This window comes from Mesorhizobium waitakense (assembly GCF_056431085.1).
Map to the genome: position 1 here is coordinate 111598 of NZ_JBWKME010000019.1, position 110146 is coordinate 221743.

At 62.7% G+C, this 110146-nt stretch carries 117 protein-coding genes, 2 tRNA genes and 1 pseudogene (2 of these 120 running past the window's edge); 69 read left to right on the forward strand and 51 right to left on the reverse strand.

The genetic code is table 11. The annotated features are described in order from the left end of the window. Positions 1-110 carry the final stretch of an OsmC family protein gene (locus tag AC07FD_RS06755; RefSeq protein ID WP_478349212.1) on the forward strand. It extends 397 nt beyond the left edge of the window, so 110 of the gene's 507 nt are visible here — the last part of the coding sequence; its start codon lies beyond the left edge, outside the window; its stop codon occupies positions 108-110. 50 nt (positions 111-160) lie between these two features. Here AC07FD_RS06755 and AC07FD_RS06760 read toward each other — a convergent pair whose 3' ends face one another. From AC07FD_RS06760 to rpsF, 13 genes are all read right to left on the reverse strand, one after another. Then, positions 161-379 (reverse strand): hypothetical protein, encoded by a 219-nt coding sequence (locus AC07FD_RS06760; protein ID WP_184871167.1) that lies wholly within the window; start codon positions 377-379, stop codon positions 161-163. A gap of 171 nt (positions 380-550) precedes the next feature. Next, positions 551-1180, reverse strand: a complete 630-nt coding sequence (locus AC07FD_RS06765) for a hypothetical protein (protein ID WP_478349213.1) — start codon at positions 1178-1180, stop codon at positions 551-553. Positions 1181-1259: 79 nt separating this feature from the next. Next, on the reverse strand, positions 1260-2000 hold the full coding sequence (locus tag AC07FD_RS06770) for an SDR family NAD(P)-dependent oxidoreductase (protein ID WP_478349214.1): 741 nt from the start codon (positions 1998-2000) through the stop codon (positions 1260-1262). 38 nt (positions 2001-2038) lie between these two features. Next, on the reverse strand, positions 2039-3508 hold the full coding sequence (gene purF / locus AC07FD_RS06775; protein ID WP_095086431.1) for an amidophosphoribosyltransferase: 1470 nt from the start codon (positions 3506-3508) through the stop codon (positions 2039-2041). 105 nt (positions 3509-3613) lie between these two features. Then, positions 3614-4282: a CvpA family protein gene (locus AC07FD_RS06780; protein ID WP_184871164.1), complete on the reverse strand. Its 669-nt coding sequence runs from the start codon at positions 4280-4282 to the stop codon at positions 3614-3616. Positions 4283-4367: 85 nt separating this feature from the next. Further along, the gene (gene radA / locus AC07FD_RS06785) at positions 4368-5771 is read right to left on the reverse strand and encodes a DNA repair protein RadA (protein WP_478349215.1); all 1404 of its coding nucleotides are present in this window, start codon (positions 5769-5771) and stop codon (positions 4368-4370) included. Between the two features lie 123 nt (positions 5772-5894). After that, positions 5895-7385: a replicative DNA helicase gene (locus AC07FD_RS06790; RefSeq protein WP_095086422.1), complete on the reverse strand. Its 1491-nt coding sequence runs from the start codon at positions 7383-7385 to the stop codon at positions 5895-5897. 220 nt (positions 7386-7605) lie between these two features. Beyond that, the gene (locus AC07FD_RS06795) at positions 7606-8574 is read right to left on the reverse strand and encodes a small ribosomal subunit Rsm22 family protein (RefSeq protein WP_478349216.1); all 969 of its coding nucleotides are present in this window, start codon (positions 8572-8574) and stop codon (positions 7606-7608) included. A 2-nt stretch (positions 8575-8576) separates the two neighbouring features. Next, positions 8577-8900, reverse strand: coding sequence for a YnfA family protein (locus AC07FD_RS06800; RefSeq protein ID WP_478349217.1), 324 nt, complete (start codon positions 8898-8900; stop codon positions 8577-8579). A gap of 175 nt (positions 8901-9075) precedes the next feature. Continuing rightward, positions 9076-10374, reverse strand: coding sequence for a class I SAM-dependent methyltransferase (locus AC07FD_RS06805; RefSeq protein ID WP_478349218.1), 1299 nt, complete (start codon positions 10372-10374; stop codon positions 9076-9078). Between the two features lie 284 nt (positions 10375-10658). Then, positions 10659-11243, reverse strand: coding sequence for a 50S ribosomal protein L9 (gene rplI / locus AC07FD_RS06810; RefSeq protein ID WP_478349219.1), 585 nt, complete (start codon positions 11241-11243; stop codon positions 10659-10661). 216 nt (positions 11244-11459) lie between these two features. Further along, positions 11460-11708, reverse strand: coding sequence for a 30S ribosomal protein S18 (rpsR, locus tag AC07FD_RS06815; protein WP_006203718.1), 249 nt, complete (start codon positions 11706-11708; stop codon positions 11460-11462). Next, the gene (gene rpsF, locus AC07FD_RS06820; RefSeq protein WP_023761609.1) at positions 11708-12208 is read right to left on the reverse strand and encodes a 30S ribosomal protein S6; all 501 of its coding nucleotides are present in this window, start codon (positions 12206-12208) and stop codon (positions 11708-11710) included. The genes rpsR and rpsF overlap by 1 nt, the downstream gene beginning before the upstream one ends. 361 nt (positions 12209-12569) lie before the next feature. Between rpsF and AC07FD_RS06825 the strand changes: the two genes are divergently transcribed. Together AC07FD_RS06825 and AC07FD_RS06830 are read left to right on the forward strand one after the other, a co-directional pair. Further along, the gene (locus AC07FD_RS06825) at positions 12570-13049 is read left to right on the forward strand and encodes a hypothetical protein (protein WP_478349220.1); all 480 of its coding nucleotides are present in this window, start codon (positions 12570-12572) and stop codon (positions 13047-13049) included. A 75-nt stretch (positions 13050-13124) separates the two neighbouring features. Continuing rightward, positions 13125-14357 carry a pilus assembly protein gene (locus AC07FD_RS06830; protein ID WP_478349221.1) on the forward strand — a complete coding sequence of 411 codons (1233 nt, stop codon included), beginning with the start codon at positions 13125-13127 and terminating at the stop codon, positions 14355-14357. A 45-nt stretch (positions 14358-14402) separates the two neighbouring features. Here the strand turns inward: AC07FD_RS06830 and AC07FD_RS06835 are convergent, their stop codons facing one another. Further along, on the reverse strand, positions 14403-16355 hold the full coding sequence (locus tag AC07FD_RS06835; RefSeq protein WP_478349319.1) for an LTA synthase family protein: 1953 nt from the start codon (positions 16353-16355) through the stop codon (positions 14403-14405). A 253-nt stretch (positions 16356-16608) separates the two neighbouring features. Between AC07FD_RS06835 and fabD the strand changes: the two genes are divergently transcribed. From fabD to gmk, 7 genes are all read left to right on the forward strand, one after another. Continuing rightward, entirely contained in the window at positions 16609-17556 is a 948-nt protein-coding gene (gene fabD, locus AC07FD_RS06840; RefSeq protein ID WP_478349222.1) for an ACP S-malonyltransferase, read from the forward strand. 60 nt (positions 17557-17616) lie between these two features. Then, a complete protein-coding gene (gene fabG, locus AC07FD_RS06845) occupies positions 17617-18354 on the forward strand; it encodes a 3-oxoacyl-[acyl-carrier-protein] reductase (protein WP_478349223.1) in 738 nt (245 codons plus the stop codon). Positions 18355-18565: 211 nt separating this feature from the next. Beyond that, complete coding sequence (locus AC07FD_RS06850) at positions 18566-18802, forward strand: acyl carrier protein (protein WP_006203723.1); 237 nt, start codon at positions 18566-18568, stop codon at positions 18800-18802. Positions 18803-18836: 34 nt separating this feature from the next. Then, the gene (gene fabF, locus AC07FD_RS06855; RefSeq protein WP_095086397.1) at positions 18837-20099 is read left to right on the forward strand and encodes a beta-ketoacyl-ACP synthase II; all 1263 of its coding nucleotides are present in this window, start codon (positions 18837-18839) and stop codon (positions 20097-20099) included. A 102-nt stretch (positions 20100-20201) separates the two neighbouring features. After that, positions 20202-21452, forward strand: a complete 1251-nt coding sequence (gene mltG / locus AC07FD_RS06860) for an endolytic transglycosylase MltG (RefSeq protein WP_478349224.1) — start codon at positions 20202-20204, stop codon at positions 21450-21452. Positions 21453-21608: 156 nt separating this feature from the next. Beyond that, positions 21609-22499, forward strand: coding sequence for a YicC/YloC family endoribonuclease (locus AC07FD_RS06865; protein ID WP_478349225.1), 891 nt, complete (start codon positions 21609-21611; stop codon positions 22497-22499). Between the two features lie 3 nt (positions 22500-22502). Then, positions 22503-23159: a guanylate kinase gene (gene gmk, locus AC07FD_RS06870; RefSeq protein ID WP_095086392.1), complete on the forward strand. Its 657-nt coding sequence runs from the start codon at positions 22503-22505 to the stop codon at positions 23157-23159. A 36-nt stretch (positions 23160-23195) separates the two neighbouring features. Here the strand turns inward: gmk and rsmA are convergent, their stop codons facing one another. The 7 genes from rsmA to AC07FD_RS06905 all read right to left on the reverse strand — a co-directional run bounded on the left by rsmA (position 23196) and on the right by AC07FD_RS06905 (position 31134). Then, positions 23196-24029, reverse strand: coding sequence for a 16S rRNA (adenine(1518)-N(6)/adenine(1519)-N(6))-dimethyltransferase RsmA (rsmA, locus tag AC07FD_RS06875; RefSeq protein WP_478349226.1), 834 nt, complete (start codon positions 24027-24029; stop codon positions 23196-23198). A 25-nt stretch (positions 24030-24054) separates the two neighbouring features. Continuing rightward, complete coding sequence (pdxA, locus tag AC07FD_RS06880; protein ID WP_478349227.1) at positions 24055-25083, reverse strand: 4-hydroxythreonine-4-phosphate dehydrogenase PdxA; 1029 nt, start codon at positions 25081-25083, stop codon at positions 24055-24057. A 1-nt stretch (position 25084) separates the two neighbouring features. After that, positions 25085-26023, reverse strand: a complete 939-nt coding sequence (locus AC07FD_RS06885; protein WP_167392163.1) for a peptidylprolyl isomerase — start codon at positions 26021-26023, stop codon at positions 25085-25087. A gap of 90 nt (positions 26024-26113) precedes the next feature. After that, positions 26114-28549 carry an LPS-assembly protein LptD gene (locus tag AC07FD_RS06890; protein ID WP_478349228.1) on the reverse strand — a complete coding sequence of 812 codons (2436 nt, stop codon included), beginning with the start codon at positions 28547-28549 and terminating at the stop codon, positions 26114-26116. Continuing rightward, positions 28549-29634: an LPS export ABC transporter permease LptG gene (lptG, locus tag AC07FD_RS06895; RefSeq protein ID WP_478349320.1), complete on the reverse strand. Its 1086-nt coding sequence runs from the start codon at positions 29632-29634 to the stop codon at positions 28549-28551. Before lptG ends, AC07FD_RS06890 begins: the two co-directional genes overlap by 1 nt. After that, positions 29631-30833: an LPS export ABC transporter permease LptF gene (gene lptF, locus AC07FD_RS06900; protein WP_478349229.1), complete on the reverse strand. Its 1203-nt coding sequence runs from the start codon at positions 30831-30833 to the stop codon at positions 29631-29633. The genes lptG and lptF overlap by 4 nt, the downstream gene beginning before the upstream one ends. After that, positions 30820-31134: a hypothetical protein gene (locus AC07FD_RS06905; protein ID WP_478349230.1), complete on the reverse strand. Its 315-nt coding sequence runs from the start codon at positions 31132-31134 to the stop codon at positions 30820-30822. The genes lptF and AC07FD_RS06905 overlap by 14 nt, the downstream gene beginning before the upstream one ends. A gap of 51 nt (positions 31135-31185) precedes the next feature. Between AC07FD_RS06905 and AC07FD_RS06910 the strand changes: the two genes are divergently transcribed. Both AC07FD_RS06910 and AC07FD_RS06915 read left to right on the forward strand, forming a co-directional pair. Next, complete coding sequence (locus AC07FD_RS06910) at positions 31186-32676, forward strand: leucyl aminopeptidase (RefSeq protein ID WP_457153614.1); 1491 nt, start codon at positions 31186-31188, stop codon at positions 32674-32676. A gap of 28 nt (positions 32677-32704) precedes the next feature. Then, a complete protein-coding gene (locus AC07FD_RS06915) occupies positions 32705-33154 on the forward strand; it encodes a DNA polymerase III subunit chi (RefSeq protein ID WP_095086373.1) in 450 nt (149 codons plus the stop codon). A 359-nt stretch (positions 33155-33513) separates the two neighbouring features. Here the strand turns inward: AC07FD_RS06915 and AC07FD_RS06920 are convergent, their stop codons facing one another. Both AC07FD_RS06920 and AC07FD_RS06925 read right to left on the reverse strand, forming a co-directional pair. After that, positions 33514-34032 carry a DUF995 domain-containing protein gene (locus tag AC07FD_RS06920; RefSeq protein WP_478349231.1) on the reverse strand — a complete coding sequence of 173 codons (519 nt, stop codon included), beginning with the start codon at positions 34030-34032 and terminating at the stop codon, positions 33514-33516. A gap of 59 nt (positions 34033-34091) precedes the next feature. After that, positions 34092-35015 carry a glycoside hydrolase family 26 protein gene (locus tag AC07FD_RS06925; RefSeq protein ID WP_478349232.1) on the reverse strand — a complete coding sequence of 308 codons (924 nt, stop codon included), beginning with the start codon at positions 35013-35015 and terminating at the stop codon, positions 34092-34094. Positions 35016-35638: 623 nt separating this feature from the next. Here AC07FD_RS06925 and AC07FD_RS06930 point away from each other — a divergent pair. The 3 genes from AC07FD_RS06930 (at position 35639) to AC07FD_RS06940 (ending at position 38960) form a co-directional block, all read left to right on the forward strand. Further along, complete coding sequence (locus AC07FD_RS06930) at positions 35639-37516, forward strand: glycosyltransferase family 2 protein (RefSeq protein WP_478349233.1); 1878 nt, start codon at positions 35639-35641, stop codon at positions 37514-37516. A 16-nt stretch (positions 37517-37532) separates the two neighbouring features. Next, complete coding sequence (locus AC07FD_RS06935; RefSeq protein WP_478349234.1) at positions 37533-38144, forward strand: DUF995 domain-containing protein; 612 nt, start codon at positions 37533-37535, stop codon at positions 38142-38144. 393 nt (positions 38145-38537) lie between these two features. Next, positions 38538-38960, forward strand: a complete 423-nt coding sequence (locus AC07FD_RS06940) for a hypothetical protein (protein ID WP_478349235.1) — start codon at positions 38538-38540, stop codon at positions 38958-38960. On the opposite strand, the gene galE is transcribed toward AC07FD_RS06940, so the two are convergent. The 3 genes from galE to AC07FD_RS06955 all read right to left on the reverse strand — a co-directional run bounded on the left by galE (position 38914) and on the right by AC07FD_RS06955 (position 42246). Then, a complete protein-coding gene (gene galE / locus AC07FD_RS06945; protein ID WP_478349236.1) occupies positions 38914-39993 on the reverse strand; it encodes a UDP-glucose 4-epimerase GalE in 1080 nt (359 codons plus the stop codon). The genes AC07FD_RS06940 and galE overlap by 47 nt on opposite strands. Beyond that, positions 39990-41030 (reverse strand): UDP-glucuronic acid decarboxylase family protein, encoded by a 1041-nt coding sequence (locus tag AC07FD_RS06950; protein ID WP_478349237.1) that lies wholly within the window; start codon positions 41028-41030, stop codon positions 39990-39992. The genes galE and AC07FD_RS06950 overlap by 4 nt, the downstream gene beginning before the upstream one ends. A gap of 697 nt (positions 41031-41727) precedes the next feature. Then, positions 41728-42246: a hypothetical protein gene (locus tag AC07FD_RS06955; RefSeq protein ID WP_478349238.1), complete on the reverse strand. Its 519-nt coding sequence runs from the start codon at positions 42244-42246 to the stop codon at positions 41728-41730. A gap of 85 nt (positions 42247-42331) precedes the next feature. On the opposite strand from AC07FD_RS06955, the gene AC07FD_RS06960 reads away from it, so the two are divergent. From AC07FD_RS06960 to AC07FD_RS06990, 7 genes are all read left to right on the forward strand, one after another. Continuing rightward, positions 42332-42991 carry a TetR/AcrR family transcriptional regulator gene (locus AC07FD_RS06960; RefSeq protein ID WP_478349239.1) on the forward strand — a complete coding sequence of 220 codons (660 nt, stop codon included), beginning with the start codon at positions 42332-42334 and terminating at the stop codon, positions 42989-42991. Positions 42992-43028: 37 nt separating this feature from the next. Next, on the forward strand, positions 43029-43640 hold the full coding sequence (locus AC07FD_RS06965; protein ID WP_478349240.1) for a hypothetical protein: 612 nt from the start codon (positions 43029-43031) through the stop codon (positions 43638-43640). After that, positions 43637-44485, forward strand: a complete 849-nt coding sequence (locus AC07FD_RS06970) for a 23S rRNA (adenine(2030)-N(6))-methyltransferase RlmJ (RefSeq protein WP_478349241.1) — start codon at positions 43637-43639, stop codon at positions 44483-44485. Before AC07FD_RS06965 ends, AC07FD_RS06970 begins: the two co-directional genes overlap by 4 nt. Positions 44486-44670: 185 nt before the next feature. Beyond that, positions 44671-45123, forward strand: a complete 453-nt coding sequence (locus tag AC07FD_RS06975; RefSeq protein WP_457154274.1) for a hypothetical protein — start codon at positions 44671-44673, stop codon at positions 45121-45123. Between the two features lie 135 nt (positions 45124-45258). Beyond that, positions 45259-45840, forward strand: a complete 582-nt coding sequence (locus AC07FD_RS06980; protein WP_478349242.1) for a TetR/AcrR family transcriptional regulator — start codon at positions 45259-45261, stop codon at positions 45838-45840. Continuing rightward, positions 45837-46670 (forward strand): EamA family transporter, encoded by an 834-nt coding sequence (locus tag AC07FD_RS06985; protein ID WP_477226294.1) that lies wholly within the window; start codon positions 45837-45839, stop codon positions 46668-46670. Before AC07FD_RS06980 ends, AC07FD_RS06985 begins: the two co-directional genes overlap by 4 nt. 103 nt (positions 46671-46773) lie before the next feature. Continuing rightward, positions 46774-47388: a LysE family translocator gene (locus tag AC07FD_RS06990; protein ID WP_478349243.1), complete on the forward strand. Its 615-nt coding sequence runs from the start codon at positions 46774-46776 to the stop codon at positions 47386-47388. Positions 47389-47473: 85 nt separating this feature from the next. Here the strand turns inward: AC07FD_RS06990 and AC07FD_RS06995 are convergent, their stop codons facing one another. Then, on the reverse strand, positions 47474-47785 hold the full coding sequence (locus AC07FD_RS06995; RefSeq protein ID WP_478349244.1) for a transcriptional regulator: 312 nt from the start codon (positions 47783-47785) through the stop codon (positions 47474-47476). Positions 47786-48058: 273 nt separating this feature from the next. After that, a complete protein-coding gene (locus AC07FD_RS07000) occupies positions 48059-48241 on the reverse strand; it encodes a hypothetical protein (RefSeq protein WP_477305850.1) in 183 nt (60 codons plus the stop codon). Positions 48242-48421: 180 nt separating this feature from the next. Here AC07FD_RS07000 and AC07FD_RS07005 point away from each other — a divergent pair, with 180 nt between their 5' ends. Beyond that, positions 48422-48817, forward strand: coding sequence for a hypothetical protein (locus AC07FD_RS07005; RefSeq protein ID WP_379106335.1), 396 nt, complete (start codon positions 48422-48424; stop codon positions 48815-48817). Positions 48818-49262: 445 nt separating this feature from the next. Then, positions 49263-49859 carry a glutathione S-transferase family protein gene (locus tag AC07FD_RS07010; RefSeq protein WP_478349245.1) on the forward strand — a complete coding sequence of 199 codons (597 nt, stop codon included), beginning with the start codon at positions 49263-49265 and terminating at the stop codon, positions 49857-49859. Between the two features lie 108 nt (positions 49860-49967). On the opposite strand, the gene AC07FD_RS07015 is transcribed toward AC07FD_RS07010, so the two are convergent. Continuing rightward, positions 49968-50627, reverse strand: coding sequence for an outer membrane protein (locus AC07FD_RS07015; RefSeq protein ID WP_477305852.1), 660 nt, complete (start codon positions 50625-50627; stop codon positions 49968-49970). A 413-nt stretch (positions 50628-51040) separates the two neighbouring features. On the opposite strand from AC07FD_RS07015, the gene AC07FD_RS07020 reads away from it, so the two are divergent. From AC07FD_RS07020 to AC07FD_RS07045, 6 genes are all read left to right on the forward strand, one after another. Further along, positions 51041-51805, forward strand: coding sequence for an SDR family oxidoreductase (locus AC07FD_RS07020; RefSeq protein WP_478349246.1), 765 nt, complete (start codon positions 51041-51043; stop codon positions 51803-51805). After that, positions 51802-53871, forward strand: a complete 2070-nt coding sequence (gene uvrC / locus AC07FD_RS07025) for an excinuclease ABC subunit UvrC (RefSeq protein ID WP_478349247.1) — start codon at positions 51802-51804, stop codon at positions 53869-53871. Before AC07FD_RS07020 ends, uvrC begins: the two co-directional genes overlap by 4 nt. A gap of 100 nt (positions 53872-53971) precedes the next feature. Then, entirely contained in the window at positions 53972-54568 is a 597-nt protein-coding gene (gene pgsA, locus AC07FD_RS07030) for a CDP-diacylglycerol--glycerol-3-phosphate 3-phosphatidyltransferase (protein WP_269903927.1), read from the forward strand. A gap of 1 nt (position 54569) precedes the next feature. Continuing rightward, the gene (gene moaD / locus AC07FD_RS07035) at positions 54570-54827 is read left to right on the forward strand and encodes a molybdopterin converting factor subunit 1 (protein ID WP_478349248.1); all 258 of its coding nucleotides are present in this window, start codon (positions 54570-54572) and stop codon (positions 54825-54827) included. Between the two features lie 3 nt (positions 54828-54830). Further along, positions 54831-55307, forward strand: coding sequence for a molybdenum cofactor biosynthesis protein MoaE (locus tag AC07FD_RS07040; RefSeq protein WP_478349249.1), 477 nt, complete (start codon positions 54831-54833; stop codon positions 55305-55307). Between the two features lie 95 nt (positions 55308-55402). After that, positions 55403-56167: a YbaY family lipoprotein gene (locus tag AC07FD_RS07045; protein WP_478349250.1), complete on the forward strand. Its 765-nt coding sequence runs from the start codon at positions 55403-55405 to the stop codon at positions 56165-56167. Positions 56168-56308: 141 nt separating this feature from the next. Here the strand turns inward: AC07FD_RS07045 and ndk are convergent, their stop codons facing one another. Together ndk and AC07FD_RS07055 are read right to left on the reverse strand one after the other, a co-directional pair. Then, positions 56309-56731 carry a nucleoside-diphosphate kinase gene (gene ndk, locus AC07FD_RS07050; RefSeq protein ID WP_027048827.1) on the reverse strand — a complete coding sequence of 141 codons (423 nt, stop codon included), beginning with the start codon at positions 56729-56731 and terminating at the stop codon, positions 56309-56311. A 236-nt stretch (positions 56732-56967) separates the two neighbouring features. Next, positions 56968-57162, reverse strand: a complete 195-nt coding sequence (locus AC07FD_RS07055) for a hypothetical protein (protein WP_478349325.1) — start codon at positions 57160-57162, stop codon at positions 56968-56970. Here AC07FD_RS07055 and AC07FD_RS07060 point away from each other — a divergent pair. Then, complete coding sequence (locus AC07FD_RS07060) at positions 57094-57303, forward strand: DUF2934 domain-containing protein (protein ID WP_478349321.1); 210 nt, start codon at positions 57094-57096, stop codon at positions 57301-57303. The genes AC07FD_RS07055 and AC07FD_RS07060 overlap by 69 nt on opposite strands. A gap of 83 nt (positions 57304-57386) precedes the next feature. On the opposite strand, the gene AC07FD_RS07065 is transcribed toward AC07FD_RS07060, so the two are convergent. Then, on the reverse strand, positions 57387-58076 hold the full coding sequence (locus tag AC07FD_RS07065) for a glutathione S-transferase family protein (protein ID WP_478349251.1): 690 nt from the start codon (positions 58074-58076) through the stop codon (positions 57387-57389). Between the two features lie 61 nt (positions 58077-58137). Here AC07FD_RS07065 and AC07FD_RS07070 point away from each other — a divergent pair, with 61 nt between their 5' ends. Next, positions 58138-58650, forward strand: coding sequence for a DinB family protein (locus AC07FD_RS07070; protein ID WP_478349252.1), 513 nt, complete (start codon positions 58138-58140; stop codon positions 58648-58650). 24 nt (positions 58651-58674) lie between these two features. On the opposite strand, the gene AC07FD_RS07075 is transcribed toward AC07FD_RS07070, so the two are convergent. Continuing rightward, a complete protein-coding gene (locus AC07FD_RS07075; protein ID WP_478349253.1) occupies positions 58675-59616 on the reverse strand; it encodes a LysR substrate-binding domain-containing protein in 942 nt (313 codons plus the stop codon). A gap of 110 nt (positions 59617-59726) precedes the next feature. Between AC07FD_RS07075 and AC07FD_RS07080 the strand changes: the two genes are divergently transcribed. From AC07FD_RS07080 to AC07FD_RS07105, 6 genes are all read left to right on the forward strand, one after another. Then, a complete protein-coding gene (locus tag AC07FD_RS07080; RefSeq protein WP_478349254.1) occupies positions 59727-60560 on the forward strand; it encodes a hypothetical protein in 834 nt (277 codons plus the stop codon). Between the two features lie 45 nt (positions 60561-60605). Next, the gene (locus tag AC07FD_RS07085) at positions 60606-61532 is read left to right on the forward strand and encodes a DMT family transporter (protein WP_478349255.1); all 927 of its coding nucleotides are present in this window, start codon (positions 60606-60608) and stop codon (positions 61530-61532) included. Continuing rightward, positions 61525-61728 carry a hypothetical protein gene (locus AC07FD_RS07090; RefSeq protein WP_478349256.1) on the forward strand — a complete coding sequence of 68 codons (204 nt, stop codon included), beginning with the start codon at positions 61525-61527 and terminating at the stop codon, positions 61726-61728. Before AC07FD_RS07085 ends, AC07FD_RS07090 begins: the two co-directional genes overlap by 8 nt. A 162-nt stretch (positions 61729-61890) precedes the next feature. Beyond that, complete coding sequence (locus AC07FD_RS07095; protein ID WP_478349257.1) at positions 61891-62340, forward strand: Ros/MucR family transcriptional regulator; 450 nt, start codon at positions 61891-61893, stop codon at positions 62338-62340. A gap of 134 nt (positions 62341-62474) precedes the next feature. Continuing rightward, positions 62475-64352: an ABC-F family ATP-binding cassette domain-containing protein gene (locus AC07FD_RS07100; RefSeq protein ID WP_478349258.1), complete on the forward strand. Its 1878-nt coding sequence runs from the start codon at positions 62475-62477 to the stop codon at positions 64350-64352. Between the two features lie 88 nt (positions 64353-64440). Continuing rightward, a complete protein-coding gene (locus tag AC07FD_RS07105) occupies positions 64441-66549 on the forward strand; it encodes a molybdopterin-containing oxidoreductase family protein (protein ID WP_478349259.1) in 2109 nt (702 codons plus the stop codon). A 33-nt stretch (positions 66550-66582) separates the two neighbouring features. Here AC07FD_RS07105 and AC07FD_RS07110 read toward each other — a convergent pair whose 3' ends face one another. Together AC07FD_RS07110 and AC07FD_RS07115 are read right to left on the reverse strand one after the other, a co-directional pair. Then, entirely contained in the window at positions 66583-67725 is a 1143-nt protein-coding gene (locus AC07FD_RS07110; protein WP_478349260.1) for a flavin-containing monooxygenase, read from the reverse strand. A 77-nt stretch (positions 67726-67802) separates the two neighbouring features. Continuing rightward, positions 67803-68282, reverse strand: coding sequence for an Lrp/AsnC family transcriptional regulator (locus tag AC07FD_RS07115; RefSeq protein WP_478349261.1), 480 nt, complete (start codon positions 68280-68282; stop codon positions 67803-67805). A gap of 106 nt (positions 68283-68388) precedes the next feature. Between AC07FD_RS07115 and AC07FD_RS07120 the strand changes: the two genes are divergently transcribed. The 10 genes and pseudogenes from AC07FD_RS07120 to AC07FD_RS07165 all read left to right on the forward strand — a co-directional run bounded on the left by AC07FD_RS07120 (position 68389) and on the right by AC07FD_RS07165 (position 79498). Further along, complete coding sequence (locus AC07FD_RS07120) at positions 68389-69597, forward strand: diaminopropionate ammonia-lyase (protein ID WP_478349262.1); 1209 nt, start codon at positions 68389-68391, stop codon at positions 69595-69597. Then, positions 69594-70820, forward strand: coding sequence for an allantoate amidohydrolase (locus AC07FD_RS07125; protein WP_478349263.1), 1227 nt, complete (start codon positions 69594-69596; stop codon positions 70818-70820). The genes AC07FD_RS07120 and AC07FD_RS07125 overlap by 4 nt, the downstream gene beginning before the upstream one ends. Before the next feature lie 18 nt (positions 70821-70838). After that, the gene (locus AC07FD_RS07130) at positions 70839-72011 is read left to right on the forward strand and encodes a M20 aminoacylase family protein (RefSeq protein ID WP_478349264.1); all 1173 of its coding nucleotides are present in this window, start codon (positions 70839-70841) and stop codon (positions 72009-72011) included. A gap of 190 nt (positions 72012-72201) precedes the next feature. Further along, complete coding sequence (locus AC07FD_RS07135) at positions 72202-72918, forward strand: arginase family protein (protein ID WP_478349322.1); 717 nt, start codon at positions 72202-72204, stop codon at positions 72916-72918. A gap of 395 nt (positions 72919-73313) precedes the next feature. Continuing rightward, entirely contained in the window at positions 73314-73487 is a 174-nt protein-coding gene (locus tag AC07FD_RS07140) for a hypothetical protein (RefSeq protein WP_478349265.1), read from the forward strand. Between the two features lie 85 nt (positions 73488-73572). Continuing rightward, complete coding sequence (locus AC07FD_RS07145) at positions 73573-75666, forward strand: ATP-dependent helicase (protein WP_478349266.1); 2094 nt, start codon at positions 73573-73575, stop codon at positions 75664-75666. A gap of 15 nt (positions 75667-75681) precedes the next feature. Next, positions 75682-76462, forward strand: a pseudogene (gene dapB, locus AC07FD_RS07150) (4-hydroxy-tetrahydrodipicolinate reductase). Between the two features lie 272 nt (positions 76463-76734). After that, a complete protein-coding gene (locus AC07FD_RS07155; RefSeq protein WP_478349323.1) occupies positions 76735-77691 on the forward strand; it encodes an ABC transporter substrate-binding protein in 957 nt (318 codons plus the stop codon). Positions 77692-77798: 107 nt separating this feature from the next. After that, on the forward strand, positions 77799-78608 hold the full coding sequence (locus AC07FD_RS07160) for an ABC transporter ATP-binding protein (RefSeq protein WP_478349267.1): 810 nt from the start codon (positions 77799-77801) through the stop codon (positions 78606-78608). A gap of 11 nt (positions 78609-78619) precedes the next feature. Next, on the forward strand, positions 78620-79498 hold the full coding sequence (locus AC07FD_RS07165; protein ID WP_478349268.1) for an ABC transporter permease: 879 nt from the start codon (positions 78620-78622) through the stop codon (positions 79496-79498). Positions 79499-79511: 13 nt separating this feature from the next. On the opposite strand, the gene AC07FD_RS07170 is transcribed toward AC07FD_RS07165, so the two are convergent. Together AC07FD_RS07170 and AC07FD_RS07175 are read right to left on the reverse strand one after the other, a co-directional pair. Beyond that, complete coding sequence (locus tag AC07FD_RS07170; RefSeq protein ID WP_478349269.1) at positions 79512-80870, reverse strand: sensor histidine kinase; 1359 nt, start codon at positions 80868-80870, stop codon at positions 79512-79514. Beyond that, entirely contained in the window at positions 80860-81528 is a 669-nt protein-coding gene (locus tag AC07FD_RS07175) for a response regulator (RefSeq protein ID WP_478349270.1), read from the reverse strand. Before AC07FD_RS07175 ends, AC07FD_RS07170 begins: the two co-directional genes overlap by 11 nt. 531 nt (positions 81529-82059) lie before the next feature. Between AC07FD_RS07175 and AC07FD_RS07180 the strand changes: the two genes are divergently transcribed. The 3 genes from AC07FD_RS07180 (at position 82060) to AC07FD_RS07190 (ending at position 83150) form a co-directional block, all read left to right on the forward strand. Beyond that, positions 82060-82293 (forward strand): DUF680 domain-containing protein, encoded by a 234-nt coding sequence (locus AC07FD_RS07180; protein ID WP_478349271.1) that lies wholly within the window; start codon positions 82060-82062, stop codon positions 82291-82293. Positions 82294-82355: 62 nt separating this feature from the next. Continuing rightward, on the forward strand, positions 82356-82583 hold the full coding sequence (locus AC07FD_RS07185) for a DUF680 domain-containing protein (RefSeq protein ID WP_478349272.1): 228 nt from the start codon (positions 82356-82358) through the stop codon (positions 82581-82583). 327 nt (positions 82584-82910) lie between these two features. Next, complete coding sequence (locus AC07FD_RS07190) at positions 82911-83150, forward strand: DUF680 domain-containing protein (RefSeq protein WP_478349273.1); 240 nt, start codon at positions 82911-82913, stop codon at positions 83148-83150. A 49-nt stretch (positions 83151-83199) separates the two neighbouring features. Here the strand turns inward: AC07FD_RS07190 and AC07FD_RS07195 are convergent, their stop codons facing one another. Genes AC07FD_RS07195 through purM form a run of 4 tightly spaced genes read right to left on the reverse strand, consistent with a single transcriptional unit; the run spans position 83200 to position 85882 of the window. Continuing rightward, positions 83200-83709 (reverse strand): SixA phosphatase family protein, encoded by a 510-nt coding sequence (locus tag AC07FD_RS07195; RefSeq protein WP_478349274.1) that lies wholly within the window; start codon positions 83707-83709, stop codon positions 83200-83202. Then, a complete protein-coding gene (locus tag AC07FD_RS07200; RefSeq protein WP_478349275.1) occupies positions 83709-84050 on the reverse strand; it encodes a hypothetical protein in 342 nt (113 codons plus the stop codon). Before AC07FD_RS07200 ends, AC07FD_RS07195 begins: the two co-directional genes overlap by 1 nt. Before the next feature lie 12 nt (positions 84051-84062). Next, entirely contained in the window at positions 84063-84776 is a 714-nt protein-coding gene (gene purN / locus AC07FD_RS07205) for a phosphoribosylglycinamide formyltransferase (protein WP_478349276.1), read from the reverse strand. Continuing rightward, complete coding sequence (gene purM / locus AC07FD_RS07210; protein WP_478349277.1) at positions 84773-85882, reverse strand: phosphoribosylformylglycinamidine cyclo-ligase; 1110 nt, start codon at positions 85880-85882, stop codon at positions 84773-84775. Before purM ends, purN begins: the two co-directional genes overlap by 4 nt. 215 nt (positions 85883-86097) lie before the next feature. On the opposite strand from purM, the gene AC07FD_RS07215 reads away from it, so the two are divergent. The 3 genes from AC07FD_RS07215 to hdaA all read left to right on the forward strand — a co-directional run bounded on the left by AC07FD_RS07215 (position 86098) and on the right by hdaA (position 88686). Then, positions 86098-86655, forward strand: coding sequence for a CDP-alcohol phosphatidyltransferase family protein (locus AC07FD_RS07215; protein WP_478349324.1), 558 nt, complete (start codon positions 86098-86100; stop codon positions 86653-86655). Next, the gene (locus AC07FD_RS07220) at positions 86627-87832 is read left to right on the forward strand and encodes an AI-2E family transporter (RefSeq protein WP_478349278.1); all 1206 of its coding nucleotides are present in this window, start codon (positions 86627-86629) and stop codon (positions 87830-87832) included. The genes AC07FD_RS07215 and AC07FD_RS07220 overlap by 29 nt, the downstream gene beginning before the upstream one ends. A 149-nt stretch (positions 87833-87981) precedes the next feature. Continuing rightward, positions 87982-88686: a DnaA regulatory inactivator HdaA gene (gene hdaA / locus AC07FD_RS07225; RefSeq protein WP_478349279.1), complete on the forward strand. Its 705-nt coding sequence runs from the start codon at positions 87982-87984 to the stop codon at positions 88684-88686. 173 nt (positions 88687-88859) lie between these two features. On the opposite strand, the gene AC07FD_RS07230 is transcribed toward hdaA, so the two are convergent. Continuing rightward, positions 88860-88936: transfer RNA gene (locus AC07FD_RS07230), tRNA-Pro, on the reverse strand. 123 nt (positions 88937-89059) lie between these two features. Here AC07FD_RS07230 and AC07FD_RS07235 point away from each other — a divergent pair. From AC07FD_RS07235 to AC07FD_RS07260, 6 genes are all read left to right on the forward strand, one after another. After that, positions 89060-89365, forward strand: coding sequence for an ETC complex I subunit (locus tag AC07FD_RS07235; RefSeq protein ID WP_478349280.1), 306 nt, complete (start codon positions 89060-89062; stop codon positions 89363-89365). Positions 89366-89411: 46 nt separating this feature from the next. Further along, positions 89412-89488 (forward strand) — tRNA-Arg (locus AC07FD_RS07240). A gap of 271 nt (positions 89489-89759) precedes the next feature. Continuing rightward, positions 89760-89978, forward strand: coding sequence for a hypothetical protein (locus AC07FD_RS07245; protein ID WP_478349281.1), 219 nt, complete (start codon positions 89760-89762; stop codon positions 89976-89978). A 211-nt stretch (positions 89979-90189) separates the two neighbouring features. Then, entirely contained in the window at positions 90190-90972 is a 783-nt protein-coding gene (locus tag AC07FD_RS07250) for a GGDEF domain-containing protein (RefSeq protein WP_478349282.1), read from the forward strand. A 199-nt stretch (positions 90973-91171) separates the two neighbouring features. Beyond that, positions 91172-92185 (forward strand): glycosyltransferase, encoded by a 1014-nt coding sequence (locus AC07FD_RS07255; RefSeq protein WP_478349283.1) that lies wholly within the window; start codon positions 91172-91174, stop codon positions 92183-92185. 157 nt (positions 92186-92342) lie between these two features. Further along, positions 92343-93569, forward strand: a complete 1227-nt coding sequence (locus AC07FD_RS07260) for an anion transporter (RefSeq protein ID WP_478349284.1) — start codon at positions 92343-92345, stop codon at positions 93567-93569. On the opposite strand, the gene AC07FD_RS07265 is transcribed toward AC07FD_RS07260, so the two are convergent. Beyond that, positions 93566-94153 (reverse strand): TetR/AcrR family transcriptional regulator, encoded by a 588-nt coding sequence (locus AC07FD_RS07265; protein ID WP_478349285.1) that lies wholly within the window; start codon positions 94151-94153, stop codon positions 93566-93568. The two genes, AC07FD_RS07260 and AC07FD_RS07265, sit on opposite strands and share 4 nt — an antisense overlap. A gap of 87 nt (positions 94154-94240) precedes the next feature. On the opposite strand from AC07FD_RS07265, the gene AC07FD_RS07270 reads away from it, so the two are divergent. Then, positions 94241-95137, forward strand: coding sequence for a crotonase/enoyl-CoA hydratase family protein (locus tag AC07FD_RS07270; protein WP_478349286.1), 897 nt, complete (start codon positions 94241-94243; stop codon positions 95135-95137). Here AC07FD_RS07270 and AC07FD_RS07275 read toward each other — a convergent pair. The 5 genes from AC07FD_RS07275 to AC07FD_RS07295 all read right to left on the reverse strand — a co-directional run bounded on the left by AC07FD_RS07275 (position 95083) and on the right by AC07FD_RS07295 (position 99234). Next, on the reverse strand, positions 95083-95391 hold the full coding sequence (locus AC07FD_RS07275; protein WP_478349287.1) for a cupredoxin domain-containing protein: 309 nt from the start codon (positions 95389-95391) through the stop codon (positions 95083-95085). The genes AC07FD_RS07270 and AC07FD_RS07275 overlap by 55 nt on opposite strands. 11 nt (positions 95392-95402) lie before the next feature. Further along, positions 95403-95927, reverse strand: coding sequence for a DUF4142 domain-containing protein (locus AC07FD_RS07280; RefSeq protein WP_478349288.1), 525 nt, complete (start codon positions 95925-95927; stop codon positions 95403-95405). A gap of 107 nt (positions 95928-96034) precedes the next feature. Then, on the reverse strand, positions 96035-96709 hold the full coding sequence (locus AC07FD_RS07285; protein ID WP_478349289.1) for an RNA polymerase sigma factor: 675 nt from the start codon (positions 96707-96709) through the stop codon (positions 96035-96037). 101 nt (positions 96710-96810) lie between these two features. Beyond that, on the reverse strand, positions 96811-97896 hold the full coding sequence (locus AC07FD_RS07290; RefSeq protein WP_478349290.1) for an HPP family protein: 1086 nt from the start codon (positions 97894-97896) through the stop codon (positions 96811-96813). Positions 97897-98064: 168 nt separating this feature from the next. Further along, positions 98065-99234, reverse strand: a complete 1170-nt coding sequence (locus AC07FD_RS07295; RefSeq protein WP_095086170.1) for a cystathionine beta-lyase — start codon at positions 99232-99234, stop codon at positions 98065-98067. A 328-nt stretch (positions 99235-99562) separates the two neighbouring features. Between AC07FD_RS07295 and AC07FD_RS07300 the strand changes: the two genes are divergently transcribed. Both AC07FD_RS07300 and AC07FD_RS07305 read left to right on the forward strand, forming a co-directional pair. Further along, the gene (locus tag AC07FD_RS07300) at positions 99563-100198 is read left to right on the forward strand and encodes a DUF1326 domain-containing protein (RefSeq protein ID WP_478349291.1); all 636 of its coding nucleotides are present in this window, start codon (positions 99563-99565) and stop codon (positions 100196-100198) included. Positions 100199-100207: 9 nt separating this feature from the next. Continuing rightward, complete coding sequence (locus tag AC07FD_RS07305) at positions 100208-101098, forward strand: DUF2182 domain-containing protein (protein ID WP_478349292.1); 891 nt, start codon at positions 100208-100210, stop codon at positions 101096-101098. Between the two features lie 80 nt (positions 101099-101178). Here AC07FD_RS07305 and AC07FD_RS07310 read toward each other — a convergent pair whose 3' ends face one another. Further along, on the reverse strand, positions 101179-101526 hold the full coding sequence (locus AC07FD_RS07310) for a hypothetical protein (protein ID WP_478349293.1): 348 nt from the start codon (positions 101524-101526) through the stop codon (positions 101179-101181). Between AC07FD_RS07310 and AC07FD_RS07315 the strand changes: the two genes are divergently transcribed. The 5 genes from AC07FD_RS07315 to AC07FD_RS07335 all read left to right on the forward strand — a co-directional run bounded on the left by AC07FD_RS07315 (position 101525) and on the right by AC07FD_RS07335 (position 106578). Beyond that, a complete protein-coding gene (locus AC07FD_RS07315) occupies positions 101525-102553 on the forward strand; it encodes an amino acid ABC transporter substrate-binding protein (RefSeq protein WP_095086162.1) in 1029 nt (342 codons plus the stop codon). The genes AC07FD_RS07310 and AC07FD_RS07315 overlap by 2 nt on opposite strands. Positions 102554-102615: 62 nt before the next feature. Next, the gene (locus AC07FD_RS07320; RefSeq protein ID WP_478349294.1) at positions 102616-103803 is read left to right on the forward strand and encodes an amino acid ABC transporter permease; all 1188 of its coding nucleotides are present in this window, start codon (positions 102616-102618) and stop codon (positions 103801-103803) included. 4 nt (positions 103804-103807) lie between these two features. Then, positions 103808-104965, forward strand: coding sequence for an amino acid ABC transporter permease (locus AC07FD_RS07325; RefSeq protein WP_478349295.1), 1158 nt, complete (start codon positions 103808-103810; stop codon positions 104963-104965). Positions 104966-105043: 78 nt separating this feature from the next. Continuing rightward, positions 105044-105793 carry an amino acid ABC transporter ATP-binding protein gene (locus AC07FD_RS07330; RefSeq protein ID WP_184872215.1) on the forward strand — a complete coding sequence of 250 codons (750 nt, stop codon included), beginning with the start codon at positions 105044-105046 and terminating at the stop codon, positions 105791-105793. A 116-nt stretch (positions 105794-105909) separates the two neighbouring features. After that, positions 105910-106578, forward strand: a complete 669-nt coding sequence (locus AC07FD_RS07335) for a TIGR02117 family protein (protein ID WP_478349296.1) — start codon at positions 105910-105912, stop codon at positions 106576-106578. Positions 106579-106618: 40 nt separating this feature from the next. On the opposite strand, the gene AC07FD_RS07340 is transcribed toward AC07FD_RS07335, so the two are convergent. Both AC07FD_RS07340 and AC07FD_RS07345 read right to left on the reverse strand, forming a co-directional pair. Then, on the reverse strand, positions 106619-107857 hold the full coding sequence (locus tag AC07FD_RS07340; protein WP_478349297.1) for an FAD-dependent monooxygenase: 1239 nt from the start codon (positions 107855-107857) through the stop codon (positions 106619-106621). 19 nt (positions 107858-107876) lie between these two features. After that, positions 107877-108122 (reverse strand): zinc-finger domain-containing protein, encoded by a 246-nt coding sequence (locus AC07FD_RS07345; RefSeq protein WP_378979043.1) that lies wholly within the window; start codon positions 108120-108122, stop codon positions 107877-107879. Positions 108123-108361: 239 nt separating this feature from the next. Here AC07FD_RS07345 and AC07FD_RS07350 point away from each other — a divergent pair, with 239 nt between their 5' ends. After that, on the forward strand, positions 108362-110146 hold the 5' portion of the coding sequence (locus AC07FD_RS07350; protein ID WP_477226339.1) for an RNA degradosome polyphosphate kinase. The gene runs 417 nt beyond the window's last position; 1785 of the gene's 2202 nt are visible here — the first part of the coding sequence; it begins with the start codon at positions 108362-108364; its stop codon lies beyond the right edge, outside the window.

Genomic DNA, 110146 nt, shown 5'->3' on the forward strand with positions numbered 1-110146 from the left:
ACGAGCCGCAGGAGCGGGTAGACTCCCTGCTGAAGCTGACCGAGCGCTATTGCGTGGTGTTCCAGACCATCAACCAAAAGCCGGAGCTTACGGTGAGCTCACGGTGCTGAAACGCCACAATATCCGCGGCCGCCGGCCGCGGACATTGTGCGCCTTATGCTTACTGCGCCGCCGGCTGCTCGGCGTCGCCCTCGTCGGTGAAGGGCGAGGCGCTCGGCACGCATTGCACCGACCAGCCGGTCGGTGTCGGCTGCTTCTGATACTCGGTGATGGCGGCGGTGCATTGTTCGCGCTTGTCGAAGGTGCTGGGCAGCACGACCATGCCACCCTGCGGGCCGGCGATTACCAGATACCAGACCAACGCTACAGTCGAAGCCATGGGGAATTTCCTTGTTCTGCCCAATTGGGGCGTTTGTTGCGGGAGTCGCTGCGATCCTATCAACTCCGCCGAAATGACGAAAGCATGACCGCCGCGCAGCCTTCCCCCCTCACATCACAGCCGCGTGATGTCATGGGGTATCCAAGCCCCATATTTTGAACCCAAGCGGGCTTAGTTGGTGGCAAAACAATAGAACAGGCCGTCACCGCCGGTGCCCTTCAGCGCCTCCTGGCTGCAGCCGCCACGCGAGGCATGCGAGGAGTTCCAGGATTTGGCGGCCGCCGAATCGTCGAGGCCGGTGCGGTCGTGATGGCCCATCATCGCGACACCTTCCGCCCCGCTCATCGTCCAGTCGCCGCAGGTCTGGTCGGCGATCTTCGTACCATCGGGCTTGGAGCCGGTCAGCATGTCGTGGCGGTTTGGCTTGTCGCCACGGCCGTTGACCATTTCGCCCGTCTCGTTCAGCGCCGTCTGCTTGGTGATGCCATTGGCGTCGCTGTGCAATGAGGCGACATCGTCGGCGATCTTGACGCCCTTCGCGTTCACCCACGGCCCCTTGCCGATGCGGTCGCGCGCGTCGGTGTCGCTGGTCGACAGATAGGCGGCCCAGCTCTTGCCGGTGACGCCGGCGGCTTCCGCCAGCGAGGCGCAATGCGCGTCCGCACCCTTGAGGCCGCCGAGGTCGGCACCCTTGCCGGAGCCAACACTGGTGACGAAGAAGCTCATCGTTGCGTCTTGCGAATAGGCGGCGCCCGCGGCCGCGATCAGGGCGGCGGCGGTGGCGAGAAGCAATCTGCGCATGGTGGTCCTCCGTTCAGGTTTCGAATGTCTGACATTCGAAGAACGTCGGCGGTGCCGAAAATCTTCCGGCAAAAAGCAGCTATTCCGGCTGACGATAGGCGACAAAGCGGTTGTGCTTGGCCTGGAAGATCAGTCCGGTCTCTTTCAGGCCCGGGCTCGCCAGCGGCACGATAAGTTTGGCGACCTCCGAGGCGTGCGGCAGTGTTGCCGGATCCTCGCCGGGCACCGCCTGCGCCCGCATCGCGGTGCGGGTGGGGCCTGGGTCGGCGGCGTTGACCCTGAGCGGCAGGCTTTGCGTCTCATGGGCCCAGGAGCGCATCATCGTCTCGACCGCCGCTTTGGACGCCGCGTAGGGCGCCCAGAAGGCGCGCGCCGAGTGGGCCGAATTCGCGGACAACAAAATCGCGCGGCCGGCGTCGGAGAGCCGCAGCAGCGGGTCGACCGAGCGGATCAGCCGCCATGTCGAGGTGACGTTGATGGTCATCACCTTCTCGAACGTTTTCGCCTCGACATGGCCGATCGGCGAGATGACGCCGAGCACGGCGGCATTGGCGACGAGAATGTCGAGCTTGCCCCAGCGTTCGTGGATGGCGCCGCCCAGCCGGTCGATGCCGGCCATGTCGGCAAGATCGAGCGGCACCAGCGTCGCCTGGCCGCCGGCCGCCTTGATCTGGTCGTCGAGCTCTTCCAGCCCGCCGACGGTACGCGCTACCGCGATGACATGCGCGCCGGCTGCAGCCAACTCCTTGGCGATGAAATAGCCGATGCCGCGCGAGGCGCCGGTGACGACCGCAACGCGGCCGGTAAGGTCGAGGGTCATGCTATGGATTCCGGGAATTTGACTAACGTGCGGCAATCCTACGACCCGCTCGTCGCCAGCAGCGACAGCGTGCGCACATTGTCGTGGCCTTCGAAGTCGAGCAGGCGGGTCGGGTACTGGCCCGTGAAGCAGGCATCGCAGAATTGCGGCTGGTCGTTGTCGCGGCTGGCCTCGCCGACGGCGCGATAGAGGCCATCGATGGTGAGGAAGCCGAGCGAATCGACCCGGATGAATTCGGCCATTTCTTCCACCGACATGCGCGATGCCAGAAGCTTCGATTTTTCCGGCGTGTCGACGCCGTAGAAGCAGGAGGCACGCGTCGGCGGCGAGGCGATGCGCATATGCACTTCCCTGGCGCCGGCATCGCGCACCATCTGCACGATCTTCTGGCTTGTGGTGCCGCGCACGATGCTGTCGTCGACCAGCACCACGCGCTTGCCCTCGATCATGCGGCGGTTGGCGTTGTGCTTCAGCTTGACGCCCATGTGGCGGATCGAATCGCCCGGCTGGATGAAGGTCCGGCCGACATAGTGGTTGCGGATGATGCCGAGTTCGAAGGGAATACCGGCGGCTTGCGAAAAGCCGATCGCGGCCGGCGTGCCGGAATCCGGCACCGGCACGACGATGTCGGCCTCGACCGGGCTTTCCTGCGCCAGTTCGGCGCCGATGCGCTTGCGCACCTCATAGACGTTGCGGCCCTCGACCGAGGAATCCGGCCGGGCAAAGTAGACATATTCGAAGATGCAGAAGCGGGTCTTCTGCGGCTCGAACGGGAACAGGCTTTCAATGCCCTTGGACGTGACGACGACCATCTCGCCGGGCTTGAGATCGCGCACGAAACGCGCGCCGATGATGTCGAGCGCGCAGGTTTCCGACGCCAGGATCCAGGCGCCGTCGAGATCGCCGAGCACCAGCGGCCGAATGCCGAGCGGATCGCGGCAGCCGATCATCTTCTTGGATGTCATCGCCACCAGCGAGAAGGCGCCCTCGACCTGGCGCACCGCGTCGATGAAACGCGAGTTCAAATCGCGCTCCTTGCTGGTGGCGACGAGGTGCAACAGCGTCTCGGTATCGGAGGTGGAGGAGAATATCGCGCCCTGCTTTTGCAGCGCCCGCTGCACGGTCATGGCGTTGGTCAAATTGCCGTTGTGGGCGACGGCAAAGCCGCCATCGGCCAGTTCGGCAAAGAAGGGCTGGATGTTGCGCATGCCGGCGCCGCCTGTCGTGGCGTAACGCGTATGGCCGATGGCACGGTTGCCTTGCAGGCTGTCGATGACGCGCTGCTTGGTGAAGGTGTCGCCGATCAGGCCGACATGGCGTTCAACATGGAATTGGGTGCCGTCATAGGAAACGATGCCGGCCGCTTCCTGGCCGCGATGCTGCAGCGCATGCAGGCCAAGTGTGACGATGGCTGCCGCATCCTGCCGGCCGAAAATGCCGAACACGCCGCATTCGTCGTGGAAATGGTCGTCGGCCTCGGCGGAAAGCACGTCGTCTGCGTCTGCCATCTTAAGCTCCGCTAAAATCGCCATATAGTGCGGGTTCGCGTCGAAAGCAACGCGCCCGTGCAGCCGTTCACACCATTCGTCAGTTTCCGGCGCTCGTTCCGGGCGTCAGTTTGCCGGTGCCGCCGGCGCCGGATTGGCCGGAGCGTTCTCCGCGGGCGGTGTTGCGGCGTCATCGTCGGGAGCTGGCGTGTTGGCATCCTCGCCACCTGCCGGGGCATCCGCCGCCGGTGCGTCCGGAGCAGCGGGCGTCTCAGCAGCCGGCTGATTCGGATTGAGCTTCTTGAGGATGGCGTTTTCCGGATCCTCGGGCAGCAGGCTTTCGAGCTTGGCGCCGATCTGCTCCAGCAACGGCCGCGACTTGGCATCCGTGACCCAGGCCGGTGCCTTGGCGCCAGCCAGCCAGTTGAAGAACAGGAGCGCGACGGCAACGACCAGAATGCCGCGCGCCGCGCCGTAGAGAAAGCCGAGCGTGCGGTCGAGAGCGCCGATCCTGGAATCGATGATCCAGTCGGCGAGCTTCATTGTGATGACCGAGACGACGATCAGCGCGATGACGAAGACGATGCCGGCGGCGGCCGCCATGGCGATTTTTTCGTTGTCGATGTAAGGCTTGAGGTAAGGCAGCACCGGCTTGTAGAAGAAGAACGCCGCCGCTGCTGCCGCTGCCCAGGAGACGACGGACAGGATTTCGCGCGAGAAGCCGCGAACCATGGCGAGCATCGCCGAGACCAGGGTGAAGCCGACGAGAATTCCGTCAAGTAGCGTAATCGGCATGTCTTTCGCCCCACTCCATGAGCCGCATTATAGCGCGGAGCATCGGGTTTTCCCAAAACCGGTTCCCAGTTTTGGGTCCGATGCTCTAGTCTTGCTCGTCCACGCGGCTTCGGCGTGTGCCAGCTATGCGTGCCACGAGGTCGGCAAGCTCGGTCGGCTGGAAAGCGCCGGCCCCGATCCCCCCGGCAAGTTCCTCGCTGCCCAAAGGCAGAACCGCGCTTCCAAAACCCAGCTTTTCGGCTTCCTTGAGGCGCTGTTGCGCATGCGCAACCGGTCTCACGGCGCCCGAAAGGCTGATTTCGCCGAAATAGACGCAATCGGCGGGAAGGGCAAGACCGGTGAGCGAGGAAACCAGGGCCGCCGCCACCGCCAGATCGGCCGCGGGCTCCGAAATGCGATAGCCGCCGGCGACGTTGAGATAGACATCATGGCTGCCGAAGCGCACGCCGCAGTGGGCTTCCAGAACCGCCAGGATCATCGACAGCCGGGCGCCGTCCCAGCCGACGACCGCGCGGCGCGGCGTGCCGAGCGAGGAGGGGGCGACCAGCGCCTGGATCTCGACCAGCACAGGCCTTGTGCCCTCCATGCCGGCGAAAACCGCGGCACCCGGTGATTTCGCGTGGCGCTCGCCGAGAAAAAGCTCGGACGGGTTGGCGACCTCGCGCAGGCCCTTGTCCGACATTTCGAAGACGCCGATCTCGTCGGTCGGCCCAAACCGGTTCTTCACCGTGCGCAGGATGCGGAAATGGTGGCCGCCTTCGCCCTCGAAGTAGAGCACGGCGTCGACCATATGCTCGACGACGCGCGGCCCGGCGATCTGGCCTTCCTTGGTGACATGGCCGACCAGGACGATCGCCGCACCCGTGGATTTCGCATAGCGGATCATCGCCTGGGCGGCGGCGCGCACCTGGGTGACGGTGCCAGGCGCCGAATCGGCGAGGTCGGTCCACAGCGTCTGAATGGAATCGAGGATCACCAGGTCCGGCCGCCTGCCGTCGGCGATGGTGGCGAGGATGTCCTCGACATTGGTCTCGGCGGCAAGTTCCACCGGCGTGGCGGCAACACCGAGCCGCTGCGCCCGCAACCTGATCTGCGCGACGGCCTCTTCGCCCGAGACGTAGACGACGCGGTGACCCTTTGACGCCAGTGCAGCCGCGGCCTGGGTGAGCAGCGTCGACTTGCCGATGCCGGGATCGCCGCCGACCAGCAGCGCCGAGCCGCGCACGAAGCCGCCGCCGGTGGCGCGATCGAGTTCGCCGATGCCCGAGATGATTCGCGGCGCGTCCTCGATGTCGCCCGACAGCGTTGTCAGCACCACTGCGCGGCCCTTGCGCGCATTGCGCGTGTTGGCCGGCCCTGAGCCGATGCCGCCGGACGTGCCTTCCTCGACCAGCGTGTTCCACTCGCCGCAGGTATCGCATTTGCCGGCCCAGCGCTGGTGCACCGATCCGCAATTCTGGCAGATGAACTGAACCCGCGATTTGGCCATCAGGCAGGGCCTGCTTGGTCGCCAGTTGACAGATAGGTCGGCGGGACAGTGCCCCCCTCTGTCCTGCCGGACTGTCCGGCAGGACAGAGAGGGGCGCGAAGGAACGAGACCTTTCTCAAGAGGTCACTCGAATCTTTCCGGCAAATGATGCTCTTCGGCGAGGTCGGAGAAGCGGGTGAACTCGCCCTGGAAGGCAAGGCTGACGGTGCCGGTCGGTCCATGGCGCTGCTTGGCGATGATCACTTCGGCCTTGCCCTGTACCTCGACCATCTTTGTTTCCCAGGCGAGGTGCTCGGGCGTGCCTTTCTCGGGCTCCTTGTTTTTGATGTAGTATTCCTCGCGGTACACAAACAGCACCACGTCGGCGTCCTGCTCGATCGAACCCGATTCGCGCAAGTCCGACAGCTGAGGATGCTTGTCGTCGCGGCTTTCGACCTGACGCGAGAGCTGTGAGAGCGCGATGATCGGCACACCAAGCTCCTTGCCGAGCGCCTTCAGTCCGGTGGTGATCTCGGTGATTTCCTGGACGCGGTTCTGTGACGCCTTGGCGGACGAACCCTGCATGAGCTGGATATAGTCGATGACCATCAGATCCAGCCCGCGCTGGCGTTTGAGGCGGCGGGCGCGCGCCGCAAGCTGGGCAATCGAAATGCCGCCCGTCTGGTCGATGTAGAGCGGGCGCTTGTGGTTCTCCTGCGTGTAGGCGACAAGCTTACCGAAATCGGCTTCCGTGAGGTCGCCGCGCCTGATTTTCGACGATGGGATTTCGGTCTGCTCGGAGATGATGCGGGTGGCCAATTGCTCCGACGACATTTCGAGCGAGAAGAAGCCGACGACGCCGCCATTGGCCGCCTTGACGGAGCCGTCGGCCTGCTGGGCAGGCTCATAGGCGGCAGCGATGTTGTAGGCGATGTTGGTGGCCAGCGACGTCTTGCCCATGCCCGGACGGCCGGCGATGATGATCAAATCCGACGGCTGCAGGCCGCCCATGCGGTGGTCGAGATCGCGCAGGCCGGTGGCAATGCCGGACAGGTGCCCATCGCGCATATAGGCGGCACTGGCCATGTCCACGGCGTTCTTCAACGCGTCGGAAAAACTCTCGAAACCGCCATCGTAACGGCCGTTTTCGGCCAGCTCGAACAGCCGCCGCTCGGCATCCTCGATCTGTTCGGTGGGCGCCATGTCGACCGGCGCGTCATAGGCGATGTTGACCATGTCCTCGCCGACGGTGATCAGCGCGCGACGCGTCGCAAGGTCATAGATGGCGCGGCCATAGTCGGTGGCGTTGACGACGGTGACGGCTTCCACCGCCAGCCGCACGACATATTGCGCCATCGTCATGTCGCCGACCTTCTCATCGGCCGGCAGGAAGGTTTTCAGCGTGATCGGCGTCGCAACCTTGCCCATGCGGATGAACTCGGACGCCACCTCATAGATCTTGCGGTGCAGCGGTTCGTAGAAATGGCCGGCCTTCAGGAAGTCCGAGACACGGTAGAAAGCGTCGTTGTTGACCAGGATGGCGCCGAGCAGCGCCTGCTCGGCCTCGATGTTGTTTGGCGCTTCACGATAAAGCGGTGTTTCCGCGACGCCGAATTTTCGCGCTGCCTCTGCCATGATATCCCCGATTTCGATCCCGGCTCTTCGATACCAGAATGACAAAAGTCAGTGCTGACTTATCTGCAACAGTGCCGATGCCAACCAACATCAATGTTCGCTTGTTCACAGGAACAACAAATCGTCCACAGGACAGAATTCCCGTCCCCCGATTTCTGTTGACTCGGCAGAGGAACAATCTACACGAAAAACAAGAACGAAGCAAGAACAATTGTGCCAGTCAAATCTCCAGAACGTCGCCCCAGTCCGACCGCCGCGCTGCCTTGAACGTCTCGCCGTCGCGCTTGGTAAACAGCCTTTCGCCGGCACTGCCATTGCTCTCGCAAAGTTTCAGCAACACCTTGCCGGATCCTGATTTTGGTGGCGCGATGACCCGTGCCTGAAGGGAAGGAGCAGGCTGTCGCGAAGCGGCGACATAGATGAACTTCTCGTCTTCCCACGGCACGTCGGCATCCTTGGCCAGCCGGTGCAGGCGCGAGCGGGCGACGCGGCGGGAAAAATGGCACCAGTCGGGCGGGGCGAGCGGGCAGGGCGCCTGATGCGGGCAGGGCGCAAGTACATGCCCGCCCGCCTCGATCAGCTGCCGGCGCACGGCAAGGATGCGCTGCCATCCGGCCGGCGTGCCCGGCTCGACGACCAGCAGCGTATCGTCGGTGAGTTGCCACAGCCGACCGATAAGCTTTGGCAGAGACGCAGGGACAATTTCGTCGAGCACATAGGCGCAAGTGACCAGATCGGCCGGCTCGATGTCGGCAAGGTCGATGGTGGCGTCGCCGGCCAGCCATCTGGTTCGGGCGGCAATCGCGCCGGCGGCAAGCGTCTCGCCGACCCTGCGCGCCGCGGCGCTGGCTTCGAACAGCACCGCCTGTTCGAGATCGGGCCACAAGTCGCTCGTGGCCCAAAGCACCGTACCAGGGCCGGCGCCGACATCGAGCAGGCTCTTGGGTTGAAGGCCGGGCCTGGCGTCGCCGAGCGCATCGAGGCTGGCGCGGACGGCGGCGTAGGTCGCCGGCAGCCGCGTCGCCAGGTAGGCTTGCACGGCCAGGTTCTCGGCCATATGCAGCCGGCCGTCGCGCAGCTCGGCGCGGTAGCGGTCGGACAGCGTTTTTGCCGCCTGCTTGAGCGTCGCCAGCGGAACGTTTTCGAGCAGGCGCTCGACACCCTGGCGAAGTGGGGCCGGTAACTCCATGCTCAGGCTCCGCGGGGCGCGACGAGGATCACCGAGGCGCCGACAATGCAGAGCGCAGCTCCTGCGAGGTCCCAGCGGTCGGGGCGCACGCCCTCCGCCAGCCACAGCCAGCCAAGCGACGCCGCGATGTAGATGCCGCCATAGGCGGCGTAGGAGCGGCCGGCGGCATTGGCATCGACCAGCGCCAGCAGGAAGCCGAATAGAGCGAGCGAGGCGAGACCGGGGAGCAGCCACAGCGGCGACTTCTCCAGCCGCCACCACGACCAGAACGAAAAGCAGCCGGCGATCTCGGCCAGGGCGGCAGCGACATAGAGAACATAGGTCATGAAAAAGGTCCGGTGGCGATCACTGGACCTTTTTCAGTGCAGGCGCCGACAATGGCAAGCCGCAATACTATTTCCAATGCATGTCGCTCAAAAGCGGGTCCGGCTTTGGGACGACGACTTTCATAAAACAAAGACCTAAAGCGCCTCGCATGCGTCCGTTCAAACGCGGCGCGCTTTAGTCCGCAACCTTGCGGCGGCGAGCTGGCTTGGCAGCCGGGCTCTTCTTGATGGGATCCGTTTCACGGTGACCCATATCGCGCATCTCAAGCGCCTTCTCGCATTTGGCCATGTACTCGCGTGTCGTCGGCAAGGTGTCGTTCTTCTTGGCGATCTGGATCTGGAAGATCACCAGATCCTGCCAGCGGAAAGCGGCTTCCGAAGCGGCCAGGTAGAACTCCCACATGCGGCAGAAGCGCTCGTCGTAGATCGCCTTGGCCTTGTCGCGGTTGGCGGCGAAGCGCTCGCCCCAGTGCTTCAGCGTGTCGGCATAGTGCAGCCGCAGGATTTCGATGTCGGTGACGACCAGCCCCGACTTCTCGATCGCCGGCATGACTTCGGAGAGCGCAGGGACATATCCGCCCGGGAAGATGTATTTGCGGACGAAGGCGGTGGTCGCCCACGGCACGCCGGAGCGGCCGATCGTGTGCAACAGCATGACGCCATCCGGCTTGAGCAGTGTCGCCGACTTGTCGAAGAAGGTCCGGTAATGGTTGACGCCGACATGTTCGAACATGCCGACCGAGACGATGCGGTCGAAACGCTCGTTGAGCTCGCGGTAGTCCTTCAGCTCGAAATGCACGCGGCTTTCCAACCCTTGCGCGTGCGCTCGGTCGGTGGCAACGCCATGCTGTTCGGTCGACAGCGTCACGCCTTGCACGTCGACGTCGAACGCCTTGGCGAGATAGAGGCTGAGCCCGCCCCAGCCGGACCCGATGTCGAGCACCGTCTGGCCGGCCTTCAGCCTGAGCTTGGCGGCGATGTGGCGTTTCTTGGCAGCCTGCGCTTCGTCGAGCGTCATGTCCGGCTGCTCGAAATAGGCGCAGGAATACTGCATGTCCTCGTCGAGGAAGAGCCGGTAAAGGTCGCCCGACAGGTCGTAATGGCGCTGCACGTTGCGGCGTGAGCGCGAGGCGGTGTTGATCTGCTGCAGGCGGCGGAAGGCATGACGCAGGCCTTCGATGGCTTTCGACCATGTGGCGTCGATGCCGCCGCTGCCCATGTTCTGGAAGGCGATGCGCATCACACCCAGCACGCCGCCTTCGAGAATGTCGAGCTCGCCGTCCATGTAGGCTTCCGGCACCGCCAGCATCGGATCGAAGGTGATGGCCCGCTCGGCATGCGTGGTCTTGATGTGCATGTGCACCGGCTCGCCGCTGCCGTCGCCGAACACCACCGCAGCGCCCTTGGGGCCAGTTACCTTGAGATTGCCGGTGCGCACCAGGCGGTCGAGAACGCGCTTCAGCAGAATATTCATGACCAAATGTCCCCTCAGACAGACTGTCTCGGCCCACGACCCCGAAAATCGAGATCGACTTTCGGGAAAGGGATCGTGCGCCAAACCAAAGTTTCACAGCGTCCTTTGCGCGGCCAAAGGACGCGCGACGCTGTAGTCTGCATCAATATATAGGGGTTCGAAAAGTTCCATTTGGCACAAAAATGCCCGGGCGAGAGACCCGGGCATTGGTCCAGTATGGCTGAGGCCACACTGCGAAGCTAAAGTGCGGCACGCCCGGCGGGGCGCGCCGGCAACTCAAATCGTCAGGCGTTGTCTTCGCCGCCTTCGAACTCGGTGTTCGGGTCGAAGAAGTTTTCCGGCCGCGCATTGTCGTTGATGTCGTCGCCATAGATGGCTTCGGCGGTGGTCAGCGTCTCGCCCTTGGCCTGGCGTTCGGCTTCGTCGGCCGTGCGGGCGATGTTGAGCGTGATCGTGACTTCGACTTCCGGATGCAGCGCGATCGCCACATTCGTGAGGCCGATGGTCTTGATCGGCTGGTTGAGCAGGATCTGGTTGCGATTGACCGTGAAACCTTCCGCCGTCAGCAGGTCCGCGATGTCACGGGTCGACACCGAGCCGTAGAGCTGGCCGGTTTCGCCAGCCGAACGCACGGCGATGAAGCTCTTGCCGTCGAGCTTTTCGGCGACCTGGCTGGCTTCCGACTTGCGCTCGAGGTTGCGGGCTTCGAGTTGGGCGCGCTGGCCTTCGAACTTCTTTTTGTTGGCTCCGTTGGCGCGCAGCGCCTTGCCCTGCGGCAGCAGGAAGTTACGGGCAAAGCCGTCCTTGACCTTGACGGTATCGCCCATCTGGCCGAGGCGGGAAACGCGTTCGAGAAGAATGACTTCCATGGTTTTGTTCCTTCAGTTGGGCGCTAATCGTTCGGATCGACGCCGAATGTCTTGGGAACAGGTCAGGAAGCTTGGGGCGCGCGCTGGCGCCGGTGTCGCTGTCCTGCCTGTTCAGGCAGTTAGAGGTTTGACCTCAACTCGGGATTTGAATGCGATCCCCGCGGCGCCCGTCGCCGAGGTGAAAAAAGCGGGCGGCAAGCCGCCCGCTCGAAAGTCTTAGCGAACCACGTAGGGCAGCAGGCCGAGGAAGCGGGCGCGCTTGATCGCCTTGGCGAGTTCGCGCTGCTTCTTCTGGCTGACGGCTGTGATGCGCGACGGCACGATCTTGCCGCGCTCGGAAATGTAGCGCTGCAGCAGACGCACGTCCTTGTAGTCGATCTTGGGGGCGTTGGCGCCGGAGAACGGGCAGGTCTTGCGGCGGCGATGGAACGGGCGCCGGGTCGGGATCTGGTTGATGTCGACCATTATTCTGCACCCCCTTCAAAGCCTTCGCGCGGACGGCGCGGACCACGATCGGCACCGGCGTCGCCGAACGAGCGCGGCGGACGATCGCCACGGTCGCCGCGATCACGGTCGCCGAACGAGCGCGGACCACGATCGCCACGGTCACGGTCGCCGAAGCCACCGCGTTCCGAGCGCTCTTCGCGCTTCTGCATCATGGCCGACGGGCCTTCCTCATGCGCCTCGACCTTGATGGTCAGGAAACGCAGCACGTCTTCGGACAGGCCCATCTGGCGCTCCATCTCGTTGAGCGCGGCCGGCGGGCAGTTCAGGTCCATCAGCGTGTAGTAAGCCTTCCGGTTCTTGTTGACCCGGTAGGTAAGGGACTTCAGTCCCCAGTTCTCGACCCGGCCGACGGACCCGCCATTTGCGGAGATGACGCCCTTGTACTGTTCGACAAGCGCATCGACCTGCTGCTGCGAGAGGTCCTGCCGAGCAAGAAACACATGTTCGTAGAGAGCCATGGTGTATCAGTGCCTTTCTTCGTTTCTCTCCCGGTTCCCGGCGGCAAAAGCCTCTGCAACTTCTCTGACCCGCAAACCCTCGAAGGGCACGGGGAAGAAAGGAGCATGACGAGACGGTCGAGAGCGGAGACACGGGAGGCGGAAGCGCTTCTGGCTTCACGCGAAGGTTCTTGAAAAAACCTCCGGCCCTCCGTTCAGCCCCCAGCTGGGACCGGCAGATTGGGGGCGTCTATACAGCAATCGGCCCACAACGCAAGCGCAAGCGGTATTCGGTAGTGCATCAGTTTGAAATCTGATTGCCTCGCTTGTCGCGAACCACGCCAAATTCCTATATGCTTAGCGGAAAGCATGGGAGGGAAGGATGCGCGTCACAAGCCTGTTTTTCCTATCAGCCGGCCTCACGATGCCAATCGCTGCCTTCGCTCAAGGCGAAGTATCGGTCGAACGAGGGTTGCAGGTATCGATCATCGGCGGTTGTCACGATTGCCATACCGAAGGCTACAGCGAAACAGAAGGCAAGATTGATCCTGAAAAGGCTTTAATGGGCAGCTCGGTCGGTTGGCGCGGTCCCTGGGGCACAACCTATGCGACCAATCTTCGGATAGATGCTTCGGCAATGACCGAGCGTGGATTCGTAGGGATGCTGAAGCGCATTAGAACGTCTCCACCGATGCCCTGGTACAATCTTCGAGCGATGGAGGAGAGCGATATGCAATCGCTCTATCAATACATTAGGTCGCTCGGCAAACACGGGAAGCCGGCCCCGAGCCGCATTCGCTCTGATAAGGAGCCGACGACGCCGTACGTTCAACTTGTGCCACCCCAAATGCCGAAGAACTGACAAATGTGCCCACCGGACCCAAAGGCCAGAAACGCCCCGCCGACGTGATCGGCAACGCCGTCCGCATCATGCGCATTGCGACTGGCGCTGGACAACACCGGCTCCATGGCCGGCGCCCGCATGACGGCGTTGAGGACGGCGACCAAATCATTGCTCGACACGCTCGAGGCGACAAAATCGCCGACGCGCCAGATCCGCGCCTCGCTGGTTCCGTTCGTCACGGCCGTCAACGTCGATGGCGATGAATTCGACCCTTCCTGGATCGACATGGACGGCAAGTCCTCCACCAACGGCGTCAATTTCCCGGTCATCGACGGCAAGCGTGCCAATCATATGGCGCTTTTCAAGCAGCTCAAGTTAACCGGCTGGACCGAGCCTGGATGGAACGGCACCGGGTGGAAGGGCTGCGTCGAGGCGCGGCCGGGCACCTACAACATTTCCGACACCCCACCCGACCCGAACGAGCCCGATACGCTGTTCGTTCCGTATTTTGCGCCGGACGATCCCGAAGTTGCCCAGATGCCGTCTGCCTCTTATGGCAATGCGGCCAAATACTACAACAATTCCTATCTCGACGACGTCAGCGACAAGACCAAGCTCGCCAAGCAGAAGGGCAACCTTCTCGGTATCGATCTCACCGATCTCCTCGGCGATCCGTTGACGCCCGGCAAGTCTGCCAAGGAAAAGGTCGCCAAGTATGTTGCGCCCGCCAAGGAACTCATCACCGAGACGGGCACCCCCATCACCGTTGGCCCGAACCGCGCTTGCCCCACACCCGTCGTCCCGCTGACCGACGATTTCGACAAGCTGCGCAAGGCAGCAAGCGAGATGACCGAGTGGAACGGTTCAGGCACCAATGTCTCCGAGGGCCTGTCGTGGGGAATGCGGGTGCTGTCGCCCGCCGCCCCCTATACCGATGGAGCGCCGTGGAAGACGCCCGGCGTCAGCAAGATCGTGCTTTTGCTCACCGACGGTGAGAACGTCGTCTATGGCGCCAGCGAACAGCCGACGAAGTCCGACTACACATCCTATGGCTATCTCGCAGGTGGCCGTTTCGGATCGGATAGCCAGGCGACCGCAGCGCGCAATGTCGACGGCTGGACGAAAAGCGTTTGCACGCAGTTGAAGAACGAGGGCGTGCAAATCTACACCATGGTGCTGCAATCCGACACCGCCGCCAACCGCTCGCTTTACAGCGCGTGCGCATCGGATCCGAGCGGCTACTATGCCGTCAACGATCCGACCAAACTGCCGGACGTATTCCAGCAGATCGCCAACAGGTTCTCGAAGCTGCAATGGACGGATTGAACGCGTGAAGGGTCGCCAGGCCCGAGCCTCACGGGATCGTTTGGCTCAACTCGTATGGGCGACGATTTTGTCGACCGTCTCGGGGAAGAAGTCCGGCGCTGCGAGGCGTTTGCCGAACATCATGTCGTACTGCAGCAGCCGGAAATCGCGGATTGTCGGGTCGATCTCCTTCTGCCGTGACCAATCTGGCGTAGCTTCGCCCGTCGGCGTCAGCAACAAATTGCGGTCGACGACGCGGTAGCGTTCGCGCATCTCACCCAGGAAGCCGGTGTAGTAGGGGTGGGTGATGCCGGCGGTGGTGAGGATATGATAGGGCAGGAACGCCGGGCTCACCGCGCCCAGGTTCTCGACCGGACCGGAGTGGTTCGACCAGATGATCAGCGGCGTCTGGTGATGTTCAAGTGCGGCTTGCGGCGTCGGTTCCTTGCGCGGCGCGACATTGTCTTTCAGGAAGCCGGTTTCGACATAGACCGGCCCCAGCGGCGGCAGATGGTCGCCGAAGAAGGCGATCACGGTGGGACGGGAGCGTTTCTTCGCCCATTCGACAAGGCGTTCAAGGCCACGATCGGCATCGGCCGAGCCCTCGGCGTAGCTGAGCAGCGATTCGCGTGCCCATTGGCTGATCGGTGCCTGCACCGTGTGTGTCGGATTGTAATAGCGGTTCGGTTCGTAGGGGCCGTGGTTCTGCAGGCTGACCGCAAAGAAGAACACCGGCTCATCGCTGGCGTCGGCCTCGCTGATGATCTCGTCGGTCATCGCCGCGTCGGACGCCAGCGGCCCGCGCTTTTGCAGGGGCGGCAGCGTCTCTTCGGATTTGAAATCGTTGAAGCCGAAGTCCGCGTAGACCGCGCCACGGTTCCAGAACCAGTTGGTGCCGGGATGGATGGCGCGCGCCCGGTAGCCCTGGCTCTTCAGGAAGGTTGCGAGCGAAGGCGTCGGCGTGCGCACATATTGCTGATAGGGGATGCTGCCGGCCGGCAGGAAGGCGTTGGAAAAGCCGGTCAGCGCCTCGAACTCGATGTTGGCGGTCATGCCGCCGAATTCGGGCGAGAACATCGAGCCCGAACGCAACGCGCGCACGTTGGGGATCGGGTCGGGCGTGATGGTGACGCCGGGCAGCTTGGTCGGATCCCAGAAGGATTCGCTCATGACGATGATGATGTCGGGCTTCTCCGCCGGCATCGAGGCGGTCACATCGGTCCTGTCGATCGCCGCGATTGCCTTGTCTGAATAGCCTGGCGGTGCCGAGACATGGGCCATCGGCACGTTGAGGGCAAAGGCCAGGGCAAAGCCGTTGGAAGCATAGTTTTCCTTCTGGTCCCACATGATCGGGATGATCTGAAGCCGGTCCCTGGTCCAGGAGAAGGTGGCGTAGTCCATGATCGAAACGAAGAAGGCGAGCAGCGGCACCGCCAGCGTCAGCCGGGCAAGGCGGCCCTTGCGGCTGAGCGCCGGAACCTTGCGGCGCCATTGCCGCCAGCCATAAACGAGCAGCGACAGGCCGCCGATGATGCCGACGACCATGGCGAGCGCGGTCATCGGCCGGTCGCGCACCAGCAGCGGCAGCAGCGCGAAGATCTGGCGGGCATAGAGGAAATCGGTGGGATAGAGCGGATCGCCGAGATAATGCGACTTCTGGTGGCCGACGAAGGCAAGGGACAGCGTCAGCGGCGCGACGATCATCAGGCTCTGGTGGCTGCGACCAAGCACGGCATCGAGGCCGATCAGGATCAGCGCAAACACGACGATGGTGGTCCAGCCCGGCTTGAGCGGCTGCAGGAAGAAGGAAACCGTACCGGCAAAGTCGCCGCGCACGATCAATTCGATGGCAAACACCAACACGGCCGCGATCGCCAGGCTGATCAGCCCATAGCGGACGACCGGCCATCTCCGGCCCGGCAGATAGCCGGTGGACGGATCGTCTTCCAGGAACTGTGGCGCGGCTTTGCCGACGCGTTTGGAACTCTTTGCCACTTTAACTTCCCCACCCAGTGACAAACACGTCACTCGATTGTCATATAATTGTCACGCAAAGCTAGCGCCTGTGGCGGAAATAAGAAGAGCCAGCAAACGATTCGTGAGCGGTTTTCATCAGGAGTGATCGCCAAAAAGCCTTTCGGAACAGGCACTCGGCCGGCGATGATGCCAACGGGCAGGGTCGAACTGGGCTTGACTTGGCGGCCTGCCTTGCGTCACAGGCAAGAAAAACCCGACTATCAGGCAAGCAAAACCAGCCCTTGGGAGCCCTCGCATGGCCGTTGCATTCACCTTTCCTGGACAAGGCAGCCAGGCTGTCGGCATGGGCAAGGATCTCGCCGATGCCTTTCCCGAGGCGCGGAGGGTCTTCCAGGAGGTTGACGACGCGCTTGGCGAAAACCTGTCGAAGCTGATCTGGGAAGGGCCGGAGGAGACGTTGACGCTGACCGCCAATGCGCAGCCGGCGCTGATGGCGGTGTCGCTGGCGGCGATCAGGGCGCTGGAATCGCGCGGCTTCTCGCTGAAGGACAAGGTCGCCTATGTGGCCGGCCATTCGCTGGGCGAATATTCGGCGCTCGCGGCCGCCGGCTTCGTTTCGGTTGCCGATGCCGCCAGGCTGCTGCGCATCCGGGGCAATGCCATGCAGGCGGCGGTGCCGGCCGGCGAGGGCGCCATGGCGGCTATCATCGGACTGGAACAGGCGGATGTAGAAGCCGCCTGCGCCGAGGCTGCCCAAGGGGCTGGCTCTGTCTGCCAGGTGGCGAACGACAATGGTGGCGGCCAGCTGGTCATTTCAGGCACAAAGGGCGCAGTGGAGCTGGCGGCGAAACTTTGCACGGAAAAGGGCGCCAAGCGGGCGCTGATGCTGCAGGTTTCGGCGCCTTTCCATTCTGCGCTGATGACGCCGGCGGCCGACATCATGCGCGAGGCTCTGGCCAGCGTGGCGAAGGCCGTCCCGGTGGTTCCAATCGTCTCCAACGTCACCGTCACCCCGACCAATGATCCGGACGAGATCGCGCGGCGTCTGGTCGAGCAGGTGATTGCCCGGGTGCGCTGGCGCGAGACGGTGGAATGGTTCGGCGCAAACGGCATCGCCACGCTTTACGAGATCGGCGCCGGAAAGGTGCTTTCAGGCCTTGCGCGGCGCATCAACCGCGACATCGCCACTGCGTCGGTCGGTTCCGCGGCTGATGTCGAGGCGGTGCTGGCGGCGCTTGCTTAATCTAGTGCCATTTGACCCTGCCCGTGCAAAGGGTGTTCTCTTCTCAATCAGGAGACAAAAATGTTCGAATTGACTGGCCGCAAAGCACTCGTCACCGGCGCATCGGGAGGCATTGGCGAGGCGATCGCCAGGGTGCTGCATGCGCAAGGCGCCATCGTCGGCTTGCATGGCACCCGCGTCGAGAAACTGGAGACGCTGGCTGCCGAGCTAGGCGACCGGGTCAAGCTGTTCCCGGCCAACCTGTCGAACCGCGACGAGGTCAAGGCGCTCGGCCAGAAGGCGGAGGCCGACCTCGAAGGTGTCGACATCCTGGTCAACAATGCCGGCATCACCAAGGACGGGCTGTTCGTGCGCATGTCGGACGCCGACTGGGACAGCGTGCTCGAGGTCAACCTGACCGCTGTCTTCAGGCTGACCCGCGAACTCACCCATCCAATGATGCGCCGCCGTCACGGCCGTATCATCAACATCACCTCGGTTGTCGGCGTCACCGGCAATCCTGGCCAGACCAACTACTGCGCCTCCAAGGCCGGCATGATCGGCTTTTCCAAATCGCTGGCGCAGGAGATCGCCACCCGCAACATCACCGTCAACTGCGTCGCCCCGGGCTTCATCGAATCGGCGATGACCGACAAGCTCAACGACAAGCAGAAGGAGGCGATCATGGCGGCGATCCCGACGCGCCGCATGGGCACCGGCGCTGAAGTCGCATCCGCCGTTGCCTATCTCGCCTCCAACGAAGCCGGCTACGTCACTGGCCAGACCATCCATGTGAATGGCGGCATGGCGATGATCTGAACGAGGTCCGGCGGAGTTGTTGCCGGCTTGTGAAAAGAGACCATTTCGGCTTGGACCTCAGCTATTTTTCGTGTAATGCGGCCCGCAACCCGGCGGTTCGGGCAAAAACCGGTCCGTGGCCGTTGCGTTTCCGGCAGGACCATCTTTCAGCTTGATTAGCGGCATTCTGCCCGCTAACGAAGACAGACAAACAAAAGACGAGGATGCCCAAATGAGTGACACCGCAGAGCGCGTCAAGAAGATCGTCATCGAGCACCTTGGTGTCGATGCCGACAAAGTGACGGAGCAGGCGAGCTTCATCGATGATCTGGGCGCCGACAGCCTCGACACGGTCGAACTCGTGATGGCGTTCGAAGAAGAATTCGGCGTCGAGATTCCCGACGATGCGGCCGAGACCATCCTGACCGTTGGCGATGCGGTGAAGTATATCGACAAGGCATCCGCCTGACGCTTTCCGAAGTCATCACCGGGGAGGACCTGCGATGAGGCGTGTCGTCGTCACGGGCCTTGGGTTGTTGTCGCCGTTCGGCATGGGCTTCGAGCACAGCTGGAAGGAACTACTGACCGGCCGCAGCGCAGCCAAGCGCATCACCGAGTTTGAGGTGGAGGATCTTGCCTGCAAGATCGCCCACGTCATTCCGCGTGGCGATGGCAGCAATGCCACCTTCAATCCCGAGGCCGTGCTCGAGCCGAAGGAATTGCGCAAGATCGGCGACTTCATCCTGTACGGGATTGCCGCCGCCGACGAGGCGCTGAAGGATTCCGGCTGGGAGCCCAAGACCCATGCCGAGCAGTGCGCTACGGGCGTGCTGATCGGCTCCGGTATTGGCGGCATCGAAGGCATCGCCGAGAACGCGATGATCCTCAAGGAACGCGGCCCGCGCCGCATCAGCCCGTTCTTCATCCCCGGCCAGATCATCAATCTCGTCTCCGGGCAGGTCTCGATCCGGCACGGGCTGAAAGGCCCGAACCACGCGGTCGTCACGGCCTGTTCGACCGGTGCGCACGCTATTGGCGACGCTGCCCGGCTGATCATGTGGGGCGATGCCGACGTGATGGTCGCCGGCGGCGCCGAAGCGCCGGTGACGCGGCTGTCGATCGCCGGCTTCGCCGCGTGCCGGGCGCTGTCGACCGATCGCAACGATGCGCCGCAAACCGCGTCGCGCCCCTATGACCGCGACCGCGACGGCTTCGTCATGGGCGAGGGCGCCGGCGTCGTCGTGCTTGAAGAGCTCGAACATGCCAAGGCGCGCGGCGCCAAGATTTACGCCGAGGTGACCGGCTACGGCCTCACCGGTGATGCTCATCACATCACCGCGCCTGCCGAAGACGGCGACGGCGCCTTCCGCTGCATGACGGCGGCGTTGAACCGGGCCAAGCTGACGCCTGCCGATGTCGACTACATCAACGCGCACGGCACCTCGACCATGGCCGATACGATCGAACTCGGCGCCGTCGAGCGGCTTGTCGGCAATGCCGCGTCTAAGATTTCGATGTCGTCCACCAAGTCGTCGATCGGCCATCTGCTGGGGGCGGCGGGTGCTGCCGAAGCGATCTTTTCGATCCTCGCCATTCGCGACAATGTCGCGCCGGCGACCATCAACCTCGACAACCCGGAGCGCGAGACCGCGATCGACCTGGTGCCCAACAAGCCGCGCGCTCGCCAGATCGACGTTGCACTGTCCAATTCCTTCGGCTTTGGCGGCACCAACGCTTCGCTCGTCTTCCAGCGCTATAATGGCTGATCGTCCAACTGCCCGGCGATGCTTCGGCATGCCGTCAATTTTGCCATATTCGCCCCTACTCTGCCGCAGGGGATTCGTTGAGCGATCAAACGGTAGGGCAAAATGAACACAAATCCGGCGGGCAACGGAGAATTCGGACAGCGTCCGGCATCTGGTCCGATCGTGCCGAAGACGGCGAGCGAGGCCTTGCGGCCGGAGGCCGGAACACCGCCGCCGAAGCGCTCGCGTGCTTCGCGCAGCCAGGTCGTCGTGTTCATGAACTTCGTCATCTCCGCGGTGATGCTGATGGTTCTGGCGGCCGGCGCCGTGGTCTATTTCGGCAAGCAGGAATTCACTGAAGCTGGCCCCTCGGCCAATGGCGACACGTTCCTGGTCAAGCCGAACACCGGCGTCCAGGATATTGCCGACCAGCTCGAACGCCGCGGACTGATCAGCGACGCCCGGATCTTCCGCCTTGGCGTGCGCGCCTACGGCAATGATTCGGCGCTGAAGGCCGGCGAGTACGAGATCAAGCCCAAGGCTTCCATGCGCGACATTATGGAGCTTTTGAAGAGTGGCAAGTCGGTGATGTATTCGCTGACCGTTCCAGAAGGGTTGACGGTCGATCAGGCGCTGCAGCGCATCGCCGATGAGCCGGCCTTAAGCGGCGATATGCCGGCGACCACTCCTCCCGAAGGCAGCCTCGCCACCGACACGCTGCGCTTCACGCGCGGCGCGACGCGCCAGCAGATGATCGACAAGCTGCTGGCGGATCAGAAGAAGCTGGTCGACGATGTCTGGCAGCGACGCGCGCCGGACCTGCCGCTGGCCAATGTCGAAGAGTTCGTCACGCTGGCCTCGATCGTCGAGAAGGAAACGGGCAAGGGCGACGAGCGTTCGCGGGTTGCCGCCGTCTTCCTGAACCGACTGGCCAAGGGCATGCGCCTGCAATCCGACCCAACCATCATCTACGGTCTGTTCGGCGGCAAGGGCAAGCCGGCGGACCGGCCGATCTATCAGTCGGACATCGAGAAGCAGACACCCTACAACACCTATGTGATCAACGCGCTGCCACCGACGCCGATCGCCAATCCGGGTCGGGCGGCGCTGGAGGCGGTGGCCAATCCGTCGAAGACCGACGATCTTTACTTCGTCGCCGATGGTACCGGCGGGCATGTCTTTGCCGCGACGCTGGAAGAGCACAATGAGAACGTCGCCCGCTATCGCGCGTTGCAGAAGAAGCAGGCCGACGACGCCGCCCAAGGCGCCAACACCAACGGCGCCAACACCAACGGCGCCGGCGACAGCAATGCCGACAAGCCGGCTGACGGCGGCGACGACAGCGGCGGCGGCGATGCGGGCGCTGCCCAGTAGGGCGAAGAAAGGCGTTGCCACAAGGCGGCGTCCCTGACATTTGGAGCAGCGCCGCGCGTCCGATTTCGACGCGCCTGCGGCGCAGTCATTTTAAGCCGCACGTGCTCCCTCCGGAAAACCGGTTTCGGAGTGATGTGCCAGGGACTTGTGGGCGATATGAATTTGCAGAGCATGACCGGTTTTGCACGTGCCGTCGCCGAGCATGAAGGCACGGCGATCGCCTGGGAGGTCAAGTCCGTCAACGGCAAGAGCGTCGAGGTGCGGCTGCGATTGCCGCAAGGCTTCGAACGGCTGGAACCGGTCGTCAGGCAGACGCTTCAGAAGCGCTTTGCGCGGGGTAATTTCCAGGCGACGCTGACCATTGGCCGTGCCGCCGGCGCGCAGGCGCAGCCGGTCGTCAACGAAGCCTTTCTGAAGGACCTGGCGGGGCTCGCCAAGCGGTTGCAGGAGCAGTTCGGTGTTGCCCCCGCGACATCAGACGGATTGCTTTCTCTGCGCGGCGTGCTCGATATTCCCGAGACAGTCGAAACCGAAGAGGTGCGCGCCGCGCTCGACATCGCGATCACGGCCGCGCTCGAGGTGGCCCTCAAAGGACTGGAACAGGCGCGACAGGGCGAAGGTGCCGCACTGGCCCTGCTGCTGGCGGGCCATATCGACGCCATCGAGGCGCTGACGTTGCGGGCCGAGGCCGATCCGTCTCGCGAGACGGCGGCGATCCGCGAACGCCTCGCCGAGCAGGTCAGGCTGCTGATGGACGCGTCCGCCAACCTGGACGCCAGCCGGCTGCACATGGAGGCGGCTTTCCTGGCCACCAAAGCCGATATTCGCGAAGAGATCGACCGGCTGAAAACGCATGTCGCATCTGGTCGGGCACTGCTTGAGGGCGGCGGCGCGGTCGGCCGCAAGCTCGATTTTCTGGCACAGGAATTTAACCGCGAATCGAATACGCTGTGCTCGAAGTCGAACGCCGCTACGGTCACCGCGATCGGGCTGGAGCTGAAGGCCGTGGTCGACCAGTTTCGTGAACAGATCCAGAATCTGGAGTAGCCGATGGTTGCCAAGGATTTAGGGTCCCGCATTCGCCGCCGGGGCCTGATGCTCGTCCTGTCGTCGCCATCCGGCGCCGGCAAGTCGACAATTGCGCGCAACCTTCTGGAAAGCGATTCCAGCCTCGAACTGTCGGTCTCGGTCACCACCAGACCGCGCCGCGGCAGCGAGATCGAGGGTGTTCACTACCATTTCCGGACAATGCGCGATTTCGAGCGGCTGCGCGATTCCGACGCCCTGCTGGAATGGGCCGAAGTGCACGGCAATTGCTACGCGACACCGCGCGAGCCGGCCGAACTGGCGCTGGCTGAAGGGCGCGACATGCTGTTCGACATCGATTGGCAAGGCGCACAGCAGCTCAAGGAGAAGATGCGCGCCGACATCGTCTCGATCTTCATCCTGCCGCCGTCGATGAAGGAATTGAAGGCGCGGCTGAAGCGTCGTGCCGAAGACCAGGAGGCGGTGATCGAGACGCGGCTGAAAAACGCCCGCAACGAGATCGAGCACTGGAAGGAATATGATTTCGTCATCGTCAATGACGACCTCGACCGCGCCTTCGCCGAAGTGCGCGGCATCGTCGTCGCCGAGCGGCTAAGACGCGATCGCCGGCCCGGCCTGTTCGATTTCGTCTCGGGACTGTTGGACGAGAAGACCGGCTGATGCTTCTTCCTTCCCCTGTGAACGGGGAGAAGAAAGCTACACCGTGTTGGTCAGGCGTACGAATTCGTCGACGCTGAGTGTTTCGGCGCGGCGTGTCGGATCGATGCCGGCGCGTTCGAGCAAGGCTTCGCCGCCGAGACTTTTCACGCTCTGTCGCAGCATCTTGCGGCGTTGGCCGAAGGCGGCTTCGGTGACGCGGCCGAGTTTTTTCACGTCGGCGGGAAGGGGTGTCGCGCGCGGCTCCAGATGCACCACAGAAGAGGTGACCTTGGGCGGCGGCGTGAATGCCTGGGGCGGCACGTCGAAGGCGATCCTGGCCTGCGTGCGCCAGCCGGCCAGCACGCCAAGCCTGCCATAGGCATCGCTGCCGGGTGTGGCGACGATGCGTTGGGCCACCTCGCGCTGGAACATCAGCGTCATCGATGCATAGAAGGGCGGCCATTCGCCGACCGTCAACCAGCGCACCAGCAGCTCCGTGCCGATATTGTAGGGCAGGTTGGCGATGATCTTGACCGGGCCGCCGGCTCCCCCATCGGCAAGTGTTGCAAAGTCTGTTTTCAGCGCATCGCCGGATACAATCTCCAGCCGGCCGGGATAATGATCCGATATTTCGGCGAGCGCCGCCAGGCAGCGTTCGTCGCGCTCGATGGCAATGACGTGGCGCGCCCCGTTGGCAAGCAATGCGCGGGTCAGCCCGCCGGGGCCGGGACCGACCTCGATCACGGTTGCATTGGACAAGTCGCCGGCGGTGCGGGCGATCTTGCCGGTGAGGTTGAGGTCGAACAGGAAATTCTGGCCGAGCGCCTTCCTTGCCTGCAGCCCATGACGCTCGATCACCTCGCGCAGCGGCGGCAGCCCATCGATGCTCATGCGCGCAGGTTCAGGCAGGAAGCGCTCATGCGGCTGCGGCCCTTGTGCCGCTGTCGGCCAATCGCCTGGCGAGCTTCAGCGCCGCCATCAGGCTGTCGGGCCGCGCCACGCCTTTGCCGGCGATGTCGAAGGCGGTGCCGTGGTCGGGCGAGGTGCGAATGAAGGGCAGGCCAAGCGTTACATTGACCGCCTCGTCGAAGGCCAGTGCCTTGGCCGGAATGAGTGCCTGGTCGTGATACATGCACAGGGCTGCGTCGTAGCCGGCCCGTGCCCGGGCGTGGAACAATGTGTCGGCGGGCAGGGGGCCGAAAGCGTCGATGCCGTCGGCTCGCAGGATGTCGACCGCCGGGCGCACGATGCGCTCGTCCTCGAGGCCCATGGCACCGCCTTCACCCGCATGCGGATTGAGCCCGGCAATGGCCAGCCGCGGCCTGGCGATGCCGAAGCGGCCGATGAGGTCGGTGGCGGTGATGCGGGCGGTCGCGACGATCAATTCGATGGTCAGCGCCTTGGGCACCGCCGCCAGCGCGATGTGGATGGTGACTGGGACGGTGCGCAACTCGGGGCCGGCCAGCATCATCACCGGCATCGACTCGACGCCAGTGTGACGGGCCGACAGATGCGCCAGATATTCGGTATGGCCGGGAAAGCCAAAGCCGGCATCGTAGAGCGGCTTCTTGGCGATCGGGCAGGTGACGACAGCGGCGGCGTCGCCGACAAGGCAGTCGGCGACGGCGCGGTCGATGGCTTCGATGGTGGCGGCCGCATTGGCCGGGTCCGGCCGGCCGGGGCTGTCGATGCAGCGAGCAGCCAGCGGAACGATCGGCAGGGCGCGGCCAAACACTTGCGCCGCTTTCGCGGGTGTCGTTTCAACGACCGGCAACGAAATGCCGAGGAGGCAGGCCCGGGAGGCGATCAGCGCCGGATCGGCGAGCAGATAGAAGGGAGGCAAGGCCGCGGCCTCGCGCGCCATGAACGCGGCAATCGCGATCTCCGGCCCGATGCCGGACGGATCGCCGGCGCTCAAGGCGAGCGCAATCACTGTGCTGCCCACGTCAGCGCTTGACGATGCGGGCTTTCGCCTTCAACTCGTCGACATATTTCTTGCTGAGCTCATCGGCGTTCTTGTCACCACCTGAGCCTTCGCTCTGGAACACCATCTGGGCAACCTTATCGTCCGAGACTTCGCGCGACGAGCAGATGCCGATGAATTCGACGCCGCGTTCGGTCTCGCGCGTGACGGTTGCGCCACCGACCTTGGTTGCCTTGATCTGCTCGGCCCAGTCCGACGGCAGTTGCGGCGCCAGCACCCGGCCCAGGTCACGAACGGTGACGTCGATCAGGCCCTTGGCGAACTCATGCGTCGTGCTGCAGCCGTTGAAGCGGGCGCGCATGGCGTCAGCCTCACGCTTGCGTTTGGCCAGCGTCGCGCTGCGCTCGGCGGCTGGTACCACGAAGATGACCTGCTGCAGCATGTACTCGGTAGCGCTCGGCTTGGAGCCGCCTTTTTCGAGCATCTTCCTGACAAGGTCTTGCTCGCTGACGGCGCCGGTGCCATCGCCAGAACGGTAACGCGCGCTCAAGGCCTGGTTCCAGGCCATCTGGGCGCGGATGAATTCCTTGAAGTGGCCCTTGGTGACGCCTGATTTCTCCATGACGCCGTCGAGCTGGCTGAGCTGCATCTTGTTGTTCGAGGCAAAGCGCTGGTAGGCAGCCTCGACCTGCGCATCGCTGATGCGGATACCAAGCCGCTTGGCCTCGGCCAGTCGTAGCGTCTGGTCGATCATTTCCTGGGCGGCATCGCCCTTCTTGCGCTGCAGCTTCAAGAAGGCGGCGCGATGGGCGATGTCACCGGAGGTGACCGGAACGTCGTTGACGACGTATTTGATCTCGCTGGCGAAAGCCGGCGGCGTCATCACGGTGACCGACACGGACGTCGCCGCCAAAAGCAGCGCGAACCCTGCTGAAAACAGATATTTCCTCATCGTTGGCATCCCAATTCTATCCCGGTTCCGCCCAATTCATGCGTTCCGGGTGCACGAAATCCGTGCCAGCCCTATGCGGCGAAACGATGTCGCCGACTGTTACTGGATCGAGTCGATGGCGCTGCTCGACGAGCCGAAATCGCCGAGGGTACGGAACGACAGGTTGAAGCCGATGGTCTGCGACACCTCCCTGGTGTTCAGGTCCCGCGACTGCGAGTACGTCATCAGATAGGTGAAGCAGGAGTCGTTGTAGGCGAAGCCGACGCCGTCCCTGACCAGCAGGCTTTCCTGCAAATCGTAGGTTCCGGTCCCGAAGATGCGCCAGTTCTCAGCGAGATGCGTCGACGCACCGAGCGAGACTTCGTGGCGGTCGGTCGTGAAACCGTAAAGCGGCTGTGCCTGGATGAAGGCGTATTTGGCCGTCAGCGATACCGGCAGGCCGGTGTAGGCGGCCTTTAGCTCGCCGCGGCGCATTTCAAAGCTCTGTTCGTCGAACCGGCCGCTAACCGAGGCAGCAAAGCCATTGGGGCTGCTGACACCAAACAGGCCGACATAGTCCGACTTGGTAGTGTCGAGGCCCGAGAAGGCGCCGACATTCACCAGATCCGGCGCGGCGAAGGAATTCTCGCCACCAATCTGATAGGACTGGCCGAAAATGGCATTGGTGCCCCAGCCATTGTTGTAGGAGCCGGAATAGCGCAGGCCGACATTGGCGCGCGAACCGCCTTCGACACGGTCGTATCCGGAGAACTTGTCGCGTTCGAACAAAGTGGTCGCGTCGAAGACCATGCTTTGGGCGTCTTCATTGGGAACCGCAAGCCCGCCGACATATTGCTCGTTCGGGCGCATGAAGACCTGTGCCATCGGCTCGACGACATGGCTCGAATTGGCAGCCGAAAACAGCACCGGCCAACGCATTTCGAGCCCGGCGGTCGCCATGAAACGAGCAAACGACGAGCGCATATCGTCCTGCTGGCCCAAATTCGTTGCCATCTGGTTGACTGCGGCAAGCGAAGCCGATGACGCGTTGACGTAGTCGACATCGCCCTGCAGCGCGAGCAACGGCGTCAGCACCAGCCCATTATCGGTGACGAAGGACCGCTTCCACTCGGCCTCGGTGGTGAGACGTCCGGATTCGCCGTCGATGCCGCGGACACGTTGGACGCCCGACGCCGGTGTGTTGGGGGTGAAGTAGGTCTGATCGAGATCGTCGCGGCGGATGACGCGCGCGTTGGCATTGAGTGACAACTGACCGCCGGCCACCGACATGTCGGGAATATAGGCGTAGTCGAGCGTCGGCAGCACCCAGGGCTGCTGGTTGCTACGTGCGGAGATATTGCTGTTGGGCGCATCTTCCTGCACCTCGAAGTGCATGGCGCGCAGGTCGAAATAGTTGCGGCCGTTGAGACCCGTCAGGTAGACCGACGACTGGTGGACGCTGCTGCCGTACTTGTCGATGCCGTAGGTGTTCGAGAAGTTCTTGTCGGTCTGCAGCAGCACATCCCAGCCGAAATTCCAGCGCGGATTGATGGCGAACTGCCCCTGGGTGCCCATCATGCCGCGGAATTTGTTCGGATCGCCAACTTCACCCGAATTGATGTTGTGGCCAGCAGTGGCTGGGAATGCATCCGTGTCCAGGAAGGCATCAGGATCCCGCTGCTGAATCCCGGCAATCTTCAAACTGTACTGACCATTGTTGAAGCGCTGGCGCCACTCGGCCTCACCGAGGAAGCCTTGCTTGGTGTAGCCGGTGCCGGTGACGGTCAGGTCGTAGGTCGGTGACAAGGCGAAATAATAGGGAACCTTTACGCCGACGCCGAGATCGCTCTTGTAGACGATGCTGGGGATCAGGAAGCCGCTCTTGCGCTTCACTGTCGGGTCGGCAATCTCAAACGCGGGCAGGTAGGCAAGCGGGAAGCCGAAGAACTCGAAATTCGCGTTCTCGAAGCGAACCGTCTTCTTCTCGCCGTTCCAGATGATTTTCCTGGCCTTGACGCGCCATGTCGGCGCCTTGTTGGGCTTGTCCTCGCACGGTTCGCAGGCGGTGTAGACGCCATTGTGGAACGTGGTCAGCACGCCGCCCATGCGCTCGGCGCTTTCAGCGGCAAAATAGGCCTTGTCGATGGTTTCGACGCGCAAAGCGTTGACGAAGCCGTCGGCGAAATCATCGGTGATGTCGATATGTTCCGAATTGATCTTGGTGCCGTCGCTGTTGACGACCTCGACATTGCCGCTAGCGACCATCCGCTTGGTGTTGCGGTTGTATTCGACCCGCTGGGCGACAAGGCGATTGCCGCCGTAGTCGATCTGCACGCCACCGACGGCGGTCACCGTCCGGTTGTCGTTGTTGTAGACCAGCGTGTCGGCCGCCAGCAGCATCTGCGAGCCGGACGGAACCGTGGCCGCCATGTCGCTGACGTCCTGCGCAAGCGCAGGCATCGGCACGGCGCAGGCAAGCAGGCACGCCAAGGCGCTACCCGCATAGAGGCGCGCCAAACCGGCCTGCCTGTTGCTGGGCAAAAACGCCTCCCTCACTAGCCGTCTTCCTTGTATAGCAGGAAAGTCACCCCGAAGAACATAGCCACCACGACCGGGACCCAGGCGGCTACGACAGTCGGCACAAATCCCGCCACGCCGAATGCCTTCACCAGAACCGAAACGACATAAAGCAGAAAGCCGGCGACGATGCCACCCAGAATCATCGTCGCTGACTGTCCCATCCGAGCAAATCGCATTGATACCGTTGCCGCAATCAGCGTCATGGCGACGAGAAGGAACGGCAACGCCACCAGCGAATCAAACTGCATGGCAAAGGCATTTGCCTTGAGGCCGAAGGAACGGGCAACCTCGATCTTTCCGGGCAGATCATAAAACGGAATGGTTTCGGGGCGCGCCAGCCGCTCCTGCACGAATTCGGGCTTCAGATTGGTCGGCACGCGATCGTTTGTCGCTGCCTGGATCGTGCCGTTCTGGAACGTCCTGACGTCCTGCAATTCCCAATAGCCGTCGCGCAGGAAGGCGCGCGCGGCATCCTTGCGCTCGACGATGTTGCCTTGCGGGTCGAGAACGAAAAAGACGACATCGGCCATCTCGAGGCCTTGGTTGAGGATGGCACGCGCACCGATGATGGTGTCCCCGGAGCTGGTTTTCTGCCGGATCCAGGGTGCGGCATCGGCCGAAACCGTGTTCGATTTGCCGGAGCGCAGCTCGGTTTCGATCTGCTCGGACCAGGAAAAGGCGTGCGCGGCGAGTGGATTGATGACGCCAACCGACAGGACGCCGAACAGCAACGCTCCGATGCAGCAGGGCAACAGGAATTGCCAGGCCGACACGCCGGCGGAACGCGCGATGACCAGTTCGTAGCGACGGTTGAGCGACACCAGCGTCGCCATCGCCGAGAACAGGCCGACAAACGGCACCGTCTGCAGCATGATCATCGGCATCCGCAGCCCGGAAATGGCCACCGCCGTCCCGTAGGTGAACCCGGGCAGGCCGGTGGTGCGGCCGGAAAGCTCGGTGAAATCGATCAGGAACACCAGCGCCAGGAGGCCGATGAAGAACCAGACGGTGATCGTCACGTAGCGGAAGAAGAAATAGCGGCCCAGCGTCCAGCCCATCAGCTGACCCCTTGCCCTGAAGTGCCGCGCCCGGACAAACGCAGCTTCAGCGCGTTCCAACTGTCACCGGTGCGGGTGGCGAAGTTGGTCATCCAGTCTGCCCAGGCTACCGGCAGCTCCAAGGTCCGGTTGGAGACGATGAACCAGATCGCCACCGCCGAAGCCACGATGGGCACGCCATAGACCATATAGGCGTATTGCGGGACCTCGTCGGCCTTGCTGGCGGCAAAGAAGCCCAGCCAGCGCACGAACAGCGATACCGAAATCGCCGTGATCAGCGGATTGACGCGTGCCTCGCGGTGCGAGCGGGCGTCCCCGGCGACCGCGAGCGCGATCAGTGCGAAGACTATGGAATAGGCCCATTCCGAAAACCGCTGGTTGAGCTCGGCCCGGTATTCAAGGGGGATTTGCTGGTAGTTCTTGTCGTTGGGGTTTGGATTGAGCAGGTACTGCGTCGTCTGGTCCTTCGGCAGCAGCGTCACCTCCGAAGCTGCCGCCATGAAGGCTGACATGTCGAAGGCATAGGATGTGAACCGGATGACCGACAGGTCGCCAGTCAGCGTTTTGCGATGAATGACGCCGTCATTCATCATCAGCACCTTTTCGCCGCCGCGTTCGATGATGTTGCCGGTCTTGGCGTAGTAGACGAGGTTGACCCCTTCTTCGCGCGAATCCGCGACGAAGATGCCGCCCAGCCGATTGTCGGGAAGCCGCTCGCCGATCTGCAGGAACAGCCCATCCTCGATCTTGCGGAAGGTGCCTTCCTGGATGATCAGCGACAGCAGGTCCGCGTGCGACGCCGCCACCAGGGCCCGGTTCTTCTGCCGAGCATAAGGGTCGATGCCATTGTCGACGGCAAAGGAAAAGACGCTGGCCGCGAGTGCCAGAAGCATGATCGGCCGCACGATCGTCCAGCGCGAGGCGCCCGCGGCGTTGACGACGGCGAGCTCGGAATCCGAATTCATGACACTAAGTGTCTGTGCCACCGCCACCACCACGGCAAAGGGGACCACGATCGGGATGATGGAGGGAAGGATGAGAGCGGCCACCTCGAAGAAGGTCAGCGACGACTGGCCGCTGTCGGTGACCAGGTCGATCTTGGCCAGCACTTGCGTGGTCCAGACGATGGCCAGCGTCCACACCAGCGCAGCCAGGAAGACCACGAAAGCGCGGCGCATGATGTAGCGTTCAATGACCTTCATGAAGGCTTTTCTCGATTTTCTCGAACGGCATCATGCCACCGCACAAGGTAGCTGTCCGGCGGCGCCTGCACAACTGGCTCCATGGATGGTCGATCCGGTTCCCGTCCCACATTGCGCGCGCCCCGGCGGTCGGAGTGTCGGCGTCATTGGATAAGAAAGGGCAAACATCGATGGTTAACAACAGGTTGCGGCAAAAAGCGGGGCCGTGCCGCGAAGAATCACCATCGATTCCGTTGGTCATATGGGGTGCGAATTTGGCAAAGTCTTGCCAAATGCGGGAAAACGACCAAATGTCGCGCATCGCTTCGAACCACTTCCCCAAAAGCTACGCATTTTTCGAAAGCAGGACATGATGAGCCAAAGACCGTCGATCGCCTTCGCCAAATTTTCCGCGCCCAAGAATGGCACGGTCTTCGTGCTGTCGGCGGATGAGGGCGGCCTGAGCGACGCCGCCAAGGCTTGCGATCCGGGCAAGACATTGGAGCGGGCCTTTCCGGTCGCCGAATTCACCGGCAAGTTCGCCAGCACCGTCGAAGTCCTGGCGCCCGAAGGAGCGTCGCTCGACAGGCTGGTGGCGATCGGCGCCGGCAAGGTGTCGGGGCTCGACGAATATGCATGGCTGAAGCTTGGCGGCACCATTGCCGGGTCTCTGCGCAAGGCGACCGACGTGGCCGTGGTGCTTGAAATGGTCGGTGCCTCGCCGAGCGGCAAGGAGGCGGCAAGCCTCGCGGCAGGCATTCTTCTGCGCAGCTATGCCTTCGACAAGTACAAGACCAGAAAGGACAAGGACGAGGCCGAGCCGAAAAAGCCGGTCAAGGTCACCATCCACACCGCCGCTCCGGCCGCTGCGAAGAAGGCATTCGCCGATGCCGAGGCGGTGATGGACGGCGTGCTTCTGGCGCGTGATCTCGTCAACGAACCGGCAAACGTGCTTGGGCCGGTTGAGTTCGCCGCCCGCGCCAAGGAACTCGAGGCGCTCGGCGTCAAGGTCGAGATCCTGGCTGAGAAGGAGATGAAGAAGCTCGGCATGGGCTCGCTGCTCGGTGTCGCGCAGGGCTCGCCGCGCGGCGCCCGCATGGCAATCATGCAGTGGAACGGCGGCAAGCCGAAGGACAGCCCGGTTGCGTTCGTCGGCAAGGGCGTTACATTCGACACCGGCGGCAATTCGATGAAGCCGGCCTCCGGCATGGAGGACATGAAGGGGGACATGGGTGGTGCCGCCGCCGTCACCGGCCTGATGCATGCGCTGGCCGCGCGCAAGGCGAAGGCCAATGTCGTCGGCGTCATCGGCCTAGTCGAGAACGCCGTCGACGGCCATGCCCAGCGCCCCGGCGACATCGTCACTTCTATGTCGGGGCAGACCATCGAGGTGCTCAACACCGACGCCGAAGGCCGCCTCGTGCTGGCGGACGCGCTGTGGTACTGCAACGACCGTTTCCAGCCGAAATTCATGGTCAATCTGGCGACGCTGACGGGCGCCATCATGGTGGCGCTTGGGCAGCACCATGCCGGCCTGTTTTCCAACAATGACGAATTGGCGCAAAGGCTGACGGCGGCGGGGCAGGCGACGCAGGAGCGGCTGTGGCGCATGCCGCTCGGCGCCGAATATGACAAGCTGATCGATTCCAAGAATGCCGACATGAAGAACATTGGCGGCCGCTATGGTGGTGCCATCATCGCCGCGCAATTCCTGCAGCGTTTCGTCAAGGAGACCCCCTGGGCGCATCTCGACATTGCCGGCACCGCGATGGGCTCGCCGTCGAACGAGATCAACCAGTCCTGGGGTTCCGGTTTCGGCGTCAGGCTGCTTGATCGGCTGGTGCGAGACAATTATGAGCAGTAAGCGGGTTCATTCGGTATAGGCTGAGGCGATGGCCGACGTCCTGTTCTACCACCTGACCGAATCGACGCTGGAGGATGCGCTGCCCGGCCTCCTGGAGCGCAGCATCGACCGTGGCTGGCGCGCCGTGGTGCAGACCGGCACCGAGGAACGCCGCGATGCGCTCGACCAGCATCTTTGGACTTTTCGCGACGATTCGTTCCTCGCCCATGCAACCGATCGTGAGGCCTATCCCGGTGAACAGCCGATCCTGTTGACCACCGGCGACGGCAATCTCAACGAGGCAAAAATCCGCTTCCTGGTCGATGGCGCCATGCCGCCAGAGCTTGGCGGCTACGAGCGTGCGGTGTTCCTGTTCGACGGCCACGATGCCGCCCAGGTCGAGGCGGCCCGGGGGCACTGGAAGACGATGAAGGACGCCGGCCACGCCGTCACCTACTGGCAGCAGACGCCGGACCGGCGCTGGGAGCGCAAGGCGTAGGCGGCGTTAGCCGTTGCTGATCGTCACCTTCTTGATTTTCGTGCGGCAGGAAGATCTCTTCCCGTGGATCTGGGGTGCGCCAACTCGCGCGGCGGGCTGAAAATGCGGATCAAGATCACTGCCTGCCGCATGCGCGAGGTCGCGTGTGCTCGACGAAGGTTGAGGCGCGGCCATGGCCAGTTGCAAGCCGCCACCGTGATCGAATGCTACGACCGCGGGCGGGATAGGCGAAACAGCAGCGCACCTGTGGCGCACCGCTCGGCGCCCGCACTGCAAGCTGATTCCAACGTCGCCGACATGACGAAACATCGGCGACCGCTATGGCGACGCCATTATCGGCTTGTCGCGGATGACACTGTCTACGGCTTTGCCTTGATCCGGTTTTGTTTCCAGGTGGCGTAGTCGCCGTATTTTACCTTCATGAACTCGTCCGCCATGTTGCGATCCGAGTTCCTGAAAACGTACCAGTCGCCATCCGGAATCCTGCGCTGGTAAACCACCTTGCCGGCCTGGCGATGCTCGAAACAGGTGAGGGCGTCGGAGTCGCCTCCTGCTCCGTGCCACTTTGCGCGGAAGCAGAGCTTGCCTCCTCCAGGGAGAAACCAGATGCCGTCGCCGTAGCCCAGTTTGCCTTTGTCCGAGGTCCACGCGCTGAATTGACGGCGCTGCACGGCAAAAAAACCGGCGCCGTTTTGACCCCAGAGCCACGAACGGTTCTGGTACATCTGGTAGATACCCTCATCCGGCACCGCCTCCGCTTGGCTGGCCAGTTCGGCGACTTGCGCCGATGTCATCGCTGCCGCGGGAAGCTGGAAGGCAAAGACACCAATGGAACAGGCAAGCGCCGTTCCGATACAATTCCCCAATGCTCGTTTCATAGCCCAACCCCACTATTTTACGCCACGCCCAGTTTTGCCCCACTCCCGGGACAGCACCCCTAGGGCAAGATATGCTGGGTAACCCTCCAATCAGGCAGTCCATAGCCACCCAGCCACGGCCACACTTCCTTCTGGTTGAAGTAGACGACTGAGGTCAGCGCTGGAAATTCGGAATAGGACTTGCGGGTATCGATTTCCCATCGCGAGACATATTCCTGCTTCCCGACATAGCCGAGCTCTGCCACCACGACCGGCTTGTTGTAGCCCGCGACGCGGTCATAGCCGGGCTTCAGCGCCTCGGCGAACGTGCGGTCGTGACCGGTCTCGTTATTGTCCTTTTTCTGCAGGCCGAATACCGACAGGCCAATGACGTCGACGTAGTTATCGCCAGGGTAATACTTTTCCAGACCCTCTTCGCCCTTGGGTGACCACATATATTTGGCGGCGGGGGCAGCCTTGCGGCAGAGGTCGACCTCGCGCTTGTAAGCGGCGATCCAGTCCTTGGGAGCCCAGTTGGCCCAGGTGAAGCGGCCGTTCGTGTCCTCCATTTCCTGCGCCCAGCGAATGGTTACAGGGCTCTTCATGGCCCCCACCAGGTCGCAGATTGCCTGCATGTTGGCGTCATACTTGCCGCTCAATATGCCGTTGCGCAGTTCGCTCGGGGTGATGCGCCAGTCCTTCGACCAGGTCCACGGCTCGATGGTGATCAACAGCGACCGGTTTCGCTGAAGGGCATAGGCGTCGGCCAGGGGAAGGCTCGCCAGGTCGACGTCTTCCCAGGGCAGGAACAGTTCCTCGATGCTGGCGCTCTTGTCGGCGCTGAAGTCCCCGTAGGGATCATAGGATCCGAATGCCGAGGCGGCGCTGCTCGTCTGAACCGGATCCGCCGCGACCACGGAGCCAGCGCCCCCCGCAGTGGGGAACGTGGCGCTTCCGCCCAATACCAGCGCGATTGCAAGTGCATTTGCTGCCGAGTGTTTCATGTTTGATCTCCCATAGCTTCAGCTTCCTGCGGAAGTTGAAGCTCTCGCCCGTGCGCGTCGATGCTTGATCGACACGACTACCCAACCGATCGGCCCTATTGGTGGAATCTGCGGGATTTCTGAGCGACCATCAGCGGGTGTGCGAACCTCGCACAGAGCCCACCATACGATTATCTATCTCTCAACGCGCCGACATCGACGCGCTGTAGAGAGAAGGTTCGCCGCGATACTCACAAATTCGCGCCAATATCCCGATATATCATCCCTAGCTAAATTAAGAGCCGGTCACCGCCAAGAGTCAAGCACAATTAACGGTTGCTTAACCCTGTCATTCACAACATGGTTAACGCTGCTCTCGAGCCTGACAACTACCGAAGAGGCTCGGCCCCTTCAGCCAACTTCCGACACAAGAAAACTTTGCCGGCTCGTCATTGCGGGGCTGCGTCGGTCGCGGTTATTCCCCTCCCGATTCAAGGTGTTAGGTTAACCAGATCGCAAGAATCATGGTTAACGAACGGTCAATTTAGTTGACTCTAACAAAGCGCGGACTGATTCTGTCGCCGGGATTTGAGAGCTTTCAGCCATCTATCGGCGGAGAGCCCAAAGTGGCGGCGGGTAAGTGTATGAGTGCTTCCGTTCAGGCAGGCATTGTCGACCATGCAAGCAGGCGGGCACGGCGACCTGAGACGGCTCTCGCCACTGCGCGGAAGGGCCCTTTTCTGGTGCCCGTGCTGTCGGCCACCCAGCAATGGATCTTGAGACTGGCCCTGGCCTTCTGGTTCGTCACGCTCGGATTCTTCTGGTTCTGGTGGCTGAAGCCCGAGCACGTCGAGCATGTCGGGCCATACGCATTCGCGACGCTCATTCTGGTATGGCTCACGCTCATGCCATTGTACTTCCTCCTGAATGTGCATGCGTCGAAAAAGCCGTCGAAACTTCATGCAATCCCTGAGCATTCGCGGGTCGCGATGGTGGTCACCAAGGCGCCGTCCGAGCCTTTTGCAGTGGTCGCGCGCACGCTCGAAGCGATGCTGGTGCAGGATTATCCACACGATACCTGGCTGGCAGACGAGGACCCATCCGAGGAGACGATCGCCTGGTGCGAGGCCCACAATGTCATGATTTCGACCCGACGCGGCCGGGAAGATTATCATCGCAAGGTGTGGCCGCGCCGGACGCGATGCAAAGAGGGGAACCTGGCATTTTTCTACGATCATTATGGCTATGAGCGCTATGATTTCGTCGCTCAGTTGGATGCCGACCACGTGCCGACGCCAACCTATCTGAGGGAAATCCTGTTTCCCTTCGCAGATCCCACGGTTGGCTATGTCTCGGCGCCGAGCATTTGCGACAACAATGCCGCCGAGAGCTGGTCGGCGCGCGGCAGGCTGTTTCCGGAAGGGATGTTCCACGGCCCTTTGCAGTCCGGCCATACGGGCGGCGGAGCTCCACTCTGCATCGGCTCGCACTATGCCGTGCGAACCACCGCGCTGAGGCAAGCGGGCGGTCTTGGCCCGGAACTGGCCGAGGACCATTCGACGTCGATGCTGATCAATGCGGCCGGATGGCGAGGTGTACACGCCATTGACGCGATCGCGCATGGCGATGGCCCGCAGACCTTTGCCGATCTTGTCACGCAGGAATTCCAGTGGTCGCGGAGCCTGATGACGATCTTGCTCGAATACTCGCCCAGCTACCTTTCCAAGCTGCCGCCGCGCTTGAAATTTCAGTTCCTGTTTTGCCAGCTCTGGTATCCACTGTTTGCGACATTTGCGCTTCTTATGTACGTCATGCCCATCTACGCGCTCTGTTCGGGCCAGAACTTCGCCAACGTGATGTATGCCGACTTCCTGTTCTACTATGCGCCGAACTCGATTGCCCTCATCGTCCTCGTGATGATGTTGAAGGCGTTCGGGCTTTCGCGCCCGATCACCGCCAAGACGCTCAGCTGGGAAGGGACGCTGTTCCTGTTCTTCGCGCGTTGGCCATGGGTGCTCGCCGGAACGCTGTCGTCGATCCGCGACTATCTGACCAAATCCTTCGTCGATTTCCGCGTTACTCCCAAGGGCAGCGGCCCCAAGGACCTTCTGCCGGCGCGCGTCATCGTTCCTTATGTGGTGCTTGCGATTGGTGCGTCCTTGCCGGTTCTTCTGGTGGATCATCCTTCGAATTCCACCGGCTTCTACTGGTTCGCCGCATTCAATGCGCTAATCTACGGGCTGCTTGTGGTTGTGATCGTCACCAGGCACCTCGTCGAGAACAGGATTTCGCTGCGAGCCAATGGCGTGAAACTCGCCTGGCAGGCATCGCTCGCCTGTGTTGCGCTCTCGGTTCCGGCGGCGGGATTTTACGACCGCGGACTGGAAGGCATCTATGGGCTGCAGCAGGGCGCCGGTAGCGTTCGCATCGTCAGGATCGCCTACGTGGTTTCCGGCGCTGGCCGCGGCGAGACCGGCGACCGCAACTTCTACTTCGACCCTGGCTGGAACGAGAAGCGGTGACAGGCAGAAGCGACAGATGGTACGCTGGCGCGCCCTGTCTCACCCTCAGCCGGTTGTCATTTGGAGGATCACTTCTGTGGTTGGTATCCTGTCGATCCGCCGCTTTCTGTTGACGATGATTGTTGCGCAGCCGCTGTTGGTAAGCGGCCTAAACGCCGCGTCGGCCGAAGAGGTTGATTTGTCGGCGGTCGCTGCGGCTGAGCCGCTCACCCCGGCGGAACTGTTTCCCCTCTATGCCGACCGCACATGGGTCTGGGAAAACGGTGCTGCCTATTTCGCCAAGGATGGGCGCCAACTTCGCGCCTGGACCGGCGGCGCGAATGCGACGATCGGCCAGGGCAGGTGGTTGATCACCAAGAATGGCAAATTATGCATGGATGCAAAATGGAAGACGCTTGCTGGTAGCTCGCAGGGGCGAACCTGCTTCAGCCATCACCGATTGGGCGGCACGATATACCAGATGAAGGATCCCAGCGGTTCCTGGTATGTTTTCCAGGCGTCGCCGGCGCAGCCCGGACAGGAGTACGACAAGTTCAAATCCGGCGACACGACCGCTGCGACTTTCGACAAGATGCGTCAGATGATCAGCCCTGATCAGAAGCCAGCGCCGGTCAAAAGCGGCGGTTGAGCGGAACTGCCACCTGGCACGAGCCATGACACACCCGGTGATTTTCGCAACCCCGCGCCGGCACCCATCCTGACAGGTCGAGAAAGCAATCCAGATCCGTCTCTGTGTCGAGAGCAGGATGCTCCTGTCGGTGCCTGTCAAGGCGTTGCCGAATCGCTTATCGTGGAGCTTCAAGCCGGCCGGCCAGTGCCGTTGGCGGGCCGACTCCCGATTGATCGCATTTTAATAAAATCCGACGGAACGACCAGACGATAAGCTCACCATTCGGTTTTCATGAATTTTAATAAGTGAAGTCTAATGTTCCTGCGTATGTGGTAGCGAGCAGTCGCTTACGCGGCGTGAAAGCGACGAAAGCAAAGTATGTCGCAACGCGCCTTTGGCAGGGGACACCTAATGAAAAATTCCGCAATGGGCGCGTTTCGCTCGGGCAAGAACAGTGCATTTATGATTGTGGCTGCGGTGGCGATCGCGATGGTTTCGGGTTGCCAGAGCGTCGATGCAACCAAGACCAATTCGGTCCTCGTCAAGCCTATGGTCCACTCGCTTAGCAGCAAACCCGCGGTCCAGCCGGTCCGCGCCACGTTCATCGCTCATTCGTCCAGAAGCGAGCCGCTTGTCTATATGACGAGCGCGGTGCGGACCATTGAAAGAGCCTACGCTTTTGCATCGCCGCCGCGGATCAAGGTGCGCACGCCGGCGCCGGTGAAGGCCTCTTACAATCCGGGCAATGGCGGCACGTTCCTGGGGAACTCGCCGTATATCTGCAGCCCTAGCGGATTTGGCCAGCGCGCGAGCTGCCGCCCCCGCTATTCCTGAGCCATCGTGCGGCGACAGGCGCTGCCGTTTTGGTTGGCGGCAGTCTCGTCGGTTTCGCCTTCAGACCAAAGAATGGGGCAGCCGTCCTGACGATCGTGTCGATGTCGGAAAGCTCCGGCACAAAGCCAAGACGTTCGCGTGCGCTTCCCGGATCGGCGTAGAGCTCCGCCGGGTCTCCCGGGCGCCGGGTCCTGAAGACGGCCGGAACCGATCTTGCCGTCATTCGGCTGACCGCGTGGACAATCTCCTTGATGGACACGCCTCGGCCAGTGCCGAGGTTGACCGCCAGGCTTTGTCCGCCGCCCTCGAGATGCATGAGCGCTTTCAGATGGGCGCGTGCCAGATCGCTGACGTGGATATAGTCCCGTACGCACGTGCCGTCCGACGTGTCGTAGTCCGTGCCGAAAACCTCGATCTCGTCGATGATGCCTGATGCGGCCATGAGCACTCTGGGAATCAGGTGCGTCTCGGGCGAATGCCACTCACCAAGCTCGCCGTCCGGGTCGGCGCCGCAAGCGTTGAAATAGCGCAGGATGGCAAATTTCATTCCGTAAGCGGACGCATAGTCGCCGATGATCTGTTCGCCCATCAGCTTGGTGCGCCCGTAAGGGCTGATCGGATTTTGCGAGGACGTCTCGCGAACGGGCAACGCGTCCGGCACGCCGTAGGTTGCGCAGCTGCTGGAGAAGATGATGTTGTCGATGGCGTTCGCTCGCGCCGCGTCGAGCACCGCGATGGTGCCCGTCACATTGGTCGAATAATATTCAGCCGGGTCCTGAACGGACTCGCCGACATAGGCCAGCGCCGCAAAGTGGATGACCGCTGTCGGCCGGTACGTCTTCATCGCCCCCTGCAGCGCATCCCTGTCCCGGATATCGCCGACGACAAGCGGACCCCAGGCGACGGATTTCTCGTTGCCGCGGCTCAGATTGTCGAAAACCACCGGCAAATAGCCGGCGCCGGCCAACTGTTTGCAGGTGTGGCTGCCGATGAACCCGGCACCACCCGTCACCAGGATTGCCCGGCGAGTCATGACGCCGCGGCCCCTTTGACCAGTTTGCTTCCGTAGAGCAGGGTGTCAAAATAGTCGACGGTCTGCGCGAGCCCCTGGCTCAGGCTGATTTTCGGCTCCCAACCGAGATTGGCCCTGGCAAAGGAAATGTCCGGCTTGCGCTGCCTGGGATCGTCGACCGGCAGCGGCCGATGCACGATCTTCGATCGGGAGTTGGTGTAGCTGATGACCAGCGTCGCCAGTTCCACGATGGTGAATTCGCCGGGATTGCCGAGGTTGACCGGATGCGCGGGCGCACTCGGCGCATTCATCAGCCGGACGAAGCCCTCGATCAGGTCGTCGGCATAGCAGAAGGAACGCGTCTGCATGCCGCTGCCATAGACGGTCAGGTCTTGGCCGCGCAGCGCCTGGACGATGAAGTTCGAAACCACGCGCCCGTCATCGGGCTGCATGCGACGGCCATAGGTGTTGAAAATGCGGGCGACGCGGATATCGAGGCCATATGTTCTCGAATAGTCGAAGAACAGGGTTTCGGCCGAGCGCTTGCCCTCGTCATAGCAGGACCGCGGTCCGTGCGTATTGACGTTGCCGAAATAGCTCTCGGGCTGTGGGTGCACGAAAGGGTCGCCATAGACTTCGGACGTCGAGGCCTGGAATATCTTGGCATTGTTCTGTCGCGCCAGTTCCAGAAGGTTCAGCGAGCCAAGCACGCTTGTCTTGAAGGTATGGATCGGATCTTCCTGGTAATGCGGCGGAGAGGCTGGGCAGGCGAGATTGTAGATCTCATCGAACTGAAGGCCCAAAGGCAGCAAATTGACGATGTCGTGCTCGATGCATGTGAACCTCGGATTACGCAGAAGGGCATTGAGATTGTATCTCTTGCCGGTGTGGAAATTGTCCAGCGCGACAACGTCATATCCGTCCCGCAAGAGACGTTCACACAGATGCGATCCCAAAAATCCCGCACCTCCGGCGACCAAGGCGCGGCTTCGGTTTTGGTTGGCGCCCCTTTGACCGTTCCCGGACTCCAGTTTCAGAACCTTGATGAGCTTACTCATGCTTTCCTCTCACGCACCGCGCACGCTACCGCCCGGGCCGGGACAAAAGCATTGCCCGGCCACGTCCTTCAGAACGTGGCAAACCTCCGCGTCTGCGGAACCGCCATCATTGATGTGCGCTAATGTTCTTGGGCTCGCGGAGCTTGTGCTGCTACACGATCTGTATGCTGCCGTTCAGCATTTCTCTGCGCCCCGAAATCGCGATCACACGCCCAGTGTCATCATCGTCGATTGCTCGCCCAAATTGCACATCCCAACGCATTGAAAATATACCTGTGGAAATCCTAGTCAACTAAATTAGCGAATCCTTAACCGTGTCGGTTCGCGAATGGTTAATCATGAGGCCGGTCGGCCTCTCCCGTTCCAGCGAGCGGATCCTCGTTGTGAATCAATGTATTGGTTCGCTGCCGAAAAACCTGTCGACAGGCTTGGCAAGCTGTTTCAGGGCGATGTCAAAGCCTGACGGCGAGGAAATGCCGGGATCGGCACCCTTGGTCCAATTCAGCGTATTTCGTCGGGGAGCACCGGTCATTTTGGCATGGCTTTTGAGCGCCTGGGTAGAGTGTCGTCTCCAAAGTTTGCTTGACCGGTATGTGAGCGGAACGGGCACACGGGCGCGACTGGCTGCGCAATGCATGAGGCAGTGATGGCCGGCATCGGCGGGCCATCACAATCAGGAATAAGCGACGAAACAAGGCTATCCCGCATCGGTCCGGAATCGCTGCCCGTTTCGAGGGTCGGGATATGCTACTCCCCGCCCATTTCCTTCTTGAATGTGTCGAAATCGACCTGCATTCCATTGAAGATGGTGCTCCAGTGGCGGGTCAGTGCAGCCATTGCCACGGCTTCCTGGATCTCCTCGTCGGTGGCGCCGGCGCGCTTGGCGTCCTGGGTGTCCGACCAGATGCAGTAGTTGCAAGGTCTGCGCCGCCACCGCCAGCGAGATCAGCGACTTGACCTTTGGTGGCAGCGCTGTCTTGTCGCTGAGTTGGATGGCCTTGACCTCGGCCCAAGCCCCAGGCAGGCCGGCTTTGGGGAACTGCTTCACAAAGCTGGGCACACCGCCCATGGTCGACTGGATGTCCTTGATCGTTGCATCGTATTCATCGGCATGGGCCGGAGCCGCGCCGAGCGACAGGACACAGGCTGCGGCGGTGAACAGGAACGCGCGTCGGATGGAAGACTGCACGGATTTGGAAATGCGACGGTTCGACATGGTTTTCTCCTCTGGTCTTTGTTAGCCTTACTGTGTAAGGTAATGCCGAAAATGAACCTTACAGTGTAAGTTGTCAAGCGACGCCATGGACTCATCGATCAAGAAAAAGAGAGTGCGCGGTCGGCTGTCTCGCGAGATGATCGAGGACGCGGCCTTCCAGGTGATCGAGCGTGAGGGGCTTGCCGGCTTTTCGATGCGCAAGCTGGCGGCCGCGCTCGGCTGCGAGGCGATGAGCATCTACCATCACTTCCCCTCGCAGGCGCATCTCTACGAGGCGCTGGTCGACCGGCAGATCAGCACAATTGTCATCCCTGACGCCAGCATGCCCTGGCGCGAAAGGATCCGCATCGGCATGCAGGAATACCGTCGCGTCGCGACCGAGCATCCGGCCTTCGCGCCGTTCATTGTCGTCTACCGCATGAATTCGCCAGCATGTCTTGCCAAGCTGGATAGTGTCATCGGCCTGTTCGAAGCAGGCGGCTTCGGTCCGGAGCTGAGCGCACGGCTGTTCCGCGCCGCGAGCTACTACCTCATGGGTGCGATCCTCGACGAGACAGCGGGTTACGCCAAGGGTCCTTCGGCGGTGACCACGGTCAGCGACGAGCAGCTGGCGCGGGATTTTCCCAGCGTCATGACAGCCGGGGCCTATTTTGGTAGGGCCGGTTTCGACAAGACATTCGAGCTCGGCCTTGAGATGCTGCTGGATGAAATGGAACGCCTGCGCGACAGCATCAATGCGAGCTAGTTGTCCGGCAAGGTGCGATTACAAGGTGGCTGTCTGAATGCGCTTTCTGTTTGTCCTGATCTTGCTCGCCGGCATCGGCACCGGTTTCATGTATCCCTGGGCGATTAGCAATTTCTCCGGCCACGAGATCGGCACATGGCGCGTCTACGAGCAGGGCCGCTTCAAGCCGCTGACGGTGCCGCTCAGCAGCCGCGACGCACCGGTGCGGGTGCTGGTCGACCTGACCGCGAGGGCCGAGCGCATCGTCTCGCAGCAGCGCACGGTGTTGACGCTGACATCGGCCACCAATGGCCGAACGGTACTTGCCTCGACGCTGCAGTTCAACCATTCGGACAACCCACGCCAGGCCAGCCCGCAACTGCCCGACAAGATTTTTCGCGATGAGGCCGGCGTTATCGCCAGCGTCAGCCCGGGGCCGTACCTCTTCACCGTCGGCCCGGGTGATGCCGATGACATTCCGATGCGCGCGGTCGATCTGATCCTGCGCTCCGGAGCCGGCGAGATCGACGGCCGTGCGCGGCCGGTCGGCTACGCGCTGACCGCGATCGGCTTGATCGGGTTCTTGCTCTCCCTGCGCAATCGTGGCGGCCGGCCGGAAAATCCGAATTCGCAGCCGCCACCGCCGCGCTGGGGCAGGGGCTCCAAGTGAACTACCGCCACGCCTATCACGCCGGAAATTTCGCCGATGTCGTCAAGCATGTCGTGCTGACGCGATTGCTCGACTACCTGAAGCAGAAGGACAAGGCGTTTCGCGTCATCGACACCCACGCCGGCATCGGCCGCTACGATCTGTCCTCGGTCGAAGCGCAAAAGACCGGCGAGTGGCAGGGCGGCATCGGCCGGCTGATCGATGCCTCGTTCGCCGCGCCGGTGACGGCACTGCTCGCGCCCTATCTGGAGACCGTGCGGTCGCTCAATCCCGAGGGCGGCATCCAGAAATATCCGGGCTCACCGATGATTGCGCGCCATCTCCTGCGCAAGCAGGACCGGCTGTCGGCGATCGAGCTGCATCCCAAGGATGTCGCGAAGCTGAGAACCCTCTTTGCCGGCGATTTCCAGACCCGTGTCATCGAGCTCGATGGCTGGCTGGCGCTCGGCGCGCATCTGCCGCCGAAGGAAAGGCGCGGCGTAGTGCTCATCGATCCGCCATTCGAGGAAGCTGGTGAGTTCGAGCGCCTCGTCGACGGGCTCATAAGGGCGCACAAGCGCTGGCCTGGCGGCATCTATGCGCTGTGGTATCCGATCAAGGACCGCAAGGCGATCATCGCTTTCCGCAAGGCGCTGAAGCAATCCGGTATCCCGAAGCTGCTCGACATAGAATTCGAGATCAGGCCCGCCTCTTCGCAACCCAGTCTCGACGGCAGCGGCCTGCTGGTGGTCAACCCGCCTTTCACGCTGGAGGGCGAACTGCGGACACTGCTGCCTGCCTTGCACAGGGTGCTCGCCGTGGAAAAGCCGGCGCACTGGTCGCTGGAATGGCTGGCCGGGGAGTAGAGAGGCGCGGGGGCTCGAGCTCTCTTTTCCGTCCGGGTCTCGACGTGCCGGAGCCGTTCCGGTTTCCATGCGGGGTTCGGCTTTGGCCAACGCCGTTCCGAACTGGGAAACCATTGTTTCCGCAACCGCTTGACCGCCGCCAAGCGAATCCGCAGAGTGCGCGCAATCGACCTTGAGAGGCTGCCATGACTCGCTTCGCCAAATCCGCACTTGCTGCCCTGATTTCGCTCTGCACTCCGCTTGCCGTGCCTCTCGGCCTTACCCAGGCCGTGCAGGCGGCCGACCTTGGCGTCTATTCCGACGACGATGGCGGCGTCTGTGGCGAGGCCTGGGTGTTGAACAAGATCACCAGCCGCTTTTCCCATCAGGTGCATCACGTGCCGCATCTGCCCAACGTGCAGATCACCGATTTCCGGCGCATCCACCAGCATCTGTATCTGGCGGCCAACGAGACCTGGCCGATCGGCCGCCGCTATTGCGGCGCCACCGTCAGCCTGTCCGACGGGCGCGATCGCACCATCTGGTACCTGATCGAGGAAGGCCAGGGCTTCGCCTCGATCGGCGACAATGTCGAATTCTGCGTCTCGGGCTTCGACCGCTGGATGGTCTACAACGGCCGCTGCCGCATCCTACGCTAGAGCGCGAATCTCCGTTCCGATTCCTTTTCGCGCCTGCGGCTCTACCCGCTGCAGGCGTTTTTTTGTGCTGTGTTGACATGAGGCGATCCGTTGCATAGTAATGAGACAGACCGGTCTCACCACTGGGAAAGCGCCATGACATCGTCGCCTGCTTCCGACAAACGCCAGCACGTCGTCGAAACGGCCTACGGGCTGTTCAAGCGCGCCGGTTTCCATGCCACCGGCATCGACCGGATCATCGCCGAGGCCGATGTGGCCAAGATGACGATGTACCGTCATTTTCCCAGCAAGGACGAACTGATCGTCGAGGTGCTCGACTATCGCGCCAGGCGTTTCGATCGCCAACTCGACCGCCTCGCCGAGGAGGTCGCGACGCCCGGGAAGAAAATTGCAAAGATCTTCGACTGGCACGATCGCTGGTTCCGCAGCCCGGATTTCCATGGCTGCCTGTTCGCGCATGCGCTGGCCGAGTTCGGCGATCCGGAACATCCGGTGTTCAAGGCTGTCGCCAGACAGAAGAACGGCCTCAAGAAGCGCATGCAGTCAATCCTCGAAGAAGAGATGCCGCGCGGTCGCGCCGAAAGCGTGGCTGCGGTCCTGCTGATGCTGATCGAAGGTGCGACGCTGCTGGCGCAGATGGGGCAGGCGGAAACCGCCATCCGCGCCGCCCGCAAGACGGCCCTGGACATCATCGCCGCTTCGGGCAGGCCGCGATGAGCCCGCTGGTCATCGGGCTCGCGCTGTTTGCCGCGATCTTGCACGCCACCTGGAACGCCTTCCTGCGAACCGGGGGCGACAGGTTGTGGACCGTCACCGTCATGAGTTTCTCCAGTACGGCGCTTGCCATTCCCTTCGCCATCTTCCTCACCCTTCCGGCCGCGCCGGCCTGGCCCTATGTCGTGCTCTCGGCCTGCCTGCAGGTCGGCTACAGCGTGTTCCTGGTGGCCGCCTACCGATATGGCGAACTGGGACAGGTCTATCCAATCGTTCGCGGCAGCGTGCCGCTGCTTGTCGCGCTCGGCGGGTTCTTCCTGGCCAACCAGCAGCTCACCCAGCCGCAGACCGTCGGTGTTGCGTTGGTCGCCGGCGGCATCATGGGCCTTTCGCTCGGCAGAGGCAGGGCCGCCACGACATCGATACTCTATGCACTGGCAACGGGAGCGATCATCGCCGCCTATGCGACGGTCGATGCGATCGGCGTCCGCGCGGCGGGAAATGCCGGCGCCTACACCGCCTGGGTTCTCGTGATCTATGGCGCATTGCTGCCGGCGACGTTCCTTGCCTGCCGTGGCCGGCTCATTGTCGACCTGCGGGCGCCGGAAACCTGGAAGGCGCTGGCGGGCGGCCTGTTCGCGCTTTTGGCCTATGGTGTCGTGGTCGCGGCCTTCGCACTTGGGCCGGCCGCTCCCATCACCGCGATCCGCGAGACCAGCGTCGTCTTCGCCGCCTTCATCGGACGCCTGTTTCTCGGCGAGATGCTGACGCCGCGGCGGGTCGGCGCCTGCGCCATCGTAGCGCTCGGCGCCATCTGCCTCGGCTATCAATGACGGAAATGCGCGTCGTGCGGAGCCCGATATTTCCTGATGTTGCCGACAGGCAAATCGGCTAGTCTGAACGCCCGGAAGCAACAGATCACTTTCGGGAGCCTTCATGGACCTTGCCACCATCCACGCCTTCACGGCTGCCTTCTTCGTGTTCGCTGCCAGTCCCGGTCCGGACAACATGACGATCGTCGCCCGCACGATCTCCAGCGGTGCCGCGTCGGGTATTGCCTATGGCGCAGGCACTGTGGTCGGCATCCTCATCTTCCTGGTCCTCGCCGTCTTCGGCCTGTCTTTCATCGCCGCCAAGATGGCGATCGCCATGACGGTGCTTCGTTATGGCGGAGCGATCTATCTGATCTGGATGGGCATCAGGTTGTGGACCGCCGTGCCCGTGGTGCCGGACCTGCAACCCATCTCTGGACGGCGCGGGCTGCTGGCGATCTTCGCGACGGGTATCGCGCTGAACCTCGGCAATCCGAAAATGCCGCTGTTCTACGTGGCACTGCTGCCGAACGTGGTTGGCACGTCGCTCGACGCTGGTCATCTCGGTGTGTTGACGATGGTGATCCTGGCTGTCGAGGTCGTGGTGATCGGCGGTCATGTCCTCCTGGCGGGCCGCGCCCGCAGCCTGCTGCGCACGCCCAAGATCGTGCGCCGGGTCAACCGTGCGGCGGGCGGTGTGATGATCGGCGCCGGCTTCGCCGTGGTCGCCAGGCGTTAGAGCAATTCCAGGAAAAGTGTGAAACGGTTTTCCGTCCGGAATTGCGTCAAAACAAGAGATACAGAGAGGTCGCGAAATAGCGCCGCTATTTTCTGCGCTGCGTCGCCTCGGCCTGGTCGATGATCTTGCGCAGGAAAGTGACGTGACCGCGGAACGCGCGCCGCCCGCTCGTCGTTGCCTTGACGCGCGACTGCGGCCGGCGGCCGACGAACAGCTTTTCGATATCGACATAACCGGCCCTGGCCAGCGTATCGAGATGCGCGCCAAGATTGCCGTCGGTGGCGCCAACGATGGTCTTCAGCCGGGTGAACTCCAGCATCTCGCGCCTTTCCAGCGTGTTCAGGGTGGCCATGATCCTGAGTCGCGTGCTCTGGTGGATGATTTCGTCGGCGCTCATCGAGCGGCTCCGGTGCGGTCAAGCCAGACACTGTCATCGACGCGGCCAACGCCATGGCGCGCCGTCTCGACCGTCGCAAATAGCGCCACCTGCTCTTGTGCGATCGACATCGAAGCGCTCCTGCGTCTGATGCAGAATACTCTGCAATCCAGAGCTATCTGTCAATTCATTTGCAAGGGTGGCGGGATCATGCTTGACAAGGTGATGCTGCGATCGGTCATCGCATTGCTCTCGTGATCTATGTAGATCGTCCGCCTGCACGAGATGATCACTTCAAACAAGCAGCAGGTGTTGATGTTCGCGGCCGAGGATCAATGCACAAAGCCGCTCGCTGACCTTCTGAGCTTCGCGGCGCGATCGGTCTAGCGGGGTGCGGAGAATGTCGGCGGTGAACTGCTGGCAATGATTGAAGATCAGCAGCGGATTTTTGTGATGATCAGCATGATCGTGAGCCATCGGTAACCAAAATTTAAGCTGCGAAAATCAGTCTATTGCTTCGCTGGCTAGAGAGCCGCGAGTCAGATATGCATTGCCCGTCGAGGTCATTCACGGCCGTCGGCGTAACGCAAGGGGCATGACATGGCGAAGCAGTCGTCTAAGGCGCCGGCATCCAAGACACCGGCAAAGAAAGCACCTGTGAAAGCAGCAACGGCGAAGGTCGCGGCAGCAGTGAAGAAAGCAGCACCCGCGGCCAAGCCGAAGGCAGCACCGGCAAAGGCAAAAGCAGCACCGGCCAAGAAGCCGGCAGCGGCCAAGGCCGTGGCCAAACCGGCAGTGAAAAAGGCAGCGCCGGCGAAGGCCGCGGCAAAGCCGGCCGCCAAGGCGGCACCGGCCAAGAAGCCGGCAGCCAAGGCGGCGGCGAAACCCGCAGCCAAGAAGGCAGCGCCCGCGAAGGCCGCGGCCAAGCCCGCCGCCAAGGCAGCACCGGCCAAGAAAGCGGCAGCGGCAGCGACAAAGCCCGCCGTGAAGAAAGCCGCGGCCCCCAAGGCCAAGGCAGCGCCGGCAAAGGCGAAGGCGCCGGCCAAGAAGTAGACCAGGTCTAGTTGGAGCGCTGTGTGTCCTGCTGGATGCGCGGAGAACGCTTTGACACTTGCCATCGACGCATGATCATTCCGGAAACCGCAACTGGTTTTCGGGCCGTGCGCAAGACGGTCGGCGAAGGGGGCCAGGGCAGCAAAGCGAGGCGCCGGACAGGCTGTCTCGCTTGCTCGCGCGGTTTGGTCTTCTTTCATACCTGGCCATGAAACGAATGCCCCGCCGCGAAGCCGGGGTTGCGGAGGAGTAAAAGCAGATCGGATGTTCCGCTCGGCTGTAGTCTTCTTGCTCGATGTGGATCGCGTATCCGTCTGTAGCCAGGTCACGATGGTCATGGCAGGAAACCATCACCGGTTTTCTGGCAGTCGGTTTTTTGTTGCCTGGCCATTGCCGGGCAGCCTCTCCCGGTCAAAAGTGCCGGCCGGCAAACAGGAACCCGATCATGCCCAGACTGCTCTACGCTTCCACTTCTCCCTACAGCTCCAAGGTGCGTATGGCCGCGGCCTATGCGGGCATCGCCATCGATGCGGTGCCGGTCAAGACCGAAGACAAACCGGCGGTGCTGATCGAGGCCAACCCGCTCGGCAAGATTCCGGTATTGGTGCTCGACGACGGCCGCTCGATCCATGACAGCCGCGCCATTACCCAGCACCTCAACCGTGTTTCGAAGAACGCACTGTTTCCGCGCAACCCCGACAAGCGTCTCGAGGCCGAGGTGCTGGAGGCGTTGGCAGACGGCATTTGCGACTGCGCGCTGTCGATGGTCTATGAACGACGCACGCGACCTGAAGAGATGGTCTATCAGCCCTGGCTCGACCGGCAGTGGGCGAAGATCACGGCAGCACTCGATCTGCTCAACGCCAACCCGCCAAAGCTGCCGAAGAAGATCACCGCCGGGCAGATCGCGTTGCGCGCTTGCCTTGGCTATCTGGCCCTGCGATTTGCCGGAAAGTGGGAAAAGGGCCGCGCCCGGCTGATACGCTGGGCAGCACGCTTCGACGACAAGTTTCCTGAGCTGAAAGGCTCCATCCCCGGGTGAATTTCTCACCTGGGGATGGAGTGATCGATCAACCCAGGGTGATCACCAAAGTGACACAAAAAAAGCCGGGCGCGAGGCCCGGCTTTTTCGTGTCGTGGCTTGAACGACTTAGAACTTCATACCGACGCCGAAAGTGACGCGGTTGTCGGTGGCCTTGACGTTGCCGATGCCACCACCGAAGTCCTTGCTGCCGAAGTCGGTGTAGCGATACTCGACGCGGCCGAAGACATTGTCGGTCAGCTTGATGTCGGTGCCAAGACCGGCGGTCCAGCCGAGCATGGTAGCGCTATCGCTGGTGCCAAGGACAGTATCTTCCACCTTCAGGCTTCTGCCGGCGAGACCGCCGGTGCCGTAGAGCAGGATTTCCGGGGTCACGGCATAGCCAAGACGGGCACGCAGCGAGCCTTCGAAGCCGGCCTTGGAGTCGATGCCATTATCGTCGCCCTTGACGCCGTTGTAGCCGAGTTCGGCTTCAGCACCGTAGACGAAGTTCTCCTGCTGCCACTGGTAGCCGCCGAAGGCACTGCCGACGAAACCCTTGGTATCGGTTTCAACGCCGAAATCCCTTTCCTTGGTACGACCGCTGAAGCCATAACCGAGATTGATACCGGCATAGGGGCCGGCCCAGGACGCGACAGGCAATTCAGCAACCGGGGCGGGTGCCGGCGGCTCTTCCTGGACGACGTCGGCGGCATAGGCAGTTCCGCTGAGGGCGAAGAGCCCGAGCGCCACGGCCAGCGGCCGTGCGAATTTGAGATTGGCTTGCATTGTTCTTTACTCCTTAAGCCACAGGACACAGGCTTGTTTCTCACGATCGCCATCGACCCGTCCGGGGGGTGAAACGGATCTGGCGTTCGTCGGTTCCAAATGTCGTGTCAAAATGCGGCTGAAGCGAACCTGAACTTGGGTCATTCCCCGGCGCGAATGAGGCTGAAATTTGACGTTGCATCTTCGCAACAGCGAAATGGCAGGAGCAGCGTCATGCTGCACTGCACACCGCTTGGTGCAAGGAGTCCAGCGTCCTATATTGCGGTCGGACGCCTCCTGGTCCAGGACGAGTCGGAGTACCCAATCGGTGGGTTCGCCACAATGCTGCCCAAGGTGCGAACGCCATTTAACGCCTGCCATGCCATATTTCGCCGGCATCGTGTTTTCGGGCCGAAATTGAGGATTGACACCCTATGAGCATAGCCACTGCCACGGCGCTGGTGACGGGCGGGGCGAAACGGATCGGCAGGGCGATCGTCGAGGATCTCGCCGCCCATGGTTTTGCCGTCGCCATCCACTGCAATCGGTCGCGCGACGAAGCGGATGCAATGGCCGGGCTGATCAACCGGAGCGGTGGCCGCGCCGCCGTGGTCGCCGCCGACTTGACCGACATGGACGCCGCCGGTGACCTCGTAGGCCAGGCGGAAGCAGCGCTCGGGCCGCTGTCCCTGCTGGTCAACAATGCGTCGCTGTTCGAGGACGATTCGGTTCTGGACTTCGACTGGCGGGCCTGGGACCGGCACTTTGCCGTGCATGTGAAGGCGCCGGCGCTGCTGGCGCAGTCCTTCGCCCGGGCCTTGCCCCAGGGACAAGAGGGCCTGATCGTCAACATCATCGATCAGCGCGTCTGGCGGCCGACGCCGCGCTATTTCTCTTATGCGCTATCCAAGTCGACGCTGTGGACGGCCACGCAGATGATGGCGCAAGCGCTCGGTCCCCGCATCCGCGTCAATGCCATTGGCCCGGGGCCGACCCTGAAGAATGCCAGCCAGGACGACAGCGATTTTGCCGCGCAGGTCGAGGGTCTGATTCTCAAGCGTGGCCCGGAATTGCCGGAATTCGGTGCGACCATCCGCTATCTCTGGGAAGCGCGCTCTGTCACCGGCCAGATGATCGCGCTCGATGGCGGCCAGCATCTTGCATGGCAGACGCCCGATGTGACAGGCATGGCGGAATGAGTCCCGTAGATCAGAAAAGCAAGCCCGGCCGTGGCGCCGACGACATGCCTCCCGAAGTCGAACTCGAGGACGAGGCGGTGGAGGGGATCGTCGAGCCCGCCGGGCCCGACATAGCCTTCACCGCCATCGACTGGACGCCGCATGCCGGCGACGCCGAAGGCATGGTGGGCGCCGAGGTGATCCAGACGCTGGTCAAGCGGCTGCCCAACGCGCCTGGCGTCTACCGCATGATGAACGCCGCCGGCGATGTGCTTTATGTCGGCAAGGCGCGCAGCCTGAAGAAGCGCGTCACCAACTACGCACAAGGCAGGTTCCACACCAGCCGCATCGGCCGCATGGTGCGCGAAACGTCGACGATGGAGTTCGTCGTCACCCGCACCGAGATCGAAGCGCTGCTGCTCGAAGCCAACCTTATCAAGCGCTTGCGACCGCGATTCAATGTGCTGATGCGCGACGACAAGTCGTTTCCCTATATCCTCCTGACCGGCGACCATGTCTCACCGGGCATCTACAAGCATCGCGGCGCGCGATCGCGCAAAGGTGACTATTTCGGCCCTTTCGCCTCCGCCGGGGCGGTCGGCCGCACCATCAATTCGCTGCAGCGCGCCTTCCTGCTGCGCAGTTGCACCAACTCCTTTTACGAGAACCGGACACGGCCGTGCCTGCTCTACCAGATCAAGCGCTGTGCCGGCCCCTGCACCGGAGAGGTTTCGCACGAGGGCTATGCCGAGTTGGTCGGCGAGGCGAAGGACTTCTTGTCTGGCCGCAGCCAGAAGGTGAAGACGGAAATCTCGGCCGCCATGCAGCAGGCCTCCGAAGATCTCGATTTCGAGCGCGCCGCCATCTATCGCGACCGGCTGGCGGCCCTGTCGCACGTGCAGAGCCACCAGGGCATCAACCCGGCGACCGTCGACGAGGCCGATGTCTTCGCCATCCATCAGGAAGGCGGCCAGGTCTGCATCCAGGTGTTCTTCTTCCGCACCGGCCAGAACTGGGGCAACCGCGCCTATTTCCCCAAGGCCGATCCAGCGCTGGAGGGATCGGAAGTGCTGGGCTCGTTCCTGGCGCAATTCTATGACGACAAGCCGACGCCGCGCACCATTCTTCTGTCGAGCCCCGTCGAGGACCAGGACCTGCTGGCCGAAGCGCTCTCCACCCGCGCCGGCCGCAAGGTCGCGATCTCGGTGCCGCAGCGCGGCGAGAAGAAGGACCTGACCGACAACGCCCTGCAGAACGCCCGCGAGGCGCTCGGCCGCCGGCTGGCCGAAACCTCGACGCAAGGCCGGTTGCTCGCCGGTTTTGCCGAGACCTTCGGCCTGCCCAAGCCGCCGGTGCGCATCGAAGTCTACGACAACTCGCACATCATGGGCACCAATGCCGTCGGCGCCATGGTCGTTGCCGGGCCGGAAGGCTTCGTCAAGAACCAGTATCGAAAGTTCAACATCCGCTCGACCGAGATCACGCCGGGCGACGATTTCGGCATGATGCGCGAGGTGATGGAGCGGCGTTTCTCGCGGCTGCTCAAGGAGCATGGCGATGTCGTCGTGGCCGACGATGGCGCAGCAGGCGAGGCGGCCGATGATATCGAGGACGACATCTCCGGCAGTTTCCCGGCCTGGCCCGACGTCATCCTGATCGACGGCGGCCAGGGTCAGATGACGGCGGTGCGCAAGATCCTCTCGGATCTCGGCATCGAGGACCGCGTCGTGGCCATCGGCATCGCCAAGGGCCAGGACCGAGATGCCGGCCGCGAGCGCTTCTTCGTCAGGGGCAGGGACTCGTTTTCGCTGCCGGTTCGCGATCCCGTCCTCTACTTTGTCCAGCGGCTGCGCGACGAGGTCCACCGTTTCGCCATCGGCTCGCACCGTGCGCGCCGCAAGAAAGAGATGGTCAAGAGCCCGCTCGACGAGATCAACGGCATCGGCCCCGGCCGCAAGCGCGCCCTGCTCATGCATTTCGGCACCGCCAAGGCCGTCAGCCGCGCCGCCATCGAGGATTTGAGGAAAGTCGATGGCATTTCCGAACAGGTGGCGAAACTGGTCTACAATCATTTTCATGAGAGCTAGGGGATTTGGTGCTTTTCGGCTGGCTAATCGATTTTGGCCTGTTGACCCCCTACAACAGCTTCTGATTTGAGTAGGCAGGCAGAAAGAGTTCCCCAAAGATATGGCCAAGCGCGCGTTCAACCTGCCCAACATGCTCACCTACGCCCGCATCATCGCGGTGCCGCTGGTGGTGCTGTGCTTTTTTCTCGAGGGACATCTGAAGTCGAGCGACTTCGCCCGCTGGTCGGCGCTGATCATCTTCCTGCTCGCAAGCGTCACGGATTACCTGGACGGCTATCTGGCGCGCGCTTGGCAGCAGACCTCCAACATCGGCAAGATGCTCGACCCGATCGCCGACAAACTGCTCGTCGCCACCTGCCTGTTGCTGCTGGCGGCTGATACCGATCGCCATGCCGGCATCGCCGGCTGGTCGCTGTGGGCGGCGATCATCATCTTGTGCCGCGAAATCCTCGTTTCGGGCCTGCGCGAGTATCTGGCGGCGCTCAAGGTCTCGGTGCCGGTGACGCAACTGGCAAAATGGAAGACCGCGATCCAGATGGTCGCCATCGCCTTCCTGCTGGCTGGGCCTGCAGGCGACAAGATCTTCCCGCTGACCACCCAGACCGGCCTGGTGCTGCTGTGGATCGCGGCGCTGGTCACGCTCTACACCGGCTACGACTATTTCCGCGCCGGCCTCAAGCACATCATGGACGAGTGAGATGACGACCCGGCTCATCTATTTTGCCTGGGTGCGCGAGCGGATCGGCCTGGCCGAGGAAGACGTCGACTTGCCTGCCGGCATCGAGACGGTCGCCGACCTCCTGCGCTGGCTGAAATCGCGGGGCGAGGGCTACGAGCACGCGCTGCAATATCCCGACGTGATCCGCGTCGCCATCAATCAGGAACATGTCGAGCACCGCGAGAAGATATCGGGCGCCCGCGAGATTGCGCTGTTCCCGCCGATGACCGGGGGCTGACCCATGTCGGCCGCCGTGGTGCCGACGGTGCGGATCCAGCGCGAAGATTTCGACGTCGCTGCAGAGATCGCCAGACTGACGCAAGGCCGCGCCGATATCGGCGCCGTGGTGACCTTCTCCGGCCTTTGCCGCGACGAGCAGGGTGCGCTCTCGGCACTCGAACTCGAGCATTATCCCGGCATGGCGGAAGCCGAGATCAGCCGCATCGCCGTTGAAGCGGTTCAGCGCTGGCCGCTGCAAGGCCTGACCGCCATCCACCGCCACGGCAAGATCGCGCCCGGCGACAACATCGTGCTGGTGGTGGCGGCATCGGCGCATCGCCAGGCAGCGTTCGAGGCAGCGAACTTTCTTATGGACTACCTGAAATCGCGCGCGCCGTTCTGGAAGAAGGAGCATCGCGTTGACGGCTCCGAGGGCGGCTGGGTCGACGCCAAGGAAGCCGACGCCAGGGCCGCACAGCGCTGGAAACCGTCCGAATAAAATCCTTTCGCAGCCTTGCATTGACCGCAATCCTTTGGCCAATTGACCGCGGTTGGTCAGCCTGGGCATTGGCAGCCCGGGCGAGGGAGATGGTCATGCTGGACAGGATCGCGGAGTTCTTCGTATTCGGTTTCGTGCCTCTGGTCGTCGGCGTATTGGCCGTGCCGGAACTGTCTGTTGCCGCCGAAAATGCCGTGCGGGGCGAGGTGATCTATCGCGAGCGCATCGCCTTGCCGCCCAGTGCCGTGCTCTCCGTGCAGCTTGCCGATGTCTCGCTGGCCGACGCGCCGGCCACGATCATCGGCGAGCAGAACATGAAGCCGGCCGGCCAGGTGCCGATCAGCTTCGAGATCAAATTCGATCCCTCCGTCATCCGGTCGCAGATGACCTACGCCTTGCAAGCCCGCATTACCGTCGACGGCAAGCTCCTGTTCATCTCCGATATGCGCCATCAGGTCGATCCGCTGACCGACGTGCCGCAGACCATCATGCTGAAGATGGTCACACCGAGCGCCGAGCAGACGGCTTCTGTCATTGGTCAGATCTGGCTGGTCGACTATGTCGACGGCATTGGCGCCATCGCCGCGCCGCAAGCCACGTTCAGGATCAGCGAGGCTGGTAAGGCGGGCGGCAGCGGTCCCTGCAACACCTATTTCGCCACCGCCAAGGTCGAAGGCCAGGCGATCGCGATCAGCGACATCGGCTCGACCTACAAGGCCTGCGCGCCCGAGGTGATGGCTGAGGAAAAGGCGCTGTTCGATGCATTGACCAAGGCGGCGTCATACAGCGTCGGCGACGGCAAGCTCGTCATATCAGACAAGGATGGTCGCGAGATCCTGCGCTTCAGCGCCGCGAGTTGATTCCCGGTCCGGCGTCACCCCAGCGCCGCCGTCTCTTTGGCCATGGCCTTGACGATCTCGATGGGCGCAGGTCGTTGCACCAATGAAAAAGGCCGGCGAGACGCCGGCCTTTTTACAGGGTCCAAGGTCTGGCCTGTCGTGTCAGCCGACGATCTCGGTGTCCGAGAACCAGTACTTGATCTCTTCTGCTGCCGTCTCCGGCGCATCGGAGCCGTGCACCGAGTTCTCGCCGATCGACAGCGCATGCACCTTGCGGATGGTGCCTTCGGCGGCATTGGCCGGGTTGGTGGCGCCCATCACTTCGCGGTTCCTGGCAATGGCGTTCTCGCCTTCCAGCACCTGCACGATGGTCGGTGCCGACGACATGAACTCCACCAGCTCGCCGAAGAACGGACGGTCCTTGTGGACGGCATAAAAGCCTTCCGCCTCACGACGGCTCATCCAGACCCGGCGCGAGGCGATGACGCGCAAGCCGGCCTCTTCCAGCATCCTGGTGATGGCGCCGGTGAGGTTGCGCCGGGTCGCGTCCGGCTTGATCATGGAAAAGGTGCGTTCGAGCGCCATGGGTTGTCCTTGTGATGAGAATGGAATTGAGAGTGGCGGGCTCTATACAAGCCGCCCGGCCCATTGCCAAGGGGTGAGGCCAAAGGGGCGAGGGACGGTCCGCGAAGCGGACGGAGAGCCAATTGCCTGGCCCGAGTAACCGAAGCACGGAGCGATGCGAAGGGCCGGAGCAGCTGTGCGTTTCTGTGTCAGGCCAGCGCCGATGAGGCCGACCAGCAGGCGAGATCGGATGGCTGTCATGCGATGCTTTGCTTGCTATAGTTGCGTGTCGGCGCCGCGCTGAAGTCGGCCCGAATGGAGACCACATGATCATGGCAGACGATCGTCAGGAACGCATTCGCAACCGCGCGCATCAGATCTGGCTGGAAGAGGGACAACCGGCTGGCCATCATGATCGCCATTGGCATCAGGCGGTAGCCGACATCGACCAAGAGGATGCCGGGGGCAAGTCGGCAGCCAAAAAAGCAACTGGCGCCGGCAAGGCAAAAGCCGCTCCCAAGGCCAAAGCCGCCCCCAGGGAGGCGAAGGCTGCCACAAAGACCAGCAAGCCAAAAAAGGCGGCAGCCAAGTAGGCTTGGCTATATCGCTGCTGGCCTTCCAGCAAGGGATTGACGGCGCGCGTGCCTGCACAGCGCCAAGGTGAGGCGCTGCGGCGTCACGCCGCCGCCACCTTTCGCGCCAGCCCGCCGTGCAGGTCGAGGCAGCGGGCGAACCATTGCGCCACCACGTCGCTGTCGTCGAGCAGCTGGTAGGGCGAGGCTATGCGCGCCCATTGCAGGGCGCCGAAGACGATGTAGTCGGCGAACAGCGGCGACGCGCCGCCGATATACGGCTGGTAGCCGAGCATTGAGCGCAGCGGCTCCAATGCGGCGCGGAATGTTGCCAGCCCGGCGTCGCGCGCGGTGACGACATCCTCCAACTTCCTGCCAAGGCGTTGCTCGCGGCTCTGGCGGAAATAAGCAGCGTTCTCCTCGTCCTGCATGGCGTGAAGGTCGATGATCGCCGCGGTGGTGACATAGGGATGGATGGTCAGCTGCGACCAGCGCTCGACGAAGCGCGCCATCGCCTTGCCGCCTTCGCCGCCAAACAGCGTCGGCCGATCCGGATAGGCTTCGTCGAGATAGAGTGCGATGGCGAAGGAGTCGGCGATGACCTTGTCGCCGTCGCGGATCACCGGAACGGTTTTCGAAACGCCGCCTTCGACGGCGGGCACTTCGAGAAAGCGCGTCGGCGCGGTTGAGATGGAAAGCCCCTTGTGGGCAAGCGCCATCGCCACCTTCCAGCAATGCGGGCTGAACGGACGTGCGGTGTCGCGTCCGACGAGGTCATAGAGCAGAATGGTCATTGGCGTTGGCTCCCTCGCGGGTTAGGTAGGCCCCCGTATCGACGCGAGCCGAGGGGAAACCATGAGACAGCATTTCATGATGTTTGCGGCCTATAATCAATGGGCCAACAACCGCATCTATGATGCCGCTGCAGGGCTCGACGAAGAGGAGTTCAACCGCGACGTCGGCGCCTTCTTCGGCTCGATGATGGGCACGCTCAACCACCTGCTGACTGCCGACCGCATCTGGATGAAGCGCTTCACCGGCGAGGGCGACGCGCCAACGACGTTGGACGCCATCCTGTACCGGGCCTTGCCCGGCCTGCGGATGGCGCGTGAAGCCGAGGACAGGAGGATCATCGATTGGGTCGGCTGCCTCGGCGACAGGGCGTTGACGGGCCGCTTCACCTACATGACTGTCTCGGACATGCGCACGGTCTCGCAAAGGCTGGCGCCGGCGCTGGATCATGTCTTCAACCACCAGACACACCACCGTGGCCAGGCGCACACGATTCTAACCATCCTGGGACGGCCAAGCCTGGGCTTGGACCTGATGCTCTTCCAGCGAACCGAGGAGGGCAGGGCTTTCGCCTGATCCGACGGGAGTCCTGATCGAAGCTCAGCAGCCGATCTCGCTGTCCAGCTGGCGCTGCGTCAAAGCGGCTTCCGCCGTGATCCACTTCTTGAACAGGGATACCTTGCGCGCCGGCAGCGCCTTGTCGGGGCAGACGAAATACCACCCCGCCGTATTCGGGTGGTGCACCTTGAATGGAGCCACCAGCCTCTCGGCACGGATATCGCTGGCCATATAGGCGCGATTGGCCACGGCAAATCCCAACCCGGCAGTGGCCGCCTCGTAGGACATCATGCAAGAATCGAAATAGATGCTTTTGGTCTCGTGGAGCACGGAACCGGCGCCAGCGAAGTCGAGCCAAGATTGCCAGTTCTGGGTGCAGGTGTCGGAATGCAGCAGCGTGAAGTGGCGCAGATCTTCGGGCTTCATCTTCGACGGCGGCTTGTGGCCCAGGATTTCGTGGAAGAGTTTCCGGCTGCACACCGGCGTCAGGTCCTCCTTGAACAGGAGGTCGGCGCTGAGGTCGGGGAAACGGCCGTCGCCATAGCGGATCTCGACATCGAATTCGGATGTCGAGAATTCATGCGTTGCGTAGGAGGTCGAAACGCGCATCTCGATGTCCGGGTATTGCTGTTGGAACAGTGGCAGGCGCGGAAACAGCCAGCGCGCGGCAAAGGTCGGCAGCACCGATATCTTCAACACATGCTGCTGCGATTGCCCGGTCGCTTCCATGCTGGCGGCAACGATTCGCTCCAGCGCCTCACGGACGCGCGAGACATAGGTCTCGCCCTCCGGCGTCAGCGACACCGCATTGCCGCCACGCAGGAAGATCTTGAAGCGAAGCTGGTCCTCCAGGCTTTTGACGCGCTGGCTGACCGCTGAAGCGGTGATAAACTGTTCTTCGCCGGCGCGCGTGAAATTCCCGTGCCTCGCAGCACTCTCCACGATTTTCAGCGAATTGAGGTTGACCTGACTGAGCAGACGCACGGTTTCGACCTTAAGCTGGGCTTACACTAGCACCAGCATTCCTAATTTTACAGGGGTGGGTGATCTAATCGACTGTTTCCCAAGTGTTGCCCCCGCCCCGGAGAAGTACAATGAACGCCCATACCATCCCCGAACTGCGTTATGCGATGAGCCGCGAAGCCATCATCGGTCACGAAACCGCCTGGAAAGTGTCGAGTTTCGGCGTCGCGCAATATCTGCACGGCTATGACCCGGCCCTGCTTGCCGCAATTGAGGAAGCTGCTCTGAAGCTCAAGGCCAGCCATGCCGTGCGCAAGCACCTCGACTTGACCTTCATCACCGGCGCCGACCGTTACATCCCCGAGATCAAGGAGTTGCTGCATGACAAGCTGCGTCTGGAGCGGCTGTCCGACATGATGGGCACCAAGCTGGAGCCCTATCCGCTGTCGATCGTCGGCTCGACGGTGACCTTCATGAATCCGAAGGACGGCGCCGTGGAATGGCATTGCGATGGCGTTCCGGTCACCGAACTCATCCCGCTGTCGATCAGCAATCCGCTGGTCGGCGGCCACCTCGAAATCTACTGCGACGACTCCGAAACCGGCCGCGCCATCCTCGAATCCGGCCGCGAGATTCCGCGCAACCGTGTCATGCGCATCGATCACAAGATGAACTACGCCACGCTTGGGCAGTTTCTCGGTGTCCTGCATCGCACCGCGCCGATCCGGTTCGGTGAACGCGTCACGCTGGTGCTCAACCAGCGCTCGGTGGCCAAGCCCTATGTCGACGACAACCGCATGTTCTATCTCGCCGCCGACAACGATCATGACCGTGAATGGGTCAACGAGCTGGCCGAAGACGTCTGGAGCAATCAGTTGCCGGCCTATCGCCGATTTGAGGAAGAGCATCCCGTTCCGGTGTCGTCCGAGGCGCCGGTTCCGGGCGGAGCCAGGGAATCATGGTAACGAACCATGATCCCGAAAAGTGGGAACCGGCTTTCGGACAGGACCATGGTCAAACACAGAGATAGAGCCCCACACCGATCCTTTCGGCACGGATCAGGCTCTATATCCGCGCTGGTCTTTGCTGCCGGCGCGGTGGCGCTGTGGTCGACCAATGCACTGGTCGGCAAATCCCTGTTGGCAAGCCACCCGGTGTCGCAGGTGCAGTTCCTGCAATTTACAGGAGCTGCACTCGTCTTCGCCGTCATCCGGTTGATGAGCCGGGAAAGGGCCGCGCCAGTCACGGCCCGGGCCGAACTCGTGTCTCTCGCGGTCGGCTTCATCGGTCTGGTCGGCACCATGGTGCTGCAATACATCGCCTTCGCTTCGATGCCGGTGATCGAGGCCAATCTGGTGGCCTACACCTGGCCGTTGATGGTCGCTGCGGCGGTTATCGCTCTGCAGAATCCGCGGCGCCCGGCACTGCTGGGCCTCGCCGCGGTCGTGGGCTTCGTCGGCGTTGCACTGGTGATTTCGGGAGGGCGTAACCAATCCTGGCTCCAGGGCGATCTCGTCGGCTATGTCGCCGCATTCGGGTCCGCACTGTGCATGGCCTTCTATTCGATCGTGGTGGGACGGGTTGCCGCCTCGCCGGATCGCCTGTTGCTGCCATCGTCGCTGGTCGGCGTCGCCTTGACGTTCTTGTGGTGCGCTCGCGACGGTTTCGCATGGCCCGTTGGCATAGACCTGGCTCTCGGCCTCTATCTCGGTGCCGGTCCGATGGGGTTGGGCTACTACTTCTGGTCACGCGCCTTGAAGCTCGAAGGCAGCGGCAAGGTCGCGGTCGTCGCCTATCTCACGCCGATCGCTTCGACGCTGCTGCTGACGCTGTCGGGCGAAAGGCTGACGATGACGGCCATTGTCGGAGCCGTCCTCGTCATCGGCAGTTGCGTCGCGGTCGGCGTGGAACGTTCGGAGGCCGAGAACCATGTTTGACGAAAACGAACGTCTGGCCAGGCAGGAAGCGCATTGGCTGATCAAGGAATTTGGCGCCGAGGCACCGCTTTATGCCGCCATGAAGGCCGAAAAGGCTATAGAGCAAAAGGATTTCAGGCGTTGCGCCCGTTGGAAGCGTATTCTAGAGATATTGGCCGACGGTCGCGCTGCTAAGTCTGCTAGACCCAAGTATTAGATTTTCTAATTTGCGCGACGTCGATTTCCCATGAAAAGTATTTTTTGCGAGTCTTGATTCCTTGTTGAGACTTGGCGGTCCGTTGGGGGGCGCGGTTAAAGAGATACAAAGACACAAGTCTTCACTGGGGTGGATGACTTTGTCGGAAATAGGGTGAAAGAATTGTCAAATATCGATGATAAGACCGTTATCGAACTGACGGCCGATATTGTCTCGGCCTATATAGGCAACAATCCGCTTCCGGCTTCCGGTCTGCCTGAGTTGATTGCCAGCGTCAGCGCTTCGGTACGCAAGCTGGCTGGTGCACCTGTCGCGGAAAGCGCAAGCCTGGTTCCGGCCGTGAACCCGAAGAAGTCGGTGTTTCCCGACTACATCATCTGCCTTGAGGACGGAAAGAAGTTCAAGTCGCTCAAGCGACACCTCAGGACTGATTATGGCCTGAGCCCGGACGACTACCGGGCCAAATGGAGCTTGCCGCCAGACTATCCGATGGTTGCGCCAAACTATTCGGCGACACGGTCGGCGCTGGCAAAGTCGACAGGACTCGGCCGCAAACCGGCAGCAGCGCCGGCCGTCGTAGCCAAGGCGACGAAGCGCAAGGCGACTTCCTGAGCGCTGCCTGGCCGGGTAAGCAGGCTGATCGGCTGCCTTGACGGCGCCTTTGCGGGCGTCGTTTTCAGCCCTTGTGCGGCCAACTGGCCCGCAAGGTCTTGCGAAGCGTTGATGTCCGGTGCAAAAGCGCGGCCATGCTGATCATCAACGACCTTTCGCTCCGCATGGCCGGACGCCTGCTTCTCGACCACGCCTCACTGACATTGCCGGCCGGCACCAAGGCCGGTCTTGTCGGTCGCAACGGCACCGGCAAGACGACGCTGTTCAAGGCCATCACCGGCGACCTCGCCTCCGAGACGGGCTCGATCAGCCTGCCCAAGAACACGCGCATCGGCCAGGTGGCGCAGGAAGCGCCCGGCACCGAGGACCCGCTGATCGAGATCGTGCTGAAGGCCGATCTTGAGCGCACGGCACTCCTTGAAGAGGAAAAGACCGCCACCGATCCGCACCGCATCGCCGACATCCACATGCGGCTGGCCGACATCGACGCGCACTCAGCCGAGTCGCGCGCGGCCACCATTCTTGCCGGTCTCGGATTCGATGATGCTGCGCAGCGCCGCCCGGCCTCATCCTTCTCCGGCGGCTGGCGCATGCGCGTTGCGCTTGCGGCCGTACTGTTTGCCGAGCCCGACCTTTTGCTGCTCGACGAGCCGACCAACTATCTCGACCTCGAAGGCACGCTGTGGCTGGAAAACTATGTGTCGAAGTATCCGCACACCGTTCTTCTGATCTCGCATGACCGGGACCTGCTCAACCGCGCCGTCAATTCTATCGTTCATCTCGACCAGAAGAAGCTGACCTTCTGGCGTGGCGGCTACGATCAGTTCGAGCGTCAGTATAGCGAGCAGAAGGAACTGCAGGAGAAGGGTCGGGTCAAGCAGGAAGCCGCCCGCAAACATATGGAATCCTTTGTCGAACGCTTCCGCGCCAAGGCTTCCAAGGCGAGACAGGCGCAGTCGCGCATCAAGGCGCTGGAGAGGATGAAGCCGATCGCCGCGATCGTCAACGATACGGTGCGGCCGTTCTCCTTCCCCGAGCCGGTGAAGACGGTGGCCTCGCCGATCGTGGCGCTAAACAACGTCAACGTCGGCTACACCGAGGGGCAGCCGATCCTCAAGAAGATGACGCTGCGCATCGATGCCGACGACCGGATCGCGCTGCTCGGCGCCAACGGCAATGGCAAGTCGACCTTCGCCAAATTGCTGTCCGGCCGGCTGAAGCAGGAGACCGGGACCATGACGGTGGCGTCAGGGCTGAAGGTGGCGATCTTCGCCCAGCATCAGCTCGACGATCTCCGGCCGGAGGAAAACGCCTATGAGCATGTCCGTCGGCTGATGCCGGAAGCGCCGGAGTCCAAGGTGCGCGGCCGTGTCGCCCAGTTTGGTCTCACGACCGAGAAGATGAACACCGCCGCCAAGGACCTGTCCGGCGGCGAGAAGGCTCGACTTCTGATGGGTCTGTCGGCCTTCGAGGGACCGAACCTGTTCATCCTCGACGAGCCGACCAACCATCTCGACATCGACAGCCGCGAGTCGCTGATCCATGCGCTGAACGAATTTCCGGGCGCCGTGATCCTGATCTCGCACGACCGCCATCTGCTCGAGGCGACCGCCGACCGGCTGTGGCTGGTCAAGGACGGCGCGGTCAACCCGTATGACGGCGACCTCGAAGACTACAAGACGCTGGTCACCGGTGTCTCCGGCGACCGCCGCGGCAAGCGCGAGGCGGACAAGGCGTCAAAGGCCGACCGCCGCCGCGATGCAGCAGCGCGTCGCGCCGCCTTCGAGCCGCTGGCCAAGGAAATCCGGGCCACCGAAGCGCTGATGGACCGCATCCGCAAGCGCATCGACGGCATAGAGGACGAACTGTCCAATCCGGCCGTCTACGAGAAGGATCCCTCGACGGCGACCCGGCTGGCCAAGGAGCGCTCACAGCTGGCCCAAACGCTGGCCGGCCACGAGGAAAAATGGCTGACCATGTCGGCCGAATACGAGGAAGGCACGGCTGAGTAGGGGTGCAATTCTTGCCTTCTCCCACAGGGAGAAGGCAGGGCCTCATCTGGCCCTACACGCCGCGCCCGAAAGCCGCTAGGTACGCGGCATGAACCAGCACGCTAAGCTTCGCATCGGCCATTCGGCCTGTCCGCATGATTGCCCATCGACCTGCGCGCTCGAGGTCGAGCTGCTTGACGGCAACCGCATCGGCCGCGTCCATGGCGCCAAGGCCAACAGCTATACATCGGGCGTCATCTGCGCCAAGGTCGCGCGCTATGCCGACCGCGTCCATCATCCCGACCGCCTGCTGAAGCCGCTGGTGCGGGTCGGCGCCAAGGGCGACGGCGCCTGGAAAGACGCCAGTTGGGAGGCCGCGCTCGACCTCGTCGCCGAGAAGTTCATCGCGGCCGAGAAGACATACGGCTCGGAGACAGTCTGGCCCTACTACTATGCCGGCACGATGGGGCTGGTGCAGCGCGACGGCATCGACCGGCTGCGCCACGCCAAGAAGTATTCCGGCTTTTTCGGCTCGATCTGCACCAATCTGGCCTGGACCGGCTGGATGATGGGGGCCGGCGCCTTGCGCGGACTCGATCCGCGCGAGATGGCGAAATCCAATTGCGTGGTGATCTGGGGCACCAATGCCGTGGTCACGCAGGTCAACGTCATGACCCACGCCATCAAGGCGCGCAAGGAGCGCGGCGCCAGGATCGTCGTCATCGACGTCTATGAGAACGCGACGATGAAACAGGCCGATCTAGGCCTGGTGCTGAAGCCCGGCACCGACGGAGCGCTGGCCTGCGCGGTCATGCACGTGCTGTTCAGGGAAGGCATGGCCGACCGCGCCTATCTCGAAAAATACACCGATGATCCAAAGGGGCTGGAAGAGCATCTGCGGACGCGCACGCCGGAATGGGCGGCCAGCATCACCGGTCTGACGGTCGCCGAGATCGAGGATTTCGCCCGCCTCGTCGGCACGACCAAGAAGACCTATTTCCGTCTCGGTTACGGGTTTTCGCGCCAGCGCAACGGCTCGGTCAACATGCACGCCGCCGCCTCCATCGCCGCCGTCACCGGCTGCTGGCAATATGAGGGCGGTGGCGCCTTCCATTCCAATTCCGGCATCTTCAAGCTCAACCAGGAGGTGCTGGAAGGCACGAAGATGCGCGATCCCTCGGTCCGCTTTCTCGACCATTCGCGCATCGGCCCGGTGCTGACCGGGGCGAAGGACGCGCTCTATGGCGGCCCGCCGGTGACGGCGATGCTGATCCAGAACACCAACCCTGTTAATGTCGCGCCCGAGCAGCGGCTGGTGAAGCAGGGTTTTCTGCGCGACGACCTGTTCACCTGCGTGCACGAGCAGTTCATGACCGACACGGCAAAGCTCGCCGATGTCGTGCTGCCGGCGACGATGTTCCTTGAGCACGACGACATCTACAAGGGAGGCGGCAACCAGCACATCACGCTCGGCCCCAAGCTGATCGATCCGCCGGAAGGGCCGCGCACCAACCATTTCGTCATCGAGGAATTGGCTGAGCGCCTCGGCGTCGCCGACCGTCCGGGCTTCGGCCTGACCGAACAGCAGCATATCGACATCATCCTCGGCAAGCGCGGGCTGGGCAGCTTCGACAGCTTGAAGGAGGACAAGTGGGTCGACCTGCAGCCGGATTTCGACACCGCCCATTTCATCAAGGGATTTGGCCATGCGGATGGGAAATTCCGCTTCCGCGCCGACTGGACCGGGCAGGCGGCGCCCAACCGGCCTCCGAAAAGCATGGGCCTGTTCGGGCCGGTGGAGCGGCTGCCGGAATTTCCCGATCACGTCGACCTGATCGAGGTCGCGGATGAGGCGCATCCGTTCCGGCTGACGACATCGCCGGCGCGCAATTTCCTCAACTCGACATTTTCGGAAACACCGGTGTCGAAGGCCAAGGAAGTGCGGCCGGAACTGCTTCTGCATCCCGACGATGCGGCGGCCCATGGGCTTGCCGACGGCGACCGCGTCGAGGTCGGCAACCAGCGCGGCGAAGTGGTGCTGCGCGCAAAACTGTTCGACGGCATCAAGCGTGGCGTCGTCATCGCCGAGGGCATCTGGCCGAACAGCGCGCATGAGCGCGGCGAGGGCATCAACGTGCTGACCGGCGCCGACGCAACCGCACCCTATGGCGGCGCTGCCTTCCACGACAACAAGGTGTGGCTACGCGCGGCAAGCTGAAACGGAATAGAACTCGGCTCGTCTCGCGCCGAATCATACCGGCAGGATTTCAGCCGCCTTCTTTCGATCTCGCCGGAGGCGGATGTCGTCGGCGATCTGCTCTGCCTCGATCGAGATTTCACGCAGCAATCCGGTGACCGCATTGTGAAAACCGATGAGGTAGAGGCCGAGATCCGAAGCTTGCGCGTTGACGCCGCTAAGACCCGGCTGGATGCCGGGCTGCAGCAACCCAGCATAGCCCGGCCGGAAGCCGGTGGCGAAGATGATCGCATCGAACTCGCCACGCTTGCCGTCGGCAAAATGGGCGCCTTGCTCGGTGATCTCGGCAATGTCGGGTGCGACCTTGATCGCACCTTCGCGGATCTTCCCGACCGTGCCGACATCGATCACTGGAATGCGCGACGCCACGGCGATCTGCTGCAACATCCCTTGGCTCGGTCGCTTGAGCCCGTATTTCTCCAGCCTGCCCAGTGCCAGATCGAGGATGACAGGGAACAAGGCATCATTGATGCGTTGCGGCATCAGGCGAGCCGCCATGCCGACCATCTGGATGGGCACGCCAAGCAACTCGCGCGGCACGATATGAACGCCGCCGCGCACCGAAATCGTCGGCCGCGCACCGCTTTCCACCAGATCGAGCGCGATCTCGGCGCCGGTGTTGCCCATGCCGACGATCAGCACCGACTGGCCGGCAAAAGGCGTGGCGTTGCGGTAGTCGGCGCTATGCAGCCTTTGACCCCTGAAAGCATCGGCGCCGGCAAATCCGGGCACCAGCGGCTCGGCGTTGTAGCCCGACGCGATCACCACGTGGGAGGCATGCAGGGCACCGGATGTTGCTTCGACATTCCAGCCTCTGCCTTGCCGGGTGATCATCCGCACTGTCTGTCCAAAGCGGGGCCGTAGTTCGAAGCGTTGCCCGTACGCATCGAGATAGTCGGCGAAGAGATCGCGCGGCACATAGCGCGGATAATCCCTGGGAAAGGGCACGAAAGGCAGCGAGGAATAGCGCTTGGTCGTGTGCAGGTGGACGCGCTCATAGTGGCGTCGCCACGCGGGTGCTGCCTGCGCCTCTTTTTCGAGAAGAACGAAGTCAACCCCGGCCTGCCGCAGGCATGCGGCAACAGCCAGACCCGCTGGCCCGGCACCGATGATTGCAACTGGGGTGGTGTCGTCCAAGCGCGCCTCCGCCAAACAAATTCGCGTCCGGAGAATATCAAAAGCATGGCAGCCGGAGCCTGCCCGCCAGCAAATTCTCATCCGGGCAAGGGCACCGTCAGCCCGACCTTGACGCGGTCCATGGCGACGAAGGTGCGGAACTTTCGGACATTGTTGCTGTCGAAGAACAGTTTTCGCGTCAGCGCCTCATAGGCGCCCATGTCGGCGACGGTGATGACCAGGATGAAATCGGCCTCGCCGGTGACGTAGTAGCATTGCTGGACTTCCGGCGCGGCCGAGAATTGCCGCTTGGCCGCATCGATGAGTTCGGTGCGTTCGCTATCGAGCTCCACCTCGACGAAGATGGTGATGGGCTGGCCGACCGCCGCCGGCTCGACCAGGGCAACATTGCCGGCAATGACGCCCGTCTGTTCCATGCGCTTGATGCGGCGTTGCACTGCCGGCGCCGAAAGATTGACGGCCTCGCCAATAACCCGCTGGGGCGTCGTATTGTCCCGCTGCAGGATGGCAAGGATGGCGAGATCGAAACTATCGAGTGAGGATGGCAATACAGGCAATCGAGACATCCCTAACGAAGCAAACTTGCATTTCGAGGGTCGTATTACAGCGCTTTTTGCGCCAGTCCTGCAATATGTTCTCGCTGAACCGTCAAGGAGGCCGCCAGTGTTCCTGCCCAACCGCAATGCCTTGCACCGCCAGCCGCTCGACCCGGCCGATGCCGAAACGCTTGGGGTCGCCGGGGCCGACACGGTCGAGCGCTTCCTCGCCCATCGCGACAATCACCGCATAACGCCGCTGCATGCGCTGCCGGCGCTGGCGACTGAACTCGGTCTCGGTGCCTTGCATGTCAAGGATGAAGGCTTTCGCCTCGGCCTCGGCAGCTTCAAGGCGCTCGGCGGCGCCTATGCTGTCTTCCGCCTGGTACTGGAAGAGGCAGGTCGGTCGCTTGGTCGACCCGTCGATGTGGCCGATCTTAGTCAGCCGGATGTTCGGGCGGTTGCCGCGACGATGACGGTTGCCTGCGCCACCGATGGCAATCACGGCCGGTCGGTCGCGCAAGGGGCGCAACTCGTCGGTGCGCGGGCAGTGATTTTCGTCCACGCCGGCGTCAGCCAGCAGCGTATCGCCGCCATCGCTCGCTATGGCGCAGAGATGATCCGCGTCGACGGCAATTATGACGACTCGGTCAAGCAAGCCGCCCAAGTTTCGGCCGAGAAGGGCTGGACCGTGGTCTCCGACACCTCTTGGCCAGGTTATGAGCGCATTCCCGGCCTCGTCATGCAGGGCTATACGGCGATCGTCCGCGAAGCATTGCGCCAGCTCCGGGAGCCACCGACCCATGTGTTCGTCCAGGCCGGTGTCGGCGGCATTGCCGCCGCGATCGCCGGCCATCTTGCCATCGTGCTCGGCGATGCCAGGCCGACCTTCATCGTGGTCGAGCCCGCGCGCGCTGCGTGCGTTGTCGCGGCCGCCCAGGCGGGGCGCGTGGTGAAGGTTGCGCATGGCCAGCCGACGGTGATGGCGATGCTGGAATGCTACGATGCCTCTCCGGTCGCCTGGCGGGTGTTGGCGCGTGCCGCCGACGCCTTCATGACGGTGGATGAGGACGAGGCCATAGCGGTGATGCGGCGGCTGGCGCAGCCACGTGCCGGCGATCCGGTGATCGTCGCCGGCGAAAGCGGCGGCGTCGGCCTTGCAGGGCTGATCCGGGCGGTGGCCGACAACCAGGCCGACCTTGGACTCGACGGCGGATCCCGGGTGCTGGTGATCAACACCGAAGGCGCCACCGACCCGCATCGCTATGCCGAACTGGTTGGCATGAGCCCGGCCGATGTGCTGGCCGGCAAGATGCTTGCAGGAGCAACGTTGTGATCGCGGTCGACGCGCAGCGCCTGCTTGGCCGTATCCGTGAACTCGGCGCCATCGGCCGTGACAGCGAGGGCAGGCTGATCCGATTGGCGGCCTCCGACACCGACAGGCTGGGCCGCGACCTCTTCGTTGGCTGGCTGCAGCAGGCCGGGCTCGATGTCGCGATAGACCGGGTCGGCAACATTTTCGGCATCTGGCAAGGCCCTAACAATGCCGGACAGGCGCCACTGCTCATCGGCTCGCATATCGACACGGTTATCGATGCCGGCATCTATGACGGCTGCTACGGTGTGCTTGCCGGGCTGGAGGTGATCGAGACCCTCAAGGCATCGGGCTTTTCGCCGCCGCGCCCGGTCGCGGTCGCCGCTTTCACCAACGAGGAGGGCGTGCGCTATACCCCCGATATGATGGGCTCGCTGGTCCATGCCGGCGGCATCGGCTTCGAGACGGTGCTGGCGGCTGTCGGCACAGACGGCAGCGTGCTCGGGCAGGAGCTTGCCCGCATCGGCTATGCCGGTGACAAGGAGCCCGGCTTCCTCAAGCCGCACGCCTATCTGGAACTGCATATCGAGCAGGGGCCGGTGCTGGAGCGCGAAGGCGTGCCGATTGGCGCGGTGGAGAATCTGCAGGGCATCTCCTGGCAACGCATCACCATCGACGGCGTCGCCAACCATGCCGGCACCACGCCGATGTCGATGCGCAGCGACGCCGGCCACGCCGCCGCGCGGGTCATCACGTTCCTGCACGATAGGGCCAAAGCCTCGAACACGCCGACGGTCGCCACCGTCGGCACGATGCGCTTCGAGCCGAATGCCATCAACGTCATTCCCTCCCAAGCCGTCTTCACCGTCGATCTGCGCGACCCCGATGAGCAGCGCCTGCAGGCGGAGGAGGCCGCACTTGCTGCCTGTCTCGAACAGCTTGCCGACACCGAAGGCGTGACGATCTCGGTCGAGCGGCTGGCCCGCTTCGAGCCGGTGATCTTCGACATCCGCATTGTCGAACTGATCGAGGCTGCTGCGAAAAACCGCGGCCTCGGCGTCAAACGCATGACATCAGGCGCCGGCCACGACGCACAGATGATGGCGCGCATCGCGCCGGCAGCGATGATCTTCGTGCCGAGCGCCGGCGGCATCAGCCACAATCCGCGCGAGCACACCGAGGATGCCGAGCTTATTGCCGGCGCCAACATCCTGCTTGATGTGGTCACAGAACTTGTGAAGTAGGTAAGGGGGACAGACGAAATGTCCGAATTCGATCGTGACGCGCTGAAGCAGGAGATGATTGTCTGGCGGCGTGATCTGCACGCACATCCGGAGTTCGGCTTCGAGGAAAGGCGCACCGCGGCTTTCGTCGCCGCTAAACTGCGCGAATTCGGCCTCGATGATGTCACTGAGGGCGTCGGCTGCTCCGGCGTCGTCGGCACGCTGAAACGCGGCAGCGGCAACCGGGCGATTGCGCTTAGGGCCGACATGGATGCCTTGCGCATCACCGAGCAATCCGCCGCGCCTTACCGGTCCGGCAATCCCGGCATCATGCATGCCTGCGGCCATGACGGCCACACCCCGATGCTGCTCGGCGCGGCAAAGCTGCTGGCCGCCGAGGGCGGTTTCGACGGCACCGTGCGCTTCGTCTTTCAGCCGGCCGAGGAATGGGGCAAAGGGGCATTGGCCATGCTCGCCGATGGCCTGATGCAGCGCTTTCCCTTTGACGAAATCTTTGGCCTGCACAATATGCCCGGCCTGCCCATCGGACATTTCGAGACCCGCGCCGGCCCGATCATGTCGGCCGAGGACAATTTCGAGATCGTGCTGAAAGGGCTCGGCGGCCATGCCGCGCGGCCGCATTCGGGGAACGAAACGCTGGTCGCCGCCTGCGCGCTGGTCACCAATCTGCAGACCATCGTCTCGCGCCGGCTGAGTCCGGCCGACATTTCGGTGGTTTCGGTGACCGAGCTGATCACCGACGGCACCCGCAACGCACTGCCCGGTCTTGCCCGCATTCTCGGCGATGCGCGTAGCTTCCGCCCCGAGGTCAGCGCGGAGATCGAGCGGCAGATGTGCATCATCGCGGAGGGCACCGCCGTCGCCTACAATGTTAGCGCCGAGGTCAGTTACAGCCGCGAGTTCGTGCCGCTAAGCAACGATGCCGAACTGGTCGAAGCGGCGTTTGCTGCCGCGAGAAGCGTTTTCGCGCCCGGCAAAATCGCCGTCGCCCGCGAGCCGATGACAGCCTCGGAGGATTTCGCCCGCTTCCTTGACCATGTGCCGGGCTGTTTCGTCTTCCTCGGCAATGGCGAGACGTCGGCGCCGCTGCACAATTCGAGCTACGACTTCAACGATGACGGGTTGCTGTTCGGCACCAATTTCCATGTCGCCATGGTCAGGCAAAGACTGGGCGGGCAAGCCGGGAATTGATCGCGTTTTGATTGCCGGGGCGCGCCCGCCGCTGGCCCAAACACCATCGCTATCGCCAGCCAGCTCCCGCGCTTACTGAAATTCCCTGCTGACGGAGATCGGACGCTGATGACCAGGATTTCGCTGCTGGGAATTCCCCACGACGACAAACTCGTCCTGCTTCAAGGGGCCGGCGCAAGCGCCTGCCCATATCCGTCCCGAATTGTTCTCCGATGCCTACAGCATGTGGAGCGAAACCGGTTTTGATCTGACCGACAGGCTTGTCGATCATGGCGACATCGGCTTCGACGCCGCCACCGATCCATGGGACTTGATCGAAAACGAGGTTGGGCGCGTGCTGGAAACGGGCGATCCGCTGATCTGCCTCGGCGGTGACCATGCCATTTCCTGGCCGATGCTGCGCGCGGTGCGCCGCCGAAACCCCAGCCTGACCATTCTGCACATCGACGCGCATCCCGATATGTACGATGCCTATCAGGGCAATCCGCGCTCCCACACTTCGCCCTTTGCCCGCATCATGGAAGAGCGGCTTGCCGAACGTCTCATTCAGGTCGGCCTACGGACCGTCAACGACCATCATCGCGACCAGTTCAAGCGGTTCGGTGTCGAGGTGATCGAGGCGGCGCGGTTTGGCGACGATCTGCGGCTCGATCTCAGGACGCCGGTCTACATCTCGATGGACCTCGACGGGCTCGACCCGGCCTTTGCGCCAGGTGTCTCGCATCGCGAACCCGGCGGTCTGACCACACGTCAGGTCATCAACCTGATTCAATCGGTCAACCAGCCAATCGTGGCGGCTGATATCGTTGAATTAAACCCGCCTCGCGACATCGCCAATCTGACCGCCATCGTGGCGGCAAAACTCCTCAAGGAGATTGCCGGGATGATGGTCAAGACGCGCGCGTAACGAGCCGGCGACCGGCAGTTCGTGTGGATCGGTACACTTTTGACGAAGAACAATCACCCGATGACGCAAGGGAAAGACTCAGCTAACTTCTGCGGTGCGGCGGACCTCTTATCCGCTTGGCCGGCGCTTCATTCCTCCTCCCGAGCAGCGCCGGCCTTCTTCTTCAAAAGTTCTCTTTGCTGACGATCTGAGCGCCATAGGCGGCAGGGCACGAACTTCGCGGCGCGAAGTTCCGTTCCAGCGTCTCGAGGACTGCATCACCGAAATACCGGAGAAATGTGCACGTCAGCGGAAGCTTGCCGCGCCTCGATCTTCTACCGTGCGGTCAAGACGGTCGGCAGGGGAACCAAATGCCGTTTCCTCGGTTGGTCCTGCTCCAATGGAGTGTTGCAACCATGTTCCGTCTGCTCGTCACCGGCGCTTTGGCCTATGTCACCTACCGTATTGCCAGGAAGATGGTGGAGGACGTGCCCGATACGGTCGACCCGCTGCTGCTGCTGCCGCCGCAACACGATCGTGAGGCTTTGCGCCGCCAGTCGGCTACGATGGGGATCGGTCCCCAGCACTAGGCAGGCTGTCACGCTTCGGCTGCAGGGCAGGCTGACATTCTCGCATCGGCGTTGCGAACAAAGCAGAAACGATGCTTGATGGGTGATGAACCTCGCCACCTCTGATTCGATTTTTCGGGAACCGACCGTCCAGCCTGCCTATCTCGCCCGGCTGAACGATGCCCAGCGGCAGGCCGTCGAGCATGGCGACGGCCAGATCGCCGGACCGCTGCTGGTCATCGCCGGTGCCGGTTCGGGCAAGACCAACACGCTGGCGCATCGCGTCGCCCATCTGATCGTCAAGGGGGCCGACCCGCGCCGCATCCTATTGATGACCTTTTCGCGCCGCGCCGCGTCCGAAATGGCCAGGCGCGTCGAGCGCATCGCCGGCGAGGTGCTCGGCCGCGACGCCGCGGTGATCACCGATGCGCTGACCTGGGCTGGCACCTTTCACGGTATAGGTGCCCGGTTGCTGCGCGACTATGCGCTGGAGATCGGCCTTGACCCGGCCTTCACCATCCATGACCGCGAGGATTCAGCCGACCTGATGAATCTGATCCGGCATGAGCTGGGGTTCTCGAAGACGGAAGCGCGCTTTCCGACCAAGGGTACCTGCCTTGCCATATATTCGCGTGCCGTCAACGCGCAGGCGCCGCTGGGCGAAGTGCTGGGATCCGCCTTTCCCTGGTGCGCCGGCTGGGCCGAGCAGCTGAAGCAATTGTTCGCCGGATATGTCGACGCCAAGCAGGCGCAGAACGTCCTCGATTACGATGACCTGCTGCTCTACTGGGCGCAGATGGCGGCCGAGCCCGAAATAGCCGCGCATCTGGGTGGTCGTTTCGACCATGTGCTGGTCGACGAATACCAGGACACCAACCGGCTGCAGGCCTCGATCCTGATGGCGCTCAAACCCGACGGCGCCGGGCTGACGGTGGTCGGCGACGATGCGCAGTCGATCTATTCGTTCCGTGCCGCCGAGGTGCGCAACATCCTCGACTTTCCCCGGCAGTTCGCGCAGGCCGCCGATGTGGTGATGCTGGAGCGCAATTACCGGTCGACCGAGACCATCCTGGCCGCCGCCAATGCGGTGATCGGCGAGGCATCGGAGCGCTTTACCAAGAACCTTTGGTCGGAGCGCAGATCAACCGACAAGCCAAGGCTGGTGAGCGTGCGCGATGAGGTCGAGCAGGCCAATTTCGTCTGCGATACCATTCTGGCCGAACGAGAAGCTGGCACGGCGCTGAAATCGCAGGCGGTGCTGTTTCGCGCCTCGCACCACAGCGGCCCGCTGGAGATCGAGCTGACCCGGCGCAACATTCCCTTCGTCAAGTTCGGCGGCCTGAAGTTCCTCGATGCTGCTCACGTCAAGGATGTGCTGGCTGTGCTGCGCTTTGCCGAAAACCCGCGCGACCGCGTCGCCGGCTTCCGTGTGCTGCAGCTGATGCCAGGCATCGGCCCTTCGGTCGCCGCGCAAATCGTCGAGACGATGACTACAGCGCTGGACGAGGCGATGGGGTTGGCCGGCTGGCGCCCGCCGCAACGCGCGGCCGATGACTGGCCGGGCTTCGTTTCGCTCTATTCCGGCCTGCGGGCCGGCGCCAAATGGCCGGCCGATCTCGAACAGGTCAGGCTGTGGTACGAGCCGCATCTGGAGCGCATCCACGAGGATGCGAGCACGCGCCGGGCCGACCTTTTGCAGCTCGAGCAGATCGGTTCGGGCTATGCATCACGCGAACGCTTCCTCACGGAGCTGACGCTCGACCCGCCGGACGCCACCAGCGACCAGGCCGGACCGCCGCACCGCGACGAGGATTATCTGATCTTGTCGACCATCCATTCAGCCAAGGGCCAGGAATGGAAGAATGTCTTCGTGCTCAACACCGTCGACGGCTGCATCCCGGCCGATCTCGGGGTCGGCACCAAGGAGGACATCGAGGAGGAGCGCCGGCTGCTCTACGTGGCGATGACCAGGGCCAAGGACAATCTCAACCTGGTCATGCCGCAACGCTTCTTCCCGCACGGCCAGGCGGCGCGCGGCGACCGCCACCTCTATGCCTCGCGCACCCGCTTCATCCCGGCCTCGATCCTTGCCGCCTTCCAGCAGGTCTCGTGGCCGAGCGCGCAAGCGGCACAGGGCAGGGCGCCCCGGCCGGAGGTGCGCGTCGATATTGGCGCGCGCATGCGCGGCATGTGGAAATAGCCGCGGGATAGCGCCATGCCCCAACCACCGATCAGGATAGCCATCGCGGGTGCACTGGGTCGCATGGGCTACCAGATGATGGATGCTGTCCAGGCCGATGCACGGCTGGCGCTCGCTGCCCGCTTCCACCGGCCAGGCACTGTCGGCGAGGGGTTGGTGAGCCGCGACGAGGCACTTGCCGGCCGATGTGGTGATTGATTTCACCACGCCGGCGGCCTCGGCCGATCTGGCAAGGCTTTGCGCCGAACGCGGCGGGCCAGCCTTGGTCGTTGGATCGACAGGCTTCGATGCTGCTGAGTTGGCCACCATCGGGGATGCCGCGAAAAGCATCGCCATCGTCCGCTCCGGCAGCTTTTCGCTTGGACTGAACATGCTGGTTGGACTGGTCGAGCAGGCGGCGCGAGCGCTTGATCCTGACGACTGGGATGTCGAGATTGTCGAGGCGCATCATCGCGACAAGATCGATGCCCCATCGGGGACGGCGCTGATGTTGGGACAAGCCGCCGCCAGCGGGCGCGGCATCGAACTGGATACGGTCGCAAGGCGGGTCCGCGATGGCGTCACAGGCGTGCGGCCGCCCGGTGAGATCGGCTTTGCGGTGATGCGTGGTGGCAGCATCGTCGGCGAGCACAGCGTCGGTTTCTGCGCCGAGGGCGAGACCGTGACCTTGTCGCATTCGGCCGGCGACCGCATCATGTTCGCCCGTGGCGCGATCACAGCCGCCCTCTGGGTGGCGGCGCGTCCGCCCGGCGAATATGACATGCGCGACGTACTGGGACTAAGCGCACGGGGATAGCGACGAACTGTTGCCGGCTCTCGGCGGATTGCTCTGTCATTCTCATGATCAGCCAGCATCGGGTTACCGATCCGTAAGGTTTGCTATGACTTTCAGGACGGCCTTGAAAGGTGGATGAAAGGTTGGTGCCCTAAATGTTGGAAGGCGCCCCATATTTGTCGCGAAACAGCGATGGGAGAGAGAGGGGCGCGGAAAACGAACAAAGGGAAGAGGCCATGTCGCTCGCGCGAATACTGCTTGATTCAGCCGCCACAATCGCACTCGTCGCCACCATGGCCTTGTCCGCGCCATCCGCGCGCGCCGACGAGAAGGTTTCCATCATGGTCGGCGGCTATGAGAAACAGATCTATCTTCCCGCCAAGCTGACGGAAGCGCTCGGTTACTTCAAGGACGAGGGTCTCGACGTCGAACTGCTGAATGAACCGGCCGGCGTCGATGCCGAAAACGAAATGCTCGCCGGTGCCGTGCAAGGAGTTGTCGGCTTCTACGATCACTGCATCGATCTGCAGGCAAAAGGCAAGTTCGTCGAATCCATCGTCCAGTTCAGCCAGGCGCCGGGCGAGGTCGAGCTTGTTTCGACGAAGCACCCCGAGATCAAATCACCCGCCGACTTCAAGGGCATGAGCCTGGGCGTGACCGGTCTAGGCTCATCGACGAATTTTCTTACGGAATATCTAGCCGTCAAGAACGGTTTGAAGCTCGGTGACTTCACCTCGGTTCCGGTCGGCGCCGGCACCACCTTCATTGCCGCCATGCAGCAGGACAAGATCCAGGCAGGCATGACGACCGAGCCGACGATCACCCGACTGCTGAAGACCGGCGAAGCTTCCGTTCTCATCGACATGCGCACAATGGAAGGCACCAAGGCTGCTCTCGGCGGCACCTACCCGGCCGCCTCCCTCTATATGCAGACCGATTGGGTCGAAGCGCACAAGGACATCGTGCAGAAGTTGGCCAATGCCTTCGTCAAGACGCAGAAATTCATCAACACGCATAGCGGCGCCGAGATCGCCGACAAGATGCCGAAGGACTATTATGTCGGCGACAAGGAAGGCTACGTGAAAGCCCTCGATGCAGGCAAGGCAATGTTCACCCCCGACGGGATCATGCCGCAAGGCGGGCCGGAGACGGTGCTGACGGTTCTTTCAGCCTTCAAGAAGGAACTGCAGGGCAAGCAGATCGACCTCTCCAAGACTTACACCTCGGAATTCGTCAAGAACGCCAAGTAGCGGACCACGCCGGCGCGATGCGCGATATCGCGCCGGCAGCCGTCGGTTTTTCCACGTCCGTCGGCTCTGGCCGACGGCAGGCGTCCGCTCGAACCCGGAGTTCCATCATGCCCCATGAAAAGACCACACCAGCCATTGAACTGATCAATGTCAGTCGGCGGTTCCTCTCACCCACCGGCAAGTCGCTGGCGGCACTGCGCGATTTCACCATGACCGTCGAGCGCGGCGAATTCGTCGCCGTTGTCGGTCCGACTGGTTGCGGAAAATCCACGACCCTCAACCTTGTCACGGGGCTGGCAAGCCCAAGCGCCGGCGAGGTTCGTGTCATGGGCGCGCCTGTCAAGGGAATAGACCCGCGCATCGGTTTTGTTTTCCAAAGTGATGCCCTGTTTCCCTGGCGAACCGTGATCGAGAACGTGATGGCTGGCCCGCTCTTTCGCGGCAGGTCGAAGTCGGACGCCACCGCCGCGGCGCGCGACTGGCTTGCCCGGGTCGGCCTGTCGCGTTTCGAGCAACACTACCCACATCAGCTCTCCGGCGGCATGCGCAAACGTGTGGCGCTGGCCCAGACCTTCATAAACGGCCCGGAGATCCTTCTCATGGACGAGCCGTTTTCGGCGCTTGACGTGCAGACACGCGTCCTGATGCACGAGGAACTGCTGCGCCTGTGGTCCGAGGCAAAGGCTTCGGTGGTCTTCGTCACGCATGATCTTGAGGAGGCGATTGCGCTTGCCGACAAGGTCTATGTCCTGACCGCCGGGCCGGCCACCGTAAAGTCGGTCTACACCATCGATCTGGCGCGCCCGCGCGTGGTCGCCGATATCCGCTACGAGCAGAGCTTCATCAATTACTCGCGCACGATCTGGGCCGACCTCAAGGAAGAGGTCGAAACCAGCTATGCGCGCGCCGCGGCCTGAGGAGGAATGCCATGACCGACGCTGCCATCGATATCAGCGCAGGAGCCTTCAGGCCGGGCACTTCGGATGCGGAAATCGAGGCGTCCGCCGCGAAGGCGGCACGGCACCGCCGCCGCACCGTGATATTCTGGCGGGTCGGCATTCTGGTCGCCTTTCTCGGCCTGTGGGAAATTGCCGCGCGCAAAGCCTGGATCGATCCGTTCTTCTACGCAATGCCGAGCGCGATCGCGCAGCGGCTGTACGAATGGACGACAGAAGGAACGTCCGAGGGGCCTCTGTGGTACCACCTCTATGTCACCATGGAGGAATCGGTCATCGGCTTTGTGACCGGCTCGGTTGCCGGTATCATCATCGGCGTCGCGCTCGGCCGCAACCGGATGGCCGCCGATATCTTCTCCATCTACATCAAGGTGATCAATTCCATTCCGCGCGTGGTCCTGGCGCCGATCTTCATCATGATCCTCGGCCTGGGCCTCGCTTCGAAAGTGGCGTTGGCCTTCGTGATGGTTTTCTTCGTCGTGTTCCACAATGCATTCCAGGGCGTCCGGGAAGCCGACCGGGCGATGATCGCCAACGCGCGCATCCTGGGTGCATCCAACTGGCAGTTGACCCGCTCGGTGATCGTCCCTTCGGCGATGAGCTGGATTTTCGCCAGCCTGCATGTCAGCTTCGGCTTTGCCATCATCGGCGCGATCGTCGGCGAGTTCGTCGGCTCGCGCTACGGCATTGGTCTGTTGATCAACATCGCCAAGGGATCCTTCGACGCCGCGGGCATGTATGCCGCGATCGTCATCGTCATGGTGGTGGCGCTCGGTGCCGAGTATCTGATGACCCTGGTCGAGGATCGCCTGGCGAAATGGCGTCCCCAGCCGCTGCATGAGACGCAATGAGCCTTGACTGACGCTAGCTGCTCGCCAGCGGCAACCGCACTTCAACCACAAGGCCGCCGGTCGCGCCATCTCCCAGGGTGACGCGGCCCCCGGCGTTTTCGACGACCTCGCGCACGATGGCGAGGCCAAGCCCGCTGCCTTCCCCGGTCGATCCGGCAATGCGGTAGAAGCGCTCGAACACGTGGTCGCGCTCGTCCGCCGGGATGCCGGGCCCGTCGTCGGCGACGGTCAGCACGGCTTCGCCGTCGACGGCCGCCAGCTTCACCGTGACGCTGCCGCCGGCTGCCGAGTAGCGAAGCGCATTGTCGACAAGGTTGACGATCATTTCGCCCAGCATGGTGCCGTCGCCAATGACCGGCACGGGTCCCGCCTCCTCGAGGCCGAGATCGATGTTGCGACCGATTGCTGTCGGCGCCTGCGTTTCCAGTACATGGCGGGCGGCTTCGGTCAGGTCGACGCGGTCGGCGCGCCGCCGCCGGCTGCCTGGCTCGGCGCGCGATAGCGTCAGGAGCTGCTCGGCCAGCCGCGCCAGTCTGCCGGCACTTGCCTGCAGCGCCACCAGGGCTTCCTGGCGCGCCTCGGCGGCACTTTCGCGAAGCGCGTAGCTCGCTTGCGTCGACAGCAACGCCAACGGCGTGCGCAGCTGGTGCGCCGCATTGGCGATGAAGCGGCGCTGCGCCGCCATCTGCGCCCGCACCCGCTCCATATAGGCGTTCAGTGCATCGATCAGCGGCCGGATCTCGCTTTGCGCGCCTGACACTTCGACCGGGTCGAGGTCGCTGCGGCTTGGCGAGCGCACGACGTCGCGCAACCGGATCAACGGCGCAAGGCCTCGATGCAGACCCAACAGAACGAACAAGCCAGCAATCGCCACCAGCGCCAGCTGCTGGGCAAAGGCGCCGAACCAGAGGCGCCGCACCATGGTATCGTGTCCGGCAAGCGTCACGCCAACGGTAACGGTGATCGGCGAATCGTCGCCGGCGCCGACCACCGTGTGGCTGAACGTAAGCAACCGCAGCCGGTGGTCGCGATAGGTCGCCTCTGTGTTGGCGGACTTCGGTGCCTCCGGCAAATCAGGATAGCCCGTCAGAAGCCGCCCCGCAGCAGTCTTGACATGGTAGTAGACACTGTCGCGGTCGCCGGTGTCGAACAGCTCGAGCGCCGCCGGCGGTATCGTGGCGTCGAGCACGCCGTCGGTCATGGCGACACGCTCCGCGATAGCGCGCGCCGAGCCCATCAGCATGCGATCGGTAACCAGATCCGCGGTTGCCAGCGCGTTGCGGTGGCTGGTCCACAGATTGATGGTGGCGAGCCCGACGAGCGGCAGCACCACCCAGGCCAGAAGCTGCAGGCGGAGACTGTTAATCCTCATGGCGCAGCAGATAGCCGAGGCCGCGCAAGGTGACGATACGGACGCGTGTCCCTTCGAGCTTCTTGCGCACACGGTGCACATAGATCTCGATGGCACTGGGGTCGGCATCGGTCTCGAAATCGTAGATCGCCGCCGACAGCGCCGCCTTGCTCACCGTGCGGCCGGCCTTGACCATCAATTGTTCAAGCACCGCATGCTCGCGCGGTGTCAGCGCCAGCGTTTCGCCGGCCAGCGAAAACAGCCGCGTGTTGGTGTCGAAGACGAGATCGCCGCAGGCAACCACAGGCGCGGTGCGGTCATTGGCGCGGCGCAGCTGCACGCGGATGCGCGCCTCCAGTTCCTCGATCTGGAACGGCTTGGCCAGATAGTCGTCGGCGCCTTCATTGAGGCCCTTGACCCGGCCGTCGAGGCTGGCATTGGCGGTCAGCACGATCACCGGCACCCGGTTGCCGCGCGCTCGCAGCATGCGCAACACTTCCAGGCCGCCCATGCGCGGCAACGCAAGGTCGAGGATGACAAGCGCGTGGCCCCCGGCGGCCAGCGCGTGCTCGACATCCTCGCCGTCATGGACGACGTCGACGACGTAGTTCGCCTGGCGCAGGGTCTTGCCCAGCCAGTCGGCCAGTTCGAGATTGTCTTCGACAAGCAGCAGCCGCATTTCTATCGCTGTCTCACTATCCGCCGCCTTCAGTCTTTCACCGGATGGCCTCGGGCTTGATCAGCCGCGGCATCCGACAATGCCGACTGAATGAGCGACAGTATCGATTCCAACGCAAGGTAAATGCGGTCTTGCGGCTGATGACAACGGGTTTTTTCGGGCGGGATCGGCTCATTCGGTGCCAAAATCGAACCGAACGGTTCAGCTTGCGCGCAAGCGTCCACTATCGATCGAACCAGTCGGTTCAATTTATGTTGACGGACCGTGATGAGATGGTGAACGCCGGCTCGGCGGACGACCATACAGTTGGCCGAGCGCATCTAGTAACTGTCTGATATTGATAAAGAAAATTTTGGCCACTTCGGCTGCTAGCCCCGTTTCAAGGTCTGGATTCGGAGCGCGGAGGAACATCTTCGTGATTGGAAGTCGGCGAACGAGAAACCCATTTCGGTGTGGTCCGAGCGACGCGAAATTCCTCCCAAGGGCACGCCACTAGACGGACTGAACTGAGAACTACTGGAAGTTAAGAAAATGACCAAGATCGCTCTTACCGCCGCCGCCATGCTCGTTGCCACGGGCACCGCTTTTGCCAGCAGCGACCACTATGGCGCCGACAATGTCAACCAGCCGGCCGCGTCCGCGCCCGCTGGTAGAATAGACCACAGCTTCACGGCTTCGATCCGTAGGCCGGTCGAGCACCACGGCTTCTGGCTGACGCCCGATTCGAACCAGCCGGAATCCGGCCAGGGCATCTGGGGCCGGTAAGCCAGCGTCTGTCCGGACCCTCCCAAACCAGAACCATCAACCTTCATTCAGGAGTATTTGAAATGACCAAGATAGCGCTCACCGCCGCCGCCATCCTCGTTGCCACCGGCACCGCCTTCGCCAGCAGCGACAACTATGGCTCAAGCAACGTCAACCAGCCGGTTGCCAGCCACTCGATTTCCAACATGGACACCATGCACACCGGCTCGATCCTGAAGTCCGAAAAGGCCCAGGCTGACGCCAATGCGAACGTGCCGCCTCAGTCTGGCCAGGGCATCTGGGGCCGCTGATCAACGACGCAGACCTTGACTACAAAGAGCGGTGGGCCTGGCCCGCCGCTCTTGTTTTTTGCGCACAAGGGATAGCCGTCAGCTAGTGCCTGTCGCCCAAAAGTGGCCCGGTTTTGGGGCAACGGCATGCATAAAAACAAAGACTTAAGCGCGTCGCCTGAATCCGTTTCAACGCGACGCGCTTTAGGCCCGCGCTGGGCCAACCGACCTTCGCAGTCGGCAAAAAAGTTCAGCCTCAAGGAATAAACCCGCACTGCCTGGGGTCTTGTCCTTAGCGGAACCGTCCTCCCAAGACGCCGCCCAACCCAAGAACCAGGAGACTTGAAAATGAACAGGATTGCCCTCGCGGCCACCGCCATCCTCGTTGCCACCGGCAGCGCTTTCGCCGCCAGCGACCACTATGGATCCGACAATGCCAACCAGACGGTGGCCCCGGTTGCCAGCGTCGACCATGCCGTCACCGGCGCGGTCAACAACGCGGATATGGCTGGGTACAAGGCTGCCGATACCAAGATGAAGACCACCACGGACTGGCCGGAATCCGGCCAGGGCATCTGGGGCAACTGATGTCTCGAGCAGGGTGGACGGCAGGTTGCCTGTCACACCTGTCTTGCACCTAGCCTAAATCCCTCGGCCGCAGACTATGCGTCAGCCGGGCCGAGGACAGGCCGGACCAATCTCCCTCGAAGACGAAGCGCGCAAGGGATGCTGTCGGGAACTTTTCCTCGAGCCTCTTGCGCGCCTTGGCTTCCGACGCTGGCGTGGCAAGCTGTATCGCCAGATCTTCCAGGCCCGGATTGTGGGCAACCACCAGCAAGCTGCCGCTCGAAGCGTCGGCCTGACGTATTTGGCTCAAAATATCCGCCGCCGAAGCATCATAGAGTGCATCGGCGAACGTGACCCGCGGGAGCGTAGGCAACTCCGCCGCAACCAGCCGCCACGTGTCGCGGGTTCGCAGCGCCATCGACACCAGTGCCAGGTCCGGCAGCCAGTCGCGCGCCGCAAGCTCGCGCCCCATCAATCGGGCCGCCTTCAATCCGCGTCCCGCCAGCGGCCGGTCGAAGTCACTCAGACCAGGATCGTCCCAGCTCGATTTGGCGTGGCGGAGCAAGAGAAGCTGTCTCATCAATTTGATTCCGACCAAGGAATATCGGCATGAAAGTCTTTGCCATATCCACCGCCGTGCTTTGTGCCGGCTTCGGTATCGAAAGCTGCGGAAAGGGTACCGAAGATAAACAGCCCGACACGCCGCTCACCCTCGTCCCATCGGATGGCAATATCAGGACCGCTGATGGCCCAGGCACCCGATCGTATATGAATTGTGTCGACGACCGAACCAGGCTCGCTGCCATCGGCTTGATAGAGATAGAAATACGCAGTGGCATTTTGAGGATCGCCCGCCTCATCATACTCGAAAACGCCGGCGAGGTCGCCTTTCGTCCGGATCGCGCTGTCGAAAAGGTCCATTGACCTTGGCTCTCAAGGGGTGATGCGGGCCAAGTGCTCGAGGTCGGGTTCCTCGCGCAGCGGGTCGGGCGCCATCACCACCGAGGTACCGTTGTCGGCATCGTCGGCAAAGTGGGCAAGCACGGTGCGGCCGGCCTCCATGCGCGCCTTGCCTTCGGCGACCAGCCCCAGCGCCAGCGGATAGAGCCGGTGCTCGGCCTTCAGCACACGGGCAGCCAGCGCATCTGCATTGTCGCCGACCATCACCGGCACGGCCGCCTGCGCGATGATCGGGCCGTCATCCATCTCGGACGTGACGAAATGCACCGTACAGCCATGGATGCGCATGCCGGCGGCCAGCGCGCGCGTATGGGTGTCGAGCCCTTTGAACGCCGGCAGCAGGGCAGGGTGGATGTTGATCATCCGGCCCTGCCATTTTTGAACGAAGCCGGGGGTGAGGATGCGCATGTAGCCGGCGAGCGCCACGATCTCGGCCTGGAATGCTGCAAGCGCTGCATCGATCGCCGCATCATGCGACTGCTTGCTGCCATGGTCGGCGCGGGGAATGACCTGTGTGGCGATGCCGCGTGCCTTGGCGACACCGAGGCCGGCGGCGTCGGCCTTGTCGGAAATGACGCCGACGATCTCGGCCGGGAAAGCCGGGTCGCTGGCCGCCGCGATCAGTGCGGTCATGTTGGAGCCGCGCCCCGAGATCAGAACGACGGTGCGTTTCCTCTGCGCGCTCATAGGCCGATCGAGCCCCGGTAGATGACGCCGGCATTGCGGCGCGGCACGATGCGGCCGATCGGCGTCACCGTCTCGCCGGCTTCCTGCAAGACGGCGGCAACCTGCGCCGCCTGGCCGGAAGCGACCGCCAAAATCATGCCGATGCCGCAATTGAAGGTGCGCATCATCTCTTCCGGCGCCACACCGCCGGTCTTGGCCAGCCACGAGAACACCGCGGGGACGTCGATCGCCTCGAGGTCGAGCTCGGCCGAAAAATCCTTGGGCAGCACGCGCGGAATGTTTTCGGGGAAGCCGCCGCCGGTGATGTGGGCCAGCGCCTTGATACCATGTGTGCCGCGTATGGCCTTGAGGATCGACTTGACGTAGATGCGGGTCGGCTCGAGCAGCGCCTCGGCCAACGTCGCCTCGTCGTTGAACGGCGCCGGATCGCTCCAGGCGAGCCCGCTGACGGCGACGATGCGGCGCACCAGCGAAAATCCGTTCGAATGCAGGCCCGAAGAGGCAAGCCCAAGCAGTACATCGCCCTCGACAATGTCGTCGGTCGGCAAGAGCTGGCCGCGTTCGGCCGCGCCCACCGCAAAGCCGGCGAGGTCGTAGTCGTTGCCGTGATACATGCCGGGCATTTCCGCTGTCTCGCCGCCGATCAGCGCGCAGCCGGCTTGCCGGCAGCCCGCGGCAATGCCGCCGACGATCGCGGCACCCTGGTCGGGATCGAGCTTGCCGGTGGCGAAATAGTCGAGGAAGAACAGCGGCTCCGCACCTTGCACGACGAGGTCATTGACGCACATGGCGACGAGATCGATGCCGATCGTGTCGTGCTTGCCGGCATCGATGGCGATCTTGAGCTTGGTGCCGACGCCGTCATTGGCGGCGACCAGCACCGGATCGGTGAAGCCGGCCGCCTTGAGGTCGAACAGGCCACCAAAGCCGCCGATCTCGCCGTCGGCGCCCGGTCGGCGCGTCGCGCGCACCAGCGGCTTGATCTTCTCGACCATGAGATTGCCGGCATCGATATCGACGCCAGCCTCGGCATAGGTGAGCCCGTTCTTGCGCTTGCCCGTTTTGTGCTGGCCCGTTTTGGGCTGGCTTGTGTCGCGCTTGCTCATCGCAATTTTCCTGCTCGTTTGCGGGCTCTTCGCATGAACGGTTTCGGTCCGCAAGGATAACGGACCGGATGCCGGAGTTTTGCCCCCTGATAAAAGCGTGGGGAGCAGGCACTGAAACCGCCAGTCTTCCGCTCGTGGAGAGATTAACAGCTTCTCCCTTGCACCCACCCTGCGTCTCCATCATGTATCAGCCAGCAAACCCGACAGGCACGCATTTGACCATCCCCAACCTGATCACCATCCTGCGCCTGGTTCTGGTGCCAGCGGTGGTGCTGGCGATGCTGCAGGCGCGCTGGGACTGGGCCTTTGCCGGCTTCCTCATTGCCGGCATTTCCGACGGCGTCGACGGCTTCATCGCCCGTCGTTTCAACCAGCAGTCCAGGCTCGGCGCCTATCTCGATCCGATTGCCGACAAGCTGCTGCTGGTTTCGGTCTTCATCGTCCTGGGCTTCATCGGGCAATTGCCGCTGTGGCTGGTCGTGACCATGGTGTCACGCGACGCGCTGATCGTCTGCGCCGTTGTGTTGTCGTCGGTCATGGCCCATCCAGTCGAGATGAAGCCGCTTTTCGTGTCGAAAGCCAACACCGCCATCCAGATCGTGCTGGCGGCGGTTGTGCTGGGCGAACTTGCCCTTGCCGTTCACCTCGACCCTCTGCGGCCAGCCCTCATATTGCTGTCCGGGGTCTTGACCGTGGCTTCGGCCGCGGCCTATCTCGTGGCTTGGCTGAGGCATATGAGCGGCTATGGCGAAGGCTCCAATCCGGACATCTGAGAGAGAAGCGGCGGTTGAGAGAGAAGCGGCGGTGATCGAGGCTGCGGCTGCCGATCTCGCCGCGTCATCCACCTTCCGCCGGCAGATATTTTTCTGGCTGGCCGGCGCAGCCGTGCTCGCACTTTTCCTCTATGTCTTCAGTGCCATCTTGTTGCCCTTCGTTGCTGGCATGGTGCTTGCCTATTTCCTCGATCCGGTCGCCGACCGGTTGCAGCGGCTTGGCCTGTCCCGCTTCATGGCGACGGTGGTCATCCTCATCACCTTCCTCATCGTGCTGGTGCTGGCCTTCGTCATCCTCATCCCGGTGCTGGCGACGCAGATGGCCGATTTCGCCGGCAAATTGCCGGAATATCTGACCCGGCTGCAAAGCCTTATCACGTCGTTCGATCCGAAGTGGCTGGAACAGAAATTCGGCGTCAATGCCAATGGCTTGCGCGACGGGCTGAATTCGCTGCTGACCTCCGGCTTCGGCCTGCTCACCACGGTCTTCACCTCGATCTGGAGTTCCGGCGTGGCGCTGATCTCGGTGGTCAGCCTGTTCGTGGTGACGCCGGTGGTTGCCTTCTACATGCTGCTCGACTGGGACCGCATGGTTGCGGTCATCGACAGCTGGGTGCCGCGCGACAACGTCACGACGGTGCGCGCGATCGCCAAGGACATCAACACCGCAACGGCCGGCTTCGTGCGCGGTCAGGGCACGCTGTGCCTGGTGCTGGGCGCCATGTACGCCACCGGGCTGACGCTGACCGGGCTGAATTTCGGCATCCTGATCGGCCTGTTCGCCGGGCTGATCTCCTTCATCCCCTATGTCGGCTCGCTCACCGGACTGGTGCTGGCCGTCGGCGTCGCCTTCGTCCAGTTCTGGCCGGACTGGACGATGATCGTCGCCGTCGCGGTGGTGTTTTTCATCGGCCAGTTCATCGAGGGTAACATCCTGCAGCCACGGCTGGTCGGCAAGAGCGTCGGCCTGCATCCGGTCTGGCTGATGTTCTCGCTGTTTGCCTTCGGCGCGCTGTTCGGCTTCGTCGGCCTGCTGATTGCCGTGCCAGCTTCGGCGGCAGTTGCCGTGCTGGTGCGGTTTGCCATAGCCCGCTATCTGGAATCGCCGCTCTACAAGGGCCACGGCAGCACTGCGCCAGAGCTCCCGGCCGATCGGCGCAAGGCCATCAAGCCATGATTCGGCCGGTGGCCAGATTCCTGAAGCGCGTCGCGTCGAAACGGATTCATGCGCTGCGCTTCAGGTCGTTGCTTGATGCATGTCGTTGTCGCAAAACCGAGGTCACTTTTGCGCGACATGCATTAGCCGGCCCGCATGGCTGAGCCCGTATGAGCGACCAGAAAACCGACCCGCCGCGCCAGTTGCCGCTCGATCTTGGCCATGGCACCGGCTATTCGCGCGACGACCTCGTCGTCTCCGGCACCAATGCGCAAGCAGTGGCTTTGGTCGACCGCTGGCCGGACTGGCCCTCGCCGGTGGTGGTGCTGGCCGGTCCCGCCGGCTCCGGCAAGACGCATCTGGCCTCGATCTGGCGCGCGCGCGCCAACGCGGTGGCGGTCGACGCCGGGCGTATCGGTGACAGCATCGCCAATCTCGGCGCCCGGCCGGCACTGATCGACGATGTCGATACCGGGGCGGTGGACGAGCAAGGCCTGTTCCATCTGATCAATGCGGTGCGTGGTGCGGGCTCGACGCTGTTGTTGACGGCGCGCCGCTTTCCATCGGCTTGGGGTGTTGCGCTGCCTGATCTGGCCTCGCGGCTGAAGGCGGCGGCGACGGTCGAGATCCATGAGCCCGACGACGTCCTGCTCGCCGGCGTCATCACCAAGCTGTTCGCCGACCGCCAGGTTGATGTCGAGCCGCATGTCGTGCAGTATCTGGTCCGCCGCATCGAGCGCTCGCTGGCGACCGCGATGCGTGTGGTGGAACGGCTGGACCGCACCGCGCTCGAGCGCAAGACGCCGATTACACGCACGCTGGCGGCCGAAACCGTCAGCGCCATGGACGAGGGGCAGGGCGAGTTCGAGATCTAGGATTTCCCAGCAAGGGAATTCTGGCCGACACCAATGCTTGACCCGTCTCCGGGGTCCGGCAGGCCAGCCACCATAATTCTTCCGTCGTGCTCATATTGGCTTCGAGATGTGGAATCGGCGCAACGTGCCATCCGTCACGCCAGTGGCGCCGACATTGCATGTCGATGAGAGGATGGTCGGAGTGGAGAGATTCGAACTCCCGACCCTCTGGTCCCAAACCAGATGCGCTACCAGGCTGCGCTACACTCCGAACGGTCTGTTGCCTATTCATTTCGGTGTTGCATGGCAAGTGCAAAAACCTTGCCGCCGTGCGCATTGCGCAGTAATGACGACGCAGGGCGGCGATGCTGCCTTGCACAATAACGAGGTGGCCATGTCCGCGCGCATTTTCAGCCCAGCCAAAACCGCCATGCAGTCCGGCAAGGCCAAGACCGGCCATTGGGTGTTGGAATTCGACCCGGAGATGCGCAAGAAGATCGACCCCTTGATGGGCTACACCACGTCTGGAGACATGAGGAGCCAGATCAGGCTCACCTTCGATACCAGGGAAGAAGCCGTGGCCTACGCCGAAAAGGAAGGGTTCGCCTACCGCGTCGAGGAGCCGAAAGAGACCAAGCGCCGCCAGATTTCCTATGCGGAAAATTTCCGCTATGACCGCAGGACGCCCTGGACGCATTGACCGGCGGCCAGCGTCAAGTATTCAGCCGGCCCGGCGGCCGGCCAGCGGTCCCGTAGCTCAGCTGGATAGAGCACCGGCCTTCTAAGCCGATGGTCACAGGTTCGAATCCTGTCGGGATCGCCAATAATCTCAAAGGTTTGTGTCGGTTGGCCTAATCAGCACCGCTGGATCTGTCGCCCCGCGACTGCCAGCGCTACCACCCCATGCAACAGGGAGTTGAGCTTGGGTTCGGTGCAGCGATCCGGAATTATTTCGTGATCCGGCGAGGTTGGAACCTTAGCTCCCATCACGCGTTCGGGGCCTTGTATTCGCGGCGCCTCATAAAAAGGCAATGTACGGGCCGGCGAATGGGTGGGGTAAAACAAGCGCGGGTTGGGGGAGGAGAAGCCAGGTTATGTCGAAACGTGAAATTGGAACGTCCCCTGCGTTGGGGCGGCGTATCGCTGAACTCAAGGCCAGAATGCAGGATGCCGAGATTTCCGACCATGAGATGAAAACGTTTCACAAGGTCGCCGCCATCATGGGGGCAGGCGACGGCTCCCTACGCCTGGATGCCGACGACTTGATCGCGGCATCGTTCGTTGTCGAGGCGCTGGGTGCGCCCAACCGCTGACATTCAGGATTTCCTGCATTAACCCGAAGTCCGGAAAAAAAGGGACGGTTCTCACCGCGGGAGCGAGCACTGCTGCCGTCGGCGGCCGTTTCTCCGGGCTACCATGTCTGCCGATGCTGCGATGTCCGCCGATATCGAATTGGAAGGAAAGTCTTATCAATTTGTTTGCGTTGGTGCGTCATAGTAGCGGCGGCTAACGGAGTGCAACGCGATGAAGCTCGATCTGTCGCCGACGAGCTGGGGCAGGGTGATCGCTGTCACGGCAGCCGGTACGGCATTCTTCATTGCTGTGGCGTTCTTCGTCGATTCCTTCAATTTCCCTTATCTTTCACCCGAAGCGGTGTGGCGGGCGCAACTGACCGATCTGATGTTGCCTTTGGTGCTGGGCGGCTCATTTCTGTTTTTTCTAATGTGGAAGATCCGCCAGCTGGCCATCGCCCAGCGCGATCTCAGCATCGTTGCTGCCACCGACAGCCTGACGGCGGTGCTGAATCGCGGCGCCTTCTCGATGCTGGTCGAAGCCTACCTCGAGCAGACCCGCAAGCAGGAGCGGGCCCATTCGGGGGCTCTGCTGATCATCGATGCCGACCATTTCAAGTCGATCAACGACCGGCACGGACATGACTGCGGAGACCAGGCGCTCAAGCTGATCGCGCAGGCGATCAAAGGGCAGCTGCGCGGCGGCGACATCGTTGGCCGCATAGGCGGCGAAGAGTTCGGCGTTTTTCTGCCTGGCGTCGATCCCTCGCATTCATGGGTGGTTGCCGAAAGCATTCGCCGGCGCATCCGTGAGATGGACTTCTCTCCGGGCGGGCGGCCATGCCCATTGTCCGTCAGCATCGGCGGCACAAGCTTTACCGGGCCGACCACTTTCGAAGAGATTTTCGTGGCGGCTGACAGGCGGCTTTACGCGGCCAAATCGAATGGGCGCGATCAAGTCAGCTTCGATCCGTCAGGGGCCTCTCTGGTGCCCAGCAGCGCCATCGTGCATTGACAGCAAGCGTGGTCGTCGCAAGCTTTAACCATCGCGTCCTGTCACGGTTGGGCACGAAAACCTCCGGCACAGCGCGCTGATTTGAGCAAGCTGTCGCGTCGACGATGCTTTCGCTTTGCTGACATCACGCTAAAAAACGTTACTGCTTTCCTGAGTTTCCCAAGCGTCCGGGCCGGGGGTCCAGTCACGGCCTTTCTCAATGCCTGCGAACGAATGGCGGGACGGTTCAGGCAACATCAGCGCGGCAACTATGATTCATCTGTTCAATGCTTTTCAGAACCCAGTTGGCGGCAGCGACCTCGAAACCCTGGAGCTGTACCGGTTGTTGAGCGCTGACTCCGAGGTGCGTCTGTGGGCAACGTCCTCCAGGGTGTCCGGCGAGTTGATGCGGCAATTTTCCATTCGCCGGATCTCGCTGCCAAAGCGGAATGTGCCGGACGGCGGTACCTACGTCTTCCTCGGCGCGCATTGGCGCAACAAAATGTGGCCCTACCTGATTCCGCGGCCGCGCCGGCTGATCTATGTCTTCAATACCTTTCACCCGAAAGTCATCGCACTGACGACGCGTATGCCCCGTATGCTCAACTGGCCCGACGCCGAACTGGTGCTGATTTCCGATTTTCAAAAACGCATGCTGCGGGTCGACGGCGTCGTGCATCCGTCGCCAATCGATATCGAACGTTTTTCACCACGGCCGGCCAAGCCGGGTCGTCCCTTCACGCTGGGACGATTGAGCCGCGACACCCCGGACAAACATCATGCGGACGATGTGCTGCTCTACGAAGGATTGCTGGCGGGCGGCGTCGCGCTGCGGATTCAGGGCGGCATGCTGCTCAAGGAAAGGCTCAAACCGCATCCGCAACTCGAACTCCTTCCGCAAGGCCGGTTTGCGGCCGAAGAGTTCCTGCCGACGCTCGACGCGTTCTATTATCGCACCGGCTCGCACGTGGAGACGTTCGGCCGGGTGGTGTTCGAAGCGATGGCCTGTGGTTTGCCTGTGGTCTGCCATTCGCATGGCGGCTACGTCGACCATATCAGGCATGGCGAAAACGGCTTTCTGTTCGAGACGACGCAACAGGCGCGGCAGATCCTGACCGACCTCAAAGCCGATCCGGAGCTGCGGGCGACAGTGGGTCGCGAGGCGCGGCGGACCGTTGAGCAGCTGTTTTCCTCGCAGGCGCTTCGACAGCGGCTGGATTTCTATCTGCGTTAGCGGCACGCCATCCCCCGGGCTTTGCCGACACTCTCGGCACAACGACATGCCCCGCTGTTTGTCATCGATCTCGACATCGCGCTAAAGCTGGCATGCAAGCGAACCATCGGCCGCGGACGGACGCGGCGCGCCATAGACTGAGCAGGACTTCTTACCGATGACATTGATGGGCGCGGCGGCACTGCTGATCCTGGTCCTGACTTACGCCGGTGTCGCCATTGGCCGCATCCCGGGCCTGCGCCTCGACCGCGCGGGGATCGCGCTGCTCGGCGGGGCCGCGATGATTGCTGTCGGCGCGCTCAGCATGGAAGATGCTTACCGAGCGATCAATTTCGACACCATCACGCTTCTGCTCGGCATGATGATCGTGGTGGCACATCTGAAGGTCTCCGGCGCCTTTCGTGGCCTTGGCGCCGTCGCCATCGAGCATGCGCACGCGCCCTTCATGCTCCTAGTCATGGTGACGCTGCTGACCGGCGTGCTGTCGGCCTTCCTGGTCAACGATGCCATCTGCCTGGTTATGGCGCCGATCGTCGTCCACGTCACCCGCGTCATCAAGCGAAACCCCATCCCCTACCTGATCGCCACCGCCACCGCGTCGAATTGCGGCAGCGTCGCCACCATCACCGGCAATCCGCAAAACATGGTGATCGGCGCACTGTCGGGCATTTCCTATCCTGCCTTTTCGGCAGCCCTTGCTCCGGTCGCCCTGTTTGGCCTAGTCGCGGTCATTGTCATCGTCCGCATCGTCTACCGGGCCGAATTCGCCCGCACGGCCCAATTGACCCCAGAAGTCTCGCGTGGCCGTATGCACAAGGGACAGGTGCTGAAAGCGGTGGTGGTCTGTATCGGATTGGCCATCGCCTTCTTCGCCGGCGTCCCCGTCGCCAAGGCGGCACTCATCGGCGGTGCCATTCTCTTGCTCACCCGTGCCATTAAACCGGAACGCATCTACCGCGAGATCGACGGCCCGCTGCTGTTCATGTTCGCCGGTCTGTTCGTGGTCGTGGCCGGCGCGGAAAAGACGCTGCTGACGCCAGACATGATCGCCTCGGCAAAGAACCTTGGGCTGGACGATGTCTGGCGCCTGTCCGGCTTCACCGCGGTGCTCTCCAACATCATGAGCAATGTCCCCGCCGTGCTGGCGCTGCGGCCCTTCATACCCGGCCTCGAAAACCCCGAACGCGCCTGGCTGGTGGTCGCCATGAGCTCGACGCTGGCCGGCAATTTCACGCTGCTCGGCTCGGTCGCCAACCTGGTTGTCGCCGAGCAGGCAAGGACCGCAGGTACACAGCTGTCGTTCGGCGCTTTCTTCAAGGTCGGCTTGCCGCTGACATTGATAACGCTGGTCGTCGGCACGGCATGGCTGGCGTTTGGATTCTAGACCTGGTTGCTTGCAATTCGAGCCCGGACAAGCGTCGACGCGGCGCGGCCGGCTGCCTCGACGTAATCGGGGTTGCGGTGGATCAGCATGATCGAAAAGGAGCCATCTATCAGCAGCACGATCTCGCGTGCCAGGGCTTGCGGCTCCTCGACGCCGCGGTCGGACAACTCGCCAGCCAGCCATGTTTCAAAATTTGACTTGTGTCGCGACCCGACCTTGATCGCCGGATGTCCAGGCATCGAGGCGAGTTCCGCCGCCGTGCGCAGGAAGCCACATCCTTTCCACTTCGGATGGTGAGCAGCCTTTGCCAGATTGGTGAAGATCGCCTCGACCTTGCGATCCACTCCGCCTTCGGCGGCATCGAACCAGCCGGCCATCCGCTTCAGATTGGGTTGGTCGCGGCCATCGAGATAGGCGGCGATCAGGTCGTCCTTGCTCTTGAAGTGGTAATAAAGCGTCCGCTTGGTGAGCCCGGCTTCCTCGGCAACGGCATCGACGCTGACGCGGCCGATGCCTTCCGCGTAAAACAGTCTTGTCGCGGCATCGACAATACGTTTGCGGGTGGGGCTTTGCGCTTCAGGCATCAACCTATGTATACCGACTAGTGAATATACACAAGCGGCAAAGGGCGTAACCTTCCAGCCCGTGAGCATACTGGGGAAGGAAGCCAAATGACCGATCTTGTCCGTAACGAAACCCGGGATGGGATTGCCATCCTCACCCTCAACCGGCCGGAGAAACTCAACGCGTTGAACTATGCCTTGATCGATCGCCTGCTCGCAGTCCTCGACGACATTGAAGTCGATGCCGGCGTTCGGGCGGTCATTCTTACCGGAGCAGGGGAGCGGGCGTTTTCGGCGGGTGGCGACATCCATGAATTCTCGGCCAGTGTGGCGCTTGGCGTCGATGTCGCGATGCGTGACTTTGTGATGCGCGGGCAGCGGCTGACGGCAAGACTGGAAGCATTCCGCAAACCCGTCATCGCCGCCGTCAACGGCATTGCCTTTGGCGGCGGCTGCGAAATCACCGAGGCCGTGCCGCTGGCCATCGCCAGCGAACGCGCCCTGTTCGCCAAGCCGGAAATCAGCCTTGCGATGCCGCCGACCTTTGGCGGAACTCAGCGCCTGCCCAGGCTCGCCGGGCGCAAGCGGGCGCTCGAACTGCTTTTGACCGGCGATTGGTTTCCGCCGCAGCGCGCCCTTGAACTTGGCCTCGTCAACCAGGTGGTGCCGCATGGCGATTTGATGCCGGCCGCAATTGGCCTCGCCAAGCGTATCCTGCGGCACTCCGATCTTGCGATCGCGGGCATCCTCACAGCGGTGGCGCGCGGCCTCAACATGAGCATCGCGGAAGGCCTGCTGGTCGAAGCCGAGCAGTTTGCCCGCATGGCTCCGACAGCCGACCTGCGCGAAGGGCTGGATGCCTGGCTGACCCGCCGCGCGCCGCGCTATGACGGCTCATGGACGCACATAGCGCGGCCTGACGAGGCTAGGCGGGCCTCGTTGGCACTGGATCAGGGCGCCACCACCAAACGGCCTTTCATATTGGGGTGGAAACGGCAGAAATAATCGACCGTCTCTGCCTTCTGAAGGGTCAGGCTCGCGGATTTTTTCGGCGGGATCGTCACCTCCCAGCCGCCCTTGACGGTCGCCGTGTGGGCGAACACGTCCTTGTTCACCCACTCGATCGTGTCGCCGACCTTGGCCTCGACGGTGGCTGGGGAGAACACCAGCTTGTCGATGGCGACCTTGATGGTTTCAGCCTGTGCCGGAACGATGCCGATGGCCAGCGTCAGCGAGATCCACAGATAGCGTTTCGACATGCTGCCTGCCCCTATTTCAGCATGCCGGCGACATGTTCGGCATGCTGCTCATGGCCCTGGAAGATCTTCAGGCCGGTCTCCAGCAGGCTCTTCAGTTCGGCATTGCTGGCCGACGGGATGAGCAGCGTTTCGAGAGCGCCGTTGACCTGCTTGTGGTAGGCGACCTCGTTGTCGACATAGGCCTTGTCGAAGGCAGCACCCTCGAGCTTGGCCAGTTTGGCCTTCTCTTCGGCAGCCGCCTTGCTCAGCGCCTGGCTGGTGGCGTTGTCTTCCGGCGTCACCTTGAGCTTCTTGACCAGGTCGAGCGCCTGCACGTTCACGGCTTCGTGGTCGCGCACCATGTCGTTGGCGAAAGCCACGACGTCCTTGTTCTTCGATTTCTCGATCGCCAGCTTGGCAGCTTCAACGTCGATGACCCCGGCCGTGTAGGCGATGTGGGCAATCTGTGGGTCGGTCGGCTTGTCGGCCGCTTGTGCGAACGGGGCAGTGCCAAGCAGCAGCATGGCGGCCAGGGCAGCGGTGTGTCGGATAAGCATTGCATCTCCTTCGCCCGGAGCGGAAATCGCGCCGGACAGTGTTTCTCTCGGTTGACGGTCATTGGATGCCGGGCAGCGGCAAACGTTCCCAACGAATCGGTGAAAGGTCAGCTTTCCAGGCCGAGCCGCCGCATCACGGCGCTGGTCAGCCTTTCGCAACGTCGGCCGGCGAAGGGGAACGCATCGAGCAGCACCGGCCCGATCTGGTCGTCCAGTGCCTTGCGCACCAGGGTGCGCGCGCGGTGCAGCCTTGTCTTGACGGTTTGTGGCCGGACGCCGAGGAGATCGGCGGTCTCTTCAATGCTCAGCCCCTCGATCACCCGCGCCACGAACACAGTCCGGTAGACATCCGGAAGGCTGTCGGTGGCCCGTTCGACCAGCTGGAGGATCTGCCGTTGCGCCATCGTCCGTTCCGGATCGTCGCTGGGGTTGAGGGGGAACCGGATGATCTCGGCTTGCGGATTTTCCGGCATTGCCACCGTCCTACGTCTTTTGCGCAGTCGGCCGAGCGCCTCGTTGATGACGATGCGCGACAACCATGTGGCAAGCGTGGAGTCGCCGCGAAACGCATCGAGATGGGCGAAGGCCCTGACATAGGCCTCCTGCACGATGTCCTCGGCCTCACTGTCGTTGCGCACCACGCCGCGGGCGATGCGATAGAGCCGCTGGTTGTGCATCTTGATGATGGTGCGGAAAGCGTCGCCCTCGCGCGCCAAGGCGCGGCGCACGAGCTGCATGTCGCCTGAAGCGACAGAAGGCATGGCCGTCAAGACAGCAGGCATGGCCAGTTCCTCAACCCAATCCCGGACCGAAACCCGATTGAAAGATTGGATGGCATTGCCGGCAAAAGGTTCCCGGCCATTTTTGCCGGGTCCGGCGGCGGCTACCGTACCGCTTCCGGCGCGGACTTGTCAGCAGCCTGCAGACGCGCCGTGGCCGCCAGCAGATCGGTCTGTGTGATCAGCCCGAGAACGCGCTTGTCGTCGTCGACGACGATGACCGCATGACTGCGGCCGTCGGTGAGTATGGGCAGCAGACCCATGGCGGCGAAACCGGCGGCGGCTGTCGCTGCGGGTGATATCACGGATCCGACCGTGCCGGAGGCCAGTGCCAGTTCCCGCAATCCCACGGTGCCTGCCAGCCTTGCCTCTGCGTTGACAACCGGCAGGGTACGGATGTTGTGGTCAAGCAGCAATTGGCGCGCCGCGCCGGCAGGCGTGTGTTCATCGACCGAGATCACATCGCGCGACATGATGTCCTCGCACAGCAGGCCCTTGTGCGCGCGCACCAGAGCCTGCAATTCGACTTGCCGCAGCAGCCGGTCGAGATCGTTGCGATCGATATCGAACGTCTCTTCGAGCGCGCCAAGTGCGGCATCGATGTCTTCGGGCTGGAAGCCGACGCGCAACTGCGCCGGCCGATCGACGGTGCCATGGGTGTTCGTCGGGGGAATCGGCACGTGCGGGTAATTGCGACGGGCCAGCTTGTGGAAGCCGTAGCCCAGTGCCACCAGCAGAAGCGAGTTCAATGCCACCGGCACGAATGGAAACAGGAAGCCGGCGCTGATGACGGCTGGCCCTCCCAACACTGCCGTCAGGGCGGCCGCTCCGCCCGGCGGATGCAGGCAGCGCGTGAACGACATGGCGGCGATGGCAAGCGCCACCGCGATGCCGGTGGCAAGGGCGGTTTCGTGGATGAAATGCGCCACGATCACGCCGACCAGCGCCGATATCGTGTTACCGCCGATGATTGACCACGGCTGCGCCAATGGGCTGGCCGGCACCGCGAACAGGAGCACGGCCGAGGCTCCCATCGGCGCCACCAGCAGCGGCACGTGCGGGCCGTTGCCGAGCACCAGACCGCCGATCGCGCCGGTCAGTGCAATGCCGATCGTCGCGCCGATGCAGGCGATGATGCGCTCGCGCAGCGTCGCGCCGGCAAGAATCGGAACAAAAAGGCGAAAGGCCATGGGAGTCGGAAACTCTGCCGGTATGCCAGAGGGAAGTCGAAACCAGATGATCGCACCGCAATGACGCGGCATTGTCGGATTTGAAAGCCAAATTGATCCGCAAAGGCGCGGCTTTTAGAAATAGAATTCCGTGCTTTGCCGAATCAGTTGGGCGGGTGCCCCGATCGCTCAGGCAGAAGCCGCGGCGGTCAGGCCACGCAGAATGTCGGCCTTCAGGTCGTCGACATCCTCGAGGCCGATTTGGAGGCGGATCAACGGGCCTTCATACGGGCCCTTTGCGACAACGCGGTCGGCGAGCCAGACCGGCACCGCAAGGCTCTCATAGCCGCCCCAGGAATAGCCGAGGCCGAAGATCTGCAGCGCGTCGAGAAAGGCGTGCTGCTGCTTCTGGCCGCCGCCGGCAAGCACGATGGAAAAGATGCCGCTCGAGCCGGAGAAGTCGCGCTTCCAGAGGCCGTGGTCCGGATGGCTGGGAAGGGCAGGGTGGAGCACGCGCGCCACGCCCTTCTGGCCCTCGAGCCAGGAGGCGATGGCGAGTGCGCTGCGCTGATGGTGCTCGAGGCGCACGCCCATGGTGCGCAGGCCGCGCAGCACTTGGTAGACATCGTCGGGCCCGGCGCAACAGCCAAGCGTGCAGAAGCTTTCGTAAAGATGCTTCCAGCAGCCTTCGTTGGCCGAGACCGTGCCAAGCAGCACGTCGGAATGGCCCGCCGGATATTTCGTCGCCGCGTGGATCGAGATGTCGACGCCGTGGTCGAGCGGGCGGAAATACAGCGGCGTCGCCCAGGTATTGTCCATCATGACGATGGCGCCTGCGGCGTGAGCCGCCTTGACGATGGCCGGGATGTCTTGCAGCTCGAACGTGTTGGACGCTGGCGATTCCGTGAACACCACCTTGGTGTTGGGCTTGATCAACGCCGCGATGCCGGCGCCGACATCGGGGGCGTAGTACTCGACCTCGACGCCCAGTCGCTTCAGCATGGTGTCGGCGAAGTTGCGCGTCGGGTGATAGACGGAATCGACGATCAGCAGATGGTCGCCCGCCGAGACGAAGGCGAGCAGCGGTACGGTCACCGCCGCAAGGCCCGATGGCACCACGATCGTGCCGGCCGACCCCTCCAGTGCATCTATGGCATGGGCAAGGGCATCGGTCGTTGGCGTGCCACGCGTGCCATAAGTGTATTTCTGGCTGCGTGCAGCCATCGACGCCGCGTCGGGATAAAGAACGGTCGAGGCGTGCACCACCGGTGGATTGACGAAACCGAAATAGTCATGCGGGTTGTTGCCCGAATGGGTGAGCCGCGTGTTGATACCCAGTCGGTCGCCGTCTTTCGCCATTCTTCTTCGCCTTGTTCGACAAGGCGCTAGCCATAGTGCGACCGCTTTGGCCGTGCAAGCGGCCTGCACCCGCCAGGCAACCGACTTCGGATGTACCAAGTCGTGTCTTGTGAAGGGGCGCACAGTCTTGCCCGGTCCGAACGCATTGCGCTCTTGGCCGTTCGGCTATTGAGGACGGCCGGGAAAGATATATGATTGATTCCTAATGTTTTCCCCGGACTGCCTCGATCAGATGCTGCCGGATGATCCTTCCCGGTTGACCTCCTGATCCCTGCGATCCGGGCATCTCGCTTGCAGAGCAGTGAATGCAGCCAAGGGGAGGAATGCTATGGCCGACGTCAAGTGGATGATCAAGGCGCGCGAGTTCGTCAACTGCAACTGCGCCTATGGCTGCCCCTGCCAGTTCAACGCCTTGCCGACGGATGGATCCTGCCGGGCGGTGGTCGGCGTGGAAATCGAGAGCGGCTATCATGGCGACACCAAGCTGGATGGCTTGCGCTTTGCCGGTGTCTTCCGCTGGCCTGGAGCAATCCACCACGGCAAGGGCGAGGCGGCAGTGGTCATTGACGAGCGGGCGACCGAGGCGCAGCGCGGAGCGCTGCTTCGCATTCTCAGCGGTGAGGACACCGAACCCGGCGCGACCATATTCCAGGTCTTTTCGACGACACTGGAGACGGTCCACGATCCGATCTTCGCGGCAATAGACTTCGAAGTCGACGTCGATGCCCGAGCGGCTCGCCTGAACGTACCGGGCGTAACCTCGGGCCGCGGCGAGCCGATCAAGAATCCCGTCACCGGTGCGGAGCATCGGGCGCGCATCGACCTCACGCATGGCTTCGAATATTCGCTTGCCGAGGTCGGGCGTGGCTGGACCAAGGCGACTGGCCCGATCAAGTTCGAACTGGCGGACTCTCACAGCCATTTCGCCAATTTGCACCTCTCGCAAAGCGGCATCGTGAATTGACCTGATCCAATGATCGACACGGCTCTCGAGGCGGTGCTGCGGCGCGACCGCACAGTCGTGACGGCGGCGCTCGTCATCATAGCCGTGCTCGCATGGGTCTATGTGATGTGGCTCGCGGCCGACATGACCATGCAGAATGCTGCCGCCCCGAGCGCCGCAGTTGGCGATATGGCCGGCATGGACATGTCAGGCACCGATGCGGGCGATATGGATATGCCGGGCATGGATAAGGGTGGCATGGACATGGGCGCCACGATGGCGCCCGGTTTCCGCGCCTGGGCGCCAGCCGACTTCGCTTTCATCTTCGCCATGTGGTCCGTGATGATGGTTGGCATGATGACGCCGTCGGTCGCGCCGATGGTGCTGCTTTATGCCGGGGTCGGTCGCAAGGCGCGGGCGGGCGGGCGGCCCATCGCGTCGACTGCATGGTTTTTCACCGGATATCTGCTCGTCTGGGTTGCCTTCAGCGTGGTCGCGACCGCCGCGCAATGGTTGCTGGCCAGTCAGGCCTTGCTGAGCCCGTTGATGGCAACCAACAGTACGGTTCTCGGCGGCCTCGTCCTAATCGCGGCCGGCCTCTATCAATGGACGCCGATGAAGGGCGTCTGCCTGCAGCAATGCCAGGCACCGATCGCATTTCTGGCCAGTCATGGCGGGTTCCGCTCCGATCCGCTTGGTGCGCTTCGATTCGGGATCGTTCATGGCGCCTATTGCCTCGGCTGTTGCTGGGCGCTGATGGCGCTCCTGTTCGTCGGCGGCGTCATGAACGTGCTGTGGATCGCCGGCATCGCCATCCTCATTCTCCTGGAAAAGACCGTCCCGACCGGGCAACTGATCCCGCGCATCTCTGGCACGCTGATGGCGGCAATAGGCGCCTGGCTGCTCGTCCAAGCACTCTGAGCATGTGCTCCTCCCGTTTCCGGGCGGCACGGCCATGCAACCCTGTCACCCGCCATGTGACAGTCCTTGCATGCGCCAATTCATCCCCGGATAAATTCAGCAACGCAGTAGATCCGCGGGACCGTTTCGCTGGCATAGTTCGGATCCGCGCCGACCGGACTTTGCCGATTTTGTTTGCGCGGCTTGCTAATTTTCCGACGCTCTTGGCTGCAATTCAGGCATTTGCGACCGTTGGTTTTCAAACTCTTTCGAATTCGGTCATTTTCCTTGACCTCACGGGAATTATCGCCTTCGATGCCATTCGTGAATGGGAGGCGGCGCGTCGGTTGCGATGTGGGGTTCCGGGTATGGGCCGGAATGGGAGCTGCGTTCACACGGGAAAAGATCAGGGTTTGCCTGAAAAACAGAGAAAAGGGTCTGTGGGTCATGAAACATATTGCTATCAGCATTCTTGGCGCCGCCACGCTTGGGTTGATGGCGTCAGCCGCCTCGGCAACGACGCTCGACACCGTCAAGGCGAAAGGATTCATCCAGTGCGGTGTCTCGACCGGCCTGGCTGGCTTCTCGGCGCCGGACGACAAGGGTGACTGGCAAGGTATCGACGCGGATTTCTGCCGCGCTGTCGCGGCCGCCGTCTTTGGTGACGGCACCAAGGTCAAGTTCACGCCGCTCAGCGCCAAGGAGCGGTTCACCGCGCTGCAGTCCGGCGAGGTCGACATCCTGTCGCGCAACACCACCTGGACCATCAATCGCGACACGGCGCTTGGCCTGAACTTCGTCGGCACCACCTACTATGACGGCCAGGGCTTCATGATCAACGCCAAGAAGCTGCCCGGCGTCAATTCCGCGCTGCAGCTTTCCGGCGCCGCCGTCTGCGTGCAGAGCGGAACGACCACCGAGCTCAATCTCGCCGACTATTTCAAGGCCAACAAGATGGAGTACAACCCGGTCGTCTTCGAGAAGCTGGAAGAGGTCAACGCCGCCTATGATGCCGGCCGTTGCGACGTCTACACCACCGATCAGTCTGGTCTCTACGGCATTCGCCTGACGTTGGGCGCGCCGGCCGACCACGTAGTGCTGCCCGAGATCATCTCGAAAGAGCCGCTCGGGCCGGCCGTGCGCCAAGGCGACGACCAGTGGTACCACATCGTCAAGTGGACCTATTTCGCGCTGCTCGACGCCGAGGAACTCGGCATCACCAAGGCCAATGTCGACGAAATGAAGAACTCCGCCAGCCCGGAGATCAAGCGCGTGCTCGGCCAGGAAGCCGATACCAAGATCGGCACCGATCTCGGCGTCTCCAATGACTGGGTCGTCAACATCGTCAAGGCCACCGGCAACTATGGGGAAATGTTCGACCGCAATGTCGGCTCGGGCAGCCCGCTCAAGATCGCCCGCGGCATCAACGCGCTGTGGACCAAGGGCGGCCTGCAATACGCTCCGCCGATCCGCTGATCGAAATGTGATCCGGAAGGCAGATCGTCTGCCTTCCGGTTTCTCTTTCAGGGGACGGTCGAATGGCATCGCAGGAAGTTCTTCGCCAGGAGCCAAGTCGCGCTTCTCTCATAAATGATCCAAGAGTCCGCAGCATTTTCTATCAATGCCTGGTTGTCGCCTTGCTGGTGTCTGGTGTCTGGTGGATCGTTCACAACACCATCGTGAACCTGACGAACCTGCATATTGCCTCCGGCTTCGCCTTTCTGAGAGGCCGCGCCGGCTTCGACATTTCCGATACGGCGATCGCCTATACATCGGACTCCACCTATGGCCGGGCCATCATCGTCGGCTTGATCAACACATTAATCGTCGCGTTTGTCGGCATCATCACCGCCACCATCATTGGTTTCATTGTCGGCATTGGTCGGCTGTCGAAAAACTGGCTGATCCAGAAGATCTGCACAGTCTATGTCGAGGTGTTCCGCAACATTCCGCCGCTGCTGGTCATCTTCTTCTGGTATTCCGGCGTGCTGGCCGTGCTGCCGGCGCCCCGCGATAGCATCAACCTGCCGTTCGGATCCTTCCTCAACCAGCGCGGCTTCTATTTTCCGCGCGCCGTATGGGGTGACGGCTCCTGGCTGATCCCGGTGGGGCTGCTTGTCGGCATCGCCATGGCGTGGTTCGTCGCCCGCAAGGCGCACCAGCGGCAGATGGCGACAGGCCAGCAATTCCCGGTGTTCTGGACGTCGCTGGCGCTGATTGTCGGGCTTCCGCTGCTCGCTTATGTGCTGAGCGGCTTCCCAGTAACCTTTGATTTTCCGAAGCAATCGACTTTCAACCTGACTGGCGGCTTCGTCGTCAAGCCGGAATTCCTGTCACTCTATCTGGCGCTGTCCTTCTATACCGCCGCCTTCATCTCCGAGATCGTGCGCGCCGGCATTCGCGGCGTCGCCAAGGGCCAGAGCGAGGCCTCGGAAGCCCTTGGCCTGCGATCCGGCCAGGCCTTGCGGCTGGTGGTCGTGCCGCAGGCCATGCGCATTGTCATTCCGCCGCTGGCCAGCCAATATCTCAACCTGACCAAGAATTCCTCACTCGCCATCGCCATCGGCTACCCCGACCTGACGGCGACAGCCGGTACGGTGCTCAACCAGACCGGCCAGGCGGTGGAATGCGTGGTCATCATGATGGTGATCTATCTGGCCATCAGCCTTCTGACCTCATTGTTGATGAACTGGTTCAACGCCAAAATGTCACTGGTGGAGAGGTAAGGACATGCAAGAACATGATATGTCCTGGGTCCGCACGGAAATGGCGCTGGCGCAACCGGCGCCGGCCGGCGTCACCGGCCCCGGTGCATGGGTGCGCAAGAATCTGATTGCCTCGACGGGCGACGCCATTCTGACCATTATCGGTATCTCGCTGGTGGTGATGATCCTGCCGCAGATCATCAACTGGGCCTTCATCAACGCCGTGTGGACGGGACCTAACCGGACCGTGTGCGCCACGGTGGCGCAGGGCGGTATCCAGCCGGATGGCTGGTCCGGCGCCTGCTGGGCCTTCGTCAACGCCAAGTTCGGCCAGATCATGTTCGGCACCTATCCGGTCGAGGAGCGCTGGCGGCCGATCCTGGTTGGCATATTGCTGGTCGTGCTCATGGTGCCGATGTTGATGCCGAGCGTGCCGCGCAAGGGTCTCAACGCCCTGCTGCTGATCGTAGGTCTCCCCATTGTGTCGTTCTTCCTGCTGGTCGGTGGCGCGTTCGGTCTGGAACATGTCGAAACGGCACGCTGGGGCGGCTTGCTGGTGACGCTGTCGCTGTCTTTCGTGGCCATCGTCGTGTCGTTGCCGCTTGGCATCGTGCTGGCGCTTGGCCGTCGCTCCAGAATGCCGATCGTAAAGATGCTGTGCGTCATCTTCATCGAAGCCGTACGCGGCATTCCGCTGATCACCGTTCTGTTCATGGCCAGCGTCATGCTGCCGCTGTTCCTGCCGCCGGGCGTCACCTTCGACAAGTACCTGCGTGCGCTGATCGGCGTGTCGCTGTTTGCCGCCGCTTATATGGCTGAAGTGGTGCGCGGCGGCCTGCAGGCGATCCCCAAGGGTCAGTATGAAGGCGCCGATTCGCTTGGCCTTGGCTATTGGCAGAAGATGTATTTCATCGTCATGCCGCAGGCACTGAAGCTGGTCATCCCAGGCATCGTCAACACCTTCATCGGCATGTTCAAAGACACCAGCCTGGTCACGATTATTTCGATGTTCGACCTGCTCGGCATCGTCAAGCAGAACTTCTCCGACGCCAACTGGGCGACGGCGCAGACCGCCAAGTCGGGTCTGATCTTCGCCGCCTTTGTCTTCTGGCTGTTCTGCTTCGGCATGTCGCGCTATTCAATGTACACTGAACGCCGACTCGACACCGGCCACAAACGCTAAACAAAAGAACAAGGGGATCCTGTCATGGCAACCGAAAATGCTGTCAGCGCGGAAGAGATCAAGGTCAACGCCGCCAAGATGCACATCTCCGACACCGATGTCGCCATCGACATCGTCGCCATGCACAAATGGTATGGTGAGTTCCATGTGCTGAAGGACATCAACCTGAGAGTGATGCGCGGCGAGCGCATCGTCATCTGCGGCCCGTCGGGCTCCGGCAAATCGACGATGATCCGCTGCATCAACCGTCTGGAAGAGCACCAGAAGGGCAAGATCATCGTCGACGGCAAGGAACTGACCAACGATCTGAAGAAGATCGACGAGGTGCGCCGCGAGGTCGGCATGGTGTTCCAGCACTTCAACCTGTTCCCGCATCTGACCATCCTGGAGAACTGCACGCTGGCGCCGATCTGGGTGCGCAAGACCCCGAAGAAGCAGGCCGAGGAAATCGCCATGCATTTCCTCAAGCGCGTCAAGATCCCGGAACAGGCCAACAAGTATCCCGGCCAGTTGTCCGGCGGCCAGCAGCAGCGCGTGGCGATCGCCCGTTCACTGTGCATGAACCCGCGCATCATGCTGTTCGACGAGCCGACCTCGGCGCTCGATCCGGAAATGATCAAGGAAGTTCTGGAGACGATGGTCGGCCTTGCCGAAGAAGGCATGACCATGCTGTGCGTCACCCACGAAATGGGCTTTGCCCGCAAGGTCGCCAACCGCGTGATCTTCATGGACCAGGGCCAGATCGTCGAGCAGAACACGCCGGCCGAGTTCTTCGACCATCCGCGCCACGAACGCACAAAGCTGTTCCTGTCGCAGATCCTGCACTAGGTCTTCGATAACCAGGAAGAGCCCGGCTGAAACAGCGCCGGGCTCTTTTGCGTATGGATGAGCAGGAGGCGGGCGGTCTGTGTCGCGCCGGGGTGCGTTTTGCAAGGCCGCCATTCATGAAGAAGCTGGGACGTTTTCTAGGCCTGCTATTGATCGTCGTTGCGCTCGCTGTGACGCTGGGCACTCTCGTGCCGAGGCCGCTATGGCCGCCGGCCGCCGCCAATCCCGCCACCACGCGCCACATCCTGGTGCTGAACAACCCGATCCACACCGATATCGCCATCCCGATGGACGACAGGGTGCGCCAGCGGTTCCATTTCCTGGTCGACGCCGGCATCCCGGCCGAAAATCCGGAGGTTCGCTACATCGTCTTCGGCTGGGGTGGTCGCGCCTTCTACCTGGAGACGCCGACATGGTCCGAGCTCAAGGCCATCCCTGTGATGAAGGCTCTGACCCTCGACGCGTCGGTCATGCATGTCGATGTCGCTGGCGCCATTATCGAACCGCATCAGGATGTCGCCGGCTTCGACATCGGCGAGGAGCGTTTTGCAGCGCTGCTCGATTTCATCGATGCGAGTTTCCAGCGGGGCGCGCAAGGGCCGCTCCTTGTTCCGGATGCGGCCTATTCCAGCTTCGACCGCTTCTATGAAGCCAACGGCCATTTCAACGCGCTGGTCGGTTGCAACACCTGGACCGCGGCAGCCTTGCGTACCGCCGGCTTGCGCACCGGCTGGTGGAACGCGCTGCCGGCTTCGCTCGGTCTGTCGCTGCGGCTTTACAATTAGCACCGCTCAACGGGCTGGCATCCGGGCTATGCCCCAGCTTTCAGCGCCGGATGATTTTCTGCGACTGCCAGCCATAAAGCCAGTCCAAATCGGCGGCGAGTTTTTCAGACGAGCGCATTTTCAGGAACAGATTTCGTGCGATGGAGACTGGACCCGCGGCATGCCAGGCGAGGCGGTTGAGGGCGCCACGACGGGCGACCCTGGCAACGCGCGGCCGCCGCAGGTTCTCCCAGATTTGAAGACTTTGTGCCGGATCGCCGGGCAAATCCGCAACGATATCCGCAAGGGCGGCCGCATCTTCGATCGCCATGGCGGCACCTTGCGCCGCGAACGGCGTCATCGCATGCGCCGCATCGCCGATCAGCGCGATGCGGTCGTTCGTCCAAGGCTGCTTACTCTCGACCGTATGGATCGGCCACGCCGTCCACGGGCCGGCTTCCTCGATCAGACGAGCAAGTGCTGCTGCAGTACCGCGCATGGCACCGGTCAAGATCCTGGTGTCGGCGTTCCCGGACCAGCCCTCGGCAATGCGTTCGCCTTTGGTGAAGGCGACAAGATTGAAGGCAGCACCTTTGCTGACGGGATAGGCGACCATGTGGAAGCCGGGATGCAGGAAGGTGGTGACGCAATTGGTGGCGCCGATCGCGGCAAAGGCTTGTCCGGCAGCGCTGTCGGAAGGAATGGTGGCGCGCCAGGCCAGTTCGCCCGAAAAGTGACTTCTCGGCGAGGCCGCCCCCCTTGTTGTGTCGACAAGCCCGCGCACCGATGACCAGACGCCATCGGCGCCGACCAGCAGCAAGCCCTCGGCCTCGACGGTCTCGCCGTCCATCTCGGCAGCCACGGTGACGCCATGGCTGCCTTTGGCAACGCCGCTGACATGTGCGCCGGGAGAAAGAACAATGCTCGGCATCTCGGCAACGCGCGCAGTCAGTGCGCTCTGCAGGTCAGCCCTGTGAGCAACGAGATAGGGTGCCTGCCAGCGGGCTTCGGCGGCTTGTCCCAGCGGCACGCGGGCCAGTTCGCGCAACGTCGCGGCGTCCTTCAACACCACCGCTTCCGGCCGCACCCCTGCCGGCAGCAGCCGGTCGAGCGCGCCGAACTGGCGAAGAATGCGTGTCGCGTTGGGAGAAAGCTGGATGCCGGCGCCAGCCGCTTCCAGGCGCTGCGCCTGTTCGAACACCTGCACGGGGTAGCCGCGTTCGGCGAACGCCAGCGCGGCGGTCAGCCCGGCGACACCCGCCCCGGCGATGACGATTTGCCGGGACCGCGTGTTGTCCATCGGGCTTGCCGCGAAGGAATCAGGCGGCCTGGTCGATGTAGATACAGCCGGCCGGCAGCGTTTCTGTCGCCTTCAGCTTGGGCGAATAGCGGTAGAGCGTCGAGCAATAGGGGCAGACCTTTTCGTTGTCGTCGCCCATGTCGAGAAACACATGCGGGTGGTCGAAAGGCGGGTTGGCGCCCGTGCACATGAATTCCTTGACGCCGATGTCGATCGCCGGGTGGCCCGCATCGTTCTGGAAATGGGGAATGGAACCGCCTGCCATCGTCGTCGTCTCCTTAACGCAGTCTCTTCTGCATCTGGATCATAACCGGTCTCTTTGCAAGTTCGATGAAATCAAACTGTCGCAAAAGCCTGTCAGAGGATAAGTTAAGCCGGTTAAGGCAATGACCCCGAAAACGGAATCGGGTTACGGAGAGGGTCAGGCCTCGCTTCAGGGCACCTGCGGCGCATCCGGGAAGGTTGCGTCGCTCGGCGGCGGAGCGTGAGGGAAGAGCAGGAAAAATGAACGAACTGAAGCCGGTGCAGAGCGAATTCGTGAATGTCGAGGTGGCTCGCCCGGAGGGCGGCAACCCGGATCGCTTTGTCAACCGGGAGTTTTCCTGGCTGCAGTTCAACCGGCGCGTTCTCGAGGAGTCGCTGAACCTCAATCATCCGCTGCTGGAGCGCGTCCGTTTCCTGTCGATCTCGGCGGCCAACCTCGACGAGTTCTTCATGGTCCGCGTCGCCGGTCTTGCCGGCCAGGTGCGCGAGGGCATCACTCTGAAAAGCCCTGACGGCCGCACCCCCGAACAGCAGCTCGAGCAGCTGCTGCGGGAGGTCGAACGGCTGCAGGAAGACCAGCAGAAGAGCCTTTCGGCACTCATCGTGCTGCTCAACAAGGAAGGCATCGAGAGCATCACCCGTGACGCACTGACCAAGGACGAAAAGATCTGGCTGGAAGACCATTTCCAGGAGCAGGTGTTTCCGGTGCTGACCCCGCTGTCGATCGACCCGGCGCATCCGTTCCCGTTCATCCCCAATCTCGGTTTCTCGATGGCGCTGCAATTGCGCCACCGCAAGAACGGCGAAGAGATGAGCGCGCTTCTGCGCCTCCCTGTGGCGCTGAAGCGCTTCATCCGTTTGCCGGACCGCAAGCACCATGTCCGCTTCATCCCGCTGGAAGAGGCAGTCGGCCTTTACATCGGCAAGCTGTTCCCGGGTTATGAGGTCAAGGGCTCCGGCACGTTCCGCATCATCCGCGACAGTGATATCGAGGTCGAGGAGGAATCCGAGGATCTGGTGCGCCTGTTCGAGACGGCGCTGAAGCGCCGCCGCCGCGGGTCGGTGATCCGCATCGAATTTGACGTCCTGATGCCGGCGGAACTGCGCGAATTCGTTGCCGGCGAGCTAGGCGTATCGTCGAGCCGCATCAGCGTTCTGACCGGTCCGCTGGCGCTCAGCCAGATTTCCGAGATCGTCGCCGTCCCGCGCGACGACCTCAAGTTCACGCCCTACAATCCGCGCTTTCCCGAGCGCATCCGCGAGCACGGCGGCGACTGCTTCGCCGCTATCCGCGAGAAGGACATCGTCGTCCATCACCCCTACGAATCCTTCGATGTGGTGGTGCAGTTCCTGCGCCAGGCGATGGCCGATCCGGAAGTGGTGGCGATCAAGCAGACGCTTTACCGCACTTCCAACGACAGCCCGATCGTGCGCGCGCTGGTCGATGCGGCCGAGGCCGGCAAGTCGGTGACCGCGCTGGTCGAGCTCAAGGCGCGTTTCGACGAGGAAGCCAACATCCGCTGGGCGCGCGACCTGGAGCGCGCCGGTGTGCAGGTCGTGTTCGGCTTCCTTGAGCTGAAAACCCATGCGAAAATGTCGCTGGTGGTGCGGCGCGAGGACGGCAAGCTGCGCAACTATGTCCATCTCGGCACCGGCAACTACCATCCGGTCACCGCGCGCATCTACACCGATCTGTCTTTCTTCACCACCGATCCGACGATTGCCCGCGATGTCGCCCAGCTCTTCAATTTCATCACCGGCTATGCCGAGCCGACGGATGAGATGCGGTTGGCGATCTCGCCGTTCACGCTGAGAAGCCGCATCTTGAAGCATATTGCCGACGAGATTGCTCATGCGGTGGAGGGGAGGCCAGCGCGCATCTGGATGAAGATGAACGCGCTTGTCGATCCGATCATCATCGATGCGCTCTATGACGCCAGCCGTGCCGGCGTCGAGATCGACCTCGTCGTGCGCGGCATCTGCTGCCTGCGGCCGCAGGTCCCGGGCCTGTCGGAAAATATCAGG

Excerpts from the sequence above, each read along its gene's own strand:
- AC07FD_RS06965 (WP_478349240.1), top strand. The coding sequence starts at position 43,029 with ATGCGCTTTCTGTTTGTCCTGATCTTGCTCGCCGGCATCGGCACCGGT.
- AC07FD_RS07325 (WP_478349295.1), top strand. The coding sequence starts at position 103,808 with ATGCAAGAACATGATATGTCCTGGGTCCGCACGGAAATGGCGCTGGCG.
- AC07FD_RS07160 (WP_478349267.1), top strand. The coding sequence starts at position 77,799 with ATGCCCCATGAAAAGACCACACCAGCCATTGAACTGATCAATGTCAGT.
- fabD (WP_478349222.1), top strand. The coding sequence starts at position 16,609 with ATGGCCGTTGCATTCACCTTTCCTGGACAAGGCAGCCAGGCTGTCGGC.
- AC07FD_RS07065 (WP_478349251.1), bottom strand. The coding sequence starts at position 58,076 with ATGACCATTCTGCTCTATGACCTCGTCGGACGCGACACCGCACGTCCG.
- AC07FD_RS07140 (WP_478349265.1), top strand. The coding sequence starts at position 73,314 with ATGTTCCGTCTGCTCGTCACCGGCGCTTTGGCCTATGTCACCTACCGT.
- AC07FD_RS07265 (WP_478349285.1), bottom strand. The coding sequence starts at position 94,153 with ATGCCTGAAGCGCAAAGCCCCACCCGCAAACGTATTGTCGATGCCGCG.
- AC07FD_RS06850 (WP_006203723.1), top strand. The coding sequence starts at position 18,566 with ATGAGTGACACCGCAGAGCGCGTCAAGAAGATCGTCATCGAGCACCTT.
- AC07FD_RS06905 (WP_478349230.1), bottom strand. The coding sequence starts at position 31,134 with ATGCGCGACATTTGGTCGTTTTCCCGCATTTGGCAAGACTTTGCCAAA.
- AC07FD_RS07175 (WP_478349270.1), bottom strand. The coding sequence starts at position 81,528 with ATGCGGCTGCTGCTTGTCGAAGACAATCTCGAACTGGCCGACTGGCTG.
- AC07FD_RS06760 (WP_184871167.1), bottom strand. The coding sequence starts at position 379 with ATGGCTTCGACTGTAGCGTTGGTCTGGTATCTGGTAATCGCCGGCCCG.
- AC07FD_RS07345 (WP_378979043.1), bottom strand. The coding sequence starts at position 108,122 with ATGGCAGGCGGTTCCATTCCCCATTTCCAGAACGATGCGGGCCACCCG.
- AC07FD_RS07000 (WP_477305850.1), bottom strand. The coding sequence starts at position 48,241 with ATGGCTCACGATCATGCTGATCATCACAAAAATCCGCTGCTGATCTTC.
- AC07FD_RS06980 (WP_478349242.1), top strand. The coding sequence starts at position 45,259 with ATGACATCGTCGCCTGCTTCCGACAAACGCCAGCACGTCGTCGAAACG.
- AC07FD_RS07275 (WP_478349287.1), bottom strand. The coding sequence starts at position 95,391 with ATGTCGAAACGCTATCTGTGGATCTCGCTGACGCTGGCCATCGGCATC.
- ndk (WP_027048827.1), bottom strand. The coding sequence starts at position 56,731 with ATGGCGCTCGAACGCACCTTTTCCATGATCAAGCCGGACGCGACCCGG.
- AC07FD_RS07255 (WP_478349283.1), top strand. The coding sequence starts at position 91,172 with ATGCCTGCGAACGAATGGCGGGACGGTTCAGGCAACATCAGCGCGGCA.
- purF (WP_095086431.1), bottom strand. The coding sequence starts at position 3,508 with ATGGCAGACGCAGACGACGTGCTTTCCGCCGAGGCCGACGACCATTTC.
- AC07FD_RS07260 (WP_478349284.1), top strand. The coding sequence starts at position 92,343 with ATGACATTGATGGGCGCGGCGGCACTGCTGATCCTGGTCCTGACTTAC.
- AC07FD_RS07080 (WP_478349254.1), top strand. The coding sequence starts at position 59,727 with ATGAACGCCCATACCATCCCCGAACTGCGTTATGCGATGAGCCGCGAA.
- AC07FD_RS06915 (WP_095086373.1), top strand. The coding sequence starts at position 32,705 with ATGGCCGACGTCCTGTTCTACCACCTGACCGAATCGACGCTGGAGGAT.
- AC07FD_RS07105 (WP_478349259.1), top strand. The coding sequence starts at position 64,441 with ATGAACCAGCACGCTAAGCTTCGCATCGGCCATTCGGCCTGTCCGCAT.
- radA (WP_478349215.1), bottom strand. The coding sequence starts at position 5,771 with ATGGCCAAATCGCGGGTTCAGTTCATCTGCCAGAATTGCGGATCGGTG.
- AC07FD_RS07250 (WP_478349282.1), top strand. The coding sequence starts at position 90,190 with ATGAAGCTCGATCTGTCGCCGACGAGCTGGGGCAGGGTGATCGCTGTC.
- AC07FD_RS07170 (WP_478349269.1), bottom strand. The coding sequence starts at position 80,870 with ATGAGGATTAACAGTCTCCGCCTGCAGCTTCTGGCCTGGGTGGTGCTG.
- AC07FD_RS06940 (WP_478349235.1), top strand. The coding sequence starts at position 38,538 with ATGAAAAATTCCGCAATGGGCGCGTTTCGCTCGGGCAAGAACAGTGCA.
- AC07FD_RS06975 (WP_457154274.1), top strand. The coding sequence starts at position 44,671 with ATGACTCGCTTCGCCAAATCCGCACTTGCTGCCCTGATTTCGCTCTGC.
- AC07FD_RS07280 (WP_478349288.1), bottom strand. The coding sequence starts at position 95,927 with ATGCTTATCCGACACACCGCTGCCCTGGCCGCCATGCTGCTGCTTGGC.
- purM (WP_478349277.1), bottom strand. The coding sequence starts at position 85,882 with ATGAGCAAGCGCGACACAAGCCAGCCCAAAACGGGCCAGCACAAAACG.
- galE (WP_478349236.1), bottom strand. The coding sequence starts at position 39,993 with ATGACTCGCCGGGCAATCCTGGTGACGGGTGGTGCCGGGTTCATCGGC.
- AC07FD_RS06925 (WP_478349232.1), bottom strand. The coding sequence starts at position 35,015 with ATGAAACACTCGGCAGCAAATGCACTTGCAATCGCGCTGGTATTGGGC.
- purN (WP_478349276.1), bottom strand. The coding sequence starts at position 84,776 with ATGAGCGCGCAGAGGAAACGCACCGTCGTTCTGATCTCGGGGCGCGGC.
- AC07FD_RS07295 (WP_095086170.1), bottom strand. The coding sequence starts at position 99,234 with ATGGCGAAAGACGGCGACCGACTGGGTATCAACACGCGGCTCACCCAT.
- AC07FD_RS07145 (WP_478349266.1), top strand. The coding sequence starts at position 73,573 with ATGAACCTCGCCACCTCTGATTCGATTTTTCGGGAACCGACCGTCCAG.
- AC07FD_RS07020 (WP_478349246.1), top strand. The coding sequence starts at position 51,041 with ATGAGCATAGCCACTGCCACGGCGCTGGTGACGGGCGGGGCGAAACGG.
- AC07FD_RS06805 (WP_478349218.1), bottom strand. The coding sequence starts at position 10,374 with ATGAATATTCTGCTGAAGCGCGTTCTCGACCGCCTGGTGCGCACCGGC.
- AC07FD_RS06885 (WP_167392163.1), bottom strand. The coding sequence starts at position 26,023 with ATGCCAACGATGAGGAAATATCTGTTTTCAGCAGGGTTCGCGCTGCTT.
- AC07FD_RS07090 (WP_478349256.1), top strand. The coding sequence starts at position 61,525 with ATGTTTGACGAAAACGAACGTCTGGCCAGGCAGGAAGCGCATTGGCTG.
- rpsF (WP_023761609.1), bottom strand. The coding sequence starts at position 12,208 with ATGGCTCTCTACGAACATGTGTTTCTTGCTCGGCAGGACCTCTCGCAG.
- AC07FD_RS06950 (WP_478349237.1), bottom strand. The coding sequence starts at position 41,030 with ATGAGTAAGCTCATCAAGGTTCTGAAACTGGAGTCCGGGAACGGTCAA.
- AC07FD_RS07235 (WP_478349280.1), top strand. The coding sequence starts at position 89,060 with ATGTCCGCGCGCATTTTCAGCCCAGCCAAAACCGCCATGCAGTCCGGC.
- AC07FD_RS06780 (WP_184871164.1), bottom strand. The coding sequence starts at position 4,282 with ATGCCGATTACGCTACTTGACGGAATTCTCGTCGGCTTCACCCTGGTC.
- AC07FD_RS07130 (WP_478349264.1), top strand. The coding sequence starts at position 70,839 with ATGTCCGAATTCGATCGTGACGCGCTGAAGCAGGAGATGATTGTCTGG.
- AC07FD_RS06920 (WP_478349231.1), bottom strand. The coding sequence starts at position 34,032 with ATGAAACGAGCATTGGGGAATTGTATCGGAACGGCGCTTGCCTGTTCC.
- AC07FD_RS07185 (WP_478349272.1), top strand. The coding sequence starts at position 82,356 with ATGACCAAGATAGCGCTCACCGCCGCCGCCATCCTCGTTGCCACCGGC.
- AC07FD_RS06910 (WP_457153614.1), top strand. The coding sequence starts at position 31,186 with ATGAGCCAAAGACCGTCGATCGCCTTCGCCAAATTTTCCGCGCCCAAG.
- rplI (WP_478349219.1), bottom strand. The coding sequence starts at position 11,243 with ATGGAAGTCATTCTTCTCGAACGCGTTTCCCGCCTCGGCCAGATGGGC.
- AC07FD_RS07195 (WP_478349274.1), bottom strand. The coding sequence starts at position 83,709 with ATGAGACAGCTTCTCTTGCTCCGCCACGCCAAATCGAGCTGGGACGAT.
- AC07FD_RS06795 (WP_478349216.1), bottom strand. The coding sequence starts at position 8,574 with ATGGAGTTACCGGCCCCACTTCGCCAGGGTGTCGAGCGCCTGCTCGAA.
- AC07FD_RS06935 (WP_478349234.1), top strand. The coding sequence starts at position 37,533 with ATGGTACGCTGGCGCGCCCTGTCTCACCCTCAGCCGGTTGTCATTTGG.
- AC07FD_RS07190 (WP_478349273.1), top strand. The coding sequence starts at position 82,911 with ATGAACAGGATTGCCCTCGCGGCCACCGCCATCCTCGTTGCCACCGGC.
- AC07FD_RS07290 (WP_478349290.1), bottom strand. The coding sequence starts at position 97,896 with ATGGCCTTTCGCCTTTTTGTTCCGATTCTTGCCGGCGCGACGCTGCGC.
- rsmA (WP_478349226.1), bottom strand. The coding sequence starts at position 24,029 with ATGAGCATCGATGGGCTGCCGCCGCTGCGCGAGGTGATCGAGCGTCAT.
- AC07FD_RS06990 (WP_478349243.1), top strand. The coding sequence starts at position 46,774 with ATGGACCTTGCCACCATCCACGCCTTCACGGCTGCCTTCTTCGTGTTC.
- AC07FD_RS07340 (WP_478349297.1), bottom strand. The coding sequence starts at position 107,857 with ATGGACAACACGCGGTCCCGGCAAATCGTCATCGCCGGGGCGGGTGTC.
- pgsA (WP_269903927.1), top strand. The coding sequence starts at position 53,972 with ATGGCCAAGCGCGCGTTCAACCTGCCCAACATGCTCACCTACGCCCGC.
- hdaA (WP_478349279.1), top strand. The coding sequence starts at position 87,982 with ATGAGCGACCAGAAAACCGACCCGCCGCGCCAGTTGCCGCTCGATCTT.
- AC07FD_RS07330 (WP_184872215.1), top strand. The coding sequence starts at position 105,044 with ATGCACATCTCCGACACCGATGTCGCCATCGACATCGTCGCCATGCAC.
- AC07FD_RS07220 (WP_478349278.1), top strand. The coding sequence starts at position 86,627 with ATGGCGAAGGCTCCAATCCGGACATCTGAGAGAGAAGCGGCGGTTGAG.
- mltG (WP_478349224.1), top strand. The coding sequence starts at position 20,202 with ATGAACACAAATCCGGCGGGCAACGGAGAATTCGGACAGCGTCCGGCA.
- AC07FD_RS07200 (WP_478349275.1), bottom strand. The coding sequence starts at position 84,050 with ATGGACCTTTTCGACAGCGCGATCCGGACGAAAGGCGACCTCGCCGGC.
- AC07FD_RS07270 (WP_478349286.1), top strand. The coding sequence starts at position 94,241 with ATGACCGATCTTGTCCGTAACGAAACCCGGGATGGGATTGCCATCCTC.
- AC07FD_RS06800 (WP_478349217.1), bottom strand. The coding sequence starts at position 8,900 with ATGACCTATGTTCTCTATGTCGCTGCCGCCCTGGCCGAGATCGCCGGC.
- fabF (WP_095086397.1), top strand. The coding sequence starts at position 18,837 with ATGAGGCGTGTCGTCGTCACGGGCCTTGGGTTGTTGTCGCCGTTCGGC.
- rpsR (WP_006203718.1), bottom strand. The coding sequence starts at position 11,708 with ATGGTCGACATCAACCAGATCCCGACCCGGCGCCCGTTCCATCGCCGC.
- AC07FD_RS07100 (WP_478349258.1), top strand. The coding sequence starts at position 62,475 with ATGCTGATCATCAACGACCTTTCGCTCCGCATGGCCGGACGCCTGCTT.
- AC07FD_RS07165 (WP_478349268.1), top strand. The coding sequence starts at position 78,620 with ATGACCGACGCTGCCATCGATATCAGCGCAGGAGCCTTCAGGCCGGGC.
- AC07FD_RS06825 (WP_478349220.1), top strand. The coding sequence starts at position 12,570 with ATGCGCGTCACAAGCCTGTTTTTCCTATCAGCCGGCCTCACGATGCCA.
- AC07FD_RS07305 (WP_478349292.1), top strand. The coding sequence starts at position 100,208 with ATGATCGACACGGCTCTCGAGGCGGTGCTGCGGCGCGACCGCACAGTC.
- AC07FD_RS06995 (WP_478349244.1), bottom strand. The coding sequence starts at position 47,785 with ATGAGCGCCGACGAAATCATCCACCAGAGCACGCGACTCAGGATCATG.
- AC07FD_RS06930 (WP_478349233.1), top strand. The coding sequence starts at position 35,639 with ATGAGTGCTTCCGTTCAGGCAGGCATTGTCGACCATGCAAGCAGGCGG.
- AC07FD_RS07085 (WP_478349255.1), top strand. The coding sequence starts at position 60,606 with ATGGTCAAACACAGAGATAGAGCCCCACACCGATCCTTTCGGCACGGA.
- AC07FD_RS07315 (WP_095086162.1), top strand. The coding sequence starts at position 101,525 with ATGAAACATATTGCTATCAGCATTCTTGGCGCCGCCACGCTTGGGTTG.
- AC07FD_RS07310 (WP_478349293.1), bottom strand. The coding sequence starts at position 101,526 with ATGACCCACAGACCCTTTTCTCTGTTTTTCAGGCAAACCCTGATCTTT.
- AC07FD_RS07045 (WP_478349250.1), top strand. The coding sequence starts at position 55,403 with ATGCTGGACAGGATCGCGGAGTTCTTCGTATTCGGTTTCGTGCCTCTG.
- AC07FD_RS06985 (WP_477226294.1), top strand. The coding sequence starts at position 45,837 with ATGAGCCCGCTGGTCATCGGGCTCGCGCTGTTTGCCGCGATCTTGCAC.
- AC07FD_RS06770 (WP_478349214.1), bottom strand. The coding sequence starts at position 2,000 with ATGACCCTCGACCTTACCGGCCGCGTTGCGGTCGTCACCGGCGCCTCG.
- AC07FD_RS06790 (WP_095086422.1), bottom strand. The coding sequence starts at position 7,385 with ATGGCAGAGGCAGCGCGAAAATTCGGCGTCGCGGAAACACCGCTTTAT.
- AC07FD_RS07285 (WP_478349289.1), bottom strand. The coding sequence starts at position 96,709 with ATGCCTGCTGTCTTGACGGCCATGCCTTCTGTCGCTTCAGGCGACATG.
- lptF (WP_478349229.1), bottom strand. The coding sequence starts at position 30,833 with ATGAAGGTCATTGAACGCTACATCATGCGCCGCGCTTTCGTGGTCTTC.
- uvrC (WP_478349247.1), top strand. The coding sequence starts at position 51,802 with ATGAGTCCCGTAGATCAGAAAAGCAAGCCCGGCCGTGGCGCCGACGAC.
- AC07FD_RS07320 (WP_478349294.1), top strand. The coding sequence starts at position 102,616 with ATGGCATCGCAGGAAGTTCTTCGCCAGGAGCCAAGTCGCGCTTCTCTC.
- fabG (WP_478349223.1), top strand. The coding sequence starts at position 17,617 with ATGTTCGAATTGACTGGCCGCAAAGCACTCGTCACCGGCGCATCGGGA.
- gmk (WP_095086392.1), top strand. The coding sequence starts at position 22,503 with ATGGTTGCCAAGGATTTAGGGTCCCGCATTCGCCGCCGGGGCCTGATG.
- AC07FD_RS07245 (WP_478349281.1), top strand. The coding sequence starts at position 89,760 with ATGTCGAAACGTGAAATTGGAACGTCCCCTGCGTTGGGGCGGCGTATC.
- AC07FD_RS06765 (WP_478349213.1), bottom strand. The coding sequence starts at position 1,180 with ATGCGCAGATTGCTTCTCGCCACCGCCGCCGCCCTGATCGCGGCCGCG.
- AC07FD_RS07010 (WP_478349245.1), top strand. The coding sequence starts at position 49,263 with ATGCCCAGACTGCTCTACGCTTCCACTTCTCCCTACAGCTCCAAGGTG.
- moaD (WP_478349248.1), top strand. The coding sequence starts at position 54,570 with ATGACGACCCGGCTCATCTATTTTGCCTGGGTGCGCGAGCGGATCGGC.
- AC07FD_RS07155 (WP_478349323.1), top strand. The coding sequence starts at position 76,735 with ATGGCCTTGTCCGCGCCATCCGCGCGCGCCGACGAGAAGGTTTCCATC.
- AC07FD_RS07015 (WP_477305852.1), bottom strand. The coding sequence starts at position 50,627 with ATGCAAGCCAATCTCAAATTCGCACGGCCGCTGGCCGTGGCGCTCGGG.
- AC07FD_RS07040 (WP_478349249.1), top strand. The coding sequence starts at position 54,831 with ATGTCGGCCGCCGTGGTGCCGACGGTGCGGATCCAGCGCGAAGATTTC.
- AC07FD_RS06865 (WP_478349225.1), top strand. The coding sequence starts at position 21,609 with ATGAATTTGCAGAGCATGACCGGTTTTGCACGTGCCGTCGCCGAGCAT.
- AC07FD_RS07300 (WP_478349291.1), top strand. The coding sequence starts at position 99,563 with ATGGCCGACGTCAAGTGGATGATCAAGGCGCGCGAGTTCGTCAACTGC.
- AC07FD_RS07180 (WP_478349271.1), top strand. The coding sequence starts at position 82,060 with ATGACCAAGATCGCTCTTACCGCCGCCGCCATGCTCGTTGCCACGGGC.
- AC07FD_RS06960 (WP_478349239.1), top strand. The coding sequence starts at position 42,332 with ATGGACTCATCGATCAAGAAAAAGAGAGTGCGCGGTCGGCTGTCTCGC.
- AC07FD_RS07070 (WP_478349252.1), top strand. The coding sequence starts at position 58,138 with ATGAGACAGCATTTCATGATGTTTGCGGCCTATAATCAATGGGCCAAC.
- AC07FD_RS06955 (WP_478349238.1), bottom strand. The coding sequence starts at position 42,246 with ATGTCGAACCGTCGCATTTCCAAATCCGTGCAGTCTTCCATCCGACGC.
- AC07FD_RS07335 (WP_478349296.1), top strand. The coding sequence starts at position 105,910 with ATGAAGAAGCTGGGACGTTTTCTAGGCCTGCTATTGATCGTCGTTGCG.